General features: G+C 60.8%; 100 protein-coding genes and 1 riboswitch (2 of these 101 only partly in view). Of the genes, 56 read left to right on the top strand and 44 right to left on the bottom strand.

Annotated elements, in window-relative coordinates:
* The 9 genes in view from mdcA to madM are tightly spaced (at most 57 nt apart) and all read left to right on the top strand, a layout consistent with a single transcriptional unit that may run on beyond the window.
* A protein-coding gene (gene mdcA, locus AB4Z35_RS05340) for a malonate decarboxylase subunit alpha (RefSeq protein ID WP_057712930.1) crosses the window boundary here: on the top strand, window positions 1-317 show its 3' portion. 1,354 nt of this gene lie to the left of the window's left edge; the window shows 317 of its 1,671 coding nt (coding positions 1,355-1,671); the start codon falls outside the window, past its left edge; the stop codon is at window positions 315-317.
* Complete coding sequence (locus tag AB4Z35_RS05335; RefSeq protein ID WP_442096261.1) at window positions 317-1,192, top strand: triphosphoribosyl-dephospho-CoA synthase; 876 nt, start codon at window positions 317-319, stop codon at window positions 1,190-1,192. The genes mdcA and AB4Z35_RS05335 overlap by 1 nt, the downstream gene beginning before the upstream one ends.
* Entirely contained in the window at window positions 1,192-1,491 is a 300-nt protein-coding gene (locus AB4Z35_RS05330) for a malonate decarboxylase subunit delta (protein ID WP_442096260.1), read from the top strand. Before AB4Z35_RS05335 ends, AB4Z35_RS05330 begins: the two co-directional genes overlap by 1 nt.
* The gene (locus AB4Z35_RS05325; protein ID WP_442096259.1) at window positions 1,484-2,335 is read left to right on the top strand and encodes a biotin-independent malonate decarboxylase subunit beta; all 852 of its coding nucleotides are present in this window, start codon (window positions 1,484-1,486) and stop codon (window positions 2,333-2,335) included. Before AB4Z35_RS05330 ends, AB4Z35_RS05325 begins: the two co-directional genes overlap by 8 nt.
* Window positions 2,332-3,135 carry a biotin-independent malonate decarboxylase subunit gamma gene (mdcE, locus tag AB4Z35_RS05320; protein WP_442096258.1) on the top strand — a complete coding sequence of 268 codons (804 nt, stop codon included), beginning with the start codon at window positions 2,332-2,334 and terminating at the stop codon, window positions 3,133-3,135. The genes AB4Z35_RS05325 and mdcE overlap by 4 nt, the downstream gene beginning before the upstream one ends.
* Window positions 3,129-3,749 (top strand): malonate decarboxylase holo-ACP synthase, encoded by a 621-nt coding sequence (locus AB4Z35_RS05315; protein ID WP_442096257.1) that lies wholly within the window; start codon window positions 3,129-3,131, stop codon window positions 3,747-3,749. The genes mdcE and AB4Z35_RS05315 overlap by 7 nt, the downstream gene beginning before the upstream one ends.
* A complete protein-coding gene (mdcH, locus tag AB4Z35_RS05310) occupies window positions 3,746-4,657 on the top strand; it encodes a malonate decarboxylase subunit epsilon (protein ID WP_442096256.1) in 912 nt (303 codons plus the stop codon). The genes AB4Z35_RS05315 and mdcH overlap by 4 nt, the downstream gene beginning before the upstream one ends.
* A 57-nt stretch (window positions 4,658-4,714) precedes the next feature.
* Window positions 4,715-5,131, top strand: coding sequence for a malonate transporter subunit MadL (madL, locus tag AB4Z35_RS05305; RefSeq protein ID WP_008001124.1), 417 nt, complete (start codon window positions 4,715-4,717; stop codon window positions 5,129-5,131).
* Between the two features lies 1 nt (window position 5,132).
* Window positions 5,133-5,897 (top strand): malonate transporter subunit MadM, encoded by a 765-nt coding sequence (gene madM / locus AB4Z35_RS05300; protein WP_442096255.1) that lies wholly within the window; start codon window positions 5,133-5,135, stop codon window positions 5,895-5,897.
* A 93-nt stretch (window positions 5,898-5,990) separates the two neighbouring features.
* Here the strand turns inward: madM and AB4Z35_RS05295 are convergent, their stop codons facing one another.
* Entirely contained in the window at window positions 5,991-6,905 is a 915-nt protein-coding gene (locus tag AB4Z35_RS05295; protein WP_008001122.1) for a LysR family transcriptional regulator, read from the bottom strand.
* A 131-nt stretch (window positions 6,906-7,036) separates the two neighbouring features.
* Here AB4Z35_RS05295 and trhA point away from each other — a divergent pair, with 131 nt between their 5' ends.
* Window positions 7,037-7,654 (top strand): PAQR family membrane homeostasis protein TrhA, encoded by a 618-nt coding sequence (trhA, locus tag AB4Z35_RS05290; protein ID WP_442096254.1) that lies wholly within the window; start codon window positions 7,037-7,039, stop codon window positions 7,652-7,654.
* Between the two features lie 127 nt (window positions 7,655-7,781).
* On the opposite strand, the gene AB4Z35_RS05285 is transcribed toward trhA, so the two are convergent.
* The gene (locus AB4Z35_RS05285; protein ID WP_442096253.1) at window positions 7,782-8,693 is read right to left on the bottom strand and encodes a LysR family transcriptional regulator; all 912 of its coding nucleotides are present in this window, start codon (window positions 8,691-8,693) and stop codon (window positions 7,782-7,784) included.
* Window positions 8,694-8,802: 109 nt separating this feature from the next.
* Here AB4Z35_RS05285 and AB4Z35_RS05280 point away from each other — a divergent pair, with 109 nt between their 5' ends.
* The 3 genes from AB4Z35_RS05280 to AB4Z35_RS05270 are packed head-to-tail and all read left to right on the top strand — an operon-like array spanning window position 8,803 to window position 11,354.
* Window positions 8,803-10,044 carry a D-amino acid dehydrogenase gene (locus AB4Z35_RS05280; protein WP_442096252.1) on the top strand — a complete coding sequence of 414 codons (1,242 nt, stop codon included), beginning with the start codon at window positions 8,803-8,805 and terminating at the stop codon, window positions 10,042-10,044.
* A 27-nt stretch (window positions 10,045-10,071) separates the two neighbouring features.
* Window positions 10,072-10,422, top strand: coding sequence for a RidA family protein (locus AB4Z35_RS05275; RefSeq protein WP_007987754.1), 351 nt, complete (start codon window positions 10,072-10,074; stop codon window positions 10,420-10,422).
* Between the two features lie 29 nt (window positions 10,423-10,451).
* Window positions 10,452-11,354 (top strand): transporter substrate-binding domain-containing protein, encoded by a 903-nt coding sequence (locus AB4Z35_RS05270; RefSeq protein ID WP_108229605.1) that lies wholly within the window; start codon window positions 10,452-10,454, stop codon window positions 11,352-11,354.
* A gap of 90 nt (window positions 11,355-11,444) precedes the next feature.
* Here AB4Z35_RS05270 and AB4Z35_RS05265 read toward each other — a convergent pair whose 3' ends face one another.
* Both AB4Z35_RS05265 and AB4Z35_RS05260 read right to left on the bottom strand, forming a co-directional pair.
* On the bottom strand, window positions 11,445-12,119 hold the full coding sequence (locus AB4Z35_RS05265; protein ID WP_442096464.1) for a 16S rRNA (uracil(1498)-N(3))-methyltransferase: 675 nt from the start codon (window positions 12,117-12,119) through the stop codon (window positions 11,445-11,447).
* Window positions 12,120-12,199: 80 nt separating this feature from the next.
* Complete coding sequence (locus AB4Z35_RS05260; protein ID WP_007994350.1) at window positions 12,200-13,606, bottom strand: adenosylmethionine--8-amino-7-oxononanoate transaminase; 1,407 nt, start codon at window positions 13,604-13,606, stop codon at window positions 12,200-12,202.
* A gap of 223 nt (window positions 13,607-13,829) precedes the next feature.
* Between AB4Z35_RS05260 and AB4Z35_RS05255 the strand changes: the two genes are divergently transcribed.
* The 3 genes from AB4Z35_RS05255 to AB4Z35_RS05245 all read left to right on the top strand — a co-directional run bounded on the left by AB4Z35_RS05255 (window position 13,830) and on the right by AB4Z35_RS05245 (window position 17,032).
* The gene (locus AB4Z35_RS05255) at window positions 13,830-15,593 is read left to right on the top strand and encodes a flavin monoamine oxidase family protein (protein WP_442096251.1); all 1,764 of its coding nucleotides are present in this window, start codon (window positions 13,830-13,832) and stop codon (window positions 15,591-15,593) included.
* Window positions 15,594-15,854: 261 nt separating this feature from the next.
* The gene (locus AB4Z35_RS05250) at window positions 15,855-16,406 is read left to right on the top strand and encodes a cytochrome b (protein ID WP_442096250.1); all 552 of its coding nucleotides are present in this window, start codon (window positions 15,855-15,857) and stop codon (window positions 16,404-16,406) included.
* A gap of 32 nt (window positions 16,407-16,438) precedes the next feature.
* A complete protein-coding gene (locus tag AB4Z35_RS05245) occupies window positions 16,439-17,032 on the top strand; it encodes a YceI family protein (protein WP_442096249.1) in 594 nt (197 codons plus the stop codon).
* Between the two features lie 232 nt (window positions 17,033-17,264).
* Here AB4Z35_RS05245 and AB4Z35_RS05240 read toward each other — a convergent pair whose 3' ends face one another.
* From AB4Z35_RS05240 to ahcY, 4 genes are all read right to left on the bottom strand, one after another.
* Entirely contained in the window at window positions 17,265-19,130 is a 1,866-nt protein-coding gene (locus AB4Z35_RS05240; RefSeq protein ID WP_442096248.1) for a DEAD/DEAH box helicase, read from the bottom strand.
* Between the two features lie 222 nt (window positions 19,131-19,352).
* The gene (locus AB4Z35_RS05235; RefSeq protein WP_442096247.1) at window positions 19,353-20,168 is read right to left on the bottom strand and encodes a substrate-binding periplasmic protein; all 816 of its coding nucleotides are present in this window, start codon (window positions 20,166-20,168) and stop codon (window positions 19,353-19,355) included.
* A 192-nt stretch (window positions 20,169-20,360) separates the two neighbouring features.
* Window positions 20,361-21,206, bottom strand: coding sequence for a methylenetetrahydrofolate reductase [NAD(P)H] (metF, locus tag AB4Z35_RS05230; protein WP_108229597.1), 846 nt, complete (start codon window positions 21,204-21,206; stop codon window positions 20,361-20,363).
* 160 nt (window positions 21,207-21,366) lie between these two features.
* On the bottom strand, window positions 21,367-22,776 hold the full coding sequence (ahcY, locus tag AB4Z35_RS05225) for an adenosylhomocysteinase (protein WP_007981660.1): 1,410 nt from the start codon (window positions 22,774-22,776) through the stop codon (window positions 21,367-21,369).
* Between the two features lie 23 nt (window positions 22,777-22,799).
* A riboswitch (S-adenosyl-L-homocysteine riboswitch) is annotated at window positions 22,800-22,899 on the bottom strand.
* A 198-nt stretch (window positions 22,900-23,097) separates the two neighbouring features.
* Between ahcY and AB4Z35_RS05220 the strand changes: the two genes are divergently transcribed.
* The gene (locus tag AB4Z35_RS05220) at window positions 23,098-23,502 is read left to right on the top strand and encodes an acyl-CoA thioesterase (RefSeq protein WP_007994339.1); all 405 of its coding nucleotides are present in this window, start codon (window positions 23,098-23,100) and stop codon (window positions 23,500-23,502) included.
* Window positions 23,503-23,678: 176 nt separating this feature from the next.
* On the top strand, window positions 23,679-24,575 hold the full coding sequence (locus AB4Z35_RS05215) for a formate/nitrite transporter family protein (RefSeq protein ID WP_442096246.1): 897 nt from the start codon (window positions 23,679-23,681) through the stop codon (window positions 24,573-24,575).
* A gap of 3 nt (window positions 24,576-24,578) precedes the next feature.
* Here the strand turns inward: AB4Z35_RS05215 and AB4Z35_RS05210 are convergent, their stop codons facing one another.
* On the bottom strand, window positions 24,579-25,748 hold the full coding sequence (locus AB4Z35_RS05210; protein ID WP_442096245.1) for an MFS transporter: 1,170 nt from the start codon (window positions 25,746-25,748) through the stop codon (window positions 24,579-24,581).
* Window positions 25,749-26,065: 317 nt separating this feature from the next.
* On the opposite strand from AB4Z35_RS05210, the gene AB4Z35_RS05205 reads away from it, so the two are divergent.
* Window positions 26,066-26,899 carry an EamA family transporter gene (locus AB4Z35_RS05205; RefSeq protein ID WP_442096244.1) on the top strand — a complete coding sequence of 278 codons (834 nt, stop codon included), beginning with the start codon at window positions 26,066-26,068 and terminating at the stop codon, window positions 26,897-26,899.
* Between the two features lie 50 nt (window positions 26,900-26,949).
* Window positions 26,950-27,333 (top strand): MAPEG family protein, encoded by a 384-nt coding sequence (locus tag AB4Z35_RS05200; protein ID WP_442096243.1) that lies wholly within the window; start codon window positions 26,950-26,952, stop codon window positions 27,331-27,333.
* Window positions 27,334-27,447: 114 nt separating this feature from the next.
* On the opposite strand, the gene mltA is transcribed toward AB4Z35_RS05200, so the two are convergent.
* Entirely contained in the window at window positions 27,448-28,632 is a 1,185-nt protein-coding gene (mltA, locus tag AB4Z35_RS05195) for a murein transglycosylase A (protein ID WP_442096242.1), read from the bottom strand.
* A 127-nt stretch (window positions 28,633-28,759) separates the two neighbouring features.
* Between mltA and AB4Z35_RS05190 the strand changes: the two genes are divergently transcribed.
* A complete protein-coding gene (locus AB4Z35_RS05190; protein WP_442096241.1) occupies window positions 28,760-29,209 on the top strand; it encodes a c-type cytochrome in 450 nt (149 codons plus the stop codon).
* A gap of 172 nt (window positions 29,210-29,381) precedes the next feature.
* On the opposite strand, the gene AB4Z35_RS05185 is transcribed toward AB4Z35_RS05190, so the two are convergent.
* From AB4Z35_RS05185 to AB4Z35_RS05170, 4 genes are all read right to left on the bottom strand, one after another.
* Window positions 29,382-29,777 (bottom strand): DUF1090 domain-containing protein, encoded by a 396-nt coding sequence (locus AB4Z35_RS05185; RefSeq protein WP_007995693.1) that lies wholly within the window; start codon window positions 29,775-29,777, stop codon window positions 29,382-29,384.
* Between the two features lie 96 nt (window positions 29,778-29,873).
* Window positions 29,874-31,553 carry an NAD-dependent DNA ligase LigB gene (gene ligB / locus AB4Z35_RS05180; protein ID WP_442096240.1) on the bottom strand — a complete coding sequence of 560 codons (1,680 nt, stop codon included), beginning with the start codon at window positions 31,551-31,553 and terminating at the stop codon, window positions 29,874-29,876.
* 280 nt (window positions 31,554-31,833) lie between these two features.
* Entirely contained in the window at window positions 31,834-33,024 is a 1,191-nt protein-coding gene (gene metK, locus AB4Z35_RS05175; RefSeq protein ID WP_116261473.1) for a methionine adenosyltransferase, read from the bottom strand.
* Between the two features lie 18 nt (window positions 33,025-33,042).
* Window positions 33,043-34,038 (bottom strand): metalloregulator ArsR/SmtB family transcription factor, encoded by a 996-nt coding sequence (locus AB4Z35_RS05170; protein ID WP_116261472.1) that lies wholly within the window; start codon window positions 34,036-34,038, stop codon window positions 33,043-33,045.
* Window positions 34,039-34,299: 261 nt separating this feature from the next.
* On the opposite strand from AB4Z35_RS05170, the gene tkt reads away from it, so the two are divergent.
* From tkt to fba, 6 genes are all read left to right on the top strand, one after another.
* Window positions 34,300-36,297, top strand: coding sequence for a transketolase (gene tkt / locus AB4Z35_RS05165; RefSeq protein WP_442096239.1), 1,998 nt, complete (start codon window positions 34,300-34,302; stop codon window positions 36,295-36,297).
* A 151-nt stretch (window positions 36,298-36,448) separates the two neighbouring features.
* Window positions 36,449-37,507 carry an erythrose-4-phosphate dehydrogenase gene (gene epd, locus AB4Z35_RS05160; RefSeq protein ID WP_442096238.1) on the top strand — a complete coding sequence of 353 codons (1,059 nt, stop codon included), beginning with the start codon at window positions 36,449-36,451 and terminating at the stop codon, window positions 37,505-37,507.
* Window positions 37,508-37,533: 26 nt separating this feature from the next.
* Window positions 37,534-38,697, top strand: a complete 1,164-nt coding sequence (locus AB4Z35_RS05155) for a phosphoglycerate kinase (protein ID WP_007981629.1) — start codon at window positions 37,534-37,536, stop codon at window positions 38,695-38,697.
* 35 nt (window positions 38,698-38,732) lie between these two features.
* Window positions 38,733-38,954 carry a hypothetical protein gene (locus AB4Z35_RS05150; protein WP_442096237.1) on the top strand — a complete coding sequence of 74 codons (222 nt, stop codon included), beginning with the start codon at window positions 38,733-38,735 and terminating at the stop codon, window positions 38,952-38,954.
* Between the two features lie 56 nt (window positions 38,955-39,010).
* Window positions 39,011-39,340, top strand: coding sequence for an MliC family protein (locus tag AB4Z35_RS05145; protein WP_057712966.1), 330 nt, complete (start codon window positions 39,011-39,013; stop codon window positions 39,338-39,340).
* 233 nt (window positions 39,341-39,573) lie between these two features.
* A complete protein-coding gene (gene fba, locus AB4Z35_RS05140) occupies window positions 39,574-40,638 on the top strand; it encodes a class II fructose-bisphosphate aldolase (RefSeq protein WP_007981624.1) in 1,065 nt (354 codons plus the stop codon).
* An 88-nt stretch (window positions 40,639-40,726) separates the two neighbouring features.
* Here fba and AB4Z35_RS05135 read toward each other — a convergent pair whose 3' ends face one another.
* Window positions 40,727-41,395: a polysaccharide lyase family 7 protein gene (locus AB4Z35_RS05135; RefSeq protein ID WP_442096236.1), complete on the bottom strand. Its 669-nt coding sequence runs from the start codon at window positions 41,393-41,395 to the stop codon at window positions 40,727-40,729.
* Between the two features lie 311 nt (window positions 41,396-41,706).
* On the opposite strand from AB4Z35_RS05135, the gene AB4Z35_RS05130 reads away from it, so the two are divergent.
* From AB4Z35_RS05130 to AB4Z35_RS05120, 3 genes are read left to right on the top strand one after another with little or no spacing between them, the layout of a single operon-like run.
* Window positions 41,707-43,830: a putative bifunctional diguanylate cyclase/phosphodiesterase gene (locus AB4Z35_RS05130; protein WP_442096235.1), complete on the top strand. Its 2,124-nt coding sequence runs from the start codon at window positions 41,707-41,709 to the stop codon at window positions 43,828-43,830.
* Window positions 43,831-43,875: 45 nt separating this feature from the next.
* Window positions 43,876-44,364: a M48 metallopeptidase family protein gene (locus tag AB4Z35_RS05125; RefSeq protein ID WP_007995683.1), complete on the top strand. Its 489-nt coding sequence runs from the start codon at window positions 43,876-43,878 to the stop codon at window positions 44,362-44,364.
* A gap of 37 nt (window positions 44,365-44,401) precedes the next feature.
* On the top strand, window positions 44,402-44,698 hold the full coding sequence (locus AB4Z35_RS05120) for a winged helix-turn-helix domain-containing protein (protein WP_116261465.1): 297 nt from the start codon (window positions 44,402-44,404) through the stop codon (window positions 44,696-44,698).
* 108 nt (window positions 44,699-44,806) lie between these two features.
* Here the strand turns inward: AB4Z35_RS05120 and AB4Z35_RS05115 are convergent, their stop codons facing one another.
* The gene (locus AB4Z35_RS05115) at window positions 44,807-45,259 is read right to left on the bottom strand and encodes a GNAT family N-acetyltransferase (protein ID WP_442096234.1); all 453 of its coding nucleotides are present in this window, start codon (window positions 45,257-45,259) and stop codon (window positions 44,807-44,809) included.
* Window positions 45,260-45,516: 257 nt separating this feature from the next.
* Between AB4Z35_RS05115 and AB4Z35_RS05110 the strand changes: the two genes are divergently transcribed.
* Entirely contained in the window at window positions 45,517-46,254 is a 738-nt protein-coding gene (locus AB4Z35_RS05110) for a substrate-binding periplasmic protein (RefSeq protein ID WP_442096233.1), read from the top strand.
* A gap of 157 nt (window positions 46,255-46,411) precedes the next feature.
* Here AB4Z35_RS05110 and yccS read toward each other — a convergent pair whose 3' ends face one another.
* From yccS to betI, 9 genes are all read right to left on the bottom strand, one after another.
* Window positions 46,412-48,595 (bottom strand): YccS family putative transporter, encoded by a 2,184-nt coding sequence (gene yccS, locus AB4Z35_RS05105; protein WP_442096232.1) that lies wholly within the window; start codon window positions 48,593-48,595, stop codon window positions 46,412-46,414.
* A 220-nt stretch (window positions 48,596-48,815) separates the two neighbouring features.
* Complete coding sequence (locus tag AB4Z35_RS05100) at window positions 48,816-49,994, bottom strand: NAD(P)/FAD-dependent oxidoreductase (protein WP_007995674.1); 1,179 nt, start codon at window positions 49,992-49,994, stop codon at window positions 48,816-48,818.
* Between the two features lie 162 nt (window positions 49,995-50,156).
* Window positions 50,157-51,494, bottom strand: coding sequence for an ATP-dependent RNA helicase DbpA (gene dbpA, locus AB4Z35_RS05095; RefSeq protein WP_230853210.1), 1,338 nt, complete (start codon window positions 51,492-51,494; stop codon window positions 50,157-50,159).
* A gap of 230 nt (window positions 51,495-51,724) precedes the next feature.
* Window positions 51,725-53,152, bottom strand: a complete 1,428-nt coding sequence (gene mdtD / locus AB4Z35_RS05090) for a multidrug transporter subunit MdtD (RefSeq protein WP_442096231.1) — start codon at window positions 53,150-53,152, stop codon at window positions 51,725-51,727.
* 169 nt (window positions 53,153-53,321) lie between these two features.
* Complete coding sequence (locus AB4Z35_RS05085; RefSeq protein ID WP_442096230.1) at window positions 53,322-54,659, bottom strand: TldD/PmbA family protein; 1,338 nt, start codon at window positions 54,657-54,659, stop codon at window positions 53,322-53,324.
* The gene (locus AB4Z35_RS05080; RefSeq protein WP_442096229.1) at window positions 54,659-56,101 is read right to left on the bottom strand and encodes a TldD/PmbA family protein; all 1,443 of its coding nucleotides are present in this window, start codon (window positions 56,099-56,101) and stop codon (window positions 54,659-54,661) included. The genes AB4Z35_RS05085 and AB4Z35_RS05080 overlap by 1 nt, the downstream gene beginning before the upstream one ends.
* Window positions 56,102-56,365: 264 nt before the next feature.
* The gene (gene betA, locus AB4Z35_RS05075; RefSeq protein WP_442096228.1) at window positions 56,366-58,066 is read right to left on the bottom strand and encodes a choline dehydrogenase; all 1,701 of its coding nucleotides are present in this window, start codon (window positions 58,064-58,066) and stop codon (window positions 56,366-56,368) included.
* A gap of 155 nt (window positions 58,067-58,221) precedes the next feature.
* Entirely contained in the window at window positions 58,222-59,694 is a 1,473-nt protein-coding gene (gene betB / locus AB4Z35_RS05070) for a betaine-aldehyde dehydrogenase (RefSeq protein WP_007995666.1), read from the bottom strand.
* Between the two features lie 62 nt (window positions 59,695-59,756).
* Window positions 59,757-60,350 (bottom strand): transcriptional regulator BetI, encoded by a 594-nt coding sequence (gene betI / locus AB4Z35_RS05065; protein WP_442096227.1) that lies wholly within the window; start codon window positions 60,348-60,350, stop codon window positions 59,757-59,759.
* Between the two features lie 380 nt (window positions 60,351-60,730).
* On the opposite strand from betI, the gene AB4Z35_RS05060 reads away from it, so the two are divergent.
* Entirely contained in the window at window positions 60,731-62,671 is a 1,941-nt protein-coding gene (locus AB4Z35_RS05060; protein ID WP_442096463.1) for a BCCT family transporter, read from the top strand.
* A gap of 272 nt (window positions 62,672-62,943) precedes the next feature.
* Here the strand turns inward: AB4Z35_RS05060 and choV are convergent, their stop codons facing one another.
* From choV to AB4Z35_RS05045, 3 genes are all read right to left on the bottom strand, one after another.
* Window positions 62,944-64,122, bottom strand: coding sequence for a choline ABC transporter ATP-binding protein (gene choV / locus AB4Z35_RS05055; RefSeq protein ID WP_007995661.1), 1,179 nt, complete (start codon window positions 64,120-64,122; stop codon window positions 62,944-62,946).
* Window positions 64,119-64,964 (bottom strand): choline ABC transporter permease subunit, encoded by an 846-nt coding sequence (gene choW / locus AB4Z35_RS05050; protein ID WP_007995660.1) that lies wholly within the window; start codon window positions 64,962-64,964, stop codon window positions 64,119-64,121. Before choW ends, choV begins: the two co-directional genes overlap by 4 nt.
* A gap of 66 nt (window positions 64,965-65,030) precedes the next feature.
* Window positions 65,031-65,978 carry a choline ABC transporter substrate-binding protein gene (locus AB4Z35_RS05045; RefSeq protein WP_007985945.1) on the bottom strand — a complete coding sequence of 316 codons (948 nt, stop codon included), beginning with the start codon at window positions 65,976-65,978 and terminating at the stop codon, window positions 65,031-65,033.
* 435 nt (window positions 65,979-66,413) lie between these two features.
* Between AB4Z35_RS05045 and AB4Z35_RS05040 the strand changes: the two genes are divergently transcribed.
* Together AB4Z35_RS05040 and AB4Z35_RS05035 are read left to right on the top strand one after the other, a co-directional pair.
* Window positions 66,414-67,790, top strand: coding sequence for an L-serine ammonia-lyase (locus AB4Z35_RS05040; protein ID WP_007995657.1), 1,377 nt, complete (start codon window positions 66,414-66,416; stop codon window positions 67,788-67,790).
* Window positions 67,791-68,328: 538 nt separating this feature from the next.
* Window positions 68,329-69,432, top strand: a complete 1,104-nt coding sequence (locus tag AB4Z35_RS05035) for a GlxA family transcriptional regulator (protein ID WP_007975492.1) — start codon at window positions 68,329-68,331, stop codon at window positions 69,430-69,432.
* A gap of 112 nt (window positions 69,433-69,544) precedes the next feature.
* Here AB4Z35_RS05035 and AB4Z35_RS05030 read toward each other — a convergent pair whose 3' ends face one another.
* The 6 genes from AB4Z35_RS05030 to AB4Z35_RS05005 all read right to left on the bottom strand — a co-directional run bounded on the left by AB4Z35_RS05030 (window position 69,545) and on the right by AB4Z35_RS05005 (window position 75,023).
* A complete protein-coding gene (locus AB4Z35_RS05030) occupies window positions 69,545-69,811 on the bottom strand; it encodes a hypothetical protein (protein WP_007995656.1) in 267 nt (88 codons plus the stop codon).
* Between the two features lie 384 nt (window positions 69,812-70,195).
* Window positions 70,196-71,359: a gamma-butyrobetaine dioxygenase gene (locus tag AB4Z35_RS05025; RefSeq protein ID WP_442096226.1), complete on the bottom strand. Its 1,164-nt coding sequence runs from the start codon at window positions 71,357-71,359 to the stop codon at window positions 70,196-70,198.
* Window positions 71,360-71,372: 13 nt separating this feature from the next.
* Entirely contained in the window at window positions 71,373-71,849 is a 477-nt protein-coding gene (locus AB4Z35_RS05020; protein ID WP_007994464.1) for a thioesterase family protein, read from the bottom strand.
* A 136-nt stretch (window positions 71,850-71,985) separates the two neighbouring features.
* Window positions 71,986-72,951, bottom strand: a complete 966-nt coding sequence (locus tag AB4Z35_RS05015) for an L-carnitine dehydrogenase (protein WP_007985952.1) — start codon at window positions 72,949-72,951, stop codon at window positions 71,986-71,988.
* Window positions 72,952-73,095: 144 nt separating this feature from the next.
* A complete protein-coding gene (locus AB4Z35_RS05010; RefSeq protein WP_007994462.1) occupies window positions 73,096-73,983 on the bottom strand; it encodes a 3-keto-5-aminohexanoate cleavage protein in 888 nt (295 codons plus the stop codon).
* Between the two features lie 95 nt (window positions 73,984-74,078).
* A complete protein-coding gene (locus AB4Z35_RS05005) occupies window positions 74,079-75,023 on the bottom strand; it encodes a choline ABC transporter substrate-binding protein (RefSeq protein WP_442096225.1) in 945 nt (314 codons plus the stop codon).
* Between the two features lie 226 nt (window positions 75,024-75,249).
* On the opposite strand from AB4Z35_RS05005, the gene AB4Z35_RS05000 reads away from it, so the two are divergent.
* Window positions 75,250-76,194: a GlxA family transcriptional regulator gene (locus AB4Z35_RS05000; protein ID WP_007994458.1), complete on the top strand. Its 945-nt coding sequence runs from the start codon at window positions 75,250-75,252 to the stop codon at window positions 76,192-76,194.
* 151 nt (window positions 76,195-76,345) lie between these two features.
* Here the strand turns inward: AB4Z35_RS05000 and AB4Z35_RS04995 are convergent, their stop codons facing one another.
* From AB4Z35_RS04995 to AB4Z35_RS04985, 3 genes are all read right to left on the bottom strand, one after another.
* Entirely contained in the window at window positions 76,346-76,762 is a 417-nt protein-coding gene (locus tag AB4Z35_RS04995; RefSeq protein WP_442096224.1) for a DUF3010 family protein, read from the bottom strand.
* A 33-nt stretch (window positions 76,763-76,795) separates the two neighbouring features.
* Complete coding sequence (locus AB4Z35_RS04990; RefSeq protein ID WP_442096462.1) at window positions 76,796-77,119, bottom strand: helix-turn-helix domain-containing protein; 324 nt, start codon at window positions 77,117-77,119, stop codon at window positions 76,796-76,798.
* A 215-nt stretch (window positions 77,120-77,334) separates the two neighbouring features.
* On the bottom strand, window positions 77,335-77,736 hold the full coding sequence (locus AB4Z35_RS04985; protein WP_442096223.1) for a lysozyme inhibitor LprI family protein: 402 nt from the start codon (window positions 77,734-77,736) through the stop codon (window positions 77,335-77,337).
* Window positions 77,737-77,959: 223 nt separating this feature from the next.
* On the opposite strand from AB4Z35_RS04985, the gene AB4Z35_RS04980 reads away from it, so the two are divergent.
* The 11 genes from AB4Z35_RS04980 to AB4Z35_RS04930 all read left to right on the top strand — a co-directional run bounded on the left by AB4Z35_RS04980 (window position 77,960) and on the right by AB4Z35_RS04930 (window position 95,686).
* The gene (locus AB4Z35_RS04980) at window positions 77,960-78,937 is read left to right on the top strand and encodes a dipeptidase (RefSeq protein ID WP_033052003.1); all 978 of its coding nucleotides are present in this window, start codon (window positions 77,960-77,962) and stop codon (window positions 78,935-78,937) included.
* A gap of 162 nt (window positions 78,938-79,099) precedes the next feature.
* On the top strand, window positions 79,100-79,630 hold the full coding sequence (locus tag AB4Z35_RS04975) for a DUF5943 domain-containing protein (protein ID WP_442096222.1): 531 nt from the start codon (window positions 79,100-79,102) through the stop codon (window positions 79,628-79,630).
* 15 nt (window positions 79,631-79,645) lie between these two features.
* Window positions 79,646-81,706: a dimethylglycine demethylation protein DgcA gene (gene dgcA / locus AB4Z35_RS04970; protein ID WP_007994448.1), complete on the top strand. Its 2,061-nt coding sequence runs from the start codon at window positions 79,646-79,648 to the stop codon at window positions 81,704-81,706.
* Between the two features lie 184 nt (window positions 81,707-81,890).
* Window positions 81,891-83,834, top strand: coding sequence for a dimethylglycine demethylation protein DgcB (gene dgcB / locus AB4Z35_RS04965; RefSeq protein WP_442096221.1), 1,944 nt, complete (start codon window positions 81,891-81,893; stop codon window positions 83,832-83,834).
* On the top strand, window positions 83,834-85,054 hold the full coding sequence (etfA, locus tag AB4Z35_RS04960; RefSeq protein ID WP_442096220.1) for an electron transfer flavoprotein subunit alpha: 1,221 nt from the start codon (window positions 83,834-83,836) through the stop codon (window positions 85,052-85,054). Before dgcB ends, etfA begins: the two co-directional genes overlap by 1 nt.
* 15 nt (window positions 85,055-85,069) lie before the next feature.
* Window positions 85,070-85,840 carry an electron transfer flavoprotein subunit beta gene (etfB, locus tag AB4Z35_RS04955; protein ID WP_442096219.1) on the top strand — a complete coding sequence of 257 codons (771 nt, stop codon included), beginning with the start codon at window positions 85,070-85,072 and terminating at the stop codon, window positions 85,838-85,840.
* A 148-nt stretch (window positions 85,841-85,988) separates the two neighbouring features.
* Window positions 85,989-86,555, top strand: a complete 567-nt coding sequence (locus tag AB4Z35_RS04950) for a GNAT family N-acetyltransferase (RefSeq protein WP_442096218.1) — start codon at window positions 85,989-85,991, stop codon at window positions 86,553-86,555.
* Window positions 86,556-86,725: 170 nt separating this feature from the next.
* Window positions 86,726-87,961, top strand: a complete 1,236-nt coding sequence (locus AB4Z35_RS04945) for a retropepsin-like aspartic protease (RefSeq protein WP_442096217.1) — start codon at window positions 86,726-86,728, stop codon at window positions 87,959-87,961.
* A gap of 994 nt (window positions 87,962-88,955) precedes the next feature.
* On the top strand, window positions 88,956-92,408 hold the full coding sequence (locus AB4Z35_RS04940) for an alpha/beta fold hydrolase (RefSeq protein WP_442096216.1): 3,453 nt from the start codon (window positions 88,956-88,958) through the stop codon (window positions 92,406-92,408).
* Between the two features lie 137 nt (window positions 92,409-92,545).
* Complete coding sequence (locus AB4Z35_RS04935; protein WP_442096215.1) at window positions 92,546-94,414, top strand: hypothetical protein; 1,869 nt, start codon at window positions 92,546-92,548, stop codon at window positions 94,412-94,414.
* Between the two features lie 27 nt (window positions 94,415-94,441).
* Complete coding sequence (locus AB4Z35_RS04930) at window positions 94,442-95,686, top strand: metallophosphoesterase (RefSeq protein WP_442096214.1); 1,245 nt, start codon at window positions 94,442-94,444, stop codon at window positions 95,684-95,686.
* Between the two features lie 128 nt (window positions 95,687-95,814).
* On the opposite strand, the gene gbcA is transcribed toward AB4Z35_RS04930, so the two are convergent.
* A complete protein-coding gene (gene gbcA, locus AB4Z35_RS04925; protein ID WP_007994434.1) occupies window positions 95,815-97,110 on the bottom strand; it encodes a glycine-betaine demethylase subunit GbcA in 1,296 nt (431 codons plus the stop codon).
* Window positions 97,111-97,405: 295 nt separating this feature from the next.
* Between gbcA and gbcB the strand changes: the two genes are divergently transcribed.
* A complete protein-coding gene (gene gbcB / locus AB4Z35_RS04920; protein WP_442096213.1) occupies window positions 97,406-98,506 on the top strand; it encodes a glycine-betaine demethylase subunit GbcB in 1,101 nt (366 codons plus the stop codon).
* A 118-nt stretch (window positions 98,507-98,624) separates the two neighbouring features.
* Here the strand turns inward: gbcB and AB4Z35_RS04915 are convergent, their stop codons facing one another.
* Both AB4Z35_RS04915 and AB4Z35_RS04910 read right to left on the bottom strand, forming a co-directional pair.
* Complete coding sequence (locus tag AB4Z35_RS04915) at window positions 98,625-99,449, bottom strand: SDR family oxidoreductase (protein ID WP_442096212.1); 825 nt, start codon at window positions 99,447-99,449, stop codon at window positions 98,625-98,627.
* A 214-nt stretch (window positions 99,450-99,663) separates the two neighbouring features.
* On the bottom strand, window positions 99,664-100,704 hold the full coding sequence (locus AB4Z35_RS04910; RefSeq protein ID WP_310056332.1) for a threonine aldolase family protein: 1,041 nt from the start codon (window positions 100,702-100,704) through the stop codon (window positions 99,664-99,666).
* Between the two features lie 132 nt (window positions 100,705-100,836).
* Between AB4Z35_RS04910 and AB4Z35_RS04905 the strand changes: the two genes are divergently transcribed.
* The 8 genes from AB4Z35_RS04905 (at window position 100,837) to fdhA (ending at window position 110,977) form a co-directional block, all read left to right on the top strand.
* Window positions 100,837-101,589, top strand: coding sequence for a TraX family protein (locus tag AB4Z35_RS04905; protein ID WP_442096211.1), 753 nt, complete (start codon window positions 100,837-100,839; stop codon window positions 101,587-101,589).
* A 299-nt stretch (window positions 101,590-101,888) separates the two neighbouring features.
* Complete coding sequence (gene glyA / locus AB4Z35_RS04900; RefSeq protein WP_007994427.1) at window positions 101,889-103,142, top strand: serine hydroxymethyltransferase; 1,254 nt, start codon at window positions 101,889-101,891, stop codon at window positions 103,140-103,142.
* Between the two features lie 23 nt (window positions 103,143-103,165).
* Complete coding sequence (locus tag AB4Z35_RS04895) at window positions 103,166-104,416, top strand: sarcosine oxidase subunit beta (protein WP_007947735.1); 1,251 nt, start codon at window positions 103,166-103,168, stop codon at window positions 104,414-104,416.
* A 14-nt stretch (window positions 104,417-104,430) separates the two neighbouring features.
* A complete protein-coding gene (locus AB4Z35_RS04890; RefSeq protein WP_007980417.1) occupies window positions 104,431-104,760 on the top strand; it encodes a sarcosine oxidase subunit delta in 330 nt (109 codons plus the stop codon).
* Entirely contained in the window at window positions 104,757-107,774 is a 3,018-nt protein-coding gene (locus AB4Z35_RS04885; protein WP_442096210.1) for a sarcosine oxidase subunit alpha, read from the top strand. The genes AB4Z35_RS04890 and AB4Z35_RS04885 overlap by 4 nt, the downstream gene beginning before the upstream one ends.
* 158 nt (window positions 107,775-107,932) lie before the next feature.
* A complete protein-coding gene (locus tag AB4Z35_RS04880) occupies window positions 107,933-108,565 on the top strand; it encodes a sarcosine oxidase subunit gamma (RefSeq protein WP_116582295.1) in 633 nt (210 codons plus the stop codon).
* A 180-nt stretch (window positions 108,566-108,745) separates the two neighbouring features.
* Window positions 108,746-109,603: a formyltetrahydrofolate deformylase gene (purU, locus tag AB4Z35_RS04875; protein WP_007981374.1), complete on the top strand. Its 858-nt coding sequence runs from the start codon at window positions 108,746-108,748 to the stop codon at window positions 109,601-109,603.
* Between the two features lie 174 nt (window positions 109,604-109,777).
* Window positions 109,778-110,977 (top strand): formaldehyde dehydrogenase, glutathione-independent, encoded by a 1,200-nt coding sequence (gene fdhA, locus AB4Z35_RS04870; RefSeq protein ID WP_008048199.1) that lies wholly within the window; start codon window positions 109,778-109,780, stop codon window positions 110,975-110,977.
* Window positions 110,978-111,079: 102 nt separating this feature from the next.
* Here the strand turns inward: fdhA and AB4Z35_RS04865 are convergent, their stop codons facing one another.
* The 3 genes from AB4Z35_RS04865 to AB4Z35_RS04855 are packed head-to-tail and all read right to left on the bottom strand — an operon-like array spanning window position 111,080 to window position 113,025.
* Window positions 111,080-111,754 carry an anti-sigma factor gene (locus tag AB4Z35_RS04865; RefSeq protein ID WP_442096209.1) on the bottom strand — a complete coding sequence of 225 codons (675 nt, stop codon included), beginning with the start codon at window positions 111,752-111,754 and terminating at the stop codon, window positions 111,080-111,082.
* A complete protein-coding gene (locus AB4Z35_RS04860) occupies window positions 111,751-112,377 on the bottom strand; it encodes a sigma-70 family RNA polymerase sigma factor (protein WP_033052001.1) in 627 nt (208 codons plus the stop codon). The genes AB4Z35_RS04865 and AB4Z35_RS04860 overlap by 4 nt, the downstream gene beginning before the upstream one ends.
* Window positions 112,378-112,431: 54 nt before the next feature.
* Window positions 112,432-113,025, bottom strand: coding sequence for a fasciclin domain-containing protein (locus tag AB4Z35_RS04855; protein WP_442096208.1), 594 nt, complete (start codon window positions 113,023-113,025; stop codon window positions 112,432-112,434).
* Window positions 113,026-113,309: 284 nt separating this feature from the next.
* On the opposite strand from AB4Z35_RS04855, the gene AB4Z35_RS04850 reads away from it, so the two are divergent.
* Complete coding sequence (locus AB4Z35_RS04850) at window positions 113,310-113,864, top strand: DUF2780 domain-containing protein (RefSeq protein ID WP_442096207.1); 555 nt, start codon at window positions 113,310-113,312, stop codon at window positions 113,862-113,864.
* Window position 113,865: 1 nt separating this feature from the next.
* On the opposite strand, the gene AB4Z35_RS04845 is transcribed toward AB4Z35_RS04850, so the two are convergent.
* Window positions 113,866-114,040: the final stretch of an acyltransferase gene (locus tag AB4Z35_RS04845; RefSeq protein WP_442096206.1), read on the bottom strand. Its footprint extends 713 nt past the window's final position; only the last 175 of its 888 coding nucleotides appear in the window; its start codon lies off the right edge, out of view — the gene reads right to left on this strand; the stop codon is at window positions 113,866-113,868.

Here is a 114,040-nt window from a genome sequence, read left to right as displayed (position 1 = left end):
CGCCGATCATGGTCTACGGCGACGACGTGACCCACCTGTTGACCGAAGAAGGCATCGCCTACCTGTACAAGGCCCGCTCGCTGGAAGAACGCCAGGCGATGATCGCCGCTGTCGCCGGGGTGACCGCCATCGGCCTGCGTCACAACCCCAAAGACACCGCGCGCATGCGCCGCGAAGGCCTGATCGCCTTGCCCGAAGACCTCGGCATCCGCCGCACCGACGCCACCCGCGAACTGCTCGCGGCGAAAAGCGTGGCCGATCTGGTGGAGTGGTCCGGTGGCCTCTACAACCCGCCCGCCAAGTTCAGGAGCTGGTAATGCACGCACTCAACCTGCAACCCAAAACCCTGAGCCTGGCCGAGCGGCTGGCGGACCTGGCGGTGGACGCGCTGATCGACGAGGCTGACCTGTCGCCGAAACCGGCACTGGTCGACCGTCGCGGCAATGGCGCCCACACCGATTTGCACCTGGGGCTGATGCACGCCTCGGCACTGTCCCTGTGGCCAGCCTTCAAGGCGATGGCCGATGCCGCGATAGCGTTCGGTGAGATTGGTCTGCCCCTGCGCGAGGCCGTGGGCCGGATCGGTCGTGAAGGCGAGCAAGCGATGCTCGACACCACGGGCGGCGTGAATACTCATCGCGGGGCGATCTGGGCCTTGGGCCTGTTGGTGACGGCCGCTGCGCTGGACCCTGAGTCCACGGCTGCAAGCAGCGTATCGATTCGTGCGGCGCGCCTGGCTCTGCTCGACGACCGTTACGCGCCGCGCCCGCTCAGTCATGGCGCTCAAGTCGCCCAACGCTACGGCGCACGGGGTGCCCGTGAGGAAGCGCAACTCGGTTTTCCGGCAGTGACCCAACGCGCTCTGCCGCAACTCTTGCGCAGTCGTGCAGCCGGTCATGGCGAGCAGAACGCCAGGCTCGATGCGCTGCTGGCGATCATGACAAATCTGGCCGACACCTGCGTGCTTTACCGCGCCGGGGAACAAGGCCTGAGCACCATGCAACGGGGCGCCCAGGCGGTGCTCGATGCGGGTGGCAGTTCCAGCCTCGCCGGACGTCGCCACCTGCATGAGCTGGACCAACAACTCATCGCATTGAATGCCTCGCCCGGCGGTGCTGCCGACTTGCTCGCAGCCTGCCTGTTCATCGACCGTATCGAGTCGGGCGACAGCCTTATCCAGGGAGTTTTTTGATGGAAACCTTATCCTTTGAATTCCCCGCCGGGCAGCCGCCATGCGGTCGCACCCTGGTGGGCTGTGTCGGCTCGGGTGATCTGGAAGTGCTGATCGAACCGGGTCAGGCCGGCAAGCTGACGATCAACGTGCAGACCTCGGTCAATGGCAGTGAACAACGCTGGCAGCATCTGTTCGCACGGATGTTCGACGGCCAGACGCCGCCGGCAATGGCCATCGACATTCACGATTTCGGCGCGACACCCGGCGTGGTGCGCCTGCGTCTGGAACAGGGCTTCGAGGAGATCGGCCATGACTGACAGCGCATCCCTGCTCAACAAGCACAGCTTCGTCGAACTCGGTGCCCGGCAACGGGCCAGGGCTCTGCTCGACGCGGGCACCTTTCGCGAGTTGCTCGATCCGTTCCAGCGCGTCATGTCGCCATGGTTGTCGCGCCAGGGTGTGGTACCCCAGGCCGACGACGGTGTCGTCATCGCCAAGGGCAGCCTCGGCGGTTTGCCGGTGGTGATCGCGGCCATCGAAGGGGCGTTTCAGGGTGGCAGCCTCGGTGAAGTCGGCGGGGCAAAAATCGCCGGTGCCCTGGAACTGGCCGCCGAAGACAACCGCAACGGCACCCCGACCCGCGCCGTGCTGCTGCTGGAAACCGGCGGCGTGCGTTTGCAGGAAGCCAACCTCGGTCTGGCGGCGATTGCTGACATTCACGCGGCGATTGTCGACTTGCAGCAGTACCAGCCCGTGGTCGGTGTCGTGGCGGGCAGTGTCGGTTGTTTTGGCGGCATGTCGATTGCCGCCGGGTTGTGCAGCTATCTGTTGGTGACCCAGGAAGCGCGGCTGGGCCTGAATGGTCCGCAGGTGATTGAACAGGAGGCCGGGCTTGAAGAGTACGACTCCCGCGACCGGCCCTTCATCTGGAGCCTGACCGGAGGCGAGCAGCGCTTCGCCAGTGGTCTGGTGGATCGCTATGTTGCCGACGACGTGGCGCAGATCCGCCAACAGGTGGGTGAGTTGTTCCAGCAAGGTTTGCCGGCGCAACCGCGCAGCCGTCAGGCCGATTTGTTTCTGCAACGGTTGGCGCGTCTGAACACCGAACCGCAAATCGAGCCGTCAGTGGTTCGCGATCTGTATCAAGGAGAGCGCTCATGAGTGCCTGTTCCCTGCGAGGCTTTAACTGGTTCAACGCCTTGAGTGCCGGGGCGATAGCGGTCGAGGGTTTGCCGGCTTCGCTGAAGGTGGCGGACGGTGTGCTCGGCGATCAGCCTGTGCGTTTCGTCGCGGTGGTAGCCGACCCCGACAACCGTTTTGTCCGCGCCCGCAACGGCGAGGTGGGTTTGCTCGAAGGCTGGGGCCTGGCCAAGGCCGTGGATGAAGTCATCGCCGCCGATCAGAACAAGACGCAGAAGCGCGCCCTGGTCGCCATCGTCGACGTGCCTAGCCAGGCTTACGGCCGACGCGAGGAAGCCCTCGGCATTCATCAGGCGCTGGCCGCTGCGGCGGACAGTTATGCCCGTGCCCGTCTGGCCGGTCATGCGGTGATCGGTTTGCTGGTGGGCAAGGCGATGTCCGGGGCGTTTCTGGCCCACGGCTATCAGGCCAATCGCTTGATCGCCCTGCGCGATCCGGGAGTGATGGTGCACGCCATGGGCAAGGCGTCGGCGGCGCGGGTGACCTTGCGCAGTGTCGAAGAGCTGGAAACCCTGGCCGCCAGCGTGCCGCCGATGGCGTACGACATCGACAGCTATGCCAGCCTTGGTTTGCTGTGGGAAACCTTGTCGGTTGAGCAGATCGAACAGCCGACTTCGGCGGATCTGTCACGGGTCACCGAGTGCCTGCATCAGGCGATTGGTGATGTGGCTGCCGGTGGTCGTGATCTGAGTGGTCGCCTCGGTGCGAGTAATCGTGCGGCTTCGAGCAAGGTTCGCCAATTGCTGAGAGCGCAGTGGTGAATGCGCTTCTGGCTCACGACCTGCTGTGGGGCATGACCCCGCAGCAATTGCCTGCGGATGCGCCTGCGTGGGTGATCGAGTCGCTCAGTGCCGGTCAACCGGTGGTGGTCCGTCGCGCCTTGAGTGCGGCGGGGCAGGTGGCGGTGGGCGTGCGCGGGCCGCTGCGCGAGCAGCGATTTGCGACGCTGATGGAAGTCGCCGCCATCACGCGGCGGGTGCGGCCGGAAGAACTCTGCCATGTTCAAGGCCAGCGCGATTTCCCGGCGCTGCAAGCCTTGGCGCAACTTCGCCCACACCTCGATAACAGCGCTTGGACCTGGGGTGTCAGCGGCAGTGCCGGGTTCGAGTTGGCCAGCGGATTTGCCGCATTGCACGAGGGCAGCGATCTCGACCTGATTCTGCGTACACCGTGTTCATTGACCCGCATCGAAGCGCAAGCCTTGGTCGCTGTGCTCGATACTGCCGAGTGCCGCGTGGACATGCAGTTGCAGACGCCATTTGGCGCCGTCGCCCTGCGCGAGTGGGCCGGTGCTTCGTCGCGGGTCCTGTTGAAAAATGCCACTCAAGCCAGTCTGGTGACTGACCCGTGGAACCCGCAGGAGCAGGCAGCGTGAGCAGCTTGCTGGTGTTCCCCGGTCAGGGCGCGCAGCAGCCGGGTATGCTCCAGCGTTTGCCTCGGGAAACCCTGAACGAGGCAAGCAACGTGCTCGGAGAAGACGTATTGCTGCTGGATTCTGCCGAGGCGTTGCAGTCGACGAGGGCGGTTCAGCTGTGCCTGCTGATCGCCGGCGTCGCCGCTTCACGCCAGTTGGCCATGACCACGGACTACGTGGCCGGATTGTCGATCGGCGCTTACCCGGCAGCGGTGGTGGCCGGTGTGCTGAGTTTCAGCGATGCGTTGCATCTGGTCAGCCTGCGCGGTGAGCTGATGCAGCAGGCTTATCCACAGGGCTACGGCATGACTGCGATCATTGGGCTGGACCTGGCCACGGTGGAGGCACTGCTGGCCCGGGTGCATGGCGCAGAAACGCCGGTTTATCTGGCCAATATCAATGCCGATAACCAAGTGGTGATTGCCGGCAGCGATACGGCGATGAAAGCGGTGGCCGAATTGGCGAAAGGTTGCGGGGCTGGCTTGGCCAAGCGTCTGGCAGTCAGCGTGCCGTCCCATTGCCCATTGCTTGAGGCCTGCGCACAACGACTAGCCGAAGCCTTCGCCAAAGTGCCGCTGCACACACCGAAGACCGGTTACCTGAGCGGCAGTCGTGCGCGTCCGCTGATCAAGCCCGAAGCCCTGCGTGACGACCTGGCCTTCAACATGTGCCGCATCGTCGATTGGCGCGGCACGGTACAAAGCGCCTACGAGCGCGGCGTGCGTCTACAGATCGAACTGCCGCCCGGTGCGGTGCTGACCGGGCTGGCGCGCCGGGTGTTCGAGCAAGGCACCGTGATTGCCTTCGACGGTGCACGGCTCGATACCTTGCAGGCGCTGATGCGAGAGGAGGGAAGCCGCCACTCCTAAAACTCAGGCTTCGAACAACAAAAACAACATTCGAAATGCACTTTGAGGACTACAACAATGATTATTTACGGTGTGGCGCTGTTGGCGATCTGTACGCTGGCAGGGGTGATCATGGGTGACATGCTCGGTGTGTTGCTGGGTGTGAAGTCAAACGTCGGCGGTGTCGGGATCGCGATGATCCTGCTGATTTGCGCACGGCTGTGGATGCACAGGCATGGCGGCATGACCAGGGATTGCGAGCTGGGCGTCGGCTTCTGGGGCGCCATGTACATTCCGGTAGTGGTCGCGATGGCGGCGCAACAAAACGTGGTCACGGCGCTGCACGGTGGTCCGGTGGCGGTGCTGGCGGCGATCGGTTCGGTGGTGGTTTGCGGTTGCACCATTGCCCTGATCAGCCGGACCCACAAAGGCGAACCCTTGCCCGATGAACCGGTGGATGTAACGTCGGTTGGCGCACCGGCAGGAGGTCGCTGATATGTGGGAACTCTTTGAGAAAGGCCTGGCAACTAACAGTCTGGTCACCGCATTCGCTTTCGTCGGCATCATCATGTGGGTGTCGGTAATACTCTCCAAACGCCTGACCTTCGGACGGATTCACGGCTCTGCCATTGCCATCGTCATCGGCCTGGTACTGGCCTGGGTCGGCGGCACGATGAGCGGCGGGCAAAAAGGCCTGGCGGACTTGACGCTGTTTTCCGGCATCGGGTTGATGGGCGGCGCCATGCTGCGGGACTTCGCCATCGTCGCCACGGCATTCGAGGTGCAGGCCACGGAAGCGAAAAAGGCCGGCTTGATCGGCGTGATCGCGCTGCTGTTGGGCACGGTGCTGCCGTTTATCGTCGGCGCGTGCATGGCCTGGGCGTTCGGTTACCGCGACGCGGTGAGCATGACCACGATTGGCGCAGGTGCAGTGACTTACATCGTCGGGCCAGTGACTGGAGCGGCGATTGGCGCCAGTTCCGATGTGGTGGCGCTGTCGATTGCCACCGGTCTGATCAAGGCGATTCTGGTGATGGTCGGTACACCGATGGCGGCGCGCTGGATGGGCCTGGACAATCCGCGTTCGGCGATGGTGTTTGGCGGGCTGGCCGGGACGGTCAGTGGCGTGACTGCCGGCCTGGCGGCGACGGATCGGCGCCTGGTGCCTTATGGCGCGTTGACTGCGACCTTCCACACCGGGCTTGGGTGCTTGCTGGGGCCTTCGCTGTTGTTCTTCATTGTTCGCGGGATTGTGGGCTGACCGTACCGACGCCATTGCGGGCAAGCCCGCTCCCACAGGTGCAGTGCAAATCCTTGTGGGAGCGGGCTTGCCCGCGATGGGGGCGACTCGGTTTCAAGCCTGCCGATTGGCATACATCCGACACTCCGCCAGCAACGCCAGCAGGTTCGGATCACGCTCCTTGGCCTTGAGGAACACCACGCCAATGTGTTGCTGCAAGCGGTACTTTTCCTGCAACGGGATCAGCTTCACCCGGTTCTCGTACACCGCCGCAATCCGCCCTGGCAGCAACGCATAACCCACGCCCGAACTGACCATGCTCAGCAGCGTGAAGATGTCGTTGACCTGCATCGCCACCTTCGGCTCGAACCCAGCCTGTTCGAATACCCGCTTGCCGTCCTGATGGGTGGCAAAGCCCTGGGTCAGGGTGATGAAGGTTTCGTCGCGGACCTCGGCCAGGTCGACTTCGGTTCGCTGGGCAAACTTCGAATCGGCGGGGGTGGCGAGGAAGATGTCGTCGGAAAACAGCGGGATCTGCTCGCAATCCGGGTCGTTGACGCTGTCGTCCAGCGACACCAGGATCGCATCGACTTCCATGTTCTTGAGCTTGTAGAGCAGGTCGATATTGGAGCCCAGAATCAGGTCGATGTTGAGCTCGCTGCGACGGATCTTCAAGCCCATGATCAGCTGCGGCACGGTCTTCACCGTCAGGGAATACAGTGAGCCCAGTTTGAAACGCTCAGCCGAGAACCCGGCGGCTTCGCGGGTCAGGCGCACACTTTCGACGACGTCCTGAATCAGCTTCTGCGCCCGTTCCTCCAGCACATAAGCGCTTTCCAGCGGCGTCAGGCTGCGGCCTTCGTGCTTGAACAACGGGCAGCGCAGGGCGCTTTCCAGGGAATGGATCGCCCGATGCACGCTGACGTTGCTGGTCTGCAACTCGGCAGCGGCCCGCGCCAGGTTGCCAGTGCGCATGAACGCCAGGAACACCTCGAGTTTTTTCAGGGTCAACTCTTCATCGATCAGCATGGGGCGGACTCTTTTTGGAATGACTCGATTGTGCCCAATTACTCCGGGCCCGTCGTACAGAAACATTGCGCTTTTACACTTGAAGCCTGAGCCTTGCGCTCTGCAGCAATGAAATTCGAGGTGAGCAACGCATGTATCACGGGGAACGATTGAACGCCTGGACGCATTTGGTCGGGGCAGTGGCGGCGTTTGTCGGAGGGGTGTGGCTGATTGTGCTGGCCAGTCTCGACGGCAGTCCGTGGAAGATTGTCAGCATGGCGATTTACGCCTTTACCTTGCTGGTGCTTTACAGCGCTTCGACCGTGTACCACAGCGTGCGCGGACGCAAGAAAGAGATTATGCAGAAGGTCGATCACTTTTCGATCTACCTGTTGATCGCCGGCAGCTACACGCCGTTCTGCCTGGTGACCCTGCGCGGGCCGTGGGGCTGGACGTTGTTCGGGATTGTCTGGGGCCTGGCACTGATCGGCATCCTGCAAGAGATCAAGCCGCGTTCCGAAGCGCGGATTCTGTCGATCGTGATCTACGCGGTGATGGGCTGGATCGTACTGGTGGCGGTCAAGCCGTTGCTCGCGGCGCTGGGCGCCGCCGGGTTTGCGTGGCTGGCCTCGGGCGGCGTGCTGTACACCGTGGGGATCATCTTTTTCGCCCTCGACCATCGGTTGCGACATGCCCACGGGATCTGGCACCTGTTCGTGATCGCCGGGAGCCTGCTGCACTTTGTGGCGATTCTGTTCTACGTCCTATAAATCAACACAGTCCTCTGTGGGAGCGGGCTTGCTCGCGATGAGGGGGTGTCAGTCGATCGAAATGTTGATTGATCCACCGCCATCGCGGGCAAGCCCGCTCCCACAGGTTGTTCATCAGGCTTCAGGGTTACGCAGGACTCAGGTACTCCAATTGCTCCCGGGCGCGGCGGCTGAAGATCTGCAACAGGTCATTGAGCGTGTGCGGCAGTGGTTCGCTGGCGCGAGTCACGGCGTACAGGGTGATCGGCAGTGGCGGGGCCAGTGGGCGGATGGTCGTGGTGCCCGGTGATGCGCCGAGGGCGGTGAACGGGTCGATCACCGCCAGGCCGGCACCGGATTCCACCATGGCCCGGGCCAGTGAATAGGTCTGTACGGCGATGCGTATCCGGGGCGGCGGCTCGACGGCTTCCAGATAACTGTCGAGCCGCGCGGCCAACGGATCGGCGCTGGACAGCCCGATCAGCGGCGCATTCGCCAGCGCCATCAGCGGCAGTGGCTGGCCGGCGTCGGCCGCCGGCCAGAAACCGTCGGGCGCCAACACCACCAGCACCCCCGAGGCCAGCGCCTGGGCCTTGAGCCCAGGGTGATCCGGGCGTTGCAGGGTCAGGGCGACATCCACTTCGCGCATCAACAGGTTCTGCACCAGTTCGCGACTGTGGGCGCTGGAGAGTTCGCAAACGATGTCCGGGTAACGCCCGGTCCATTCGTGAATGGCCGGCGGCAGCAATGACAGGGCCAGCGCCGGGGTGGCGCCGATGCGCAGACTGTGGCCGGGCTCGCGGCGCAGGCTCTGCGCCAGGCGTCGCACGCCTTGCAGGCTTTCGCTGACCTTGTCCACTTCGCGCTCCAGCTCCAGCGCTTCCGGCGTTGCCTGCAACTTGCCGCGTACTCGCAGGAATAGCGCAAAGCCCAATTGTTGCTCGGCGTGCTGCAACACCTTGCTCACCGCCGGCTGCGAGACGTGCAGCAATTGCGCGGCAGCGCTGATCGAGCCGGTTTGGCGGATGGCCTGGAAAATCTCGATGTGACGAAGGCGCATGGCAAGTCCATAACCTTTGTTTATGGGTTTGCCATCTTTATGCATTGTTCAACGCCTGTCACCTGGCTCTAACCTTGGCCTCGTCTTCACAACGCTTTTAAGGACGGACATGGCTCAGCGTGTGTGCATCATCGGAGGCGGCGTGATTGGCCTGGCAACGGCCTATGCGCTGGTGCGCGACGGCTTGGAGGTGACGGTGGTCGAGGCACGGGACTCGCTGGGCAGCGAAACCAGCTTCGCCAACGGCGGCCAGTTGTCCTATCGCTATGTCGCGCCATTGGCCGACGCCGGTGTGCCTTTGCAGGCCATCGGCTGGATGCTGCGCGGCGATTCACCGCTGAAGCTGCGTCCGCGCTTCGACCCGGCCCAGTGGCGTTGGATGGCGTCGTTCCTCGGCGCCTGCCGCCGCTCGGTCAACCGTGAGAACGCCGCGCACTTGCTGCGTTTGGCGCTGTTCAGCCAGGACACTTTGAAGTCCTGGCGCGAGGACGATGGACTGGCGGGATTCCAGTGGCGGCGCAATGGCAAACTGGTGACTTTCCGCCAGAACAGCAGCTTCGAGCATGCGTGCCAGGGCTTGGCCGATCCGCAGCAACAGCAGGTGTTGTCGCCGGCCGAATGCGCGCAACTGGAACCGGCGCTGATCGATGCGCCCTTTGTCGGGGCGATCTACACCCCGGACGAAGAAGTCGGCGATTGCCACGGTTTCTGCCAGCAACTGGCCGCCCGGTTGCGAGCGTCCGGCCGTTGCGAGTTTCGTCTCGGGCAAGCGGTGACGGGCATTCGCCACAGCAACGGCAGCGTCAACGCCATCGAACTGGGCGAACAAGTAGTGTCGGTCGATCAACTGGTGATCGCCGCCGGCCACCGCAGTCCGCTGTTGGCGCTGCCCGGACTGCAACTGCCGCTTTATCCTCTCAAGGGTTACAGCCTGACCGTGCCGATCGGCGCCGGTCACCGGGCGCCGGACGTAAGCATCACCGACTACGACCGCAAGATCGTCTACGCGCGCATCGGCGAGCAATTGCGGGTGGCGGCGATGGTCGACATCGTCGGCTTCGACTCCGCGCCGGACCCCAGGCGCCTGGCACTGATCAAGCGCCAGGCCCATGACACCTTTCCAAATGCCGGCGCCTATGACGAAGCCGTCGAATGGGCCGGCATGCGCCCGGCCACCCCCAACGGCGTGCCGTTGCTGGGCGCGACGGCGTACCGCAACCTGTGGCTCAACCTCGGCCACGGCGCGCTGGGTTTCACCCTGGCATGCGGCAGCGGGCGCTTGCTCAGCGAACTGATCGGCGAGCGCCGGCCTTCCATCGACCTGCAGGGCTTCAACCACCGGGCCGCCTGAATACTGATTTCTAAGGAGGACACTGCAATGACCATTACCCGACTGCACAGCAACTCGCGCCTGTCTGGCGCCGTGACCTTTGGCGACCTGGTGTTTCTCTCCGGGCAGGTGCCGGGCGATGCTCTGGATGCCAGCGGCCAGACCCGCGAAGTGCTGGCGAAAATCGAAACCTTGCTGGCCGAGGCGGGCAGCGACAAGGATCATCTGCTCAGCGCGACCATTTACCTGAAGAACATCACCGAGGATTTCGCCGCGATGAACGAGGTCTGGTCGGCCTGGCTATCGCCGGGACAGGCACCAAGCCGCACCACCGTGCAGGCTGAACTGGCCCGCCCGCAGGTGCTGGTGGAAATCACCGTCATCGCTGCACGCGTCTGATAAACCAACACCCACAACGGAGAATAACAATGCAAAAAATCACGTTGCTCGCTTGTACGCTTGGCCTGTTGCTCGGCAGTCAGGTTCAGGCCAATGAAGCGCCGCTGACCGGCACCCTGAGCAAGATCGCCAGCGCCAACAGCATCACCCTGGGCTATCGCGACGCTTCAGTGCCGTTCTCCTACGTGGGTGATCACAGCGGCACGCCGATGGGTTACTCGGTGGATCTGGCGGGCAAGATCGTCGAGCGCATCCAGCAGCAACTGGCGCTGCCGGACTTGAAGGTGAAGTACAACCTGGTGACCTCGCAGACCCGCATTCCACTGGTGCAGAACGGCACCGTGGATCTGGAGTGCGGCTCCACCGGCGTGACCGCCGAGCGGCAGAAACAGGTGGCGTTCTCCTACGGCTTCATCTACGTCAAAGGCCAGTTGCTGACCGCGAAGGACAGCGGGATCAAGAGCTTCGCCGACCTGCGCGGCAAGAACGTGGTGACTACTGCCGGCACCACCAACGAGCGCTTCTTGAAAAGCTACAACGTCGATCACAAGATCGACATGTTCGTGATCAGTGCCAAGGACCACGGCGAAGCCTTCCAGATGCTGCAATCGGGCCGGGCGGCGGCATTCTACATGGACGATGCGCTGCTCTACGGCGAGCGCGCGAAGGCCCATGACCCACACAAGTGGGTGGTGGTCGGGGAGGAGCAATCGCGGGAGATCTACAGCTGCATGGTACGCAAGGATGATCCGCAGTTCCTGGCGCTGGTCAACGGCGCGCTGGCGGATCTGTACAGCTCGGGCGAGATCAATGGCATCTACAAACGCTGGTTCGAGCAGCCGATTCCGCCGAAGGGTTTGAACCTTGAGTTCCCGATGACCAGCGAACTCAAGGCGATCATTGCCAAACCGGTGAGCGATCCGGTGCAGTAGCGCCAGACCTGGGTGCTGCCATCGCGAGCAGGCTCGCTCCCACAGGAAAATGCATTTCAATGTGGGAGCGAGCCTGCTCGCGATGGCGGCCTAGAAATCGCCCCACAACTGCTGGGCCACCGCCAGTGCAACAACCGGTGCGGTTTCGGTGCGCAGCACCCGTGGACCGAGGCGGGCGGCGTGGAAGCCGCTGGCCTTGGCCTGATCGACTTCGGCATCGGATAAACCGCCCTCGGGACCGATCAGGAATGCCAGGCTTGGAGGTTTGGCGTGGCTCACCAACGGTTCGGCCACCGGGTGCAGCACCAGTTTCAACCCGGCTTGTGTCTGCTTCAACCAGTCAGCCAGCAACAGCGGCGGATGAATCACCGGTACCTGTGAACGCCCGCACTGCTCGCATGCGCTGATCGCCACCTGGCGCCAGTGCAGCAGGCGTTTGTCGGCGCGCTCGTCCTTGAGCCGGACTTCGCAGCGTTCGGTGAAGATCGGGGTGATTTCGCTGACGCCCAGTTCCGTGGCTTTCTGAATCGCCCAGTCCATGCGCTCGCCCCGGGACAGGCCCTGGCCGAGATGGATTTGCAGCGGCGACTCGACCTGCCCGGCGAAGCTTTCATCGATTTGCACCACGACGCGCTTTTTGCCGACTTCGACCAGCCTGGCGCGAAACTCCTGGCCCGAACCGTCGAACAACTGCAACGCATCGCCCTCGGCCATGCGCAGCACACGGCTGATGTAATGGGCCTGGGCTTCGGGCAACTCCCACAGGTGCTGTGCAAATCCTTGTGGGAGCGGGCTTGCCCGCGATGACGGTAGTCCAGTCAGCGCTGAAGCTTAGGTGAAATCAATCAACCCGGATCACGGAACCCCGGATGGAAGTCTTTCGGCACCGCCACGCTGACGCTGTCACGGGTGGCGATATCGATCCCTTCGCTGGCCACTTCGGCAAGGAAATCGATCTGCTCCGGGGTGATCACATACGGCGGCAGGAAATACACCACGCTACCCAATGGACGAAGCAAGGCTCCGCGCTCCAGGGCGTGCTGGAACACCTTCAGGCCACGGCGTTCCTGCCATGGGTAGGCTTCTTTGGTGGCCTTGTCCTTGACCATCTCGATGGCCAGCACCATGCCGGTCTGGCGCACTTCGGACACATTCGGGTGGTCGACCAGATGCGCTGTCGACGAAGCCATGCGCTGCGCCAGGGCCTTGTTGTTCTCGATGACGTTGTCTTCTTCGAAGATATCCAGGGTCGCCAGGGCCGCCGCGCACGCCAGCGGGTTGCCGGTGTAGCTGTGGGAGTGCAGGAAAGCGCGCAGGGTCGGGTAGTCGTCGTAGAAGGCGCTGTAGACCTCGTCGGTGGTCATGCACGCCGCCAACGGCAGATAGCCGCCGGTCAGGGCCTTGGACAGGCACAGGAAGTCCGGGCGGATACCGGCCTGTTCACAGGCGAACATCGTCCCGGTGCGGCCGAAGCCGACGGCGATTTCGTCGTGGATCAGGTGCACGCCGTAGCGGTCGCAGGCTTCGCGCAGCAACTTGAGGTACACCGGGTGATACATGCGCATGCCACCGGCGCCCTGGATCAGCGGCTCGACAATCACGGCTGCGACACTGTGATGGTTCTCGGCCAGGGTCTGCTCCATGGCCGCGAACATGTTGCGCGAGTGTTCTTCCCAGCTCATGCCCTCGGGACGCAGGTAGCAGTCCGGGCTCGGCACCTTGATGGTGTCCATCAACAGCGCTTTGTAGGTTTCGGTGAACAGCGGCACGTCGCCCACCGACATCGCCGCCATGGTTTCGCCGTGGTAGCTGTTGGTCAGGGTGACGAAGCGTTTCTTGTTCGGCTGGCCGCGATTGAGCCAGTAGTGAAAGCTCATTTTGAGCGCGACTTCGATGCAGGATGAGCCGTTATCGGCATAGAAACACCGGGTCAGACCTTCCGGCGTCATCTTCACCAGACGCTCGGACAGTTCGATCACCGGTTGATGGCTGAAGCCGGCAAGGATCACATGTTCGAGCTGATCGACCTGGTCCTTGATGCGCTGGTTGATCCGCGGGTTGGCGTGCCCGAACACATTGACCCACCAGGAGCTGACCGCATCGAGGTAGCGTTTGCCTTCGAAGTCTTCCAGCCACACGCCTTCACCGCGCTTGATCGGGATCAGCGGCAGTTGTTCGTGATCTTTCATCTGGGTGCAGGGATGCCACAACACGGCGAGATCGCGTTGCATCCACTGATTATTCAGGCCCATTTTCACTCTCCTGGAGGCGGTCCGTGAGACGCGCGGACAAACAATCGCGCAAGCCTATGCAATGCGTGTCACGGGAACAACCCATTGTGTCGAATGAACTACGTTGTACAGGTCGATAGACGTTGCTGGCGGGCGTCAGAAGGCTAACGTATCCTTCGCGGTTCTTGGGCCGTCTGGCTCGCAAAAACTGCTGTTTTCCTCGTGTAATTACGGAGTTCGCTGAATGTCTGTCGGTTGGCTGCGCGCCTGTGCGCTGGTGATGTTGGGGCTGTTCAGCGTGTCTGCGCTGGCCAAGGATAAAACCGCGATCGTGGTCGGCGGCGGCCTGTCGGGCCTGACTGCCGCGTACGAGCTGCAGAACAAGGGCTGGCAGGTCACCCTGCTGGAAGCCAAGTCGAGCCTGGGCGGTCGTTCCGGCATGGCCACCAGCGAGTGGATCGGCAATGACAAGACCCAACCGGTGCTGAACAAGTACGTTTCGAACTTCAAACTGAGCACCACGCCGGCACCTGAGTTCGTGCGGACCCCTGGCTACCTGATCGACGGCGTGTATTACAGCGCTGCCGATCTTGCCACCAAGGAGCCAGCCACCGCCGAGGCGCTCAAACGCTACGAAAAGACCCTGGATGATCTGGCGCGCTCGATCGACGACCCGCAGAACCCGGCCGCCAACAACACCCTGCACGCGCTGGATCAGGTCAACGTGTCGAGCTGGCTCGACAAGCAGAACCTGCCGGCCACCGCGCGCCAGCTGATCAACCAGCAGATCCGTACCCGCTACGACGAGCCTTCGCGCTTGTCGCTGCTGTATTACGCGCAGCAGAGCCGCGTTTACCGTGGCGTTTCCGATCGTGACCTGCGTGCTTCGCGTCTGGTCGGCGGCAGTCCGGTGCTGGCGCAGGCCTTCGTCAAACAACTGAAGACCATCAAGACCAGCTCCCCGGTCTCGGCGATCATTCAGGACAAGGACGGCGTGACCGTCAAAGTCGACAGCGTCAGCTATCAGGCTGACTACGTGGTGCTGGCCGTACCATTGCGTGCCCTGAACAAGATCCAGATGACCCCGGCGCTGGACGCTCAGCACCTGGCGGCGATCAAGGGCACCAACTACGGCTGGCGTGACCAGATCATGCTGAAGTTCAAGACGCCGGTGTGGGAAAGCAAGGCGCGCATGTCCGGCGAGATCTACAGCAACACTGGCCTGGGCATGTTGTGGGTCGAGCCTGCCCTGAAGGGCGGTGCCAACGTGGTGATCAACCTGTCCGGCGACAACGCGCGGGTGATGCAGGCGTTCGGCGACAAGCAGATGGTCGATCAGGTGTTGATTCGCCTGCATACGTTCTATCCACAGGCGCGCGGTTCGTTCACCGGTTATGAAATCCGTCGTTACAGCACCGACCCGTCGACTGGCGGTGCCTACCTGGCCTTCGGTCCGGGCCAGATCAGCAAGTTCTGGCGTCTGTGGGAACGTCCGGTCCAGCGTGTAACCTTCGCTGGCGAACACACCGATACCCTGTACCCGGGCACCCTGGAAGGTGCATTGCGTACCGGTCAGCGTGCAGCCAGCCAGGTTGAAGACCTGGCGGCCGGCAAGTCGTTTGAACCGGCGAAAGTGGTTCCGGTAGCTGCTGCAGCGGCGGGTGCTGGTGCGGTGGCGGCGAAGAAGGGCAACTTCTTCAGCAACCTGTTCGGCGGCTCGGATGACGTGAAGAAACCGGAACCGGTCAAGACGCCAGAGCCTGTTGCACCGCCTGCTCCGGCGCCAGCCCCGGCCGCCGTTCCGGCACCGGTGGAAGCACCGAAGCCTGCGGCACCGGTAAAAGCCGAGCCAGCCAAGAAGGCTCCGGCCAAAGCCCCGGCGAAACCGGCAGCCAAGACCGAAGCGAAAAAAGCCCCGGCCAAGGCACCTGCCAAGAAAGCCGAGCCGGCCAGGAAGCCAGCGGCCAAACCCGCAGCGACCCCGGCAACGGATACCAAGGCGCAATAAGCCCTGGGACAAAAAAACGCGGCGTAAATGCCGCGTTTTTTTATGCCTGGAGAAATCCGCATTCACAATCGAATAAACCTATTGCAGGAAGTGTTATTGAGTTGGGCTAAATTTTTGTATACACATTGGCCTTTAATCTTTTCTTAACTCGCCTATTTCAGACTCTTTATCGTATTTCTCGATATTTCAAAGCGAAATTTTCGGCTTTAATTCGATGGATAACTCGATAGTCTTGGGCCAGCACTTACAGGGATCTAGGCAATGCAGCTACGTAACTCTACCTCCCGCTACGGCTGGGTCAGCATCTTCATGCACTGGGGCGTGGCACTGGCCGTATTCGGTTTATTCGCCCTCGGGCTGTGGATGGTCGGCCTCGGTTATTACGACCCATGGCGCAAGACCGGGCCGGATCTGCACAAGAGCATTGGTTTGATCCTGCTGGGGGTCATGGTATTGCGCGTGTTGTGGCGCTTTATCAGCCCGCCGCCGCCAACCCTGGCCAGCTACAGCCGCATGACGCGTCTGGGCGCCATGTTCGGCCATGCCTTTCTGTATCTTTGTCTGTTCGCTGTGATGATTGCCGGTTACCTGATTTCCACCGCAGAAGGTGCCGGAATACCGGTGTTTGACTGGTTTGAAGTGCCTGCCCTGGTTTCCGGACTGCCGGACCAGGCAGATAACGCCGGTGCGATTCACCTCTACCTGGCGTGGGTGCTGGTAATTTTTTCCGTCCTCCATGCGTTGGCAGCATTGAAGCACCACTTTATCGACCGTGATGTGACCCTCAAGCGAATGCTGGGTCGCAAAGCCTGAAGTTCAACCTCGACTCCCAAGGAAAACAAAGCATGTTGAAAAAGACTCTCGCCGCCCTGGCAATCGGTTCGGCCCTGCTGTCCGCTAATGTGATGGCTGCTGACTACGTTGTAGACACAACAGGCCAGCACGCCTTCGTTGACTTCAAGATCAGCCACCTGGGCTACAGCTTCATCACCGGTACCTTCAAGACCATGGACGGCAAGTTCAGCTTCGACGCTGCCAAGCCTGAAGACAGCAAGATCGAGTTCAACGTGAACCCCGCCAGCGTCTTCACCAACAACGCTGAACGTGACAAGCACATCTCCAGCAAAGACTTCCTGAAAGTGGCTGATTTCCCTAAGGCCACGTTCGTGTCTACCAGTGTTAAAGCCACCGGTAAAAACGCTGCTGGCAAAGACACGGCCGACGTGACCGGCGACCTGACTATTGCTGGCGTAACCAAGCCAGTCGTGATCAAGGCCACTTTCCTGGGTGAAGGCAAGGATCCATGGGGCGGCTACCGTGCAGGCTTCGAGGGCACTACCAGCATCAAGCGTTCCGATTTCGGCAAGATGATGGACCTGGGTCCACAGTCTGACGCAGTCGATCTGTACGTCAGTTTTGAAGGTATCAAAGCGAAGTAACTTTCGTGCCAACATAAAAAACGCCCCTGATCGAAAGGTCCGGGGCGTTTTTTATTGCCGAACACAAATCCATTGTGGGAGCGAGCCTGCTCGCGATTGCGGTTGAACATTCAACATTGATGGCGACTGATCCACCGCCATCGCGAGCAGGCTCGCTCCTACAGGGTTTTGTACTGATCAAAAAAATGCCCCGGACCTTTCGGTTCGGGGCATTTTCTATTGCGGCGATAACTCAGCGATTGCGGGTCAGCAGCGCTGGTTTCTCACCACGAGGGCGGCTTGGCAGTTGATCCAGCTGCTCAGGTGTCGGGAAGCGGTCCGCCTTCGACTCCTTGTGCATGATCTTCGGCGCAGGACCGCGCGGGTTCTGTACGGCTGGTTCCGAACGAGGTTGATCGTCACGGGCCGGGCGGCGATTGCGCGAGTCTTCGCGGCGGGCCTGGCCGTCGCGCGGTGCACCACTGCGTGGGCCGTTGCGCTTGGCTGGCGGGGTGCCGGTGCTGGCGCCATCGCTGTTGCGCGGACCGTTCTGGCGACCACCCTGTGGTTTGCCGCCACGCGGAGCGCCGGAACCGGCGGCTGTGCCTTGTGCCGGAGCGCCTGGACGACGGCCGCGGCCCTGGGCAGGTTTCTGCTGCGGCACGTAGTCGACGCGGTTACCGAAGTTATCGATATCGTCGTCCAGGAACTCGTCCGGGGCACGGTCAGCGGCGGCACGTGGTTGGCTCGGCTGACGCTGTTCGCGGGCCGGGGTACCTTCGCGAGGTTTTTGCTGACGGGCCGGACGCTCACCGCGCTCACCCGCCGGTTTTTCCTTGCCCTTGTCCTTGCCTTTGTCCTTACGACCGCCACCGCTGCCGTTCGGACCGTCGCCGCGCGGGCCACGAGGATTGCGTGGGTTACGCATGTCCGGACGCTCGCGCACTTCTGGTTTCTCGGCTTCCACGGCACTCGCATCGAAGCCCATCAGGTCGCCGTCGGCGATTTTCTGTTTGGTCATGCGCTCGATGCTTTTCAGCAGTTTTTCTTCGTCCGGGGCTACCAGCGAAATCGCCTCGCCCGATCGACCGGCACGGCCGGTGCGACCGATACGGTGCACGTAATCTTCATCGACGTTCGGCAGCTCGAAGTTGACCACATGTGGCAACTGATCGATGTCCAGGCCGCGGGCGGCGATATCGGTAGCCACCAGGATGCGCACAGTACCGGCCTTGAAGTCGGCCAGGGCTTTGGTGCGGGCGTTCTGGCTCTTGTTGCCGTGGATCGCGACGGCGCTCAAGCCGTGTTTGTCCAGGTACTCGGCCAGACGGTTGGCGCCGTGCTTGGTGCGGGTGAACACCAGCACCTGTTCCCAGGCACCTGCGGTGATCAGGTGCGCCAACAGCGAACGTTTGTGGCTGGCCGGCAGGCGGAACACGCGCTGTTCGATGCGCTCGACCGTGGTGTTCGGCGGCGTGACTTCGATGCGTTCCGGGTTGTGCAGCAGCTTGCCGGCGAGGTCGGTGATGTCTTTGGAGAAGGTCGCCGAGAACAGCAGGTTCTGGCGTTTGGCCGGCAGACGCGCCAGCACTTTCTTCACGTCATGGACGAAACCCATGTCGAGCATGCGGTCGGCTTCGTCCAGCACGAGGATTTCCACGTGGGACAGGTCGACGCTGCCTTGGCCGGCGAGGTCGAGCAAGCGGCCAGGGCAGGCCACCAGCACGTCCACGCCACGGGACATGGCCTGAACCTGCGGGTTCATGCCGACACCGCCGAAGATGCAGGCGCTGACGAACTTCAGGTCACGGGCATAGACCTTGAAGCTTTCATGCACTTGCGCGGCGAGTTCGCGGGTCGGGGTCAGGACCAGCACGCGCGGCTGGCGCGGGCCGTGACGCTGGGATTTGTCCGGGTGACCGTTGGGGAACAACCGTTCCAGGATCGGAAGGGCGAAACCGCCGGTTTTACCAGTACCTGTCTGTGCCGCAACCATCAGGTCGCGACCTTGCAACACGGCGGGAATGGCCCGCTGTTGCACCGGAGTAGGCTCGGTATAGCCCGCCGCCTCGATGGCGCGGACTAAAGCCTCGGAGAGACCGAGGGAAGCAAAGGACATGAGAAATCCTGTTTTAGTTAGGGCTTGGCCCAATGGGAGTCTTGCCTGGCGCGAATGGCGTTTAAGGAGACGCTATCCCGTCCGGTCCTGCTGGGTCTCGAAGGTTCGTCTGCAAGCGCTCGCGCGGGCTGAAAGCTGCGCAGTAGCGGGGTCGAGATGCCTTTTATGATTCCGAGCGTCCGGGCGTGAGCCTGGCGGGAAGGCCGGAGTATAACAGAGCAATCACTGCGCGCCGCTTTCCTGCTGCTCAACGGTTTTTTCTGCGGCAGCCGTAGTCTTTTCAGACTTCACGCTGGCGGCCGGTTCCGCGCCGTAGCGGGCACTCAGTTCAGCGTAGGCGGGCTCGCGCTTGAAACGCTTGAGTTCGGCACCGAAACGCTGCACCAGCAGATCCATGCCTGCATTGCGCCGTACCGCGAGAAACTGGCTTTGCTGGCTGATAATCGTGGGGTTTTCGGTGATCTTGTTGCGGATGCCCAGTTCGTCGAGCAAATGCTGGCCGACCCGGCGGTCGGTAATCAGCAGGTCAATCCGCCCGCGTACCAGCTTGCCGAAGTTGGCTTCATGGGTAGGGGCCGGCTCGCGGGTGAACAGCGTCGAATCGCTGAAGTCCTTGCTGTACAGGTAACCCGGCGAGGTGCCGACAGTCAGGCCGCGCAATTCATCAAGGGTGCGAAACGGATGGGGCCGGTCATTGGCGTAGAACATCACGAACTGGACTTCAGACAGGGGTTCGCTGGGGTAGAGCAGGGTCGCATCACGTTCGTCGCTGTGAAAGATGTCCAGCGCGCCATCGGCCTGACCCGATTCAAGCATCGACAGGCAGCGTTTCCAGGGCAGGAACTGCCATTCCACTTCAATGCCCAGGCGCTTGAAGACAATCGCGGTGGTTTCGTAGTCCAGGCCCAGTGATATGCCGTTGTCTTCGTATACGTAAGGCGCCCACGGTTCCGTGACAATGCGCAGCTTCTCGCCCCGGGCGGCGAAGCTCAGGCAAGTGAAGACAAGCACGGCGATTAACTGCGTGATCAAAGGCATGGCTTGAGATTACGACGAGAAACCGGAAAGAGCCAGAAACTGACCGCAGATGCTCTAACTCCGTGGGTTGCCGCACATTAATAGTGCGTTGAAAGCAAAAGATCGCAGCCTGCGGCAGCTCCTACAGGGAATACACATTTCTCTGTAGGAGCTGCCGCAGGCTGCGATCTTTTGATCTTGCTTTAACGACTTTTAACGCGGCAGCTTCAGGTTTTTCCACACCGCCAGGCTCGCTTCAGCCTGGTTCAGTGTGTAGAAGTGCAGCCCCGGAGCGCCGCCCTGCAGCAGTTGTTCGCACATCTCGGTGATGACCTGTTCGCCAAAGCGCTGAATGCTCTGGGTGTCGTCGCCGTAGGCTTCCAGTTGCTTGCGGATCCAGCGCGGGATTTCCGCACCGCAGGCATCGGAGAAACGCGCCAGCTTGCTGTAGTTGGTGATCGGCATGATGCCCGGCACGATCGGGATGTTCACACCCAACGCCCGCACGCGCTCCACGAAGTAGAAGTAGCAGTCGGCGTTGAAGAAGTACTGGGTGATCGCACTGTCGGCGCCAGCGTTGGCCTTGCGCACGAAGTTGGCGACATCGTCTTCGAAATTGCGCGCTTGCGGATGCATTTCCGGGTAGGCGGCGACTTCGATGTGGAAGTGATCGCCGGTTTCTTCACGAATGAATTCAACCAGGTCATTGGCGTGGCGCATTTCACCGCTGGCCATGCCCATGCCCGAAGGCAGGTCACCGCGCAGGGCAACGATACGCTTGATGCCGGCCGCCTTGTACTGGGCCAGCAGGCCGCGCAGGTCAGCTTTGCTATCGCCCACACAGGAAAGGTGCGGAGCGGCAGGGATTTTGACTTCACTTTCGAGCTGCAACACGGTGTTCAGCGTGCGATCACGGGTCGAACCGCCAGCGCCGTAGGTGCAGGAGAAGAAATCGGGGTTGTAGGTGGCCAGCTGGCGAGCAGTGGCGAGCAGCTTTTCTTGCCCAGCATCGGTCTTCGTAGGGAAGAACTCGAAGCTGTAGCGACGATCTTGGGACATGGGAATACCCTTGAAAACGCGTAAGCCTGTGAAGCCCACAGAGCCCATGTGGGAGCAGGCTTGCCCGCGAAGGCGTCAGCACATCCAGTATCAATGTTGACTGACACACTGCTTTCGCGAGCAAGCCCGCTCCCACAGGGAGAGCAGGCAGCAGATCCGATCAGTAGCGGTAAGCGTGCGGCTTGAACGGACCTTCGACGGTCACGCCGATGTAGTCGGCCTGGGTCTTGGTCAGTTGAGTCACAACGCCGCCGAAGCCACGGACCATTTCCAGGGCCACTTCTTCGTCGAGTTTCTTTGGCAGTACTTCAACGGTCAGGCGCTCGGCCTTCTGAGCTGGCGACAGGTCGGCGTATTTCTGGCCGAACAGGAAGATCTGCGCCAGAACCTGGTTGGCGAACGAACCGTCCATGATGCGGCTCGGGTGGCCGGTTGCGTTGCCCAGGTTAACCAGACGGCCTTCGGCCAGCAGGATCAGGTAGTCGTCGTTATGCGGGTCGAAATCGCCAGCGCCGGTACGGTGGATCTTGTGAACCTGCGGCTTCACTTCTTCCCATGCCCAGTTCTTGCGCATGAAAGCGGTGTCGATTTCGTTGTCGAAGTGGCCGATGTTGCAGACAACAGCACGCTTCTTCAGGGCTTTGAGCATGTTCGAATCGCAAACATTGACGTTGCCGGTGGTGGTCACGATCAGGTCGATCTTGCCCAGCAGTGCCTTGTCGATGCTGGCTTCAGTACCGTTGTTGATACCGTCGATGAACGGCGAAACCACTTCGAAACCGTCCATGCAGGCTTGCATGGCGCAGATCGGGTCAACTTCGGAAACCTTGACGATCATGCCTTCCTGGCGCAGGGACTGAGCAGAACCCTTGCCCACGTCGCCGTAGCCGATGACCAGCGCTTGCTTGCCGGACAGCAGGTGGTCGGTGCCGCGCTTGATCGCATCGTTCAGGCTGTGACGGCAGCCGTACTTGTTGTCGTTCTTGCTCTTGGTTACCGAGTCGTTGACGTTGATTGCCGGGATTTTCAGCTCGCCCTTGGCCAGCATGTCCAGCAGGCGGTGAACGCCGGTGGTGGTTTCCTCGGTCACGCCGTGGACGCGGTCCAGAACCTGTGGGTACTTCTTGTGCAGCAGCTCGGTCAGGTCGCCGCCGTCGTCGAGGATCATGTTGGCGTCCCATGGCTGGCCATCCTTGAGGATGGTTTGCTCCAGGCACCACTCGTACTCTTGTTCGGTTTCACCTTTCCAGGCGAAAACCGGAATGCCGGCAGCGGCAATGGACGCGGCGGCCTGATCCTGAGTCGAGAAAATGTTGCAGGACGACCAGCGCACTTCGGCACCCAGGGCAACCAGGGTTTCGATCAGCACGGCAGTCTGAATGGTCATGTGGATGCAGCCGAGGATCTTCGCGCCTTTGAGCGGTTGCTCAACGGAGTACTTGCGACGCAGACCCATCAGGGCCGGCATTTCGGATTCGGCGATGATGGTTTCGCGACGGCCCCAGGCAGCCAGGGACATGTCGGCGACTTTGTAATCGGTAAAATCTGCAGGCGTGATAACAGCGCTCATGAAGAGCCTCCATTCGTAATGTATGCGAATGGGCGCCGTTGTGCGTTTAGTGTCTGGCTTAAGGCCAGGCAACGCCCCATCCGAGCCTGACAGGTCGAACCTGCTGCAGCGCCCCTCGGACAGGTGGCGGGAAAACGGTAGCAAGTAGAGGTTACCGTTTTGAAACGGGGGCGATTATAGCGGGCTATGCTGATCTTCCAAAGCGTTTCTGTCAGTCAATGTCCGAACGGTAATCGAGACCATAGTCGAAGCTTGATAGAGCTCTAGTCCGGGCTCTGCCATGATGCCGGGCATCAATCGGCAAGATGGTCAGGAGTGAATATGAATTTCCACACCCGCAAATGGGTAAAACCCGAAGACCTCAACCCCAACGGCACGTTGTTCGGTGGCAGCCTGCTGCGCTGGATCGACGAAGAGGCGGCGATCTACGCCATCGTCCAGTTGGGCAATCAGCGTGTGGTCACCAAGTACATTTCCGAAATCAACTTCGTCAGCGCCTCGCGCCAGGGCGACATCATCGAGCTGGGCATCACGGCGACCGAGTTCGGCCGCACCTCGATCACCCTGACGTGCGAAGTGCGCAACAAGATCACCCGCAAGAGCATCCTCACCGTTGAAAAAATGGTGTTCGTGAACCTCGGTGAAGACGGCTTGCCGGCACCTCACGGCCGGACCGAGATCAAGTACGTCAAGGATCAGTTCAAGGACGATGACGCCGCTCAGTAAGATCGGCGTCGCTTTCTTCGCGAGCAAGCCCGCTCCCACATTTGAAACGCATTCCAATGTGGGAGCGGGCTTGCTCGCGAAAGCGGTTCTGTATTTGCCGAAGATTTGTCTGGGCACTGAACAGCTGTGAACCCCGCGTGTCGTAGCTAAATAGCCCGCCACCGGTTGCGCACACCATGAACTCGGCACAAGACGGCAAGACCCCGAACCTTTCGGCGCAAGAAGAGCACGAAGTCGAAAAGAGCCAGCCACCCCGTGCCGCGGTGTTGCATGAAATCATCCGTACCCAGGGCGATCAGGAACTGGAGCGCAGCATTGCCGCGTTGTGGTGGTCGGCGCTGGCGGCAGGATTGACCATGGGCCTGTCGCTGATGGCCATGGGATTGCTCAATTCGCGTCTGCCGGACGGTGAAGGGTTCAAGGTGATAGCGAGTTTCGGTTATTGCGCCGGTTTTCTCGCGGTGATCCTGGCCCGTCAGCAACTGTTCACCGAAAACACCCTGACCGCTGTCCTGCCGGTGATGACCAAGCCGACACTGGCCAACTTCGCCCGGCTGCTGCGGCTGTGGACGGTGGTGTTGATCGGCAACCTTTGCGGCACCTTGCTGGTGGCGTACGTGATGCTGGAACTGCCGATCTTCGACAGCAAGACCGATGTCGCTTTCCTCGATATCGGCCGCAAGGTCATGGAAAACCATGCCAGTCAGATGTTCGCCAAGGGCATCGTCTCCGGATGGATGATCGCCACCATGGTCTGGATGATTCCGTCCATGGAGAGCGCCAAGATGTGGATCATCATCCTCATCACCTACCTCATGGCGCTGGGGGATTTCACTCACATCGTGGTCGGTTCGGCCGAGGTGTCGTATCTGGTGTTTGCGGGTGAGTTGCCGTGGAAGGATTTCTGGCTGGTGTTCGCCGGGCCGACGCTGGCGGGGAACATCATCGGTGGCAGTTTTATTTTCGCGCTGATCAGCCATGCACAGATTCGCAGCGAAAGCGGGCCGCCGAAGAAATCAGCGGATCAGAGCGACACGCACGATCCGCAGTTGATCAAAAAACAATCAAGGTGATGCTCAGCCCACCACACCAAGCGCAGCCGCACCCCGACGCTGGCGATAGATGAAGAACAGCGCAGTCAGCACGGTCAACCCGCTGACCAATGCGCCGGTCCAGGGCAAGTCCGCCAGGTCCGCGCCACTGGCCACCACCAGGCCGCCAATCCATGCGCCGGCGGCGTTGCCGAGGTTGAAGGCGCTCTGGTTCAAGGTCGAACCCAGGTTTGGTGCTTCATGAGCCTGATCGATGATCAGCAACTGCAGGATCGGGCACAGTGCAAAGGCGAAAGTCCCCCACAGCACGAGCGTGATCGCAGCCGGGATCACCGAGTGACTGGTTTGCGTGAACGCCGCCAGCACCACCAGCACCGCCAGCGCCATGCCCACCAGCGAAGGCAGCAGTCGACTGTCCGCCAGACGACCACCGAGCATGCTGCCGGCGGTCAAACCAACGCCGAACAACAGCAGCATGATGGTGACGCCGTGAGGGCTGACACCGGTGATGTCCTGCAGGATCGGCGCAATGTAGGTGAACACACTGAACAGGCTGGTCGAGGCCAGCACACTCATGCCCAGGGCCAGCAATACGCTGGCCTTGCCCAGCACCTTGAACTCGCTGGCCAGGTTGGCTTTATCCATCGTAATGTTTTTCGGCAGCCAGACCCATTGCGCAATCGCGGCCAGAACCCCGATCACCGACACCGCCCAGAAGGTCGAGCGCCAACCCGCGTATTGCCCGAGTGCGGTGCCCAACGGCACGCCGAGCACGTTGGCCAGGGTCAGGCCGGTGAACATCATGGCAATCGCCTGGGCGCGTTTGTTGGGTGCCACCAGCCCGGCAGCCACCACCGAACCGATGCCGAAAAATGCGCCGTGGCACAGCGCCGTGATCACGCGCGCGGCCATCAGCGTGGCGTAATTCGGTGCCAGCGCGCAGAGCATGTTGCCGAGGATGAACATCAGCGTCATGCCCAGCAGGGTGGCTTTGCGCGGCATATTGGCTGTGCCGACGGCGAGGATTGGCGCGCCGAACACCACGCCCAGGGCGTAGCCGGTGATCAGCAGTCCGGCATCGGGAATGCTCACGCTGAGGTCGCGGGCGACGTCGGGCAACAGACCCATGATGACGAATTCGGTGGTGCCGATGCCAAAGGCGGCAACAGCCAGGGCAAGCAAAGCGAGTGGCATGCGCAAGGTCTCTGTCGGTAGTCTTGACGCTGTGATCAGGCATACGCAGGCCGACGACCGTTCTCGAGGAGAGCGGGCCAGGCAGAATTTTTATTGGAATTGGTCTGTGCGCAACTGAGTGCGGCGTGGTCGCTTGCAGTATAAACAGCCACTGACATATGGCGAATCAATTCTCTGCGCGGATTCTGCAGGAGCGAGCTTGCTCGCGAAAGACGTCAAGGCAACGCGTTTACTCAGACAGCACGCGTTATCGTTAACGTCCATCGCGAGCAGGCTCGCTCCTACGGGGATCGTGGAGACGACAAAAGGAGTAGGCCGTGCTTGCGACGGCGTTGGTGTTGGTGGCGGCGCTGTTGCATGCGGCGTGGAATACCCTGATCAAGTTCAGTGCGGAGCGGCTGTTGGTGGTGGCCTGCATGGACAGCGTGGCGCTGCTCTTTGTCGCGCTGATGTTGCCGTTCCTGAGCGTGCCGCCACTGGAGATCTGGCCATGGATACTGGCATCGGCGGCGTTCGAGTTGCTCTATCGCTATTTGCTGATCCAGGCCTATCGGGTCGGCGACCTCGGGTTGGTCTATCCATTGATGCGCGGCCTGTCACCGTTGGTGGTACTGGCGCTGACGCTGATCTTTGCCGGGGAAGTGCTGACCCACCAACAGATTTTCGGCATCCTGCTGATCCCGTTCGGCATGCTGTGCCTGCTCTGGCAGGGCGGTGGCGGTGCGCGCCTGCCGTGGTCGATGTTGCCGGTGGTGGCGCTGATCGGCCTGTGCATCGGTTGCTACACGTACATCGACGGGCAGGCATTGCGACGCTGGTCTCATCCACTGGATTACCTTATCTGGGTCACCTTGCTCAGCGCCTGGCCGTTTCCGCTGTTGGCGTTAGTGCGCAAGCGCCCCGCGTTCATGCTGTTTTGGCGCGAGCAGTGGCGGTTGGGCCTGGCGGTCGGGTTCTGCGTGTTGTTCAGCTACGCTCTGGTGCTGTGGGCGATGCAGTTGGGTTCGATTGCCGAAGCGGCGGCATTGCGCGAGATCAGTGTGATTCTGGTGGTGCTGTTTGGCATGCGTTACCTCAAGGAGCCTTTCGGTCGGCCTCGGCTCCTGGCCTGCGGGCTGGTACTGATCGGCATACTGGTGATGAAGTTTTGATCGCTCCGATGAAATTCGATTTTCTATGAACTTGAAAAAAGGACGGCGTTATGACGGTGGCTCTGTGGTGCGTTTTGATCGCGATTCTCCTGCCGTATGTATGTACGTGGGTCGCCAAGATCAGTGGCGGGTTCAGGCTGAAAGACAATCATGACCCTCGGGATTTTCTCGACTCTCTGGAAGGCTTTGGCAGGCGGGCGCACGCGGCGCAGTTGAACAGTTTTGAAGTGACCCCGGCGTTCGCCGCGGCGGTGATCGTGGCGCACCTGGCCGGCAATGCCGAACTGGTGACGATCAATGTGCTGTCGGTGTTGTTCATCACCAGTCGCCTGCTCTACATCATTTGCTACCTGGCGGACTGGGCGACGCTGCGGTCGCTGGTGTGGTTCGTGGGGATGGCGTTGATCGTGAGTTTCTTTGTGGTGTCGGTCTAAAAATCTTCAGGGTATTTGCGGGCCCCATCGCGAGCAGGCTCGCTCCCACAGGAGTGTGCGTTTCAATGTGGGAGCGAGCCTGCTCGCGATAGCTATCTGGCAGCCACCGCTGGTTTAGGGTTTTGTCTTCTCTGCATCCGCCACCTGCGGCACTTGTGGCAGCGCAGCACCTTTGGGCCAGAGCATCCAGATCTGCCCCTGCTGTTTCATGTCCCCGGCCAGTTGCCCGGCCGCATCGCCGGTGCCCCAGAACAGATCCGCCCGAACCTCGCCGGCAATGGCACCGCCGGTGTCCTGTGCGGCCACGGGGCGAACCAGCGCTGTGCCGTCCGGTCTGGTGGTGGACAGCCACAACAGGCTGCCCAGCGGGATCACCTTGCGATCCACCGCCGCGCTGTAACCGGCGGTCAACGGTACGTTCAACGAGCCGCGCGGACCTTCGTTGCTGTCCGGGTTACGGGTGAAGAACACGTAGCTGGGGTTGCTGCCGAGCAGTTCGGGAATCCGTGTCGGATTGGCCTTGGCCCATGTGCTGATGGCGCCCATGGTCACGTCTTCTTTTTTCAACTCACCCTGTTCCACCAGCCAGCGGCCAATCGGTCGATACGGATGACCATTCTGATCGGCATAGGCAATGCGCAACTGGCGCCCATTGTCGAGCTGGATACGACCCGAACCCTGGATTTGCAGGAACTGCAGGTTCATCGGATCGGTCAGCCAGGCCACGACCGGCGCCTTGACCCCTTTGTTTTCGATGGTTGCCGCATCGTCGTACGGCTTGAGCACGCGACCTTCGAGCCGGCCGCGAAGGCGTTTGCCCTTGAGTTCCGGGTAAATGCTGTCGAGGGCGACGATGATCATGTCCTCGGGGACGCCATACACCGGGACATTGGCTGCGCTGGTCTGGGTCAGGCTCCCGGGATAGACCGGCTCGTAGTAGCCGGTGATCAAGCCGTTGGGGTTGTCGTTGGCGGCACGCAGGCCATAAACGTCGAGGTTCTGCTTGAGAAAACCACGGATGTCGCTGGCGGTTTGCGGCACGTTGGTGGCCGCTGTGCAGGTTCCGCCCCAGACCGGGTCGGCCTTGAGTCGGGTGCAGGCGCTGCGCCACGAACCGAAGCCGGCTACCAGGTCGTTGTCAGACACCGCCGGCAGCGCTTCCCATGTGGCACTGGAGTAGGTGGCCAGGGCGTGGGTTTTCGGTTGTTGCTTGTCGCCACCGGTGCAGCCTGCGAGCAGGGCCACCATCGGCAGGGTCCAGGCCAGGCTGTGACGCCATGCCTTGAAACGGCTGTTCATGGAGTGATTCCTTTGCCGGTTGCCTGAGCGCTCCATGCGCTCAGGCAACCCTTGTTGATAATAGGGCTATTGGTCTTTGCCGATGACACGAGGATACTGGCCGCCGTTTCCGTGACCTGAAGCCACCATGACTCTTAAAAGACTTTCTGTTGTATTGCTGGCCTGCCTGACGTTGTCCGCTTGTGGCGGCATCGACCCCAACTCGCCGCTGGGCCAGCGCAAGGCCATTTTCAAGCAGATGCTCAACACCGGTGAAGACCTGGGCGGCATGTTGCGTGGGCGCATTGCGTTCGATGGCCCGAAGTTCGCCGAGGGCGCGGTGAAACTCGATGCGCTGTCCCGTGAGCCGTGGCAACACTTTCCGCAGGTCCGCGAGGAAGATCACACCAGCGCCAAGAGCAATGTCTGGGAGCAGCAGGCGCGCTTCCAGGCCATGGCCCGTGACCTTGAATCCGCCACCGGTGAATTGGTGATCGCCAGCCAGGTTCAACCCTACAAGGCCAGCAACCTGGGGCCGGCGGTGCAGAAAGTCGAAGATGCTTGCAGTGCGTGTCATAAGGCGTTTCGGGATCATTGATTGAAGTTGTTCGGTCTGACGTCTTCGTCGGAACGCCGCCCGGAGCAAGCCCGCTCCCACATTGGTTCTTCAGTTAACACAACATTTGTGCCAGCCGAAACTCAATGTGGGAGCGGGCTTGCTCGCGAAGGCTGCTTTAGTAGCACCAAAGATCCATGTTCGTTGCCAGTGATTATTTATCCAGCTCATCCAGGGCGTCCTGCAATTCCTTGCGGGCATCTGCGAGTTTGTCTTTGCGCTTGTTGATCTTGTCGGGGTCGCCTTTTTTCATGGCCTTGTCGAGGTCCGCCTGACGCGTGCTGACTTCGTGCCTGGCGTCGAGCACCTTGTTTTCCCGTTCTTTCTTCAGCGAGGCGTCGGTGCAGTTCGCTTCGACTTCGCTCAGGGCTTTTTCCAGGCCTGCCTGCTGGTCGGCGTTACCGTGGACCTTGGCCAATTCGATCTGGTTGACGATGCCTTGCTTCTTGGCCGCACAACCGGTCAGCCCCGGCGCTTCCTCGTCCGCCATCAACGGGGTGGCCAACACGCTGCAAAGGGTCAACAGGGCGAGCGGTGAAAGAAATTTCATAAAAGCTCCATGTAAGAAGGCAAGCAGACCGGTGTGGCGATGGCTTGTTGGAGCCTGGCGGTCCACAGGGGTTCCCGGTGGACGCAGGGCTGACAGCTAAAAGCCGTCAATCCCCGCATCACGTAACGTTTCACTCAAGGCCAGGACCTGCGGATGGCGGAAAAAAGCGTTCAATTGCGCCGCGCGTCCCGGCCCGATATCGGCCTGGGCCTGCCATTGTCGGGTATCTCGCTGTGCCAGTGCCTGCCATTCATCGCCGAGAGGTGCCTGACCTGTCGGCGGCAATCCCAGGGCTTTCAGCCAGTGCGCGAACGGGCGTTGCCGGGCCTGGTTGAAACTGTCTGCAAGGCGAGCCGCGCTGCGCTCGCCGAAACCGTCAATGGTAGCAAGGTCTTGGGCATCGAGGGTCAACCAATCCAGAAGACCGTTCAGGCGACCTGTTGCAAGAAGTTTTTCCCACGTGCCCGGACCCACATTGGGCAGTGCCAGCCCCTGTTTGCTGCTGAGCCAGGTCAGGCGCGCGAGAAACTGGCTTTCGCAGCCCGGGGTCGGTTGCCAGCAACTCAACGAATGAAAGTCCGCTGCCTGCGGCGCGTTCAATTCTGCGCGTTCGCTGCTGCGCAATACGACGCTATCGAGCCTGGGGATGGTCAGTCCGGCCAGGCTGATGGCGACCTGGTCACCCGGACGTATGTCCAGCGTCTGCCAACGTTGCAACGAACCGACGCTGACGTGTTTGATCTGCCGGTCATCGAGCTTCACCGGGATCAGTTCAAGTACCGGAGTGATCCGCCCGGTCCGGCCGATCCTGAAGTGAACCTGGCGGACTTCGGCCAGTGCCCGGGCGAAGGGGTATTTCCAGGCGATGGCCCAGTAGGGTGACTTGGCCTGCCAACGCTCGGCGGCTGGGCGCTGATTCTGGCGCAGGACGATGCCGTCGCTGGCAAAGGGCAGGGGGGAGCGATACCAGTGTTCGCGCCAGCGTTCGGCATCGATGACGGAGGCGATGGGCTGGCTGTATACCGTGGTACTCGGGAAGCCCAGCGCAGTCAGCGCCGCGGCACGCGCGGGCACGCTCGCCGGCCCCTGGGGCCAGTCCCAGACAAACAGGTCGATGCCGGCGGCCTGTTCGGCGCTCAACACCTTGCGCGCCATCAGGCCGGCGACCGAGCCACGAGCATTGAGGCTACCGGCCCGGGCCTGCACGTGATCGGTCAGGCGCCAATACAGTTCGCCTTGCACGATCAAGTCCCGGGCCTGCGATAGCCGTTGCGGGATGGCCGGAATCTGCCGCGCAGGAACCGTCCAGTCCTGGCCGCTCTCGCCGTCACCACGGCTGATTGCCTGGGCCAGCAGGCCGTTGCGGTACACCAGGGTCACCGCCACGCCATCGATTTTAGGCTGGACCCAGACGTCCACCCGGTCACGCAGCCATTTTTCCACGGCGGGCTGATCGTGCAATTTGTCCAGGCCAGTGTGGGCGATAGGGTGGGGCAACGTACCGCGTGCAGTGCGCAAGGGGTCTGCGGACGGGCTCAGTTTGAAGCAGTGGCGCCATTGGGTGAGTCGCGCGCGGGATTGGTCGTAGAGTTCATCGGCGACCAGTGAGCGTCCCTGACGGTGATAGCTGTCGTCCCAGAAGTCGATTTGCTGTTGCAGTTTGCCGACTTCGTTCAGGGCGCGTTCGGATGGCCAGTCCGGGCATTCGGTGGCACTGGCGGTCAGGTGGGCAAAGGTCAGTAGAAAGGCGAAAAACAGGCGCAGGTCGGGAAGCATCTTGAGCGTCCTTGCTCGGTGAGGTGCGTGAAGGCTAGGTCAGTATTGGGTGGTGCGGACAGGGGGTGTTTTGCCGGGTATTTCTGGTGGTTGTACTGGCCTCATCGCGAGCAAGCTCGCTCCCACAGGGAATTGCGTTTGCCCACAGATCTCGGGCGCTCCAAAGATCAACTGTGGGAGCGAGCCTGCTCGCGATGAGGTCACGCGGTCTCAAGCGCAAGCCAATAAAAAGCCCCGCAGGGCGCGAACCGTGCGGGGCTTCGGGTATTGCGGGGAAATCTTACAGGCCGGCAGCAGAACGCAGGGCGTCGGCGCGGTCGGTTTTTTCCCAGGTGAACGTGGTGAAGGTGTCGTCACCCACGGTCTTGGTCGCCGGGGTGCGACCGAAGTGGCCGTACGCAGCGGTTTCCTGGTACATCGGGTGCAGCAGGTCGAGCATGGTGGTGATCGCGTATGGGCGCAGGTCGAACACTTCGCGGACCAGTTTGACGATCTTGTCATCGCTGATCTTGCCGGTGCCGAAGGTGTTCAGCGAGATCGACGTCGGTTGAGCAACACCGATGGCGTAGGACACCTGGATCTCGCAGCGCTCGGCCAGGCCGGCGGCAACGATGTTCTTGGCCACATAACGACCGGCGTAGGCCGCCGAACGGTCAACCTTCGATGGATCCTTGCCGGAGAACGCGCCACCGCCGTGACGGGCCATGCCGCCGTAGCTGTCGACGATGATCTTGCGACCGGTCAGACCGCAGTCACCCACCGGGCCGCCAATGATGAACTGGCCGGTCGGGTTGATGTGGAACTGGGTGTCTTTGCTCAGCAGTTCGGCAGGCAGCACGTGCTTGACGATCAGCTCCATCACGCCTTCGCGCAGGTCGTTGTACGACACTTCAGGGTTGTGCTGGGTCGACAGAACGACGGCGTCGATACCGACCACCTTGCCGTTTTCGTAGCGGCAGGTGACTTGCGACTTGGCATCCGGGCGCAGCCAAGGCAGCAGACCGGATTTACGGGCCTCGGCTTGCCTTTGCACAAGTTGGTGCGAGAAGGTGATCGGCGCTGGCATCAGCACGTCGGTTTCGTTGCTGGCATAGCCGAACATCAGGCCCTGGTCGCCGGCGCCCTGATCTTCAGGCTTGGCACGGTCGACACCCTGGTTGATGTCAGGGGACTGCTTGCCGATGATGTTCATCACGCCGCAGGTCGCACCGTCGAAGCCGACGTTGGAGCTGGTGTAGCCGATGTCGGTGATCACGTCACGAACGATCTGCTCCAGGTCAACCCAGGCGGTAGTGGTGACTTCGCCGGCGATGATCGCCACGCCCGTTTTCACCAGAGTCTCGCACGCCACACGGGCGAACTTGTCTTCAGCAATGATGGCGTCCAACACCGCATCAGAAATCTGGTCGGCGATTTTGTCCGGATGCCCTTCAGACACGGACTCGGAGGTGAAAAGGGAGTATTCGCTCATCTCGATGTTTTCCTGAAATTACCGATGGTGAGTGTCGCCAGCCGGTCGCTGAAAATGGCGGACCTGGATCTGGAAACCATTGCGTAAGCCTACATAGAGGCTTTCCCCGGGAGCGAGTCCCGCAGCGGTGGCCCAGCGGGCCAAATCGTCCTGTTCAAACCCCAGCCAGAGATCACCGCAGGCCTCCTTGGCCCAACTCTGGTTGTGGCTACATAACTCTGTCACTAACAGGCTACCGCCTGGTTGCAGCAAGTGGGCCATGTGCTTGAGCGCATCGGCCGGCGCGGCAAAATGATGCAGCACCATGTTCAGTACCACGCAATCGGCCTTGAGGCTGACGCCGTTCAATGCATCGGCCAATTGCAGGTTAACGTTAGTCAGCTTGTCGCGTTCGCAGACCTGGCGCGCCAGTTCGAGCATCGCGGTGCTGTTGTCCAGTGCCGTGACTTGCGAGAAGCGGCGCGCCAGTTCCGGCAGGAATGCGCCATCGCCAGGGCCGACTTCAATGGCTGTGGCGTCTTTGTCGAAGCTCAGCTTGTCGAGCAGGGCCACCACGCTTTCGCGGTATTGCGGCAGGCCGGCGATCAAGTCTTGCTGGGCGCGAAACTTCTCCGCTACCCGTGAGAAAAAATCCTGGCTGGCCGCCGCACGTTGCCCATGGACCTGGGTGATGCGCGCCTGCACATCGGCCGGCAGCGTCAGGTTGTCCACTTCTTCGAGCAGGGCTGCGTGCAATTTGCCGCCCAGCAGTTCGGTGTGGGGCAGGGCGCGACGGTAGAAAATCGCATTGCCTTCGCGGCGCGTCGCCACCAGGTCGGCCTGGGCCAGTACCTTGAGGTGGTGGCTCATGCCTGACTGGCCGATGCCGAAGATCTGCGCCAGTTCCAGCACACCGAACGAATCGTTGGCCAGTGCGCGCAAAACATTCAGCCGCAAGGGATCGCCGCCAGCCTTGCACAAGGCCGCCAGCTCATCGCAATCGTCATGTTGAATGGAAGGCACGCGTAAGTTCATAGGGGCGGCAGTCTAGTCACGGGTCGAATGCATCGCAAGAGCAATATCAAAAAGTTTTGATATTGCTCGATGGATGGCACTTCTCGACGTTAGCTTCAGTCAACAAACGAACGGCGGAAAGGATTCATCAGGCGAAACCGCCGTTATCCGTTGGAAAAACGCCTCCAGATGACTATCTGTCATTGCCCCGAGGCGGCCCGGTGAGGGAAAATGCTCGCCTTTTTTCCGTTTCGTTTTATTCAAACCCCCAGGAGATCAGCGATGCCTAGCCGTCGTGAGCGTGCCAACGCCATTCGTGCCCTCAGCATGGATGCCGTGCAAAAAGCCAACAGCGGCCATCCCGGTGCCCCTATGGGTATGGCAGATATCGCCGAAGTACTTTGGCGCGACTACCTCAAGCACAACCCGAGCAATCCATCGTTCGCCGACCGTGACCGCTTCGTGCTGTCCAACGGCCACGGCTCGATGTTGATCTACTCGCTGCTGCACCTGACCGGCTACGACCTGTCGATTGACGACCTGAAACAATTCCGTCAACTGCACAGCCGTACCCCGGGTCACCCGGAACTCGGCTACACCCCTGGCGTGGAAACCACCACCGGCCCACTGGGCCAGGGCCTGGCCAACGCCGTGGGTTTTGCCCTGGCTGAAAAAGTCATGGCGGCGCAGTTCAACCGTCCTGGCCACAATATCGTCGACCACCACACCTATGTGTTCCTGGGTGATGGCTGCATGATGGAAGGCATTTCCCACGAAGTCGCTTCCCTCGCCGGTACCTTGGGCCTGGGCAAGCTGATCGCCTTCTACGATGACAACGGCATCTCCATCGATGGCGAAGTCGAAGGCTGGTTCACCGACGACACGCCGAAGCGTTTTGAGTCCTACAACTGGCAAGTGATCCGCAATGTCGACGGTCACGACCCGGAAGAGATCAAGACTGCGATCGAGACTGCGCGCAAAAGCTCGCAGCCAACCCTGATCTGCTGCAAGACCACCATCGGCTTCGGTTCGCCGAACAAGCAAGGCAAGGAAGACTGCCACGGCGCCCCGCTGGGTGACGCGGAAATCGCCCTGACCCGTGCGGCGCTGAAATGGAATCATGGCCCGTTCGAAATCCCGGCCGATATCTACGCCGAGTGGGATGCCAAGGAAGCCGGTCGCGCTGTGGAAGCCGAGTGGGACCAGCGTTTCGCTGCCTACTCCGCCGCGTTCCCTGCCGAAGCCAACGAACTGGTGCGTCGTCTGAGCGGCGAACTGCCGGCCGACTTCTCGGAAAAAGCCTCGGCGTACATCGCCGAAGTGGCCGCCAAGGGCGAAACCATCGCCAGCCGTAAAGCCAGCCAGAATGCCCTGAACGCATTTGGCCCGCTGCTGCCTGAGTTCCTCGGCGGCTCGGCTGACCTGGCCGGTTCCAACCTGACCCTGTGGAAAGGCTGCAAAGGCGTCACCGCCGAAGACGCCAGCGGCAACTACATGTACTACGGCGTGCGCGAGTTCGGCATGACCGCGATCATGAACGGCGTTGCCCTGCACGGCGGCCTGGTGCCTTACGGCGCGACCTTCCTGATGTTCATGGAGTACGCGCGCAACGCGGTGCGCATGTCGGCCCTGATGAAGCAGCGTGTGATCCACGTCTACACCCACGACTCCATCGGTCTGGGCGAAGACGGCCCGACTCACCAGCCAATCGAGCAACTGGCCAGCCTGCGCTGCACGCCGAACCTCGATACCTGGCGTCCAGCCGACGCCGTTGAATCGGCGGTGTGCTGGAAGTACGCGCTGGAGCGCAAGGACGGTCCTTCGGCCCTGATCTTCTCCCGTCAGAACCTGCAGCACCAAACCCGCAATGCGATTCAGATCGAAGAGATCGCCCGTGGCGGTTACGTGTTGAAGGACTGCGCAGGCGAGCCTGAGCTGATCCTGATTGCCACGGGTTCCGAAGTGGGCCTGGCGGTTCAGGCTTACGACAAGCTGACCGAGCAGGGTCGCAAGGTGCGCGTGGTTTCCATGCCGTGCACCAGCGTGTTCGATGCCCAGGACGCCGGCTACAAGCAATCGGTCCTGCCGTTGCAGGTCAGCGCCCGTATCGCCATCGAAGCCGCTCACGCGGACTACTGGTACAAGTACGTGGGCCTGGAAGGCCGCGTGATCGGCATGACCACCTACGGCGAGTCGGCGCCTGCGTCGGCCTTGTTCGAAGAGTTCGGCTTCACCCTGGAAAACATCCTGGGTCAGGCTGAAGAGCTGCTGGAAGACTAAATCCGGAAATCGGGTTGTCTGAACTGACGCTATCGCGAGCAAGCTCGCTCCCACATGGACGGTGTATACCCTGTGGGAGCGAGCTTGCTCGCGATGACAATGGAACATTCAACGCTGCACTAACGGATTCACCACGGTAATCGAGAACCCCATGCCTCAACCGCGTCCCTACAAAGTTGCACTCAACGGCTACGGCCGGATTGGTCGTTGCGTCTTGCGTGCGTTGTTCGAGCGAGGCGAAAAGGCCGGGTTTGAAATTGTCGCGATCAATGATCTGGCAGACATGGCCAGCATCGAATACCTGACACGCTTCGACTCCACCCATGGCCGGTTCCCCGGCGAAGTGAAGGTCGAGGGCGATTGTCTGCAAATTAATGGCGACTGCGTGAAGGTCCTGCGTAGTGCCACCCCCGAAGGCATCGATTGGGCGTCCCTGGGCGTCGATCTGGTGCTGGAGTGCTCCGGCGCTTATCACACTCGCGAAGACGGCCAGCGTTTCCTCGACGCTGGCGCCCCGCGCGTGCTGTTTTCCCAGCCGATGGCCAGCGAGACGGACGTCGACGCTACCATCGTCTACGGCGTGAACCAGGATTGCCTGACCGGCGACGAACTGCTGGTGTCCAACGCGTCCTGCACCACCAACTGCGGCGTGCCGCTGCTGCGCCTGCTGAATCAGGCCATTGGCCTGGATTACGTGTCGATCACCACCATTCACTCGGCGATGAACGATCAGCCGGTCATTGATGCCTATCACCATGAAGACCTGCGCCGCACCCGTTCGGCGTTCCAGTCGGTGATTCCGGTGTCCACCGGTCTGGCGCGTGGTATCGAACGCCTGTTGCCGGAACTTGCCGGCCGAATTCAGGCCAAAGCCGTGCGGGTGCCGACGGTCAACGTGTCCTGCCTCGATATCACGATGCAGACCGCCACCGCGACCGACGCCACCGAGGTCAACCGGATCCTGCGCGAAGCCGCCACCAGCGGCCCGCTCAAAGGCCTGCTGGCTTACACCGAGTTACCTCACGCAAGCTGTGATTTCAACCATGACCCACATTCGGCGATCGTCGATGCCAGTCAGACCCGAGTTTCCGGCCCACGGCTGGTGAACATCCTGGCCTGGTTCGACAACGAATGGGGTTTTGCCAACCGAATGCTGGACGTTGCAGAACACTATCTGCAAACAGCGACTTCAAAAAAACCTGCTCTCTAAGATCAGCTACTCAGGAAATGCGACCCATGACCGTGTTGAAGATGTCCGACCTCGATCTGCAAGGTAAGCGCGTATTGATCCGCGAAGACCTCAACGTCCCAGTCAAGGACGGTGTTGTCACCAGCGATGCGCGTATCCTGGCCTCGCTGCCGACCATCAAGCTGGCCCTGGAAAAAGGCGCGGCCGTGATGGTCTGCTCGCACCTTGGCCGTCCGACCGAAGGCGAGTTCTCGGCCGAGAACAGCCTCAAGCCAGTCGCCGACTACCTGAGCCGTGCCCTGGGCCGTGAAGTGCCGCTGGTGGCCGACTACCTGGGCGGCGTCGACGTCAAGGCCGGCGACATCGTGCTGTTCGAAAACGTGCGTTTCAACAAAGGCGAGAAAAAGAACGCCGACGAACTGGCCCGGCAATATGCCGCCCTGTGCGACGTGTTCGTGATGGACGCCTTCGGCACCGCTCACCGTGCCGAGGGTTCGACCCACGGCGTGGCCAAGTTCGCCAAAGTCGCTGCTGCCGGCCCGCTGCTGGCGGCCGAGCTGGATGCACTGGGCAAGGCCCTGGGCGCTCCAGCCCAGCCAATGGCTGCCATTGTTGCCGGTTCCAAGGTGTCGACCAAACTCGACGTACTGAACAGCCTGAGCCAGATCTGCGATCAGTTGATCGTCGGCGGCGGCATTGCCAACACCTTCCTGGCCGCTGCCGGTCACCCGGTCGGCAAGTCGCTGTATGAGCCAGACCTGCTCGACACCGCCCGCGCCATCGCCGCCAAAGTCAGCGTGCCGCTGCCAGTGGACGTGGTAGTTGCCAAGGAATTCGCTGAAAGCGCCGCTGCGACCGTCAAGCTGATCGCTGACGTCGCTGCCGACGACATGATCCTGGACATCGGCCCGCAGACCGCGGCGAATTTCGCCGAGCTGCTGAAGTCGTCCAGGACTATCCTGTGGAACGGTCCGGTCGGTGTGTTCGAGTTCGACCAGTTCGGCAATGGCACCAAAGTGCTGGCCCAGGCCATCGCAGACAGCGCGGCGTTCTCCATTGCCGGCGGTGGCGACACCCTGGCCGCCATCGACAAATATGGCGTGGCCGAGCAGATCTCCTACATTTCTACCGGTGGCGGCGCATTCCTCGAATTCGTCGAAGGCAAGGTTCTGCCCGCCGTTGAAGTCCTGGAAAGCCGGGCCAAGGCCTGAGGGTCGCCCGTTTGACCAGGCAAGGGAGTGTTGAAATGGTCAAGACGTTAGCGCTGTTGATCGTCGCGGGTTCATTGGCGGCATGCGGGAGTAATCCGAAGGCCACTGCGGAGCCGGCGCCGTCCGAGTCGGACAAAGGCTGCTACCAGGCTGACTGGCAGGCGGAAACCAACCCGGTGCTCAACAAGCGTTCCGGGCCGGAAGGCCTGGACAAATACGAGACCCGGACGCCCGCCAAGGAACATGGCTGCCCTTGACGGGTCTGACTCATTACTCAGGGCTGGCAGCGTGCGCCGCCAGTCGAGGGACACGGATGAAAGGTTTTATCGCCGTCACGGCGCTGGCGCTGTTGGCCGGTTGTGCTCAGTTGAACCTGTTCCAGTCGTCCGCACCTGTGGATAACTGGACCACCTGGACCTGCGACAGCCAGGCCAAGGTGCTGTGGCGCTACACCGACGACAGCCTCAGGGAAGTCGACGTGCGCCTGGGCGGTGCCGATCAGGTCTACCGCCTGAAGCAGGAACCGGGTGCATCGGGTTCGCTGTACAGCAATGACATGCTGGCGTTTCACATAAAAGGTGAGGAAGGCCTGGTTTACTGGGTCGCCACCAATGATTTGATTGGCCGTGGCTGTCACTTGTAGGAGCGAGCTTGCTCGCGATGGTCTTTAACGATAACGCGGGGCACCTGAATGCCCGCGTTGTCTGGGCCAGCATCGCGAGCAAGCTTGCTCCTACAGGGGGCCGATGTTCTGGAATTGATGCAACACCGAATTCGCAGCCCGGGCCAACCCCCGATCTGCAATAACTTGAATAGCCGCCGCCGCTCCGGCAGGCTGGCACGATTAACGACCCTCAACCGGGAGAGATACACACAATGGCACTTATCAGCATGCGCCAGATGTTGGACCACGCAGCCGAGTTCGGCTACGGCGTTCCAGCCTTCAACGTCAACAACCTTGAGCAGATGCGCGCCATCATGGAAGCCGCTGACAAGACTGACTCCCCGGTGATCGTCCAGGCTTCGGCCGGTGCTCGCAAATACGCCGGTGCACCGTTCCTGCGTCACCTGATCCTGGCCGCCATCGAAGAATTCCCGCACATCCCGGTGTGCATGCACCAGGACCACGGCACCAGCCCTGACGTCTGCCAGCGCTCCATCCAGCTGGGCTTCAGCTCGGTGATGATGGACGGTTCCCTGGGTGAAGACGGCAAGACCCCGACCGACTACGACTACAACGTCCGTGTGACCCAACAGACCGTGGCCATGGCCCACGCCTGTGGTGTTTCGGTAGAAGGCGAGCTGGGCTGCCTGGGTTCGCTGGAAACCGGCATGGCCGGTGAAGAAGACGGCATCGGCGCCGAAGGCGTTCTGGACCACAGCCAGATGCTGACCGACCCGGAAGAAGCCGCTGACTTCGTAAAACGTACTCAGGTGGATGCCCTGGCCATCGCCATCGGTACCAGCCACGGCGCGTACAAGTTCACCAAGCCGCCTACCGGCGACGTGCTGGCCATCGACCGCATCAAGGAAATCCACAAGCGCATTCCGAACACTCACCTGGTGATGCACGGTTCGTCTTCGGTTCCGCAAGAGTGGCTGGCGATCATCAACCAGTACGGCGGCGACATCAAGGAAACCTACGGCGTACCGGTTGAAGAAATCGTCGAAGGCATCAAGCACGGCGTGCGCAAGGTCAACATCGACACCGACCTGCGCCTGGCATCCACAGGCGCAATGCGTCGCCTGATGGCCACCAACCCGAGCGAGTTCGACCCACGTAAATTCTTCGGCGCCACCGTCACCGCCATGCGCGACGTATGCATCGCTCGCTACGAAGCTTTCGGTACTGCCGGTAATGCATCGAAGATCAAGGCGATCTCGCTGGAAGGGATGTACCAGCGTTATCTGAAGGGTGAGTTGAACGCCAAGGTCAACTAAGCCCGGGCGTTAAGCTTCATCAATAAAGAACCCGCCATTACGCCTTCGCGAGCAAGCCCGCTCCCACAGGGTCAACGGTGCCTCGACATCATTGATTGTGATCGATATCCAGCTTGCTGAAGGTCACTTTCCCGCCTTCAGTGGTGTACCCGGTGTTGTCCTGCACATACACCCCGGCCTTGAAATACAACGGTTTGTCGCGCCAGGTTGTGCTGATTTGCGTATCCCATTGATAACCTGCCGCGCTGATGCCCAAGGCGCCACCGGGGCTGAGGTGAATGAGATAGTTGAACTCCTGGTCGAGTTTCACTCCCGTCGCAACGATGATCACCCGGCCCTCATCGTCGTCGGGGTGCATCCGGACCTTGGCCACGATATTGCCGGTGGCTGTACTGGTTTTGTATTGGTACTCGACCTTCACCAAAGGTTTTTGGCTTTGATAGGCATGGATCTGGCCGATGACGATTTTCCCGGTACTCGGCACCTGGTTCACTGCCAGAGTGGCATGCAACAAATTGTCGGCATCCGGGTAATACCAGTTGTGCAACGTGCCGTTGCTGTAGGTTTCACGCAATTCGGTGCGCGGATAAATCGCGTTTTCGGTACGGGAGCCAGTCACGGGCGACCAGAAAAACAATGTGCCGGTGTCGGAATGGAAGTATTGATCTTTGAAACCATCCACCAGTTTTGAGGTTTCAACGGTGTACGGCGGGCTGCCGACGGGGACGCTGAGGTTCCAGGTTGCGAGATCGATCATGTCGGTTCTTCCACTTGATTCATGCTGGACGGACGTGCCAGAAGCTCTAGACCGCACCTTTGGGGCGGCCTTTATAAGCGTAGCGGGATATTTTGTTAACTCTCGTCTGACGGGTGGTTGACGTCAACATCCTGTCGAAGATGCCATCTTTCCCGGGTTTCATCGACCGTTAGTCGGTAAAAAGACACTGTGATTAAATGATGGCCCACTGACACCTTCTGCTTTTGCAGAACCGGGTCTAGAGTGAAGGCACAGTATTTGTCCGGTTTTCACGAGAAACCGGCCTGACACCCCGCAATTAGAGAAGCAGCATGGAATGCGCGCAACCCACGCCAGTAGAAGGCGGCTCAACCCTTTTAGTCGTCGACGATTACCCTGAAAACCTGATCAGCATGCGCGCGTTGTTACAGCGCCAGGACTGGCGGGTCATGACTGCCGCCTCGGGTTTCGAGGCCCTCGGTTTGTTACTTGAACACGATTTCGACCTGGTGCTGCTGGACGTGCAGATGCCGGGCATGGACGGTTATGAAGTGGCACGCCTGATGCGCGGTAGCCAGCGAACCCGTCTAACGCCGATCATTTTCCTGACCGCCAACGAACAGTCCCAGGACGCCGTGATCAAGGGCTATGCCAGTGGTGCGGTGGATTACCTGTTCAAGCCGTTCGACCCACAGGTCTTCACGCCCAAGGTCCAGGCGTTGCTCGAACACCAGCGTAACCGCCGGGCCTTGCAGCGCCTGAGTCATGATCTGGAAGCAGCTCGTGCCTTTAATGCGTCGGTGCTGGATAACACTGCCGAAGGCATTCTGGTATTGGGGGAGGACGGTCTGATTCGTTTTGCCAATCCGGCGATGTCACGGTTGCTCAATGCCACGGTGCAGGAACTGCAAGGCAAGGAGTTTCTGGACTACCTGCAAAAACCGCATATTCCGATCTGGGCCGATTCCGAGTTGCTGACCGGATATAAACGCGGCGAAACCCTGCGCCTGCACGATGCCCTGCTACGAACGGCGCCCGGACAGCAGGTGCCGGTGGCCTTGTCCTGCGCGCCATTGCCTGCCGAGCAACATGCGATGGTCGTGACCGTGCTGGACATGTCGGTGGTGCGTCATCTGCATAAGCAACTGGAATTTCAGGCGGTCACCGATCCGCTGACCGGACTGCTCAACCGCCGGGGTTTCTACCAGACCGTAGAGAACCTGCTGTTGCGCGGTGAGCGTTCCGACTGTTCCTGGGTCTTGATGTACCTGGATCTCGACGGCTTCAAGCGCGTCAATGATTCGCTCGGGCACGATGCTGGCGATCGGGTGTTGCGCTGGGTCTCCGAGCAGTTGAAGGCTTGCCTGCGGCCCTTCGACATTCTGGCGCGGATGGGTGGCGACGAATTCACCGCGCTGCTGGATCTGGAGCTCCCCGAGCAAGCGGCGAAGATTGCCGAGAAGCTCATCGAGCGGGTGTCGATCTGTCAGCAGATCGACGGCCTCGATATCGCCCTGGGTGCCAGCATCGGCATCGCCACGTTCCCTGATTGTGGCGCCAGTCTCGACGGGATGCTGCGGGCGGCCGACATCGCCATGTATGAAGCCAAGCGCGCCGGTCGCCAGCAATATCGCTTCTACGATCACGAAATGAACGGCCGGGCGCGCTCGCGGCTGATGCTGGAAGAAAGTGTGCGCACGGCCATCGAGAACCGCGATTTCAATCTGGTGTATCAGCCTCAGGTGGCGATAGCCGACGGGCGGATTCGTGGCTTCGAGGCCTTGTTGCGCTGGCAGCATCCGAGTGTTGGCGATGTCCCCCCGGGGCTGTTTTTGCCATTGATGGAGGAGGCGCGGCTGATCAGCCATCTGGGCAGCTGGATCTACCATCGCAGCGCCGGGCAACGCAAAGCCTGGGAGTCCCTGTTTACCGAGGATCTGGTGCTGGGCGTCAGTTTGAGCAGTACACAGTTCGGCATGCCCAACCTGGCCACAGAGTTGCGCCAGGTGCTGGAGCGCCATGGCTTGCAACCGCGTCAACTTGAGGTGGAGGTCACGGAAGAGGCCTTGATGCACAACCCCGAAGAAACCCGCAAGCAATTGCGCCTGCTGCACAATCTGGGTGTACGAGTGGCATTGGATGACTTTGGGGCCGGACCCTGCTCCCTGTCGCACTTGCGCGACCTGGAGCTGGACACCCTCAAGCTCGACCGGCATTTGATCGCCCGGTTGCCGGAGTCGGTACGGGATGCGGCGCTGGTACGCAGTGTGATCGACCTGTGCAAACAGTTCGGGATGCTGGTGATTGCCGAAGGGGTGGAAACCGTCGCGCAGTTTGAATGGCTGCAAGCCAATGGCTGTGAATATGTGCAAGGTTTTCTGGTGGCCCGGCCGATGATGGCCGAAGACACCGGGGTCTTTGTCCAGCCGTTTGACTGGAGCGCGCTGCCCCGCTGAATTCGCTACACTGGCGACCTTTCAGTGACGCGTATTGCCGCCCCGATGACTGTGTTGAAATATCTTCAGGCCTATCCCGCTACCTTGCAGGATCAGGTGCGCCAGCTGATCGCCGACGGTCGGCTGGGCGACTACCTGAGCCAGCGTTACCCGGAAAAACACGGGGTGCAGAGCGACAAGGCGCTGTACACCTATGCTCTGGACCTCAAGCAGGAATACCTGCGTAATGCTCCGGCCATCGACAAGGTGCTGTTCGACAACCGCCTGGACCTCACTCACCGTGCCCTTGGCCTGCACACCACGATATCCCGGGTACAGGGTGGCAAGCTCAAGGCCAAGAAGGAAATCCGCATCGCGTCGCTGTTCAAGGAAGCGCCTGGCGAGTTCCTGAAGATGATCGTGGTGCATGAGCTGGCGCACTTCAAGGAATCGGACCACAACAAGGCTTTCTACAAACTGTGCGAGCACATGCTGCCGGGGTATCACCAGGTGGAGTTCGATGTGCGGGTGTACCTGACGTGGCGGGATCTGTAGGAGCTGCCGCAGGCTGCGATCTTTTAAGGAGCATTTGATGGACGTGAGCAAGACCAAGAGCAGCTTCTATCGCCGGTTGTACGTGGCGTACCTGATCGACAGTGGTCTGGCCAGTAGCGTCCCGACGCTGACCGAGGTCACCGGCATGCCCCGGCGTACGGCGCAGGACACCATCGCGGCGTTGGCGGATCTGGATATCGTTTGTGAGTTCGAGCAGGAAGAGGGCGCGCGCAACCATGCGGGACGCTATCGGATTCGCGAGTGGGGGGCGATTGATCGCGGTTGGATCGAGCGTAATCTGCGGCAGATCAAAGCGGTGCTGGAGTATCCCTGAAATCTGTAGCGTCTGAGCCGATGCCTTCGCGGGCAAGCCCGCTCCCACAGTTGATTTGAGTTGTGAACACAATCCAGTGTGGGAGCGAGCTTGCTCGCGATAAGGACTTCAAGAACGACGCATGCCAATGTGTGGAATACCATCCTCGACAAACTCCTCACCCGTCACGACAAACCCGTACCGCCCGTAATACCCCTGCAAATGTGTCTGGGCTGAGAGGTAGATCGGCGTTTCCGGCCAGCGTTCTTCAATCTGCTTCAACGCCTGGTCCATCAATGCATGTCCAAGCCCGGCGCCTCGTGCGTGTGGAGCAATGATCACCCGACCGATCACTACGTCCCCGCCTTGCAGTTCCGGGTCGAGCAGCCGCAGATAGGCCACCAGTTGATTGCTGTCCCAGGCCATCAAGTGGCAAGTGTCACCTTCCAGGTCCTGGCCATCCACGTCTTGATAAGCGCATTGCTGCTCGACGACGAACACTTCTGCGCGCAATTGCAAAATGGCGTACAGCTGCTCCTTGCCCAAGTCGCTGTGGTGTTTGCAGATCCAATCGACTGTCATGTTTTGATTCCCTGAAAACGTCGTTCCGATACTAAGCGCACTCAGGCCAGAAGTCTTTATGGCGGAAGAATCTGTGACATAGGCCAAAATGCCATCATTCATTTCTCGCGTGGATGTCTTCTTTGTGTAATCTGGATCGAAGCGCTGTGCTGTGGCTTCGATGAGCTAATGTTTAGTACCCGGGTCATGCCGGTACGGGGCCTTGGAGTTTTGGCTGAAAACACGTCGGGCAACCCGCCCGCTAAGGATTCTCTAGCATGCCGCGATTGCATCGAGCTTTTGCTTTGATTGGATTGCTGTTGCTGGTTCAGGGGGCAGCGGCAGAAAAACTGCGGTTGGTCGCTGATGCCTGGCCCCCCTTTACCGATGCCACGCTTGTCAACGGTGGTCTGGCCACGGACATTGTCAGTACCGCGCTCGCCAGGGCCGGCTATGCCAGTGAGTTCGAGCAGGTCCCCTGGGCACGGGCCTTGATGGGATTGGGTGAGGGCCGATACGACGTGCTGGTCAACGCCTGGTACAACGACGAGCGTACAAAATTCGGCCAGTTTTCTGGCGAGTACCTGCTCAATCGCGTGCGTTTTCTCAAGCGCAAAGACGCGCCCATCGAATTCAATAGCCTGCAGCAATTGCACACTTATCCGATTGCCATCGTGCGTGGTTACGCTTATTCGCCCTCGTTCGACAACGACGAGTCGTTGCAGAAAATCCCCGTGCACAGTTTCGCCATGGCGGTGCGCATGCTCGCGGCCGACCGGGTCAAACTGACACTGGAAGACGAATACGTTGCCCGCTACTACCTGGCCCGTGAGTCACCCAAGGTACGTAATGCCGTGGAATTCCTGCCCAAGCCCTTGAGCGAGAACAGCCTGCATATTCTGGTCAGCCTGAAGAATCCGCAGCATGGGCAGATCGTCGCCGGTTTCGACCGCGAGATCGCGGCGATGAAGGCGGATGGCAGTTATGACAAGTTGATGAAGCAGCATGGGATGTGAGTGGGTTGAGCCAGTTTCTGTGTTGATGCTGATGGCCCCATCGCGAGCAGGCTCGCTCCCACAGGGGTTCACTGGTGTTCACAAAACTTGTGTCGACTGAAGATCTACTGTGGGAGCGAGCCTGCTCGCGATGAGGCCCGCCTGGACACCACAGATTTCAATCCTCACTCGTATCCTTGATGAGATGCGCCGCCAACGTCCGCAACGGCCCAAGCTGCCGACAAATCAGCGCCAGTTGCGTCTGCACCAGCCGCTGGCCTTCATCGATTTCATCGGGCATCTGTTCCAGTTCATTGGCCAGTGCTTCTTCTTCATCACTCTGAATCGCAACCGAAGACTTGCTCGTCAGCCCTTGGGCGATCTCGTCGATGCTGGCGGCCAGTTTCACCCCGGCCCCGTCGATCAAATGTTCACGCACGTCCGCCGGCAGTTGGGTTTCCCGGTGTGCGCCAAGGCCCGACAGGTAACTGAGTAACGTGTGCGACAGCACCAGGAAGCGAAAGCCTACATCCGCTTCCTTACGAAAGTGTCCCGGCTCCATCAGCATGTTGGCCAGTGTGGTCGACAGCGCCGCGTCGGCGTTGTGCGCGTTGCGGCGGGCCAGGCGGTAAGCCAGGTCGTCAGTTTTGCCCACAGCGTATTGCTGCATGATCTGGCGCAGGTAAATGCTGTTGCAGGCCAGGGTATTGGCCAGCACTTTGTTCAGGCGCCGCCCCTGCCAGTCCGGCAGGAACAGGAACACCGCCAGCCCGGCGATCAGGCTGCCGAGCAAGGTATCGAACAACCGTGGCAGGAACAGCCCGTAACCGTCACCCACCTGGTTGAAGCAGAACAGCACCATCAAGGTGATTGCCGCCGTTGCCAGGGTGTAGCGGGTGGTGCGGTTGGTAAAGAACACCACCCCGGCGGCGATGGCGAAACACGACTGGATCAGCGGGTTCGGGAACAGGTCGAACAGCGCCCAGGCCAGGGTCAGGCCGATGGCGGTGCCAATGATTCGCTGACCGAGTTTGCGGCGGGTGGCGCCATAGTTCGGCTGGCAGACAAACAGTGTGGTGAGGATGATCCAGTAACCTTGGGACGGGTGGATCATATGCACCATGGCGTAGCCGATACTCAACGCCAGGGGCAATCGCAGGGCATGGCGGAACAGCAGCGAGGTCGGCGTCAGCTGCGTGCGCAAGCGCAGCCACACGTCCTTGAGATTGCGCGGCGAACGGTCAAGCAAGCTGCTGTCGGTAGCGTCGGCCAGGGCGTCGGGGTTGCTGGCATCGCTGAGCAAGCGGTCGAGGGTGCCGAGGTTGGCCGCCAGTGCCCGCAGTGAACGCAGCAAGCCGCGCCAGGCCGGGTTGCTCTGGATGCGCAGGTATTCGAGAGAGGCATCCAGGTCGCTCAGGGCCTCGGCGAAACTGGCGTCATAGGTGAACGGCTGGCGCATCTGGATCGATTCGGCCAGGGCTCGACAGGCTTTGCCTTGCTGGCGCAACAGGCGCTGGCAACGGAACAGCACGTCACTGTGGAAAAACGCTTCTGCGAGTGCGTTGTACGGATAGTGCGAAGAGCTGGCGCGTTCGTGGATGTCCTGGGCGAGGAAGTACAGCTTGAGGTAGCGGCTGACTTTCGACCCCGGGCGCCCGTTGCCGACCCGGTGCAGGATGATCTCCTTGGCGGCATTCAGTGCCGCCACCACCCGGCCGTTCTGCTGGGCCAGTTCCAGGCGCCGCGCCTCCACGTCCATCTGCCGGATCGGTTCGAACAGCGAGGATTTCAGCTTCAGGTAAAAGCCCAGCTCGCGGAACAATCGCGCCAGGCTCTGCTGCACCGGCTGATTGGAAAACAGCGCCTGCCACAACACCGAGAGCAGGCCGTACCAGGCGGCACCGGCCACCAGCAGCACCGGTTCGTGCCAGACATCGATGACCGCACCGCCACGCTGGTCCACGCCAATCATGGTGTAGACCGACAGAATCAGTGTCGCCGAGGCAATCGCGCCATAGCGCTCGCCGAGGGCGCCGAGCATGGTCAGGCAGAACGCGGCCAGGGCGAAGGCGATGATAAACAGCGAGGGGTAGGGGAAAAGCAGTTCGACGGACAGGGCGGCAACAGCAAAACACACCAGCGTCACGGCCAGCGCGTTGAGACGGCCCTGCCAGCTGTCGTCGGTCTCGGCCAGGGCACTGGCGATAATCCCCAGGAACAACGGGATCAACAGGCCCATTTCGTCCTGATACCAACACAGCGCCATGGTGCCGGTCAGGGCAATGAATACCCGCACGCTGTAGCTGAATTTATCCAGCGCCCATAGGCGACGCAGAGACTGGCGGAATGAAGTCGATGACATGAAATGCGAAGGCCTTCCGAGGCAATGACGCTAAATTGAGCCACTAATGACGCCGACGCAATGGCGCCGATCACATCAGACAGCAAAATCTGTTCCTTGATGCCGCACGTATTCAATGTAGGAGCGAGCCTGCTCGCGATGAGGCCGGTACATTCAACATTGATGTCGACCGTCAGACCGCTATCGCGAGCAGGCTCGCTCCTACAGGTATTGTGTTGAATCAGACGTACTGCGCAGCCGCGTAGCCCGAAGCCCACGCCCACTGGAAGTTGAAGCCGCCCAGATGCCCGGTCACATCGAGCACTTCGCCGATGAAGTACAGGCCCGGGCTTTTCAACGACTCCATGGTCTTGGACGACACTTCATTGGTGTTGACGCCGCCCAGGGTCACCTCGGCGGTGCGATAGCCTTCGGTGCCCGCTGGCACGACTTTCCAGCTCGCCAGTTTTTCCGCGATATCTGCCAGTTCCGCGTGGGTGTACTGCTTCATCGGTTTGGAGACGAACCAGTTGTCCGCCAGCAGGTTGGCCATCTTCTTGGTGAAAATTTCCCCGAGCAGGGTTTTCAACTCGCTGTTGGGACGTTCGGCCTGTTGCTGTTGCAGCCAGCCCGGCACGTCGTGATCGGGCAGCAGGTTGATCTCGACGGTATCGCCGGACTCCCAGAACGACGAGATCTGCAAAATCGCCGGGCCGCTGAGTCCGCGGTGGGTGAACAGAATGTTCTCGCGGAAGCTCTGATCGTTGCAGCTCACCAGGCAATCCACCGAGGTGCCGGACAATTCAGTGCACAAGGCCTTGAGCTGGTCGGTGATGGTGAACGGCACCAGGCCGGCGCGGGTCGGCAGCAGCTCGTGACCGAATTGCCTGGCCACCTGGTAACCGAAACCGGTGGCACCCAGGGTCGGGATCGACAGGCCGCCGGTGGCGATCACCAGGGATTCGCAGGTCAATTGGCCGAGTGTCGTGTCCAGCAAATAGCCCTGCTCAAGCTTCTCGATCGCCTGGATCGACGTGTCCAGGTGCAGGCTGACGCCGACCTGATCGCACTCGTTCAGCAGCATTTCGAGGATGTCGCTGGATTTGTTATCGCAGAACAGCTGGCCGAGTTTTTTTTCGTGGTACGGCACGCCATGCTTGGCCACCATGCCAATGAAATCCCACTGGGTGTAACGGGCCAGGGCGGATTTGCAGAAGTGTGCGTTCTGCGAGAGGAAATTGCCCGGTTCGGTGTACATGTTGGTGAAATTGCAGCGGCCACCGCCCGACATCAGGATTTTCTTGCCGGCCTTGTTGGCATGGTCAAGCAGCAACACCTTGCGTCCGCGCCCGGCGGCGGTCAGTGCACACATCAACCCTGCGGCGCCAGCGCCAATGATCACGACTTCGGTAGAGCGCAAAACGGTGTCCTCTTGATGACTCACCACAAAACAAACCTGTAGGAGCGAGCCTGCTGAGCCTGCTCGCGATGGACGTCAACGATAACGCGGGGTGTCTGATACCCAGCGGTGTTCTGTCGTCCATCGCGAGCAGGCTCGCTCCTACAGGGGGGCGATGCGTTTTTACAAAATACGCACGCGCAACGAACGACCCTTGATCTTGCCGTCGTTCAAGCGCTGCAAGGCCTGCTTGGCGACGCCGCGTTCCACGGCCACATAGGCCTGGAAGTCGAAAATCGCGATCTTGCCGACCTGGGCACCGGGGATGCCGGCGTCACCGGTCAGTGCGCCGAGAATGTCGCCGGGACGAACCTTGTCCTTGCGGCCGGCAGCGATGCACAGGGTGCTCATCTGCGGCAGCAGCGGGCCGCCGCCCTTGGAGGTGAGGTTGTCCACCTGATCCCAAGTCAATGGTGTCTTCTGCAGTTGTTCGATGGCCTGGGCGCGCTGCGCTTCGGACGGCGCCACCAGGCTGATGGCAAGGCCTTTCTCACCGGCGCGGCCAGTACGGCCGACGCGGTGAATGTGGATTTCCGAATCACGGGCCAATTCGACGTTGATCACCATGTCCAGCGAGTCGATATCGAGGCCGCGCGCAGCGACGTCGGTCGCCACCAGCACCGAAGTACTGCGGTTGGCGAACATCGCCAGCACCTGGTCGCGGTCACGCTGTTCCAGATCGCCGTGCAGGCCGACGGCAGAGATGCCTTTGGCGGTCAGGTGGTCGACGGTTTCCTGAACCTGCTGCTTGGTGAAGCAGAAGGCCACGCAGGAGGCCGGGCGGAAGTGGCCAAGCACCTTGGTCACCGCACTCATGCGGTCATCCGGGGAAATCTCGTAGAAGCGCTGCTCGATCTGGGTGTCGTCGTGGAATGCCTCGGCCTTCACCTGCTGCGGGTTACGCATGAACTTCGAGGCCAACTGCTTGATGCCTACCGGGTAGGTGGCGGAGAACAGCAGGGTCTGGCGACGCTCCGGGGCCTGCATGATGATTTCTTCGATGGAATCGTAGAAACCCATGTCGAGCATGCGGTCTGCTTCGTCGAGGATCAGGGTGTTCAGGCCGTGGAGTACCAGCGAACCCTTGCGCAGGTGCTGCTGGATGCGCCCCGGAGTGCCGACGATGATGTGCGCGCCGTGTTCCAGCGAGGCGATTTGCGGGCCGAGGGACACGCCGCCACACAGGGTCAGGACTTTGATGTTGTCTTCGGCACGGGCCAGGCGACGGATTTCCTTGGCGACCTGGTCAGCCAGCTCGCGGGTCGGGCACAGGATCAGTGCCTGGCAACCGAAGTAACGCGGATTGATCGGGTTCAGCAGGCCGATGCCGAAGGCCGCGGTCTTGCCGCTGCCGGTCTTGGCCTGGGCGATCAGGTCCATCCCCTTGAGGATCACCGGCAAGCTTTGCGCCTGGATCGGCGTCATCTGGGCATAACCGAGGGAGTCGAGGTTAGCCAGCATGGCGGCGGACAGCGGCAAAGTATTAAATTCGGTGGCGATGGTGGTCACGGGACTGGCCTGCAAAACAAAATGTCGCGCAGTGTACCAGTCCCGTGCTCTTCACCTGCAAATTCTGGACGAATAGTCGTAGCAGCTGCCGAGGCACGAGGCTGCGTTGGGCTACGAAGTAGCCCCTGAGGGCGGTCCTGCGGACACGCAACGCAGCCTCGTGCCTCGGCAGCTGCTACAAGTCAGTGCTCTATGTCGTGCTCACGGCTGGCCATCCGTCGGCCATCCTTTGGTGAAAGTTGCGAGAAGATTGTCGCGGCCAACATGGCCATGATCCCGACAGTCACAAACGTCAGCTGGAATGCGCCCAGCACCGTCTCCACGCCGTCATTTCCAATTTCCGCCGTAAAGCCGCCGAGCAGCGCACCGGCACAGGCAACGCCCAGGCTCAGGGACAACTGCGCGACCACCGACAGCAGGCTGTTGCCGCTGCTGGCGCTGGCGTCGTCGAGGTCGATCAGGGTCACGGTATTCATCGCGGTGAACTGCAAGGAGTTGATCGCGCCAAGGATCGCCAGCAGGCACAGCAGCAGCCAGTACGGCGTTTGTTCGCTGACCAGGCCCATGCTCGCCAGCATGATGCCCAGCGCCAGGGTGTTGCCGGTCAGCACGATGCGATAACCCAAACGCTCGATCAGCGGCCGCGCGACCCACTTGGCGATCATCGCCGCAGCGGCCAGCGGCAGCATGCTCATCCCGGCCTGGGATGGCGAATAGCCCAACGCCACTTGCAGCAGCAACGGCACCAGAAAGGGCAGGGCACCGCTGCCAAGACGGGCGAACAGGTTGCCGAGAATGCCGACGGCAAAGGTCCGGGTCTTGAACAGCGACGGTGCGAACAACGGGTTTTCGACATGCCCGGCGCGCAGCCAGTACGCCGCCAGGCAAGCCATGCCGCCGAACAGCAGCAACATCACCCGCAGGTGCGGCAGGTGCAATTCGCCCAGGCCTTCCATGGCAATGGTGATCAGAATCATCGCCGCGCCGAACAGCACGAAGCCCAGACTATCGAATCGGGTGCGTTCGGAGCCGCGCAGGTCCGGGATGAATTTCCACACGGCGTAGCAACCGACCAGACCCACCGGCAGGTTGATCAGGAAGATCCAGTGCCAGCTCAGGTATTGCACCATCCAGCCGCCCATGGTCGGGCCGATCAAGGGGCCGAGCAGCCCGGGAATGGTGATGAAACCCATGATCCGCACCAGCTCCGAGCGCGGGTAGGCGCGCAACACCACCAGCCGTCCGACCGGCAACATCAACGCACCGCCCAGGCCTTGAATCACCCTGGCGCCGATCAACTGGGTCAGGCTGGTCGACAAAGCGCAGAGCAGCGAGCCGAGGCTGAACAGCAAAATCGCACTGAAGAAGATTTTCCTGGTGCCGAAGCGGTCGGCGATCCAGCCAGAAGCGGGAATCAGCAAGGCGACCGTGAGCATGTAGGCGATGATCACGCCCTGCATGCGTAGCGGATCTTCGGCCAGGTCGCGGGCCATGGCCGGCAGGGCGGTGTTGAGAATCGTCCCGTCGAGGGACTGCATGAAGAAGGCAATGGCGACGACCCAGGGTATCCAGCGGGCGGTGACAGGGTCGAGAGGCGGGCGGTTGGGCATGGGACCTCTTGTGGATGAAATCAACGCAAATTACTTGGTGATCACAGTCATTGTGGGAGCGAGCTTGCTCGCGATAGCGGTAGTTCAGTCGACACTGATGTTGAATGAAATGGCCTCATCGCGAGCAAGCTCGCTCCCACAAGGTTCCCGGTGTACCGGGAGTTTGTGGTTACAGCGTTAATGTGAGCCGGTTTACGAGCGCCCCCGGCAACAACGCCGAAGCCGTCGCCCGCTGGCTGTAGGTACTCGCCGACAACAACAACTCCCGCTCCTCGGTCAGCGCTTCCAGTTGCGAACCGAGCAGGCTGAAGGCGCTGTCATCAAAACGCATGGTGCTGACCGGTGCCTGAATCTCGCCGTTCTCGACCCAGAACGTGGCAAACCGTGTCATGCCGGTCAGGCGTGCGGCCGGTTGATCCGAGAAGTTCAGGTACCACAGGTTGCTGATGTACAGCCCCGTACCCAGTTGCTTGAGAATGTCGGCGTCAGGCAATACCCCGGCTTTCATGTTCAGAGCGCTCGGTGATTCGCCACCGCTGGCGCCATTGGCGGTCAAACCGTATTCCGCAGCGCTGCGCGAGCTGACCAGTTGCGCCCCGGCCTTGCCGTCGACGATCAACCCCAGATCGCTGCGTGGATAACCCTCATCGGAAAACGCCGGGCTCAGCGAGCCGCTGACTTTTTCATCCAGCGAGACCAGCGGACTGAAAGTGCTGTCACCTGCGTAGAGTTTTTGCAGCGGGCTGCTTTTGCTGGCAATCGACTGTGCCGAGAAACCACCCCAGCACAACATGCCCATGATTTCCTCCAGTGCGGCTGGCGCCAGGTAGGCGCGGTATTGACCGGGGGCCAGCGTCCGCAATGGCCGACCCAGAAACTCCAGCTGCTCGCGGGCTTGCTGGAAGCGTTTGGCAAAGCCTTCGCTGCTCCAGTCGTGCCCGGCGTAGCTGGCTTTCACCGCTTGGCCGTTCTCGTGAAACAGACTGAAATCGAAGTTGAAACTGTTGGCCTGATGCCAGCCGAAAGCGCCCGAAGAACTGGCGAAGCCGCGACTGATAGGCCCGGCAGCATAAAAACCGACCAGATCCAGGCCTTCGGCAGCCTGGGTGATTTCAGCGACCACTTGCTCGGTGTCCGGCAGCGGATGCACCTGCACATTGTTGCTCTGCCAACCATTGTGGTTGAGCAGCAAATAAGGATCCTGAGGCAGCAATGGCAAGGTTTCCCGCAGCTGTTGCAGGCCTTCGGTCAAACGTTGCAGATCAACCTGGGGATCGCCGGCCAGGGTGATGTTCAGGTCGGCATGCCGGCCTTCGTTGATCAGTTTGAGGCCGATACTCGCCTGCAGCACCTGACCGGCCTGACGCACCTTGGCGTGGTTGAAACGCACGAAGGCCGACGACTCGGCGGCGTAGCTGAGGGTGAACTGCTCGGGCTCGTGAAGCGCTGCACGCAGGCTGTTGACCAGCGCCTTGAACGACTCGGCCTGGCTTTTTGAAGGATTCATCAGGCGTCTCCTCCGAATACATCAACGTTACTGAACACACAGGCCGGTGACGCGTGACCGACGCGGATCACCTGGTTCGGTTCGCCCTTGCCGCAGTTCGGTGTGCCGAGGACCTTGAAGGTACTGGCATCGCCGACGGCGCTGAGGCTTTTCCAGAACTGCGCGGAGATGCCCCTGTAATTGGGATTCTTCACCACGCCCTTGAGTTCGCCGTTTTCGATCAATTGGCCCCACTCGCAGCCGAACTGGAATTTGTTGCGTGCGTCGTCGATCGACCATGAACGGTTGGTCGACATCAGCACGCCGTGTTCGATACCGCCGATCAGTTGTTCAATGGACCGGTCGCCCGGTTCGATGTTGAGGTTGGCCATGCGGTCGATGGGCGGGCGGTTCCAGCCGCAGGCGCGGCTATTGGCGACGCCGTCCATACCGGCACGGAATTGCGACAACGCACCGCCCAGCGGGCGCAGCAACAGGCCTTCACGGATCAGGAACTGTTTGCTGGCGGGCGTGCCGTCGTCGTCATGGCCGTAACTGGCAAGCTCCTCAGGGATGTCCGGGTCGAAGGTCACGTTGAGCAGGCTGGAGCCATATTGCAGGCTGCCGAAATCTTCGGCTTTGACGAAGCTGGTGCCGGCGTAGTTGCGCTCGTCACCGAGGATGCGGTCCAGCTCCAGCGGGTGGCCGATGGACTCGTGAATTTGCAGCATCATCTGGTCGGGCATCAGCAGCAGGTCACGCTTGCCTTGCGGGGTGTTCGGCGCCAGGAGCAATTGCAGAGCCTGATCGGCCACCTGGGCGCCGGCACCGATCAGGCCGCAGCGGCTGATGACGTCCGCCGCGCCTTGCTGGCCGAAGTTCTCGCGGCCGAGGCTGCGGGTCTGGCTGTCGTTGCCGTCGTAGGCCGTGACGTCCAGGCCGGGGTAGACAAAGCGTTGGGCCTGGCGCAGTTCGGCACCGGCGCTGTTGAGATAGATCTGTTCGACGCTGGTGATGCCGAGGCTGACCTGCCAGTTCACCAGGCGCTCGTCCCTGGGCACGGCGGCCGACTCGGCGCCGAGCAGTTGGTAGCAGTCGCTCAGGGACGGGAAGGCCTGGTCGAGGCTGGGTGAAAAGTAATCGGCGCGGTCGCTGGAAACAGCCTGTTTACGCAGGTCCAGCAAGGCGTGCGGTTTGAGTCGACGGGCCTGGAGTTCGGCGCGTTCGAGGGCGGCTTGCAGGCCCTGTTGCGACAAATCGTTGGTCGCCGCATAGGCCTCGACGCCATTGACCCGCACGGTCAGCATCGCCCCTTCGTCACGGCTCAGGCTTGGCGGTTCGGCAACGTTCTTGCGCACCGACAGGTACTGCCCGGATTCGCGCACGTAACGCAGGGAAAAGAATTCGGCTCCCGTGCGCAAGGCAGCGAAGCGCTGCTTGAGCTGGGGATGGAAATCGAACATTCGTGAACCTCCTTGGAGTGGAGTGGCGATAGAGCGGTACTGCGAGGGGAGGGGTGAAACGATTGCGTGGCGCTAGATTAGGCTTGCGAGGGGGGAGGATCAAGGGTAAGCGGTCTGGGGTGGGGGATACTTTGGGAGGGGGGAGGCTGGTAGGGCCTCATCGCGAGCAGGCTCGCTCCTACATTCAACCGCATTCCCATGAGGGAGCGCGATCAACTGTAGGAGCGAGCCTGCTCGCGATTGGCTGTGACGCGGTGTAGCGCCCTACGCCGTCTGGCTCACTTCCCGCACCGGCTTGCCCTTCACCGGCGCTTCACCCGCCACATAGTAAGTGGCCGTGCTGCGCGGCAATGGCTTGCGACCACGGATCCTGTCGGCGATTTTCTCGGCCATCATGATCGTTGGTGCGTTGAGGTTGCCGGTGGTGATGATCGGCATGATCGAGGCATCGACGACACGCAGGCCTTGCATGCCATGCACGCGACCTTCGCCATCGACCACGGCCATTTCGTCGGTGCCCATCTTGCACGAGCAGGACGGGTGGAACGCGGTTTCGGCGTGTTCGCGGATGAACTTGTCCAGTTGCTCGTCGGTTTGCACCTCGATGCCCGGGCTGATCTCGCGACCGCGGAAGGCGTCCAGCGCTGGTTGCTGCATGATTTCACGGGTCAGGCGGATGCCGTCGCGGAATTCCTGCCAGTCCTGTTCGGTGGCCATGTAGTTGAACAGGATGCTCGGGTGCTGGCGCGGGTCCTTGGACTTGGCCTGGATGCGACCACGGCTTGGCGAGCGCATGGAGCCCATGTGCGCCTGGAAGCCGTGCTCTTTCACACCGTTGCTGCCGTTGTAGTTAATCGCTACCGGCAGGAAGTGGTACTGGATGTTCGGCCATTCGAATTCCGGACGGGTGCGGATGAAACCGCCGGCTTCGAACTGGTTGCTGGCGCCGATGCCGGTGCCGTTGAACAGCCACTCGGCACCGATGGCCGGCTGGTTGTGCAAGAGCAGTGACGGGTACAGCGAGACCGGTTGGGTGCAAGCGTATTGCAGGTACAGCTCGAGGTGATCCTGCAGGTTTTCACCAACGCCCGGCAGGTCGTGGACCACCGGAATATCGAGCTTGTTCAGCAGCTCGGCAGGGCCGACGCCGGAGCGTTGCAGAATCTGCGGCGAAGCGATGGCGCCGGAGCACAGCAGCACTTCCTTGCGCGCTTTGACTTCGACGCGCTCTTCGGCAGCGCCGACCAGGTAACGCACGCCGACCGCCCGCTTGCCTTCGAACAGGATCTTGTCGGTCAGGGCGTGGGTGACGATGGTCAGGGTCGAACGCTTCTTGGCCACGTCCAGGTAACCGCGGGCGGTGGAAGCACGACGGCCCTTCGGCGTTACGGTGCGGTCCATCGGGCCGAAGCCTTCCTGCTGGTAACCGTTGAGGTCTTCGGTGCGCGGGTAACCGGCCTGCACGCCGGCTTCAACCATGGCGTGGAACAACGGGTTGTTGCCGGCTTTCGGCGTGGTCACGCTGACCGGACCTTCGCTACCGTGGTAGTCGTTCGGGCCGATGTCGCGGGTTTCCGCCTTGCGGAAATACGGCAGGCAGTCGAGGTAGGTCCAGTCTTCCAGGCCTGGCAGTTTTGCCCAGCCGTCGTAGTCCATGGCGTTACCGCGGATGTAGCACATGCCGTTGATCAGCGAAGAACCGCCCAGGCCCTTGCCGCGACCGCATTCCATGCGACGACCGTCCATGTGTGGCTCTGGATCGGTTTCGTAGGCCCAGTTGTAGCGGCGGCCTTGCAGCGGGAACGCCAGGGCGGCCGGCATCTGTGTGCGGAAGTCGAGGCGGTAGTCCGGGCCGCCTGCCTCGAGCAGCAGAACGGTGACGCCTGCGTCTTCAGTCAGACGGGTCGCCAGGGTGTTACCGGCCGAGCCGGCACCGATGATGATGTAGTCGAATTCTTGGGACATTGAATGCACCCTCTTTGATGGTGGTCAGGTCGCCTGTAGCAGCTGCCGAGGCACGAGGCTGCGTTGCGTGTCCGCAGGACCGCCCTCGGGGGGCCGCTGCGCAGCCCAACGCAGCCTCGTACCTCGGCAGCTGCTACAGGTTGTGCGGGTGCGTCTTAGAACACCGAGACGTAATCGCCCAGCTCGACCTGTACCGATTTGATGCGGGTGAAGTTGTTCAGCGAGCTGATACCGTTCTCACGGCCGACACCCGACTGCTTGTAGCCGCCAACCGGCATCTTCGCGTCGGACTCGCCCCAGGCGTTGATCCAGCAGATACCGGCTTCCAGTTGATGAATCACGCGGTGGGCGCGGTTCAGGTCGCGGGTGACGATACCGGCGGCCAGGCCGAAGTCGGTGTCGTTGGCGCGACGGATCACTTCTTCTTCGGTTTCGTAGGCGAGGATCGCCATCACCGGGCCAAAGATTTCTTCACGGACGATGGTCATGTCGTCGGTGCAGTCGGTGAACACGGTCGGAGCCACGAACGCACCTTTGGCGAATTCGCCGTCAGTCAGACGCTCACCGCCGCACAGCAGGCGGGCGCCTTCTTCCTTGCCCTTGGCGATGTAGCCCAGCACGCTTTCCATGTGGGCGAAGCTGACCAGCGGGCCGAAGTTGGTGTTTTCATCTTCCGGGTTGCCGACGCGGATGCGTGCAACGCGCTCAGCGATCTTGGCTTCGAAAGCGGCTTTCAGATGGGCCGGTACGAACACGCGGGTGCCGTTGGTGCAGACCTGACCGGAGCTGTAGAAGTTGGCCATCATCGCGGTGTCGGCGGCGCGATCGAGGTCGGCGTCGTCGCAGATGATCAGCGGGGATTTGCCGCCCAGTTCCATGGTCACATCCTTGAGCGAAGAGCTCGAAGCGCTGGCCATGACTTTCTTGCCGGTGTCGGTGCCGCCGGTGAAGGAGACTTTTTCGATGCGCGGGTGCTCGGTCAGCCAGGTGCCGACTTCACGGCCGCTGCCGGTCAGGACGTTGAACACGCCGTTTGGCACGCCGGCTTCGGTGTAGATCTCGGCCAGTTTCAGGGTGGTCAGCGAGGTGACTTCACTTGGCTTGAAGATCATCGCGTTACCGGCGGCCAGGGCCGGTGCGGATTTCCACAGGGCGATCTGGATCGGGTAGTTCCACGCGCCGATACCGGCGACGACGCCCAGCGGCTCGCGACGGGTGTAGACGAACGAAGTGGTGCGCAGCGGAATCTGCTCGCCTTCGATGGCCGGTACCAGGCCTGCGTAGTACTCCAGCACGTCAGCGCCGGTGACGATGTCGACGTAGCGGGTTTCGGAGTAGGCCTTGCCGGTGTCCAGGGTTTCCAGGGCGGCCAGTTCGTCGTTGCGCTCACGCAGGATTTCCACGGCACGACGCAGGATGCGCGAACGCTCCATGGCGGTCATCGCAGCCCAGATTTTCTGGCCCTTTTCGGCGCTGACCACGGCGCGCTCCACGTCTTCCTTGGTCGCACGTTGTACTTTTGCGAGGACTTCACCGTTAGCCGGGTTGATGGCTTCGAAAGTGGCGTCGCTGCTGGCGTCGCTGTACGCGCCATCGATGTAGAGTTTTTGCAGTTCGAAACGGGCCATAAAGTCCTCGCAAGAGCATTAAGTGGCTGGCGCGGTTCGGTGGTTGAGCGTTTATGTGTGCTCTAACTCACCCGCTTGGCCAGTTGGGTATCCATGTATTCGTAAGCGATCTGTTGCGCCTGCTCGGTGTCGAAAGCATCTCCCGACAGCGCGCCGCGCAACCACAAACCGTCGATCAACGCTGCCAGGCCCCGGGCGGCGCTGCGCGCATCATGGAGCGGCAGCACGCGGCGGAACTGGCAGCACAGGTTGGAATACAGACGGTGATCGTTGATCCGCTGCAACCTGTGCAAAGACGGCTGGTGCATGCTGGTGGCCCAGAAGGCCAGCCAGGTTTTCATTGCCGGGCCATTGACCTGGCTGGCGTCGAAGTTGCCTTCGATGATCACCTGCAGATGCGCCCGGGGGCTGTCATCTGCCAGCGCCTGACGGCGCAGGGTGACGTTCTCGCTCAGGACGGTCATCAGGTACCCCATGGTGGCGGCAATCAGACCGTTCTTGTCCTGAAAGTAATGACTGATGATGCCGTTCGAGACACCGGCCAAACGGGCGATCAGCGCAATGCTGGCGTCCCCCATTCCGACCTGATCGACGGCCTGCAAAGTGGCTTCGATCAATTGCTGGCGGCGGATGGGTTGCATACCGACCTTGGGCATCTTGCACATCTCCTTAGGCCTTCCGGCAGACGTCAAACGGCTACCGGGTTGAGGGCCAGTCTATTTTGTTTTGATTGAACGTTCAATCAACAAAGAATAAGATCTGCGACAAATCGTCGCTGTTTACAGATTTTCCTACGTGTAATTGGCGGCAAACCGACATCCGAAACGGCTCGAAGCCTGTACGCCACGGCGTCTCAAGGGCTTCGGGCTTTTTTCGGGCTGTCTTTATATCACCCGCTGGTCGGCTGCCCACTAACCGATTGGTCGGGTAACTCGTTTGTCTTGCGTTCTTCTCTCGCACTGCCCGGAGCATCTGTGCCATGAGTTCTGCCTCGCTAATAAAGACCCCACCCGAGAAGGTGACGGTCAACGGTTGGGTGTTCTACACCTCTACCGCGTTGATTCTGTTGTTGACCGCCATTCTGATCATCGCCCCGCAAGAGGCCGGCAGAATGCTGGGTACGGCGCAAGCCTGGTTGTCCCGCAGCTTCGGCTGGTACTACATGGTGGTGATTGCCGCCTACCTGATTTTCGTTGTCGGCCTGGCGTTTTCGTCCTACGGCAAACTGAAACTGGGCAGCAAGGATGACACCCCGGATTTCAGTTACGGCGCCTGGGCGGGGATGCTGTTCTCCTCGGGTATCGGCATCTCGTTGCTGTACTTCGGTGCGTCCGAGCCGCTGGATCACTACTTCAACCCACCGGAAGGCGTGGCCGGCAGCAACCTGGCGGCACGTCAGGCCGTGCAGCTGACATTCCTGCACTGGGGCCTGCATGGCTGGGCGATTTATGCATTGGTGGGGTTGGCCGTGGCGTACTTTGCCTACCGGCACAACCAGCCGCTGGCGTTGCGTTCGGCGCTGTATCCGCTGGTGGGCGAGCGTTGGGTCAAGGGCGCGGCCGGGCACGCGGTGGACGGCTTCGGCATGTTCGTGACCCTGCTGGGTCTGGTGACCAACCTGGGGATTGGTTCGCTGCAAGTGTCGTCGGGGCTGGAAAACCTGTTCGGCATGGAGCACAGCAACACCAACCTGCTGATCGTGATCATCGTGATGAGCACCGTGGCGACCATTGCTGCCGTGTCGGGCGTGGAAAACGGCATCCGTCGTCTGTCCAACCTGAACATCGTGCTGTTTAGCGGCCTGCTGATTTTCGTCCTGTTGTTCGGCCCGACCCTGCACCTGCTCAACGGCTTCGTGCAAAACGTCGGCGATTACCTGAACGGCGTGGTGCTGAAGACTTTCGACCTCTATGTGTACGAAGGCGACAGTGAGAAGTCCGACCGCTGGCTGGGCCTGTGGACTCTGTTCTACTGGGCCTGGTGGATTTCCTGGGCACCATTCGTGGGCATGTTCATCGCGCGTATCTCCCGTGGTCGCTCTGTGCGCGAACTGGTAGCCGGCGTGCTGCTGATTCCACTGGGCTTCACCCTGGCGTGGCTGTCGATCTTCGGTAACTCGGCTTTGGACCTGGTGATGAATCACGGGGCGGTGGAGCTCGGGAAGACCGCGCTGGAACAGCCGTCCATGGCGATCTACCAGTTGCTTGAGCATTACCCGGCGTCGAAAGTTGTCATCGGCGTGTCGATCTTTGTCGGTTTCGTGCTGTTCCTGACCCCGGCGGATTCCGGCGCGGTGATGATGGCCAACCTGTCTTGCAAGGGCGGTACCGTCGATGAAGACGCGCCGCACTGGCTGCGGATTTTCTGGTCGGTGGTGATCACCCTGGTGACCATCGGCTTGCTGTTCGCCGGCAACTTCGAAGCCATGCAAACCATGGTGGTGCTGGCCGGTCTGCCGTTCTCGGTGGTGCTGGTGTTCTTCATGTTCGGCTTGCACAAGGCCATGCGCCAGGACGTGCAGATCGAACAGGAGCAAGCAGAACTGGCGGCACGCGGTCGCCGTGGTTTCAGCGAGCGTTTGACCCAACTGGACCTGCAACCGAGCCAGTCGATCGTTCAGCGCTTCATGGACAAGCATGTCAGCCCGGCGCTGGAAGATGCGACGGTGCAAATGCGTGCTCAAGGTTTGCAAGTGCAGACGCTGCTGGGCAAGTCCAAGCGTTGCATGGGCGTACGGGTCGAGATGGAAGAGGGCAACCCGTTTGTCTACGAAGTGAGCCTGGACGGTTACCTGGCCACGCCGACCGAGTCGGCTCAGTCCGATGAGGCGCGTCAGCGTTACTACCGTGCCGAGGTGTACCTGCACAACGGCAGCCAGGACTACGATTTGATGGGCTTCACCCAGGATCAGATCACCCGTGACGTGCTCGATCAGTTTGAAAGCCATCGGCAGCTCCTTGGCCGGGTTTACAGCTAAGTCGTGAAGGGATGCGGTGCAGTGAATGCACCGCAATCCTTGTGGGAGCGAGCTTGCTCGCGATGGCGGTGGGGCAGTCGACACTGATGCTGACTGTTATGCCCTCATCGCGGGCAAGCCCGCTCCCACATTGAAATGTATTCACCTGTGGGAGCGGCGGTGCGACGATTCGACTTGCCCGCGAAGGGGCCATCAGCCGCAAAGCTGTTTGACCCGATATCCCGTAAACAAAAACGCCGCGATTTTCTCGCGGCGTTTTTGTGTCTGTCGTCTTACCCCAGGTTCTTGCCGAGCAGTGCGTGATACAGCTCGCTGTCGCCCAGAATCCCCACTACGTGGTTGTTGTCGTGCAGCACCAGTTTGTTGCCGGTCTGATACCGAATCTGCAGCGCATCGCGCATGCCGATACTGGAGTCCACCAGCGTCGGCTTGCGTTCCAGGCCTTCGACGGCTTGCCCCGGAATCCAGTTCTGCAGGTCCATTGACGAACCGTTCTTGCGCGCGCCCTTGATGGTGTTGCCTTCAGCCAGGTCCAGCCACGAATCGCCGCCCGGATCCAGGCACACCGAGCCGTTGATGCGTTTGCAGTTATCCAGGGTACGCATCAGGCTGCGACCGCACAGTACGTTCAGCGGGTTGGTGTGGGCCACGAAGGTCCGCACGTAGTCGTCCGCCGGGTTGAGGACGATTTCTTCCGGCTTGCTGTACTGGATGATCCGGCCGTCTTTCATGATCGCGATACGGCTGCCCAGTTTCAGCGCTTCATCGAGGTCGTGGCTCACGAAGACGATGGTCTTGTGCAGCTTGCGTTGCAGTTCCAGCAGTTCGTCTTGCAGGCCCTGGCGGATCAGCGGGTCGAGGGCCGAGAACGGTTCGTCCATCAGCAGGATGTCGGCGTCCATCGCCAGCGCACGGGCCAGGCCCACGCGTTGTTGCATACCACCGGACAGCTCGTTGGGTTTCTTGTTGCGCCACTGGGTCAGGCCCACCAGCTCAAGCTTGTCGTCCACCAGCTTGCGCCGTTCCTTCTCGGGACGACCCTGCATCTCCAGGCCGAAGCTGATGTTCTCGCGAACGGTCAGCCAGGGCATCAGGGCGAATTTCTGGAACACCATCGCGATGCGCTTGGTGCGCATCATTTTCAGTTCTGCCGGGGTGCAGGACGCAATGTCGATCTGCTTGCCTTCGTGCTCGACAAACAGCTTGCCGCGGCTGACGGTGTTGAGGCCGTTGATGCAACGCAGCAGGCTGGATTTACCTGAGCCGGACAGGCCCATCAGTACGCAGATCTCACCTTTTTCGATGTCCAGGCTGGCTTTTTCAACGCCGACAATCTGCCCGGTCTTTTTCAGGATCTCGTTACGGGTCATGCCCTGATCCAGCAGCTTGAGTGCCTCGCGTGGATCCTTGGAGAAGATAACGTCGACGTTATCGAAGCGAATAATGCTCATGCGTCACCCCCTACTTTGGCGTCGGGTTGTTTGCAGATACGGTCGAGCATGATCGCCAGCAGTACGATCGCCAGGCCTGCTTCGAAGCCCAGGGCGATATCAGCGGTATTCAGTGCGTTGACCACGGGTTTACCCAGGCCGTCGGCGCCCACCAGTGCGGCGATCACCACCATCGACAACGACAGCATGATGCACTGGGTGATACCGGCCGCGATGCTTGGCATGGCATGAGGCAGTTCAATTCGCGAGAGCAGTTGACGGCGCGAGCAGCCAAAGGCCTTGCCGGCGTCCATCAGTTCTTCCGGGACATCGCGGATACCCAGGTAGGTCAGGCGGATGGGCGCGGCAATCGCGAACACCACCGTGGAGATCAGGCCCGGGACCACACCCAGCCCGAAGAGGGTCAGGGTAGGAATGAGGTACACGAACGTCGGTACGGTCTGCATCAGATCGAGTACCGGACGCATTAAAGTATAGAACATCGGCTTGTGCGCGGCGACGATGCCCAGCGGCACGCCAATGACCACGCAGACCAGGGTGGCGAACATCACCTGGGCGAGGGTTTCCATGGTTTCCTGCCAGTACCCCAGATTGAGGATCAGCAGAAAGGAGGCAACGACAAACGCGGTCAGGCCCCATTTGCGTTGAATGAAGTGTGCCAGTAGTGCGATTACGCCGATCAATACCAGCGGGTTGAACCAGGTCAGCGCAAACGTCACGCCGTGGATCATCGTTTCCAGTGTCACGGCGATTGCGTCGAAGGTGCTGGCGCCGTGTTGCGTCAACCATTCAACGAAGCTCGCGATGTACTGGCCTAAGGGGATTTTCTGATCAATCAGCATGGTAGTGAACGTCCGCATGCAAGGAAATAAACAGCCCGGACGGCCGAGGCCGTCCGGCATAAGCGATTACTTGGCCAGTTTGGCTTTCACGGCCTCCAGGCCTGGTTTACCGTCAATGGTGGTCACGCCAGCGAGCCAGGTATCGAGCACCTGTGGATTGTTTTTCAGCCAGGCCTTGGCGGCCGCGTCAGGCTTCATCTTGTCGTCCAGGATGTTGCCCATCAGCGAGCTTTCCATGTCGACGGTGAACTCCAGGTTCTTCAGCAACTGGCCGACGTTGCTGCATTCCTGCGTGTAGCCCTTGCGGGTGTTGGTCGCCACGGTGGCGGCACCGAAATCCGGGCCGAAAAAGTCATCACCACCGGTCAGGTATTGAATCTTGAAGCGCTTGTTCATCGGATGCGGCGCCCAGCCGAGGAACACCACGGCGGTGTCGCGTTTCTGCGCGCGGTCGACCTGCGACAGCATGCCGGCTTCGCTGGACTCGACGACTTTGAAGCCGGCGTCCTTGAGGCCGAAGGCGTTCTTGTCGATCATCGTCTGGATCAGGCGGTTGCCGTCGTTGCCAGGCTCGATGCCGTAGATCTTGCCGTCGAGTTCTTTCTTGAATTTGGCAATGTCGGCGAAGTCATGCAGCCCTTTGTCGTACAGCGCCTGGGGAACGGCGAGGGTGTACTTGGCGCCCTTGAGGTTGGTGCGCACGACATCCACGGTGCCCGCGTCGCGATAGGCCTTGATGTCGTTTTCCATGGTCGGCATCCAGTTACCCAGGAACACGTCCATGTTCTTGCCGTCGGCCAGGGACTTGTAGGTCACGGGCACGGAAATCATGGTGGTCTTGGTCTTGTAGCCGAGGGCATCGAGCACGACGCTGGTGGTCGCAGTTGTCGCGGTGATGTCGGTCCAGCCGACATCGGAGAAGTTTACGGTACTGCACTGCGCCGGCTCTGCGGCTTGCGCCAGAACCGGCAGACTAAGCATGGCGGCCAACAACAACGACGGGGAACCTTTCATGGATGGACTCCTTGGTGTTTTTTTTGGCAGTGTTCCGACTGGACCACCGCACTTATAGGTTGCGGTTGGATGGCGTTCTGGAGACAGCTCTACCACTGCGCCTTGCAATCGAGTCGATATGATCATGTACCAGTGAAAATCTGACGCCTACAGGGTGCGTCGTATCCAGTACAGGGATGGTCGCATCCAGTGTCGGTGACGTCGTTTACAGATTTTTTCAGCCCTTTTTTCCCCTCTGAACCGCAAAAACACGGCGAAAACACGGCGTAAAAGACACGCGGCGTTGGTGGGCATGAGTGCGTCGGTTAGAGACGTCGAACAACACGATAAAAGCTTGATGATGCGGTCATCTCGGCGGATTGCAGCTTGAGCGTAGCAGCTCCGTCATCGTGCGCTTTTGCGTGCGCAGTGGGCCCATTCAGGAGTTCGGCAGTCATGGCTATCAGTGTTTTCGACCTGTTCAAAATCGGCATCGGCCCTTCCAGTTCGCACACCGTGGGGCCCATGCGGGCAGCGGCGTTGTTTGTGCAGGGCTTGCGCGAGCGCGGGTTGCTGGAGCAGGTGCGGCGTGTCGAAGTCCAGCTGTTCGGCTCGTTGTCGGCTACCGGTATCGGCCACGGCAGCGACAATGCCGTGATCATGGGCCTGATGGGCGAGTGGCCGGATGCGATCGATCCGTCGCAAATCGGCATTCGTATCCAGGCCCTGCGCGAAACCCACACGCTGTTGCTCGACGGTCGTCTGTCGGTGCCGTTCGTCTGGGCTCGGGACATGCGCCTGATCGACGAAAACCTGCCGTTCCACCCCAACGCCATGACCCTGATTGTCGAAGGTGATGACGGCGAATTGCATCGCGACACCTACTATTCGGTCGGCGGCGGTTTTGTCGTCGATGAGGCGCAAGCCTCCAGCGGTGTCGTGGATCTGGATCGCACCGTACTTCCTTATGACTTTTCCAGCGCCGCCGAGCTGTTGCAGCTGTGCAAGAAGCACAACCTGCGCGTGGCTGAATTAATGATGGCCAACGAGAAAGTCTGGCGCAGCGAAGAGGAAATCCGCAGCGGCCTGATGAAGCTCTGGCGCGCCATGCAGGATTGCGTCGAACAAGGCCTGAAACACGAAGGCATCCTGCCGGGCGGGCTGAATGTGCGTCGCCGCGCGGCCAAGCTGCATCGCAGCTTGCAGGAACTGAACAAGCCCAACGTGATCGGCTCGACCTTGAGCGCCATGGAATGGGTCAACCTGTTCGCTCTTGCCGTCAACGAAGAAAATGCCGCCGGCGGGCGCATGGTCACGGCACCGACCAACGGCGCGGCGGGGATCATTCCGGCAGTGCTGCACTACTTCATGAAATTCAGCGAGGCCGTGACCGACGCCAATGTCGTCGACTACTTCCTTGGTGCGGCGGCAGTGGGAATCCTGTGCAAGAAGAACGCCTCGATCTCCGGGGCCGAAGTCGGCTGCCAGGGCGAAGTCGGTTCGGCCTGCGCCATGGCGGCGGCCGGGCTGGCGGAAATCCTCGGCGCCACGCCAGAGCAACTGTGCAACGCGGCGGAAATCGGTCTGGAACACAACCTTGGTCTGACTTGCGACCCGGTGGGTGGGCTGGTCCAGGTGCCGTGCATCGAGCGCAACGCGATTGCCGCGGTGAAGGCGATCAATGCTGCGCAAATGGCATTGCGGGGCGATGGCCAGCACTTTATTTCGCTGGATCGGGTGATCCGCACCATGCGCGATACCGGTGCCGACATGCATGACAAATATAAGGAGACATCGCGGGGTGGGTTGGCGGTCAGTGCGGTGGAGTGTTGAGACCGCGTCGACCCCATCGCGAGCAAGCTCGCTCCCACAGGTTTTGCGTCGGTCACAAAAATTGTGTTCACCTTGATCCCTGTGGGAGCGAGCTTGCTCGCGATAGCGCCAGACCAGTCAAAACTGCGCGCTAAGTGAACACCCGGATTAAAACGCGCCTCCTTTTAGCGCGTCGCTCACAGATAAATTGTCTTGCCACTGATCGAGGGCCAACCAGCCCTCGACCGCCCGTCACCCGTGCCTGCGGTGACACTCCTTTCCGACGCGGCGCAACGCCGTTCCCACAAGTGCTACCGAATTGCTCACAGCTCGTGGGCCGGGGTGCTTGCCAGCGCTGATGGCCATTTAAATCCCTATGCCCTGCGAGACATATATAGACACATTCCGACGTCGTTTTTAGGAGTTATTGAACGCGCATTCAAATTTAGGCATGGCAATTGCTCTGTCATTACAAAGCCCGTCTCCCACGCGAGAACGATGGCAATAAAAAGAGCCTCCGCCTGAGGCCATCACCCGCTTTGTGTGAGGAGATACCGCGATGACGACGTTCAACTCCGGGGCCCAACCCCAGAACCGTGCGCCTCAATCCATCGGCTTTCTGCTGCTGGACAATTTCACGCTGATTTCTCTGGCCTCCGCAGTAGAACCCCTGCGCATGGCCAACCAGTTGTCCGGTCGCGAGCTATATCGCTGGACCACCCTCACCGTTGATGGCGGCCAGGTCTGGGCCAGTGACGGCCTGCAGATCACCCCCGACGCCTCGATGCACAAAGCCCCGCCAATGGACACTGTCATCGTGTGCGGCGGTATCGGCATCCAGCGCACTGTTACCCGCGAACACGTGTCCTGGCTGCAAAGCCAGGCCCGCCAGTCCCGCCGCCTCGGCGCGGTGTGCACCGGCAGCTGGGCCCTGGCCTGCGCCGGCCTGCTCGACGGCTTCGATTGCAGCGTGCACTGGGAATGTCTGGCAGCAATGCAGGAAGCTTTCCCGCGTGTAGCGATGAGCACTCGTCTGTTCACCCTCGACCGTAACCGTTTCACCAGCTCCGGCGGCACCGCGCCGTTGGACATGATGCTGCACCTGATCAGTCGCGATCACGGCCGTGAACTGTCGGCCGCGATCTCGGAAATGTTCGTCTACGAGCGCATCCGCAACGAGCAGGATCACCAGCGTGTGCCGCTCAAGCACATGCTCGGCACCAACCAGCCGAAGTTGCAGGAAATCGTTGCATTGATGGAAGCCAACCTCGAAGAGCCGATCGACCTCGACGAACTGGCGGTTTATGTCGCGGTGTCCCGCCGTCAGCTCGAGCGGTTGTTCCAGAAATACCTGCACTGCTCGCCGTCGCGTTACTACCTGAAGCTGCGCCTGATCCGCGCCCGGCAACTGCTCAAGCAAACGCCGATGTCGATCATCGAAGTGGCATCGGTGTGTGGCTTCGTATCCACGCCGCACTTCTCCAAGTGCTACCGCGAGTACTTCGGCATTCCGCCGCGTGACGAGCGCGTAGGCTCCAACACTACCCAGCAAGTGGCGATGATGCCGCTGCCGCAAGCGCTGGTGCTGTCGCCGTTGTCCGGGCCGTTGTCGGCACTGAGCCAGGCGCGAAATGAGTCGACGTTTGCCAGTGTAAGGCTCTAAACCGAGGCGCCTTCATTCGCGGGCAAGCCCGCTCCCACAGGTATCGTGTCAGAGCATTCATTTTGTGCTCGACACAAAGCCCTGTGGGAGCGGGCTTGCCCGCGAAGGCTTTTTATCGGCCTGTGTGGCTCTGTTGATACTCCGCCAACGCCGGCAACAACTGCTTGTCGATCGCCTGGCGCACCGCCGGCAGGATGGTCGCGCTGCTGGTGTACATCTGCTTGACCATGGTCCTCAGCGTCATCGCCCGCACATCATTCAATCCCCGTACCGCGCACTCGCAGGCCTGCTCGGCAGTGGCGCCGGTGGGCACTTCGAATCCCAACGACTTGAGCTGGCCCAACAGGTCTTCCTGGTCTATCAAATCGGCGTGCATCATGACGCAATCCTTCTTCAGGGAACGGTGTCGTGGCTCGATTCTGGTAGGGCCACAAGGTGGCGGCAAGGGCGAATTGTCGCAATGGCCGCAATACCTATGAACAGGTCGTTTTCGGCTAACTTGCCGTGCAGAGGAGTGGGCACACTGGACCCAGCTCGCTTCACGAAGGTTTGGTCACCCTCGCATGGCGGCTCCTCAACAGTACCCTCTGCCTCGATCCTGTCACGGCTTGATCGGGGCTTTTTTTTGTTTGTGAATCAGGGTTCTTGTGTTGCCTTTTCGGGCGCCATCGCGAGCAGGCTCGCTCCTACATTTAACCGTGTTCCCAAGAGAGAACAGATCAACTGTGGGAGCGAGCTTGCTCGCGATGAACGATGACGCGGATTAGCGTTGCAACACCAAAATGCGTGACAACAACTCATCCCTGTCGACATAGCAGCCCTGGAAATGCCGCGCCCCGGTGGCGGGGTCGAAGGCGTTGCGGGCATGGAGGGTGCGACGGTTGTCGAAGCACCACAGCTCACCGGGATTGAGCCGCTGCATCAACCTGAATCGAGGCTCGCGGGTCATCGCGATAAAGCGCCGATAGGCTTGATAGAGCTTGGGCATCTGCTCAACTGAGGCATCGAACGGCCCGCGCAGAAAGTTTGCCATGCGGATTTCCGACACCTGGCCCAACGCATCCAGGGCGATGATCGGTGCGAGACAGCGGTAGTCGCTATGGCGGTCCTTGTTGCGAAACTCCACGGGGATTTCGCACAGGCTTCTGAAGGATTCGGGGTCTTCCCGGCGCAGGGCGTCGGCAATGGCAAATCCGTCGACAAAAATGCTCTCGCCGCCCTCGGCGTCATTGACCAGGCAATGCAGGAATTGCAGCCCCGGTTGCAACTCCCGGGTCGGCAAATCGCTGTGCAGCGGCAGGTTGAAGGCGGTATAGGCATTGCTGTCGGCGTCAGCCCTGGATTGCACGTTGAACAGCACGCCGAAATTGCTCTCGCGGATGAAGGAAATCCGTTGCGCGATCAGCTTCAGGGAACCGGGTTCGGTGGGCACGCCACGGACCTGGGTCAATCCGACATCGCGCACCGCCAACAGCCATTGCAACAAGGCCTCAGGGTCGTTCATCAGTGCTTGATACTCGAACACCGGCAACTGCAAATCGTTGTGCCAGAGCCTGGCTTTAGGTTTGCCTGCCAGACGTTCGGCGCGTGACTCGTCGTCGTAGGCATGGGCGCGCAGCCAGCCAGGGTCGAAGCGGCTGCAGTGGCCGTCCTGCCAATCCACCGCCAGGCAGCCATCGCTGTCGATACGGGCGTTATCGGGCATCAGGTCTTGAGCCACATCGACGATTTCCAGCACTTGCTCGCGGGTCACGGTGTAGACGCATTGCGGGCACGGGCAGTTATCCCGCAGCCATTGATGGTGGAAAGGGCTGACGCGATCGTCGGCCCACTTCACCAAAACACGGTCCACCAGGGTCTGCACGCCGGTCAGCGCACTGATCAATGGATAGGTACGAAAGTCGGCAAATGCAGCGGCGGTGTTCATGGCGATCTCCTTGTTATTTTTTTGGGGGTAAAGCGATCACTCGGCCAATGTACTCGGGCGTGGGCAGGTCCGCCTGTTCGGTGACGATGGCTTGCAGCCGGCTCAAGGACAGGTCGCTGAACGGTGCCGAACGCGGCCCGGCGAGATCCACGTGCAGCAGCATCTGTTCATTGCCCGCCAGCGCCTGGTCATCACCGACCAGATGCAGGCTGTGATAGAGGTGCACGCGCTTGCTGTCGTGGGCGATGATTTGGGTGCGCACTTCGACTTGGGCGTCGAGCTTCACTTCGTGCAGGTAGTTGAGGTGCAGTTCGAGGGTGAACAGCGAGTTGCCGCTGGCCTCGCGGCTGTTGCTGTCGAGTCCCAGGCGGTCCATCAGGGCGTCGGTGGCGTAGCTGAAAATCAGCAGGTAGAAGGCGTCGCGCAGGTGGCCGTTGTAGTCGACCCAGTCGGGGATGATGGTGGTTTGGTAGGTGGTGAGGGTGGGCATGATGTTAGTTCCAACATTGATGGTGACTGGGCTGCCGCTATCGCGAGCAAGCTCGCTCCTACATTGGAATGCATTCCCCTGTGGGAGCGGGCTTGCCCGCGAAGAGGCCGGTACTGCTGGCCTCATAACATAAGGTTTACTCGCTGAAGGCCATCCCATGTTTCTCTTTGGTGGTCTTCACCGCTTCCAGCACCGCCAGCAGGCAGTCATCACGATAGCGCTCCAGCGCCGAAATGCTGTGTTTGCCCAGTTGATCGCTGGTGCCATCGACCACGTCGTCGATCAGTTTGTCGGTCAGCTCCGGCGCCGGCAGGTAGGTCCATGGCAATTGCAACGCCGGGCCGAACTGGGCCATGAAGTGACGCATGCCGGCATCACCACCGGCGAGGGTGTAGGTCAGGAACGTACCCATGAACGACCAGCGCAAGCCTGCGCCGAAGCGGATGGCATCGTCGATCTCGCCAGTGGTCGCCACGCCGTCGTTGACCAGGTGCAGCGCCTCACGCCATAGCGCTTCGAGCAGGCGGTCGGCGATGAAACCCGGTACTTCCTTGCGTACATGCAGCGGGCGCATGCCGAGGGATTCATAGACTTTCATCGCGGCTTGCACCGCTTCAGGGGCCGTGTTTTTGCCACCGACCACTTCCACCAATGGCAGCAGGTAAACCGGGTTGAACGGGTGACCGACCACGCAGCGTTCCGGGTGCGTGGAGCTTTCGTAGAATTCACTCGGCAACAGGCCGGAGGTGCTGGAACCGATCAACGCATTGGGCTTGGCCGCCGCGCTGATTTTGCTGTGCAGTTCCAGTTTCAGCTCCAGTCGTTCCGGGGCGCTTTCCTGGATGAAATCGGCATCGCGCACGCACTCTTCAATGGTCGCGACAAAGCGCAGGCGATCCTGCGATGCACCCGGCGCCAGGCCTTGTTTCTCCAGCGCACCCCAAGCGTTGGCGACGCGTTTGCGCAGGGCTGCTTCAGCGCCGGGTGCCGGATCCCAGGCCACTACATCGAGGCCATGGGCGAGGGCGCGGGACACCCAGCCGCTGCCGATGACACCGCTGCCCAGGGCGGCGAAGGTTTTGATTTCGGTGATGAAGCTCATGGTCAATTCCTGAATTTGGCTCGGAAAAAAAACTGTGGGAGCGAGCTTGCTCGCGATGGCGGTATTCCTGCCGCAGATGATGCTTCGGATGTACCGACGTCATCGCGAGCAAGCTCGCTCCCACAGGGGGAAAGTTGTTGTGAATCAGCCGCGCTTGGTCAGGCCCATTTTTGCCCGGCCTTCAGCCGGGGTCAGCACCCGGGCACCGAGGCGGCTGAGGATTTCCGTGGCGCGTTCGACCAGTTGGCCGTTGGTCGCCAGCACGCCCTTGTCCAGCCACAGGTTGTCTTCCAGGCCGACCCGCACGTTGCCGCCGAGTAACACCGCTTGCGCAGCCATCGGCATCTGCATGCGACCGATACCGAAGCCGGCCCAGACCGCATCGGCGGGCAGGTTGTCGACCATGGCTTTCATGGTGGTGGTGTCCGCCGGTGCGCCCCAAGGGATGCCCAGGCACAGCTGGAACAACGGGTTATCGAGCAGGCCTTCCTTGATCATCTGCTTGGCGAACCACAGGTGGCCGGTGTCGAAGATTTCCAGCTCGGCCTTTACGCCCAGTTCTTGAATGCGTTTGGCGCCGGCGCGCAGTTGCGCCGGGGTGGACACGTAAATGGTGTCGCCGTCGCCGAAGTTCAGGGTGCCGCAATCGAGGGTGCAGATTTCCGGCAGCAGTTCTTCGACGTGGGCCAGGCGGGTCAGCGGGCCTACCAGGTCGGTATTCGGACCGAATTCCATCGGATTTTCGCCGGCACCGATCTCCAGGTCGCCGCCCATGCCGGCGGTGAGGTTGACGATGATGTCGACGTCCGCCTCGCGGATGCGCTCCATCACTTCGCGGTACAGCGCCACGTCACGGCTGAACTTGCCGGTTTGCGGGTCGCGCACATGGCAGTGCACCACGGTGGCGCCGGCCTTGGCGGCTTCCACGGCGGCAGCCGCGATTTGTTTCGGGGTGACCGGCACGTGTGGGCTCTTGGCGGTCGTGTCGCCAGCACCGGTGAGTGCGCAGGTGATGATGACGTCGTGGTTCATTTGGCGGTTCCTTACAGGCGAGTTTTTGGTTTTGGCCGGGCGTGATGGTCCCGTTCGCAGCCCGTCGGGGCTGCGAGACGGTGGTTCGTTCGGGTTTATTTACTGGTCAGTTTCAGGTTTTCAGCGGCCGGTTTGCCATCGAAGGTGGTGACGCCTTCAAGCCAGCGTTTTTTGTCCTGCGGGTGATCCTTGAGCCATTGCTTGGCCGACTCGAAAGCGTCCTTGTGATCCAGCAGCGGCTGCATCATCCGGCTCTCGTCTTCGGCGGTGAAGGTCAGGTTGGTCAGCAAACGACCGATGTTCGGGCATTGTTCGGCGTATGTCGGCGCGGTGACGGTCCATACCGTGGCCTTGCCTTCGTCCGGCCCAAGGGCGTTTTCACTGCCGGTGAGGTAGGTCATTTTCACGTTGACGTTCATCGGGTGCGGCGCCCAGCCGAAGAACACCACGGCTTCGTTGCGACGCACGGCGCGATCCACAGCGGCGAGCATGCCGGCTTCGCTGGATTCGACCAGCTGGAACTTGCCGAGGCCGAACTGGTTCTTGGCGATCATCGCCTTGATCTGGGTGTTGGCGCCCGAGCCGGGCTCGATGCCGTAGATCTTGCCGCCCAGTTCTTTTTCGAATTTGGCGATGTCAGCGAAGGTTTTCAGGCCCTTGTCGGCGAGGTAGGTCGGCACGGCGAGGGTCGCTCGGGCGTCTTGCAGGCTTGGCGCTTCAAGCACCTTGACCTGTTTGGCGTCGACGAACGGGGTGATGGTCTGGGTCATCAGCGGGTTCCAGTAGCCGAGGAACAGATCCAGACGCTGGTCGCGGATCCCGGCGAAGATGATTTGCTGGGAGGCGCTGGTTTGTTTGGTGCTGTAGCCGAGGCCATCGAGCAATACCTGGGTCATGGCACTGGTCGCGATCACGTCGGTCCAGTTCACCACACCCATGCGCACGTTCTGGCATGCGGCGGGTTCGGCGGCCATGACACTGGCACTCAGCAAAGCGGTACCACTGAGTGCAAGAACACAGCTGCTGATCAGTCGTTTCATTCTCAGGTTCCTCGGCAGTTTCATTATTGTGGGTCCGGTCGTCTTTGTGCGCCGGTGATGCCAAGTTACGCAGCTAAGCGGCCGTGAAAGCGCACTGCGGCGACCAGCTCTTGCACTGCAGCGACCTGTGCTCTTGTATGCCGCTCGCAAGTGGCGTATCAACGTCCCTACGCTGCCCGCCCTCTCGTTACCTGGCCTCTTGTTACCTGCTAAGCGAGTGCGCTCCATGTCCCAGGATTTCTACTTCTTGTTGATGCCGGGTTTCTCGGCTATCGGATTTATCTCGGCCATCGAGCCGTTGCGGGTCGCCAATCGCTTTCGCGGCGAGCTTTATCGCTGGCATGTGTTGAGTGCTGACGGCGGGGCAGTGCTGGCCAGTAACGGCATGTCGGTCAACGCCGATGCGGCGCTGGAACCGTTGAAAAAAGGTGCGACGCTGCTGGTGGTCGCTGGTTTCGAACCACTGAAATTCGCCACCCCGGCGCTGGAACACTGGCTGCGCCGCCTGGACAACGAGGGCGTGACCCTCGGCGCTATCGACACCGGCAGCTTCATCCTCGCCGAGGCGGGTTTGCTCGACGGCCATCGCCTGACCCTGCACTGGGAAGCCATCGACGCCTTCAAGGAATCCTATCCACAGCTCAGCGTCACCCAGGAGTTGTTCGAGATCGACCGCCGACGCATTACCTCCGCCGGCGGCACCGCTTCCATTGACCTGATGCTGGATCTGATCGCCCAGGCCCACGGTCCCGAGCTGGCGATCCAGGTCAGTGAGCAATTCGTGCTCGGCCGCATCCGCCCGCGCAAAGACCACCAACGCATGGAAGTCGCCACGCGCTACGGCATCAGCAACAAGAAACTGGTGCATGTGATTGGCGAGATGGAGCAGCACAGCGAACCGCCGCTCAGCACCCTGGAACTGGCGGAATCGATCAAGGTGACGCGGCGGCAGCTGGAGCGCCTGTTTCGCCTGTACTTGAACGACACACCGAGCAATTTCTACCTGCGGTTACGGTTGGAAAAAGCGCGGCAGTTGCTGCGTCAGACCGACATGAGCGTGCTGGAGGTGAGCATTGCCTGCGGGTTTGAATCGCCTTCGTATTTCACCCGCAGTTATCGGGCGAAATATGCGCGGTGCCCGCGGGAGGATCGGCGTACAGCGAAAGCATGACGAAGCTTGGGGGTTCACCCTGTTTTGGCAACACCAGAGAAACCTGCGGGAGTGAGCCTGCTCGCGATAGCGGTGGGTCCGCCAGCACCTAAGTTCCTGACAGACCGCTATCGCGAGCAGGCTCGCTCCTACAGGTTGACCTGCGGCGTGCTTATTTTTTCATCAGTGCAGAGCATGCGGCCTTATACGCTTCATGCTGATACTTGTTCAGCGCTCCCGGCAGTTCGAAATTGTGCTTTTTGGCCTGGGCATTGATGGTCTGCGGCGACAGCAAGGTCACCTCGCAATTCTCCAGCAGCTGGAAAACCCCTTCGATCTTGAACGTGGTCGGCCCGCCGGCGAATTCGCCTTTCTTGCTGCGTTTCTTTATCGCGATGCGGTCGATGGAATTCTCACGGACAAACGAGGCGACCTGGGCTGCGAACACTTTGACGTTGGCAGCTTCGTCGTCATCCTCCAGAGCAATTTTCTTGGTGGCGAGGGCGACATGGTTCAGCGCCTGATCGTCTAGGGACGCCACGGCAATGATCGCTTCGCTGCCTTTGATTTCGATACCGCAGACTTTCATGTTGAATCCCGTTAGTGACAGAAGGTAAGCAGCTTACAGCTCAAGCTGATTGGCAGTGATGCCAAACGCCAAAGCGATTTTTTCGCGAGTGGCTTTACGGGGCTTGGCGGCTGTTTCCTGTTGGGCGAAAGCGGGTTGAGAAATACCCATGCGTTTGGCCACTTCATCCTGGGTAAGGTTCAAGTGTTCGCGCCATGCGCGGATTGGGGTAGCGCCATCGACGATACGGCTCACCACCTCATGGGGGATCAAGTCTGGTTCGATTTTCTGCGCCACGTATTGTGCATAGGGAATGACAACAAAGGCGGGATTGCCTTCGGCGTCGTTGATGATTTGGATGTCAGTAGGTACGTTCATCGCGGAAGAATATAAGTCTTTTATAAGATTATTGAATCTTTGCTTATATTTTTTTGGTTGGCCATCAACAACATTTTTCGGCATGTTGCGTGAAAAGCCCGCAGAGCAACGGCTTTGGACAGACGCTGTAGGTCAGATCAAAGTGCTTTGTGGGAAAGGGGTTTTTGGCGATTGAAAGCCGGTGGTAGTGCCAGCTTTCACCGGAATATTCAGGATCACTCCTGCCCAATCGACTCCAAAAACTCCGACCGCTCGTCACTCATCCGCGCGATGCAATCGTTCTGGGCAATGGTGAATGCCTTGCTGCCACTCGTGGCCGGGAAGGCCTCCACGGCGCAGTCGGCATCCCGGGTCTTCAACCATTGCTGTTGCGCGGCCTTGAGCTTGGTCGTGATGTCGGCCAGTTGCGACGGGTTTTTGCCGTATTGCGACTGCATGCGCTCGGTCAGGCCCTGCAGGTTTTCCTTGAGCAGGTCTTCGGCGGTGGTTTTGCTGAAGGCCGAGCACTCAAGGGTCTGGACGTCGTTTTCGACTTTGTCGCACGGGTTGTCGTCGGACTCCTGCGCTGCGTGTACGCCGGTCGCAATCAGTGCCAAAGCCAGAAGGATGGATTTCATTCAGGTCGCCGCTCTATTCCATTGATGCGGCGAATTCTGGCCCAAGCCGAGGGCCTTGAACAGGGAGGCGATCGTGGCTGAAGACGACCCTTTGTCGCGGATTGACGCTTTCGGCAAACCCCCTGTCGTTTTTGCACCCGGCTGCTTGGGCACCGAGGCATATGCTGGCCCCAAAGCGCCGGCAGACGATTCGGCGCATGAATCGCTAATAGGGGACAGCCTGATGAGCCCAGCCGAATTGCACGCCGACAGCATCGTTATCGACGGGCTGATTATTGCCAAGTGGAACCGTGAACTGTTCGAAGACATGCGCAAGGGCGGTTTGACCGCGGCCAACTGCACCGTGTCGGTGTGGGAGGGCTTTCAGGCCACCGTCAACAACATTGCCGCGAGCCAGAAGCTGATCCGCGAGAACAGCGACCTGGTGATGCCGGTGCGCACTACCGCCGACATCCGCAAGGCCAAGGAACTGGGCAAGACCGGCATCCTCTTCGGCTTCCAGAATGCCCACGCCTATGAAGACCAGATCGGCTATGTCGAGGTGTTCAAGCAGCTCGGCGTTGGCATCGTGCAGATGTGCTACAACACCCAGAACCTGGTGGGCACCGGTTGCTACGAGCGTGACGGTGGCCTGTCGGGCTTCGGTCGCGAAATCGTCGCCGAGATGAACCGGGTAGGCGTGATGTGCGACCTGTCCCACGTTGGCTCCAAGACTTCCGAAGAAGTCATCCTCGAATCGAAGAAGCCGGTCTGCTACTCCCACTGCTTGCCGTCGGGGCTCAAGGAGCACCCGCGCAACAAATCCGATGAAGAACTCAAGTTCATTGCCGACCACGGCGGTTTTGTCGGCGTGACCATGTTCGCTCCGTTCCTGGCCAAGGGCATCGATTCGACCATCGACGACTACGCCGAAGCCATCGAGTACGTGATGAACATCGTCGGCGAAGACGCCATCGGCATCGGCACTGACTTCACCCAGGGCCATGGCCAGGACTTCTTCGAATACCTGACCCACGACAAGGGCTACGCCCGCCGCCTGACCAGCTTCGGCAAGATCATCAACCCGCTGGGCATCCGCACCGTGGGCGAGTTCCCGAACCTGACCGAGACCCTGCTCAAGCGCGGCCATTCCGAGCGCGTGGTACGCAAGATCATGGGCGAGAACTGGGTGAACGTCCTGAAAGACGTTTGGGGCGAATAAGCCCACTTTGAACAACGATCCCTTGTAGCAGCTGCCGAGGTACGAGGCTGCGTCGGGCTGCGAAGCGGCCCCCGAGGGCGGTCCTACGGACACGCAACGCAGCCTCGTACCTCGGCAGCTGCTACGCAAAACACACAACGAATTTTCTGGAGTCAAGTTTCCATGGCCAAGATCGCCCCGCAATTGCCAATCGAAGTCGACAGCGAAACCGGTGTCTGGACCTCCGACGCCCTGCCGATGCTGTATGTACCGCGCCATTTCTTCGTCAACAACCACATGGGCATCGAGGAAGTGCTGGGCGCTGAAGCCTATGCCGAAATCCTCTACAAGGCCGGCTACAAGTCCGCCTGGCACTGGTGTGAAAAAGAGGCCGAATGCCACGGCCTGGAAGGTGTCGCGGTGTTCGAGCACTACATGAAGCGCCTGTCGCAGCGCGGCTGGGGCCTGTTCAAGATCCAGGACATCGACCTCGAAAAAGGCACCGCCAGTGTCAAACTCGAGCACTCGGCGTTCGTCTACGTCTACGGCAAGGTCGGGCGCAAGGTCGACTACATGTTCACCGGTTGGTTTGCCGGTGCGATGGATCAGATTCTCGCCGCTCGCGGCAGCAAGATCCGCACCGTGGCCGAGCAAGTCTACGGTGGCTCCGAAGAGGGCCACGAAGACGGCTTGTTTATCGTCAAGCCGTTGTAAGTCGAGGAACCCGCCATGGCTTTCGAAGCAATGTTCCAGCCGATCCAGATCGGCAAACTGACCATCCGTAACCGCGTGCTCAGCACCGCGCACGCCGAGGTTTATGCGACCGACGGCGGCATGACCACCGATCGGTACGTCAAGTACTACGAAGAGAAAGCCAAGGGCGGGATCGGCCTGGCGATTTGCGGCGGTTCGTCCGTAGTCGCCATCGACAGCCCGCAGGAATGGTGGAGCTCGGTGAACCTGTCCACCGATCGCATCATTCCGCACTTCCAGAATCTGGCCGACGCCATGCACAAGCACGGCGCCAAGATCATGATCCAGATTACCCACATGGGCCGTCGCTCCCGTTGGGACGGCTTCAACTGGCCGACGCTGATGTCGCCGTCCGGTATTCGTGAACCGGTGCACCGCGCCACCTGCAAAACCATCGAGCCGGAAGAAATCTGGCGGGTGATCGGCAACTACGCGCAAGCTGCGCGTCGCGCCAAGGCCGGTGGCCTGGACGGCGTCGAACTGTCGGCCGTGCACCAGCACATGATCGACCAGTTCTGGAGCCCTCGGGTCAACAAGCGTACCGACGAATGGGGCGGCACCTTCGAAGGCCGCATGAAGTTCGGTCTGGAAGTGCTCAAAGCCGTGCGCGCCGAGGTCGGTGACGATTTCTGCGTGGGCATGCGTATCTGCGGTGACGAATTTCACCCCGATGGCCTGTCCCACGAGGACATGAAGCAGATCGCCAAGTATTACGACGACACCGGCATGCTCGATTTCATCGGCGTCGTGGGTTCGGGTTGCGACACCCACAACACCCTGGCCAACGTGATTCCGAACATGAGTTATCCACCGGAGCCGTTCCTGCATCTGGCGGCCGGTATCAAGGAAGTGGTCAAGGTTCCCGTGCTGCACGCGCAGAACATCAAGGACCCGAACCAGGCCACCCGTATTCTGGAAGGCGGTTACGTCGACATGGTCGGCATGACCCGTGCCCACATCGCCGACCCGCACCTGATCGCCAAGATCAAGATGGGCCAGGTCGACCAGATCAAACAGTGCGTCGGTGCCAACTACTGCATCGACCGTCAGTATCAGGGCCTGGATGTGTTGTGCATCCAGAACGCGGCAACCTCCCGTGAATACATGGGCGTGCCGCACATCATCGAGAAAACCACCGGTAAAAAACGCAAGGTGGTGGTGGTCGGTGCTGGCCCGGCGGGGATGGAAGCCGCTCGTGTGGCCGCCGAGCGTGGTCACGACGTGACCCTGTTCGAGAAGAAGGAATTCATCGGTGGGCAGATCACCACGGCGTCGAAAGCGCCGCAGCGTGACCAGATCGCCGGTATCACCCGCTGGTATCAGCTGGAACTGGCACGGTTGAAAGTCGACCTGCGCCTGGGCACCGCGGCGGATGCGCCGACCATCATGGACCTGCGTCCGGATGTGGTGGTGCTGGCGGTCGGCGGTCATCCGTTCATCGAGCAGAACGAGCATTGGGGTGCGGCTGAAGGTCTGGTGGTCAGTAGCTGGGACATTCTCGATGGCAAGGTAGCGCCGGGCAAGAACGTACTGGTCTACGACACCATTTGCGAATTCACCGGCATGTCGACCGCCGACTTCATTGCCGACAAGGGCAGTCAGGTCGAGATCGTCACCGACGACATCAAGCCTGGCGTGGCGATTGGCGGTACGTCGTTCCCGACTTACTACCGCAGTATGTATCCGAAAGAAGTGATCATGACCGGCGACATGATGCTGGAGAAGGTCTACCGCGAAGGCGACAAGCTGGTGGCGGTGCTGGAAAACGAATACACCGGCGCCAAAGAGGAGCGGGTGGTGGACCAGGTGGTCGTTGAAAACGGCGTGCGCCCGGATGAAGAAATCTACTACGCGCTGAAGGAAGGCTCGCGTAACAAAGGCCAGATCGACGTCGAAGCCTTGTTCGCGATCAAGCCGCAGCCATGCCTGGAACAGAGCGGCGACGGCTACCTGCTTTTCCGCATCGGCGACTGCGTGGCCCAGCGTAACGTACACGCGGCGATCTACGACGCGCTGCGGCTGTGCAAGGATTTCTAACGGCTTGTGGATAACCCTTGTAGGAGCGAGCTTGCTCGCGATGGACGTGAACGATGACGCGGGGAGTCTGATTTAACGCGACGTTCTCAGGTTTTTCGCGAGCGAGCTCGCTCCTACACAGGAATCGGGCAAGGCATCCAGGTAGTTTGGCCTGCAAGACCCTGCGGTCTTTGGGAGCTCCACCATGTTGAACACCCTTCTTCCAATCCTGTTGTTCGCAGCCCTGGGCCTTGGTGTCCTGGGCGCGTTGCGGCGGGTGGCCATGTGGCGCCGAGGCCGGGCTTCGAAAGTCGACCTTATCGGTGGCCTGTTCGCCATGCCCAAGCGCTACATGGTCGACTTGCACCATGTGGTGGCGCGGGACAAATACATTGCCAATACCCACGTCGCCACGGCTGGCGGTGCGGTGGCGTCCATCGTGCTGGCGATTCTGGTACATGGTTTCGGCCTGCATAACCGTTTCCTCGGCTATGCGCTGCTGCTGATGACGGCGGTCATGTTCGTCGGCGCGATCTTTGTTTACCTGCGTCGGCGCAATCCGCCGGCGCGCCTGTCGAAAGGCCCGTGGATGCGCCTGCCGAAAAGCCTGCTGGCGTTCTCGGCCTCGTTCTTCCTGGTGACCCTGCCGGTGGCGGGCATCCTCCCGGAAAACTTCGGTGGCTGGCTGTTGGCGGCGATTCTCGGGGTTGGTGTGTTGTGGGGCGTGTCGGAACTGTTCCTCGGCATGACCTGGGGCGGGCCGATGAAGCACGCCTTTGCCGGTGCCTTGCACCTGGCCTGGCACCGTCGCGCCGAGCGCTTCGGTGGTGGCCGTTCCACTGGTTTGAAGCCGCTGGATCTTGGCGACCTGACTGCGCCACTGGGTGTGGAAAAACCCAAGGATTTTACCTGGAACCAGTTGCTCGGTTTCGACGCCTGCGTGCAGTGCGGTAAATGCGAAGCAGCATGCCCGGCGTTCGCTGCCGGCCAGCCGCTGAACCCGAAAAAACTGATTCAGGACATGGTCGTCGGCCTGGCCGGTGGCACCGATGCGAAGTTCGCTGGCAGTCCGTATCCGGGCAAGGCCATCGGTGAGCACGCCGGTAATCCGCATCAACCGATCGTCAACGGTCTGGTGGACGCTGAAACTCTGTGGTCGTGCACCACCTGCCGCGCCTGCGTCGAGGAATGCCCGATGATGATCGAGCACGTCGATGCCATCGTCGACATGCGCCGTCATCTGACTCTGGAAAAGGGCGCCACGCCGAACAAAGGCGCGGAAGTCCTGGAAAACCTGATCGCCACCGACAACCCGGGCGGCTTCGCGCCGGGCGGGCGGATGAACTGGGCAGCGGACTTGAACCTCAATCTGCTCAGTGAAAAGAAATCCACCGACGTGCTGTTCTGGGTCGGCGACGGCGCCTTCGACATGCGCAACCAGCGCACCCTGCGCGCCTTCGTCAAAGTGCTCAAGGCAGCGAAAATCGACTTCGCCGTGCTCGGCCTCGAAGAGCGCGACAGCGGTGACGTGGCGCGGCGCCTGGGCGACGAAGCAACCTTCCAGCTGTTGGCCAAGCGCAACATCCAGACCCTGGCCAAGTACAGCTTCAACCGCATCGTCACCTGCGATCCGCACAGCTTCCACGTGCTGAAAAACGAGTACGGCGCGTTTGATGGCAACTACCTGGTGCAGCACCACAGCACCTACATGGCGGAAATCATCCAGGCCGGCGCGCTGAACCTCGGTCAGCACAAAGGCGACAGCGTGACCTACCACGACCCGTGCTACCTCGGGCGCTACAACGGCGAATACGAGGCACCGCGCGAGGTACTGCGGGCCCTCGGGATCGAAGTGAAAGAGATGCAACGTTCCGGCTTCCGCTCGCGCTGCTGCGGCGGTGGTGGCGGCGCGCCGATCACCGACATTCCCGGCAAGCAACGCATTCCCGACATGCGCATGGAAGACATCCGCGAGACCGGTGCCGAACTGGTGGCCGTGGGTTGTCCACAATGCACGGCGATGCTCGAAGGCGTGGTCGAACCCCGGCCGCTGATCAAGGACATTGCCGAACTGGTGGCAGACGCGTTGCTCGACGACGCCGCACCCGCCAAGACACCCGCCAAGCGCGAACCTGCGGAGGCCCACTGATGAGCGACATTATCCGCCGCGACCCCCGGGCCGAATGGATCGCCCGCAACCGTCTGCATCCGCTGCACGCGGCCATGCAGCCGGCGCAACACAGCTGGATGGGGCCGAACGGCGTCATCCGCAAGAATCCCCATGGCATTGGCTTTATCGGCCCCAACGGCATCAAGCGCATCGACCGCAGCGGCGCACAGCAGGGCGGGGCGACTAAGCGTTCAGCCGCTGTCGAAGTGCAATTGCCATTGCATCAGGTGGCCGCGCCGGCGTTTTACATCAGCGTGGTGCCAGACATGGTCGGTGGTCGCTTGAGCAGTCACGACCGCGACTTGCTGGGCCTTGCCCATCAACTGGCCGGCAAGGACGGCGCGGTGCTGGCGGTGGTGTTCGGCGAGCACAAGGAAAACGCTTTCGCCACGGCGGGCGTCGACCGCCTGCTGGTGCTGGATGGCGAAGAATTCAACGGTTATGCACCGGAACAACGGGTCCAGGGCCTGCGGGCTGTGGATAACCAGTTCAGCCCGCGTCACTGGTTGCTGCCGGACAGCCGCAGTGGCGGTGGCGAACTCGGCCGGCGTTTTGCCGCGGCACTGGGCGAACGCCCGGCCACGCGGGTCTGGCAAGTCAAGGATCAGGAGTGCATCGGCCGCGCCGGTGCGGGTCTGCAAGACCTTGCCCGTCCGCTGGCGCGCTTGATTCTGGCGGCTGCCGAGTGCGCTGAACCTGTCAGCGAAACCCGTCACGAAGCGCTGCCTGTGGAGTTATCCACAACCGTGGTGCGCAGCCTGTCGCGGATCGAAGATCTGGGCGCGGTGGCCGTCGATCCGGCAGCAATTCCCATGGCCGAAGCCGAGTTCATTTTCTCCGGCGGCAACGGGGTCAAGGATTGGGGACTTTTCCACAGGACAGCAGAAGCCCTTGGTGCGACCGAAGGCGCATCGCGGGTGGCAGTGGACGATGGCTTCATGGCTCGCGACCGTCAGGTCGGGGCATCCGGCACCTGGGTCACCGCACGGGTCTATGTGGCGGTGGGGATTTCCGGGGCGATCCAGCACCTGCAAGGCATTGGTGCCTGTGACAAGGTGGTGGCGATCAACCTCGACCCTGGCTGCGACATGATCAAGCGTGCGGACCTCTCGGTGATCGGCGAGAGCGCGGAGATTCTTCAAGCCTTGATCGAGGCGGTAGAGGCTTACCGCAACGACGCCAAGCGCGATGCGGCTTAAGGGAAGGAAAGGGTTATGAGCACGAAAATCATCAGCCTGGTGTCCATCGGTGCCCACCCGACGTCCGGTCGGCCGCGTCGCGCGGAACAGGATGCGCGGGCAGTAGAACTGGGCCTGCTACTGGCTGGGGATAACCTGCAAGTGCTGCATGCCGGCGACATTGCCGAGCCTGCATTGCGCGCTTACCTGGGCATGGGCCTGGAGCAACTGCATGTGCTGGAGCAACCGCAAGGCGCCGACGCGCTACCGGCACTGACCGAGTATCTGCGCGATGCCGGTGCTCAGGTGGTGTTGACTGGCAGTCAGGCGGAAACCGGTGAAGGCTCTGGCATGTTGCCGTTTCTGCTGGCGGAAAGCCTGGGCTGGCCGCTGGTGGTGGGACTGGCGCAGGTCGAGTCCATCGATGGCAGTTCGGCGCTGGTGTTGCAAGCCTTGCCGCGCGGTCAACGTCGTCGGTTGAAGGTGCGCCTGCCGTTTCTGGCGACGGTGGATAATGCTGCACCCAAGCCTCGGCAGAGTGCCTATGGCCCGGCCCGACGCGGCGTGCTGCAAGCGCAGGAGGTTGAAGTCATTGACGATGAACTGCTTGCGGTCGCCAGCCTGCAACCGGCCAAGCCCCGACCCAAGCGCCTGAAGGTGATCAAGGCCAAGAGCGGTGCCGACCGCATGAAAGCCGCGACGGCCAAGGCCAGTGGCGGAGGCGGGCAGGTGCTCAAGGGCGTTACGGCACAAGCAGGGGCTGAAGCGATCCTCAAGTTGCTGATTGAAGAAGGTGTGGTCCGCTGACAAATAGTCACCCTGGATCAAATGTGGGAGCGGGCTTGCTCGCGAAGGGGGCGTGTCAGTCGACATGAATATTGCCTGACCCGCCGCTTTCGCGAGCAAGCCCGCTCCCACAGAAAGGCTTCATCTCACCGACATTTATGGGGGAACAATGGCAGTTGAATTTCGTTCGGCAGTGCGCGCGGATGCGCGTGAGATTGCGCGCTTGTTCCAGATTTCATCCGAGGGCGCTTCAGATTACATCTGGAGCCAGATCGCAGAGCCCGGCCAGGATCTGTTGGATGTCGGCGCCATTCGGTATGCCCGCGACGACGTGGATTTCTCCTACCAGAACTGCCTGATTGCCGAGGCCGGTGGCCAGGTCATTGGCATGATGCACAGCTACGTGATGCGTCACGATCCACTGGCAGAGCCGACGACCGATCCGGTACTGGCGCCTTACGCCGACATGGAGGTGCCCGATACTCTGTACATCTCCAGCCTGGCCCTGCATGAAGGCTGGCGCAATCGGGGGCTGGGCGTGCAGTTTCTCGCCCATGCTCAAGAACGTGCCGACCGACTGGGGCTCGATGGCCTGAGCCTGATCGACTATGCCGCCAACACTGGCGCCCGGCGCTTTTACGAGCGGCACGGTTTCGGGATCATCAAAACCTGCCAGGTCACCCCTCATCCAATGATCCGCGTCACCGGTGAAGCCTATCTTATGCACAGGCCTTGATCCTGCCGCGTGAAAGTGCAAACGGCGGTTATCCACAACGCCATGGATAACCTTTGTCACCCTGCGTACCCCAGCCCGTTGAACTACAGTTTTCTATGCGCTGTTTAAGGGTGCAGCACGGTTTCGGGAGCTATCTGACGTTCAGCGCTTACTCATAAAACCTGGCTTTTATGAATGGGTTGTATATGAACGCTTGCGGTCGGGCCCTGATGCTCTTTGCATCGGCCATGTGTCTGTCTTCGGGATTGATGTCTGCCATCCAGACAAAGGCTCCTGCGGCACGTGCCGATGGCGTTGCGGATTTCTATCAGTGGATGGAGTCTGAGCAGGGGCAGAAAGCGTCTCTGGTGCAGCTGAGGCAGCAGTGCGAGAAAGTGCTGGATGCTGCTGAAAACCTCAGTTGCTCTGTGTCGGTTCTAGCCAGAATATTCGAGGGCAAAGCCGCAAATCAGCTCCCCGAATATTATCTGGCAATCAAGCGTAAACACGCTCTGGCGATCGAAAGGGATCCAGAGCTGAAAGCATTGTTTTCAATGTTCGGCAACGAATCTCTCTCGACCCTGAGAGCCCTCGACGATTTCTCTGTGAAAAGAACCAGGCAGCGAGAAGTGCTTGCGATTCATCCTTATTCCAGTGAGTTTCTCATCGCCAAAGAGGTGCTGCCATTCATTGATGTCAGCGCGGCAAATGGTCATTCCTCACGTTTCATTCTCGATACGGGCGCGCCGCAAACCCGAGTCAACAACGAAACTGCGAAACTGATGGGGGTCAAGCTGCTAACCGACTCGCACTATGCCTACAGCACTTTTTATGGTGAACGTGACGTGTCTGCCAGGCTCGGGATTCTTGAATCCATAAAAGTAGGAGCAAGCGAATTCAGGAACGTCCTGGTCTTTGTCAGCGATAGGGACAACTTGTTGGGGCTGGATTTGATCAGCAAGCTGGGGCGGCTGAAAATCACCAGGAAAACGCTGGAGCTCAATGCCGCGCCTTCCGAGCGCTGTGACTCGCCGATTATCTACACCCGAATGGATATCAACCAACGACTGGCCATCACCGCGAGGCTGGACAACCGGGTGACGTTGGCGATTGTGGATACCGGGAATATCGATTACCTGACGTCGGCTTCGCCGGGCAGTCCGATGAACGTCGTCGCGTCCCTGACCCCTGGCAGCTCGCCCATCAGCGCCGCCTCTCAAGAGCGCTACCAGACCTTCAAAGGCGTATTGACCTTGCCGGGCAATACCATGGCAATTCACTACAAATACTATCCAGGCTTCACCATCCCGCCGTCGTTGGTGCTTGGGCGATACGTGCCTTCGATTCTGCTCGGGTGGCGCGCATTCAAGGACTTTGAATTGAATCTGGATATCGAGTCGGGGCGGTCGTGTTTTAACAAGATCTGACCTTTTCAGTTTGCCGCCAATGTGTTTACCCACAATCCCTGTTAGCGCTTCTGTGGATAACATGTTCGCCCCTCGCTACAGCCCATGCAAATCGGGGGCTACAGCCCTTAGATCAAGAAACACCCAGCTTAACCTGCGGTTTTTGAACGACTTTTCCATTGGATGAGTGCATGCGGGAGCAAGGACTTGCCCCCAATCTCTGTTGGCGTTTCTGTGGATAAGATGTTCGCTTACCGCTACGGGCCATATAAAACGTGCTCTTCAGGTGTTTGGTTAAAAATCGATCAATTCACCGGTTTTCATGGTTATACCGTCCGCAAACTCAGAAAGTCCGAGGTTATCAGCGGTTTTCCACAGCCCCCTCGAAGTTGCCCCCAAAGTCTGTTGGCGCTTCTGTGGATAAGGTGTTTGTCATCCGCCACAGGCCATGTAGAACGTGGCGTTCATGGTGTTGATCAAAAAATGATCTATGCCCGCCGAGAACTCTGGTTTTGAATAAGTCACGGATTTTCTTCAGTTTCTGTGGAGAAAGTTTCCAGCCCTTGCATAGTTGTCCCCATTTGCTGTGGGTGGCTATGTGGATAACTTGTTCGCCAAACCCCGCAAGCCCCGCCGGCTATAGTGCGCAATGCGATAGCTCAAATTTCATACAGTTCTAGGTCAATACCTTGACTTCAATCTGTCGCCTGTCTTCACTCCAATGGCACAAGGACAGCCGTCACTTATCCACATCAGGTTCAGGGAGAACACATGATGGATAGCCAGCCCCATCGCTCGTCCCCTAATCCCTGTACGTTCCGCGCTTTGCTGGCGACGCCGTTGCCGCGCAAACGCACGCTGCGTCGTACCGCCAACCAGCGCGCTCGCCTATAGCGCCTGAATCCTGCCCAAACCGTTGTGCTGCCGCCGGGTGCGCCCGGAGGCCAGGTGCCCGTTCGCCCATTGATTGCAGGCAACCTCAGAGTTGCCCGATTTGCCTGAGAGGAACCTACTCATGACACGGATTGCAACGCCCATCAGCGAGATCAAGGAACACTACGACGTGATCGTCATCGGTTCCGGTTACGGCGGCGGCATTGCCGCGTCGCGCCTGTCCCGGGCCGGTAAACGGGTGTGCCTGCTGGAGCGAGGTCGGGAAATCCGCCCCGGCGAGTACCCCAACACCATGCTCGCCGCCACTGAAGAGCTGCAGGTGCATGATCCGGACGGCCACATCGGTTCACGCACCGGGCTGTTCGACTTGCACGTCAATGCCCAACAGAACGTGGTGGTGGGCTGCGGCCTCGGTGGAACGTCGTTGATCAACGCCAACGTCTCCCTGGAACCGGAGCCCGGGGTGTTTGACGACCCGCGCTGGCCGCCGCAAGTGCGCGAACACCGTGACACCCTGCTCAGGGACGGTTACGCCCGCGCCCGGGAAATGCTCAAGCCCAATCCCTATCCGGACACTGCGCCGAACCTGCCCAAACTCGACGCCAACAAAAAATCCGCGGATTACCTCAAGCAGGGCGCACATTTCTACAAGCCGCCGATCAACGTGACCTTCGACAAACTGCCAAACAACACCAACCACGTCGGCGTCGAGCAGCTGCCGTGCAATCACTGCGGCGACTGCGTTTCGGGCTGTAACAACAAGGCCAAGAACACCACGCTGATGAATTACCTGCCGGACGCCTGGAACCATGGCGCGGAGATTTTCTGTCAGGCCGAGGTGCGGTATCTGGAGCGCGACGGCGATGGCTGGATCGTGCACTTCCAGTACCTGGACAGCGGTCGCGAAAAGTTTTCCGCGCCGACCCTGTTCGTCAAAGCCGACATCGTCGTGGTCTCTGCCGGCACTCTCGGCTCCACCGAAATCCTCCTGCGCTCTCGCGACAAAGGCCTGGCAATGTCCGGCCAGCTCGGCGAGAACATGAGCGGCAACGGCGACATCCTCGGCTTCGGCCACAACTGCGAACAGAGCATCAACGGTATCGGTTTCGGCGCGCATCCGGCCAAGGAAATGCACCCGGTCGGTCCGTGCATTACCTCGATCATCGATATGCGTACCGAAGGCGATTGGCGCAGCCGCATGGTCATCGAAGAAGGTTCGATACCCGGCGCCCTCGGCCGGCCGATGGTGCCGAGCATGGCCGGGTTCGCCGAGTTGCTTGGCGTGCCGAGCGACGACACGTTCAGCGCCAAGGTGAAGTACAAGGAACGCGAGGTCGAGAGCTTCCTGCGTGGCCCGTACTACGGCGCGCTGCACAACATGCAGACCTACCTGATCATGAGTCACGACAGCGGCAACGGACGCATGCTGCTCGACAGCAAGGACCAACTGCGTATCGACTGGCCGGGTGTCGGCGAGCAGGAAAACGTCAAACTCGGCAACGAACGGCTGCACCAGAGCACCAAGGCGCTGGGCGGGATCTGGGTGGAAAATCCGATCTGGACCAAGTTGCTCAAGCACAGCATCGTCTCGGTACATCCGTTGGGCGGTTGCGTGATGGGCGAGGACGCGGCGCAAGGCGTGGTCAACCACAAGGGGCAGGTGTTCAGTGGTGCCAGCGGCAGCGATGTGTACGCCTCGTTGTATGTGACCGACGGTGCGGTGATCCCGACGTCGCTGGCGGTCAACCCACTGCTGACCATCTCGGCGGTGAGCGAGCGCAATATGGGACTGCTGGCGGCTGATCGCGGCTGGCACATCGACTACAGACTGCCGTCGGCGCCGCGTAAACCGTCGGTGCCGCAGACTCTCGGTGTGCAGTTCACCGAAACCATGAAGGGCTATTTCTCCCGGGCCTTCACCGCTGCGCAAAGCACCGACCTGAAAGTCTATGAAGCCGCGGCCAAGCGGGGCGAAGCGGACAATTCGCCGATCGACTTCACCCTGACCATCACTGCCGCCGACCTCAATCGTATGATCAAGGAGCCGGAGCATGCCGCAACCCTGGTCGGCACGGTTAACGCTGCGGCGTTGTCGCCTCAGCCGCTGACCGCCAGCAATGGTGTGTTCAACCTGTTCGAGCAGTATCAGCAACAGGTCGGCGTGCGCCACATGAACTACGAAATGAAGCTGACCGCCGAGGACGGCAGCGATTATTTCTTCAGCGCCTTCAAAACCGTGCCGGAAGACAATGGCGTGCTGAACATCTGGCACGACACCAGCACCCTCTACATCACTCTGTATCGCGGGCCGGACAAGAGTGGCGAGGTGATCGGCTGCGGGGTGATGCACATCCACCCGACCGATTTCGCCAAACAGATGACCACCATGAAGGTGCTCAACGCCCGCAACGAGCGCGAGCGCATCGACGGTCTGGCGCGCTTCGGCAAGTTCTTCGCCGGCATTCTCTGGGAAAGCTACGGCGGGGTGTTCGCCGGTGACATCTACTTCAACCCCGATGCACCGCCACGGCAAAAACGGCCGCTGGATGCGCCGCCACCAAGCGTGCATTTCTTTTCCACCGAGGATGGCGTCGAACTGAGGCTGACCCGCTATCAGGGCGGCACAAAGGGCCCGGTGATGCTGGTGCATGGCTTGGGGGTGGGTTCGAACATTTTCTCCACCGACACCATCCAGACCAACCTGCTGGAGTACCTGTGCAAGCATGACTACGACGTCTGGTTGCTGGATTTGCGGGTGAGCATTCTGCTACCGGCGAGCAAGCGGGAATGGAACGGCGACCAGATTGCCCAATACGATTTCAAGGCGGCCATCGCTCGGATCCAGCAGGAAACCAAGGCTGACGATGTGCAGTGCGTGGTGCATTGCTACGGCGCGACGACGTTCTTCATGTCGCTGCTGGCCGGGTTGCAGGGCGTGCGTTCGGTGGTCTGCTCGCAGATTGCCGCCGACACCGTGGTCGCCACGGCGACAGGGTTGAAGGCCGGGCTGCACCTGCCCGGGATGCTCGACGCGCTCGGCATCAAATCACTCACTGCCTATGCCGACAGCAAGGAGAACTGGTTCAACAAACTCTACGACAAAGCCCTCAACGGCTATGCGCGGATCGAAGCCCAGGGTTACTGCACCAACCCGGTGTGCCACCGCATCACCTTCATGTACGCCTCGCTGTACCGCCACGACACCCTCAATGAAACCCTGCACGACAACCTGCACGAGCTGTTTGGTGAGTCGAACATGCACACCTTCGAGCATCTGGCGCTGATCGTGCGCAAGGGGCATCTGGTGGACTTCAAGGGGCATGACGTGTACATGCCGCACTTCGAGCGCTTGAGCATGCCGATTTGCTTCATCAGCGGCGCCGACAACCAATGCTACCTGCCGGAAAGCACGCTCAAGACCTACGAGCGGGTGTGCAAGGTCCACGGACCGGAGCGCTACAGCCGGCATGTGGTGCCGGGATACGGCCACATCGACTGCATGTTCGGCAAGAACGCGGTGGTGGATGTGTACCCGATCATCCTTGGACACCTGGAGAAAACAGCTCTCGGCTGACTCGAGATCGAGTCGACTGCTTCGCGGGCAAGCCCGCTCCCACAAGGTGACTGCATTGCTGTGTGGGAGCGGCTTGCTCGCCAAAGCTGAGTACCAGGCACCGCACGATGTGAGTCTTGCACAAGGAAAAGGATGATATGGACACCTGCATCCGCTGGTTTCAACGCTTCATCTGGCTAGGCATTTTAATGAACATGGTGTTCGCAATCCCGGCGCTGTTTGCGCCGGCATTGCTGACCTCGATGCTCGGTATGCCGCCGCAACTCTCCGACCCGTGGCTGGAAAATGCCGGCATGCTGCTGGTGGGGATCAGCCTGTTCTACATGCCATCAGGCTTCAGCGCACCGCGCTATGTCGTGCATTCGTGGCTGTGCGTGTTGTCGCGATTGGTCGCCGTGGCTTTCTGGATCTACCTGATCAACACCAGCAACCAGGCCCAGGTATTCGTGCCGATGCTGCTGGGCGATCTGAGCATGTTTCTGATCCTCGGGATTCTGCTGTACCTGGGCAGCGCTCCGGCCAATCGGCCCTGGGCGTTGCTTCGCGACGGCTGGCGCGAGTGGTGTGCAGCCTGGGCGCGACGCTGGCAGCAGCACAGTTTCAAGGTCGCCACGCTGATCGTGGTGCTGGCGCTGGGGTTCATCGGTTACCAGACCTGGTATCAGATGCTGCGGGTGGTGCCGGCCGAGCAATATGCCTCGGACGAAGACCACTACAAGTACGCCGCCATTGGCCTCGGTATTGAGGCGCGGATCCCGTATTACCTGTTCGCCGTGCTGCCGCAAATGTGCCCGGAAAAATTGCCGAAGCCTGGCGGCTATGAAGTGTTCGGTTTCCTCTACGAAAACGGCAAGGATCTGCCGATCGGCATGGCCAAACGACAAATCGGCTACCCGACCGTGGAGCCCAACTGCGCGCTGTGCCACACCGGCTCCTATCGCGCCAATGCCAGCGACGTCGCCACTGCGGTGGCCAGTGCGCCGGCCAACACCCTGCAACTGCAAGCCTTCCAGTGGTTCGCCTACGATTGCGCCAGCGACCCGAAATTCACCACCGATGCGGTGATGGCGGCGATCAACAGCAAGTTCCAGCTCGGATTTTTCGAGCGGTTGTACAACCGCTACCTGATCATCCCGATGGCCACGAGCGCGCTGATCAAGCAGAAACAGGCCTATGCCTGGCAACAATTGCGCGCACCGCAAGGGCCGGGTCGCACCGACACCTTCAACCCGACGAAAATGGTGGTATTCGGCTTCCCGGATGACTCGACCATCGGCACCGTCGACTTGCCACAAGTCTGGAACCAGAAACCCCGGGAGTCGCTGTACCTGCACTGGGACGGCAACAACAACGACATCCACGAGCGCAACTATGCGGCGGCCATGGCCGTGGGCGCGACGCCGGAGTCGGTGCTGCCGGCCAGTTTCAACCGGGTGACCAACTGGCTGCTGGGCCATAAGGCACCGGCCTGGCCGTTCGCGCTGGATCAGGCCAAGGTCGCCCGGGGCAAGCCGGTCTGGGAAAACAACTGCGCCGGTTGCCATGATTTCGGCCGCACCGACACCGGTCAGGTCACCACCAACATTGATGAACTGGGTACCGATCCCCATCGGCTGAATTCATTCACCACTGGTCTGGTGACGGCGTTCCATGGCTTCAAGAAATCGCCGTTCGATTTTGGCGCCTACCGCAAGACCCAGAGCTACAGCAACACGCCCACCGACGGCATCTGGTTACGCGCGCCGTACTTGCACAACGGTTCGGTGCCGACACTGTGGGATTTGCTGCAACCACCGCAACTACGGCCGCAGGTGTTCTTCACTGGTTCCGACATTTACGACCAGGACAAGGTTGGTTTCGTCACCAGTGGCGAGCAAGTGAAAGCCTCGGCGGACTTCAAATACGACACTCGTCTGGAGGGCAACCACAACGGTGGCCATCTGTACGGCACGCAACTGTCGGAACTCGATAAGCGGGCGCTCATTGAGTTCATGAAAACCCTGTGAACCCACTACGGATGGAGGAGTGCCAACATGTCATTAGCTGCTCATTGGGAACATGAATACGACAAGGTCAAGGTGCGCCTGCACGGTTTGTTCGCACGGGTGGAAATAGCCTGGATGAAGCTCATCAGCGAGCTCGAACCCGAGGAGTTCCAGGCGATCATCGCGCTGCTGCAACGGGGTCATGATCAGGCGCAGTACGTGCTCAAGCACGGCGAGTTGCCGGACGATCAGCCGAGCGTGCCGTGGGAGTTGGCCCACGGCTTGTCGATCCTGCGCATCGGTAACGCCAGCCCGTTGCCGCAATCGGTGGATGAGCTGCAAACCCGGGTGCTGAAGGACGGCAGTCTGCTCGGTTGCCGCAAATGGGAACTGCTCGATCTTTTATGGAGCGAGGCGCTGCTGAAGTGGATCGAAAACCTGCGCCATCACGCACCATTCGCCACTGACCCGGCACTGGTGAAAATGGAACGCGATGTGACCCTGGCGATCGCCGGCGACTGGGGCACCGGGCCATTCGACAGCCATGCCCCGGCGGTGGCAGTGGCCAATCAGATGCAACTGGCCCGGGCCAATTTCACCATTCACCTGGGGGATGTGTATTACGCCGGCACCCGTTCCCAGGAGGACGCGGACATGGCCGGTTGGCCGATGGGCACGCAGGGCTCGTTCACGCTCAATTCCAACCACGAGATGTACAGCGGCGCCCACGGCTATTTCAAGGAACTGGCCAAGCGTTTTCCGGTGCAGCAGGGCACCAGTTACTTCGCGCTGTACAACGACGACTGGCTGGTGATCGGCCTCGACTCGGCGTATGCCTCGGACGCCATGAACCTGTACATGGATGGCACCCTGAACCAACCGCAGATCGACTGGATGAAAAGCCTGCCCAAGCGCAAGAAACTGATGGTGCTAAGTCATCATCAGGGCTTTGACATCTCAGGGCACAACAAGACCGCGCTGTATCAACCGGTGTGCGACGCCCTGGGGCGCGAGCCGGACTACTGGTATTGGGGACATTTGCATAATGGCATCTGCTACGCCGCCCAGGGTGGGTTGCACGCACGTTGCGCCGGGCATGGGGCGATTCCCTACGGCAATGCCAGTGAGCTGGACGGGCATGCGCGGGTGTTGTGGTCAGAAACGCAGAATGCGCGGGATCCGGCCTATCCGGATCGGGTATTGAACGGGTATGTGAAGGTGCGGCTGGTGGGGGAGAACATCGAAGAGACGTTTATTGGCGAGAATGGGACGGTGCGGTGGTCTTCAAGCTGATGGGGTGAATGTGAGGCCGCTTTCGCGAGCAAGCCCGCTCCCACCTTTGGTCTGTGTCGTTCACAAAACTTGTGTACGCCACCGATCCATTGTGGGAGCGGGCTTGCTCGCGAAGCTTTTGATCTTGATCAGCCCTGAACCGGAACCCCCTTGAGGTACGGCGCAGGCTCAGCCCCCAGGTTGCTCAGCAGACGCTCGCTGTACCAGTCCACGAAGTTGACCACGCCGAACTCATAGGTCTTGGAGTACGGGCCAGGCTGGTAAGCAGTGGAGTTGATGCCGCGCTGGTTCTCTTCGGCCAGGCGACGGTCCTGATCGTTGGTGGCGTCCCAGACCTGGCGCATGCGTTCCACGTCGTAGTCCACGCCTTCGACGGCGTCCTTGTGGACGATCCACTTGGTGGTGACCATGGTTTCCTGGGCGCTGATCGGCCACACGGTGAACACGATGATGTGGTCGCCCATGCAGTGGTTCCACGAGTGCGGCAGGTGCAGGATGCGCATCGAGCCCAGGTCCGGGTTCTGGATGCGGCCCATCAGCTTGGCGCAGCCCTGTTTGCCGTCCATGGTCATCGATACGGTGCCCTTGAGCAGCGGCATGCGCACGATGCGGTTACGCAGGCCGAAGCTGGCGTGGGCGTAAGGGATCTTCTCGGCTTCCCAGGCAGCGGCGGAGGCGGCCACGTGGTCCTTGAACGCCTGGTCGGCACGCGGGTCGGTGACGTCGTCCCATTCCAGCAGGGTTTTCAGCAGTTCCGGGTGCGACGCGTTGCAGTGGTAGCACTCGCGGTTGTTCTCCAGCACAAGCTTCCAGTTGGCCTTTTCCATCAAGGTGGTTTGCACCGCCACCTTGGTGTTCTCCATGTCGTACGGTTCCATGTAATGGTTGAGCGTCGACAGGAAGTCATCGATGGCCGGCGGGTTCTCCGCCAGGCTGATGAAGATGTAGCCACCGGCGGTCTTCACGTTCACCGGTTTGAGGCCGTACTGATTCATGTCGAAGTCGGCGCCCATTTCGGTGCCGGCGAACAGCAGGCGACCGTCGAGTTCGTAGGTCCACTGGTGATAGTGGCAAACCAGCTTGGCGACCTTGCCCTTGTCGCTGGTGCACAGGCGCGAGCCACGGTGGCGGCAGACGTTATGGAACGCATGCACCACGCCGTCGGCGCCACGGATGACGATGATCGGGTTCTTGCCGACCTGCAGGGTCAGGTAGTTGCCCTTGGTGGGGATCTCGCAGGTCATGCCGGCGATCAGCCACTCTTTCTGAAAGATTTCCTGCATGTCGATATCAAACAGGCGCTCGTCAGAGTAAAACGGCTGCGGCAGCGAGAACGTGCGCTCACGCTCTTGCAGCATCTGGGCGGTGGCCTTGCGTGCGGGTTCCAGCGGATCGCCCAGGCTCAGGGTAGTAGTGACGTCCATCGTTTAATCCTCAAGGCCATCTGCGTGGCCGGCGAAAGTGGCTAATCAGGTGTGCTGTTCAGGGTTGCTACGCAAGGTGTAAAGAATGTGTCTTGGTATGGGGCGAGTGTGGGGCCGACGCAGGCCAGAACCTTATCCATGGGCGACATGGTGCAATCTGTTCCCGACGCGCAAGCCCCGGTCGTTGGGGGCTGGTCGCGATAAGCATGTCAATGTCGCAGATAGGTAAATGGGTGATTCGCGCTATACGCAGAATCGCCAACATGAAGGCCGACAGTCGGCCGTGGAGATCAGCATGTCCAACAGCTTCCTGAATCCGGTAACCACCCAGACCTGGGCCAATGGTCGGCACATCGTCCGTTGCGTCAAAGTCATCCAGGAAACCTGGGATGTGCGCACCTTCTGTTTCATGGCCGACCAGCCGATCATGTTCTTTTTCAAGCCGGGGCAGTTTGTCACCCTGGAGCTTGAAATCGAAGGCCAGCCGATCATGCGTTCGTACACCATCTCCAGCTCGCCGTCGGTGCCGTATAGCTTTTCGGTGACGATCAAGCGTGTACCGGGCGGCAAGGTCTCGAACTGGCTGCACGACACCTTGCGCGAAGGCTATGAACTGGCGGTGCACGGCCCGGTGGGGCTGTTCAACGCCATTGATTTCCCAAACCCGAAAGTGCTGTACCTCAGCGGCGGCGTGGGGATCACACCGTGCATGTCCATGGCACGCTGGTTCTTCGACACCAACGGCAACGTCGACATGGCATTCATCCACAGCGCCCGCTCGCCCAAGGACATCATTTATCACCGCGAGCTGGAGCATATGGCGGCGCGGATCGAAAACTTCAGCCTGCACCTGATTTGCGAGAAGCACGGTTTCGGTGAGCCATGGGCCGGTTACCGTGGTTATCTGAACCACAAGATGCTCGAACTGATGGTTCCGGACTTCCTTGAGCGCGAAGTGTTCTGCTGCGGCCCGACGCCCTACATGAACGCGGTCAAGCGCCTGCTGGAAAACGCCGGCTTCAATATGAAGCGCTACCATGAAGAATCCTTTGGAGCGACTCCGCCCGAGGCCCGCGCCGACGCCGAGGAACATGCCGAACAAGCGGCTGAAGCACCGGAAGTGGACGCCGCGGACCTGCATCAAGTTGAGTTCACCGCCTCCGGCAAGAGCATCCGCGTGGCCCCGGGCGAGACCGTGCATGCGGCGGCGGCCAAGGTCGGCCTGATGATTCCGAAAGCCTGCGGCATGGGCATCTGCGGCACCTGCAAGGTGTTGAAGCTGGGCGGTGAAGTGGAGATGGAGCACAACGGCGGGATCACCGAGGAAGACGAAGCCGAAGGGTACATCCTGTCGTGCTGCAGCGTGCCGAAGGGGGATGTGCGCATCGAGTACTAAACAACGCCGATCCCTTGTGGGAGCGAGCTTGCTCGCGATAGCGGTGGGTCAGCCAACATTGATGTTGAATCTGACTCCGTCATCGCGAGCAAGCTCGCTCCCACAGGTACGGTGTTTTTCAGTCGACGAATAGGTCAGTCATGAGATTTTCGCTGCTGTCGGGCGCGAAGCGATAGTGTTCGAACTCAGTCACACCGCTTTCTCGCAGTATTTCCTCATCAATCAACAAGCGCCCGGTCAGGCTGCGGTTTTCGCTGCTCAGAATCACATGCGCCGCATCCGCCATGATCGCAGGCGTGCGTGCATGCTTGAACGATTCCCTCGACCCCAGCTGAAACTCGATGGCGGCGGTGGCGATCATCGTCTGTGGCCACAGCGAGTTGACGCTGATCCCGTAATTCCTGAATTCCTCACTCATGCCCAGGGTCAGCATGCTCATGCCGTACTTGGTGACGGTGTACGGGCTGTACTGGGCGAACCATTTGGTGGCCAGGTTCAGCGGCGGTGAAAGATTGAGGATATGGCCGGCGGACTTCTTCAAATATGGCAGGGCAGCCTGGCTGCACAGCAATACGGCGCGGGTGTTGATCTGGTGCATCAGGTCAAAGCGCTTGAGTTCAATGTGCTGAACCCCGGTCAGCTTGATCGCCCCGGCGTTGTTGATCAGTGCATCGATACTGCCGAAATGTTCGTTGGCCCGGACCAGCGCTTCACGTACGGCATCCTCTTCACGCACATCCACCTGCAAGGCCAGTGCCTTGCCGCCTGCGGCTTCCACTTCCCGGGCCACGCTGAAAATCGTGCCCGGTAGCTTGGGGTGGGGGTCAGCACTTTTGGCTGCAATCACAATATTGGCGCCATCGCGGGCGGCCCGCAGTGCGATCTCGCGGCCGATGCCACGGCTGGCGCCGGTGATGAACAGGGTTTTGCCTTGCAATGACATGCTGACGCTCCTGATTGTTGTTATGTGAGCGGGTCGGCTCGACAAACAATGTAGACGAAGTCTTCAGGTGCGAACGATGAGGGGCGACTGGATTGGCTTCTGTGGGAGCGGGCTTGCTCGCGAATACGGTGGGTCAGTAACCGCAGATGCTGAATGTACTACCGCTTTCGCGAGCAAGCCCGCTCCCACAGGGGGGGCGGTGTAAACCAGGGTTTTAGTGGGACATCACTTCACGAATGTCCTTCGCCAATTCCCGCACACGCTCTTCCTCGGTATCCCACGAGCACATGAAGCGTGCGCCACCATTGCCGATGAAGGTGTAGAAGCGCCAGCCCCTGGCGGTCAGCGCGGCAATGGCCGGTTCCGACAGTTGCAGGAACACGCCGTTGGCCTGCACCGGGAACATCAGTTCCACGCCAGGAATGTCGCTGACCAGCTCGGCCAGCAATTGCGCGCAGTGGTTGGCGTGGCGGGCGTATTTGAGCCAGGCGTCGTTTTCCAGGATTCCAACCCAGGGTGCCGACAGAAAGCGCATCTTCGAAGCCAGTTGCCCGGCCTGCTTGCAGCGGTAATCGAAGTCTTCGGCCAGTTTGTGGTTGAAGAACAGGATCGCCTCGCCCACCGCCATGCCATTTTTCGTGCCACCAAAGCACAACACGTCGACGCCGGCCTTCCAGGTCAGGTCGGCCGGCGAGCAGCCGAGGAACGCGCAGGCGTTGGAGAACCGTGCGCCGTCCATGTGCAGGTTCAGGCCCAGTTCCTTGCAGGTGGCGCTAATGGCGCGGATTTCGTCCGGGGTGTAGACGCTGCCGACTTCGGTGGCCTGGGTCAGGGTGACGACGCGGGGTTTCGGGTAATGGATGTCCTGGCGCTTGAGCGCGACCTCGCGGATCGATTCCGGGGTCAACTTGCCGTTTTCAGTGCGGGCGATCAGCAGTTTGGAGCCGTTGGAGAAGAATTCCGGGGCGCCGCATTCGTCGGTTTCGACGTGGGCGGTTTCCGAGCAGATCACGCTGTGGTAACTCTGGCACAGCGACGACAGCGCCAGCGAGTTGGCGGCGGTGCCGTTGAAGGCGAAAAACACTTCACAGTCGGTTTCAAACAGTTTGCGGAAATCGTCGGAGGCGCGGGCGGTCCACTCGTCGTCGCCGTAGGCGCGCTGGTGGCCGTGGTTGGCCTGTTCCATGGCGGCCCAGGCTTCAGGGCAGATGCCGGAATAGTTGTCGCTGGCGAATTGTTGGCTCTTGTCGGTCATGGCCTGCTTCCGTGGTCGAGATGCCTATGGTGAAGCGTCCCGTGGTCAATGAGGGTGCGCACTGTACCCAAGATCGTCAGGTGGAGCGCACAGGATGTCGCTGTCGGGAAAATACAGTGTCGAAGGGCAATTATGCACGTGACAATGCACAAGACCATGCACAAGGCCATGCACTTAAAGCAGCGCGACGGGGCACTGGATCTGCTCAAGTGGCTGGCGCTTTTGAGCATGGTGCTCGATCACCTGCGATATGTCGGTTACTCCGCCGATCTGTTGTATGTGCCTGGGCGCCTGGCGTTTCCGTGGTTCTGTCTGGCGATGGCGGCCAACCTGGCGCGCGTGCGGGCTCCGACGAGCGGTGGCCAGTGGCGCTATCTGGGTTGGTTGTTGCTGTTTAGTGCGGTGAGTGAAATTCCTTACCGAATGTACATTCCCAATCCCGACACGCTCAACGTGTTGCCAACCCTTGCCCTGGGCCTGCTGGTGGTTCGTGGCTGGCAGCAGCCGGTGCTTGCATCGCGACTGTTGGCGGCGGGCGCGTTGCTGCTGGCTGCGTTGTTCTCCCAGCGATTGATGTTCGGTTTCTATGGCGTTCTGTTGCCGTTGGCGATGCTGCTGGTACTGCAACGGCCCTGGTATTTCGCACTATTGACGGGGCTGGTCTGTCTGGCGGCCAATCAGTGGCAGGTGCTGTATTACTCCGTTCGATTGGGCAATCAGGTTGCGATGGCGGCAGTCGCCACTTGTCTGATTGCGCCATGGCTCGGGCTGTTCTTGTTGCGACATGCCAAGGGCGTAAAACCACCACCGATGCGGCGCTGGGCATATGCGCTGTATCCCGTGCATTTCCTCGTTTTACTGGCCTTACGCCAAGCTATCGCCTAACCCCTGTAGCAGCTGCCGAAGGCTGCATTCGACTGCGCAGCAGTCGCAATCGGTTGTATCCGGGTTTACCTGACCGATGGCGGCATCAGGTTTTACGCCGGCTTCGCCGTCGAACGCAGCCTTCGGCAGCTGCTACAAAGGACCGCTCCTGCAACGCATGTCGTAAACGCACCTTTGCGTGGCGTCCATAGGCATTTGACCACTCGAAGCCGGTCATACCATCGCTATCAAAGGGCACTGCCGAAAAGCCAGTGCCTCACCGAGACGAATGGCGCACCGCCGCCGCTGGGAGAGACGCGATGTTCAGCAAGCAAGACCAGATCCAGGGTTACGACGATGCACTGCTGGCGGCGATGAATGCCGAGGAGCAACGTCAGGAAGATCACATCGAGCTGATCGCGTCGGAGAACTACACCAGCAAGCGCGTCATGGAAGCGCAAGGCAGCGGCCTGACCAACAAATACGCCGAAGGTTATCCGGGCAAGCGCTACTACGGCGGTTGCGAACATGTCGACAAGGTTGAAGCCCTGGCCATCGAACGCGCCAAGCAACTGTTCGGCGCTGATTACGCCAACGTGCAGCCGCACTCCGGTTCCTCGGCCAACAGCGCCGTATACCTGGCCCTGCTGCAAGCCGGCGACACCATTCTCGGCATGAGCCTGGCCCACGGCGGTCACCTGACCCACGGCGCCAAAGTGTCGTCCTCGGGCAAGCTGTACAACGCCGTGCAGTACGGCATCGACACCAAGACCGGCCTGATCGATTACGACGAAGTCGAGCGCCTGGCTGTCGAGTGCAAGCCGAAGATGATCGTTGCCGGCTTCTCGGCCTACTCCAAGACCCTCGACTTCCCTCGCTTCCGCCAGATCGCCGACAAGGTTGGTGCGTTGCTGTTCGTCGACATGGCCCACGTTGCCGGTCTGGTCGCTGCCGGCCTGTACCCGAACCCGCTGCCTTACGCCGATGTGGTCACCACCACTACCCACAAGACCCTGCGCGGTCCGCGTGGCGGCCTGATCCTGGCCAAGGCCAACGAAGAAATCGAGAAGAAGCTCAACGCCGCGGTATTCCCGGGTGCCCAGGGCGGCCCGCTGATGCACGTGATCGCCGGTAAGGCGGTGTGCTTCAAGGAAGCGCTGGAGCCAGGCTTCAAGGCTTATCAGCAACAAGTGATCGACAACGCCCAGGCCATGGCCGGCGTATTTATCAAACGCGGCTACGATGTAGTGTCCGGCGGTACCGACAACCACCTGTTCCTGGTCAGCCTGATCCGTCAGGGCCTGACCGGCAAAGAGGCGGATGCCGCCCTTGGTCGCGCCCACATCACTGTGAACAAGAACGCAGTCCCGAATGATCCACAGTCGCCGTTCGTCACCTCCGGCCTGCGTATCGGCACCCCGGCGGTGACCACGCGCGGCTTCAAGGTGACCCAGTGCGTCACGCTGGCCGGCTGGATCTGCGACATCCTCGACAACCTCGGCGACGCCGATGTCGAGGCCAATGTCGCCCAGCAGGTATCGGCCCTGTGCGCGGACTTCCCGGTTTATCGCTGAGTGCGGTTTTGGAGTAAATGACTATGCAACGCTACTCGGGCTTCGGCCTCTTCAAACACTCTCTCAGCCATCATGAAAACTGGCAGAAAATGTGGCGCACGCCGACCCCTAAAAAGGTCTACGACGTGGTCATCGTCGGCGGTGGCGGGCATGGTCTCGCCACGGCTTACTACCTGGCCAAGGAACACGGCATCACCAACGTGGCCGTGGTCGAGAAAGGCTGGCTGGGCGGCGGTAACACCGCACGCAACACCACGATCGTGCGTTCCAACTACCTGTGGGACGAGTCGGCGCACCTGTATGAACACGCGATGAAACTGTGGGAAGGCCTGTCCCAGGACCTCAACTACAACGTGATGTTCTCCCAGCGCGGCGTCTACAACCTGTGCCACACCCTGCAGGACATCCGTGATTCCGAGCGTCGGGTCAGCGCCAACCGCCTCAATGGCGTAGACGGCGAACTGCTGGATGCCAAGCAGGTTGCCGACGAGATCCCGTACCTCGACTGCTCGAAAAACACCCGCTACCCGGTGATGGGCGCGACCGTCCAGCGTCGCGGCGGCGTGGCCCGTCACGATGCCGTGGCCTGGGGCTTTGCCCGTGCCGCCGATGCCCTCGGCGTGGACCTGATCCAGCAGACCGAAGTGATCGGTTTCCGCAAGGAAAACGGCGTGTGCATCGGTGTTGAAACCAACAAAGGCTTCATCGGCGCCAAGCGCGTCGGCGTGGTCACGGCCGGTAACTCCGGGCACATGGCCAAGCTCGCCGGTTTCCGTTTGCCGATCGAATCCCACCCGCTGCAAGCGCTGGTGTCCGAGCCGATCAAGCCGATTATCGACAGCGTGATCATGTCCAACGCCGTGCACGGCTACATCAGCCAGTCCGACAAGGGCGACCTGGTGATCGGCGCCGGTATCGACGGCTACAACGGCTACGGCCAGCGCGGTTCGTACCCGGTGATCGAGCACACCATCCAGGCCATCGTCGAGATGTTCCCGGTGTTGTCCCGCGTACGCATGAACCGTCAGTGGGGCGGCATCGTCGACACCACGCCGGATGCTTGCCCGATCATTTCGAAAACCCCGGTACCGAACATGTTCTTCAACTGCGGTTGGGGCACCGGCGGCTTCAAGGCCACACCTGGCTCGGGCAACGTGTTTGCCGCAAGCCTGGCCAAGGGTGAAATGCACCCATTGGCCGCACCTTTCTCCATCGACCGTTTCCACAACGGTGCGTTGATCGATGAACACGGCGCTGCTGCGGTTGCCCACTAACAGGAGAAATCCCCATGTTGCATATCTTCTGTCCTCACTGCGGCGAACTGCGCTCCGAAGAGGAATTCCATGCATCCGGCCAGGCGCACATCCCGCGTCCACTGGATCCGAACAGCTGCACCGACGAGGAGTGGGGCGACTACATGTTCTTCCGCGATAACCCGCGCGGTCTGCACCACGAGCTGTGGGATCACGTCGCCGGTTGCCGTCAGTACTTCAACGTCACCCGCGACACCGTGACCTACGAGATTCTAGAAACCTACAAGATCGGCACCAAGCCACAATTCACCGACAAGACCGATAGCCCGAAAGCGGCCAGCACGGCTCTGGGAGAGAAGGTATGAGCCAGATCAATCGCCTGTCCAACGGCGGACGGATCGACCGCAACAAAGTCTTGACCTTCACCTTCAACGGCCAGAACTACAAAGGCTTCGAAGGCGATTCCCTGGCCGCTGCACTGTTGGCCAACGGCGTCGACATCATCGGTCGCAGCTTCAAGTATTCCCGTCCGCGCGGTATCTTCGCCGCCGGTGCCGAAGAGCCAAACGCGGTGCTGCAGATCGGCGCCACCGAAGCCACGCAGATCCCGAACGTGCGTGCTACGCAACAGGCGCTGTATCAAGGCCTGGTCGCCACCAGCACCAACGGCTGGCCGAGCGTGAACAACGACATGATGGGGATTCTCGGCAAGGTCGGCGGCAAGCTGATGCCGCCGGGCTTCTACTACAAAACCTTCATGTACCCGCAATCGTTCTGGATGACTTACGAGAAGTACATCCGCAAGGCTGCCGGCCTGGGCCGCTCGCCGACCGAGAACGATCCGGACACCTACGACTACATGAACCAGCACTGCGACGTGCTGATCGTCGGCGCCGGCCCTGCCGGTCTGGCTGCTGCACTGGCGGCTGCGCGCAGCGGTGCCCGCGTGATCCTCGCCGATGAGCAGGAAGAGTTCGGTGGCAGCCTGCTCGATTCCCGCGAAAGCCTCGACGGCAAGCCGGCGATGGAGTGGGTGGCCAGCGTCATCGACGAACTGAAGAACACCCCGGACGTGCTGCTGTTGCCGCGCGCCACGGTCAACGGCTACCACGATCACAACTTCCTGACCATTCACGAGCGCCTGACCGATCACCTCGGCGACCGCGCCCCGATTGGCCAGGTGCGTCAGCGCATTCACCGGGTTCGTGCCAAGCGTGTGGTGCTGGCGACCGGCGCTCACGAGCGTCCACTGGTCTACGGCAACAACGACGTACCGGGCAACATGCTCGCTGGCGCCATCTCGACCTACGTGCGTCGTTACGGCGTGGCACCGGGCAAGAAGCTGGTCTTGAGCACCAACAACGACCACGCCTACCGCGTTGCCCTGGACTGGCTCGATGCCAGCCTGCAAGTGGTGGCCATCGCCGACGCCCGCAGCAACCCGCGTGGTGCGCTGGTGGAAGAAGCTCGCGCCAAAGGTATTCGCATCCTTACCGGCAGTGCCGTGATCGAAGCCCGTGGCAGCAAGCACGTGACCGCTGCCCGTGTGGCCGCCATCGATGTCAAGGCGCACACCGTGACCAGCCCTGGCGAATGGCTCGAATGCGACGTGGTGGCCAGTTCCGGTGGCTACAGCCCGGTGGTTCACCTGGCTTCGCACCTGGGTGGCAAGCCGATCTGGCGCGAAGACATCCTCGGTTTCGTACCGGGCGAAGCACCGCAGAAACGCGTGTGCGTCGGTGGCATCAATGGTGTCTACGGCCTTGGCGATTCCCTGGCCGACGGTTTTGAAGGTGGCGCCCGCGCCGCTGCCGAAGCCGGGTTCCAGACTGTCGAAGGCTTGTTGCCGAAAGCCCTGAGCCGTCTCGAAGAGCCGACCCTGGCGCTGTTCCAGGTACCGCACGAAAAGAACACCGCACGGGCGCCGAAGCAATTCGTCGATCTGCAGAACGACGTCACCGCCGCCGCCATCGAACTGGCGACCCGCGAGGGCTTCGAGTCGGTCGAGCACGTCAAGCGCTACACCGCGCTGGGCTTCGGCACCGATCAGGGCAAGCTCGGCAACGTCAACGGCCTGGCCATCGCTGCCCGCTCGCTGAACGTGACCATCCCGCAGATGGGCACCACCATGTTCCGTCCGAACTACACGCCGGTGACCTTCGGCGCCGTGGCCGGTCGTCACTGTGGGCACATTTTCGAGCCGGTGCGTTACACCGCACTGCATCAATGGCACCTGAAAAACGGCGCCGAATTCGAAGACGTCGGCCAGTGGAAACGTCCTTGGTACTTCCCGAAATCCGGTGAAGACCTGCATGCCGCGGTGAAGCGCGAATGCAAAGCCGTGCGCGACAGCGTCGGCCTGCTCGATGCTTCGACCCTGGGCAAGATCGACATTCAGGGCCCGGACGCCCGCGAGTTCCTCAACCGCGTCTACACCAACGCCTGGACCAAGCTCGACGTGGGCAAGGCGCGCTACGGCCTGATGTGCAAAGAAGACGGCATGGTGTTCGACGACGGCGTGACGGCTTGCCTGGCCGACAACCATTTCGTCATGACCACCACCACTGGCGGCGCAGCTCGTGTGCTGCAGTGGCTGGAGCTGTACCACCAGACCGAATGGCCGGACATGAAGGTGTACTTCACTTCCGTGACCGACCACTGGGCGACCATGACCCTGTCCGGGCCGAACAGCCGCAAGCTGCTCAGTGAAGTCACCGACATTGACCTGAGCAATGAAGCCTTCCCGTTCATGACCTGGAAAGAAGGCCTGGTGGGCGGTGTGCCGGCGCGGGTGTTCCGGATTTCGTTTACCGGTGAGCTGTCGTACGAAGTCAACGTGCAGGCCGACTACGCCATGGGCGTACTGGAAAAAATCGTCGACGCCGGCAAGAAGTACAACCTGACGCCATATGGCACTGAAACCATGCACGTGCTGCGGGCCGAGAAGGGCTTCATCATCGTCGGTCAGGACACTGACAGCTCGATGACCCCGGACGACCTGAATATGGGCTGGTGTGTCGGTCGCACCAAACCGTTCTCGTGGATCGGCTGGCGTGGCATGAACCGTGAAGACTGTGTGCGTGATCAGCGCAAACAGCTGGTTGGCCTGAAGCCGATCGATCCGACCAAATGGCTGCCGGAAGGTGCGCAACTGGTGTTCAACACCAAGCAAGCGATTCCGATGACCATGGTTGGTCACGTGACTTCCAGTTACCTGCACAACTCCCTGGGCTATTCGTTCGCCATGGGCGTGGTCAAGGGCGGGTTGCAGCGGATGGGCGAGCGAGTGTTCGCACCGCTGGCCGATGGCAGCGTGATCGAGGCGGAAATCGTTTCTTCGGTGTTCTTCGATCCGAAGGGTGAACGCCAGAACGTTTGATGGTTCGGATCCTGTGGAGTGCAGCTGCACCGTGGTGAATTCATCGCGAGCAGGCTCACTCCTACAGGTGATCGCGTAACCCTTGTAGGAGCGAGCCTGCTCGCGATGGCGGCAGTGCAGCCACCACAGGAACCAACAGAATTCAGAACAGGTGCTTTATGACCGCAGCCAATGTTTACCAACAACGCCCAACCTCCGGGGCCAAGGCCGAGTCGTCGTTGCATCATGCCGACCTCGCCAGCCTGGTGGGCAAGGGTCGCAAGAACGCCGGCGTGACCGTGCGCGAGAAAAAACTCCTCGGTCACCTGACCATCCGTGGCGATGGCCACGATGCCGCGTTTGCCGCGGGCGTGCACAAGGCCCTGGGCATTGAATTGCCGGGGGCGCTGAGCGTCATCGTCAAAGGCGAGACCAGTTTGCAATGGATGGGGCCGGATGAGTGGCTGCTGATCGTGCCGACCGGTGAAGAGCTTGCCGCCGAGCAAAAACTGCGCGAGGCACTGGGCGATTTGCACATTGCAATCGTCAACGTCAGCGGCGGCCAGCAACTCCTCGAACTGAGCGGCCCGAACGTGCGCCAGGTGCTGATGAAGTCCACCAGCTATGACGTGCACCCGAACAACTTCCCGGTGGGCAAAGCCGTCGGCACGGTGTTCGCCAAGTCGCAACTGATGATCCGTCACACCGCCGAAGACACTTGGGAACTGCTGATTCGTCGCAGCTTCTCGGATTACTGGTGGTTGTGGTTGCAGGATGCGTCCGCTGAATACGGCCTCAGCGTCCAGGCCTGAATCCCTGTAGCAGCTGCCGAAGGCTGCGTTCGGCGACGTAGTCGTCGTCAAACCTGCGACAGCGTTCTTTCAGACTGATCCGGGATTCAGGTTTTACGACGGCTTCGCCGCCGAACGCAGCCTTCGGCAGCTGCTACACAAAGCGGCGTTGCTGCTACTTTCGAACAGGAGTCACGCATTATGAGCCGCGCCCCAGACACATGGATTCTGACCGCCGACTGCCCCAGTGTGCTCGGCACCGTGGACGCGGTGACCCGCTTTCTGTTCGAGCAGGGCTGCTACGTCACTGAACACCATTCCTTCGATGACCGGCTCTCTGGCCGTTTTTTCATTCGCGTGGAATTTCGCCAACCCGATGGTTTCGACGAACAGTCGTTCCGCGCGGGTCTGGCCGAGCGTGGCGAAGCCTTCGGCATGATTTTCGAACTGACCGCGCCGAACTACCGGCCGAAAGTGGTGATCATGGTCTCCAAGGCCGATCACTGCCTCAACGACTTGCTCTATCGCCAACGCATCGGCCAGTTGTCGATGGACGTGGCGGCCGTAGTTTCCAACCACCCGGACCTCAAGCCACTGGCCGACTGGCACCAGATTCCGTACTACCACTTCCCGCTGGATCCGAACGACAAGCCGTCCCAGGAACGTCAGGTATGGCAGGTCATTGAAGAGTCCGGTGCGGAACTGGTGATCCTTGCGCGCTACATGCAAGTGCTGTCGCCGGAGTTGTGCCGCAAGCTCGATGGCAAGGCGATCAACATCCATCACTCCCTGCTGCCCGGGTTCAAGGGCGCCAAGCCCTACCACCAGGCCTACAACAAGGGGGTGAAACTGGTGGGCGCCACGGCGCATTACATCAACAACGACCTGGATGAAGGTCCGATCATTGCCCAGGGTGTGGAGGCGGTGGATCACAGCCATTACCCCGAGGATTTGATCGCCAAGGGGCGGGATATCGAAGGGCTGACACTGGCGCGGGCCGTTGGATATCACATCGAAAGAAGAGTGTTTTTGAACGCCAACAGAACGGTCGTTCTCTAGATCGCCATCGCGAGCAGGCTCACTCCTACATTGGAATGCGTACATCTGTAGGAGCGAGCCTGCTCGCGATGAGGCCCTTACAAGCAACACAAGAAACAGCATCTGTACCCGAGCACTTAACGCGCTGCCTGCCTGGGCAACGCGGTTCCATAAAAACAACAGCGAGGTGAAAGCATGTCTGGCAATCGTGGTGTGGTGTATCTCGGCGCTGGCAAGGTCGAAGTACAGAAGATTGACTATCCGAAAATGCAGGACCCGCGTGGCAGGAAGATAAACCACGCTGTCATCCTGCGTGTGGTGTCCACCAACATCTGTGGTTCCGACCAGCACATGGTGCGCGGTCGTACCACGGCGCAAACCGGCCTGGTGCTGGGCCACGAGATCACCGGTGAAGTGATCGAGAAGGGCAGTGACGTCGAAAACCTTCAAATCGGCGACCTGGTCTCGGTACCGTTCAACGTAGCTTGCGGGCGCTGCCGTTCCTGCAAGGAAATGCACACCGGCGTGTGCCTGAGCGTCAACCCGGCGCGTCCGGGCGGTGCCTACGGTTACGTCGACATGGGCGACTGGACCGGTGGCCAGGCGGAATACGCCATGGTGCCGTACGCCGACTTCAACCTGCTGAAACTGCCGGATCGCGATCGGGCGATGGAAAAAATCCGCGACCTGACCTGCCTCTCCGACATCCTGCCAACCGGTTACCACGGCGCAGTGACTGCCGGCGTTGGCCCGGGCAGCACTGTGTATATCGCTGGCGCCGGCCCGGTTGGTCTGGCTGCTGCCGCTTCGGCTCGCCTGCTGGGTGCTGCCGTGGTGATCGTCGGTGACGTCAACACCATCCGCCTGGCCCACGCCAAGGCCCAGGGTTTCGAAATCGCCGACCTGTCCCTGGACACGCCGCTGCACGAGCAAATCGCTGCACTGCTGGGCGAGCCGGAAGTGGATTGCGCCATCGACGCCGTAGGCTTCGAAGCCCGCGGCCATGGCCATGACGGCGTGAAACACGAAGCCCCGGCCACCGTGCTCAACTCGCTGATGGGCGTGGTGCGTGTGGCAGGCAAGATCGGCATCCCCGGCCTCTACGTGACCGAAGACCCGGGCGCTGTCGACGCTGCCGCGAAAATGGGCAGCCTGAGCATCCGCTTCGGTCTGGGCTGGGCGAAATCCCACAGCTTCCACACCGGCCAGACCCCGGTGATGAAGTACAACCGCCAGCTGATGCAGGCGATCATGTGGGACCGTATCAACATCGCCGAAGTGGTAGGCGTTCAGGTGATCAGCCTGGATCAGGCGCCGCAGGGTTATGGCGAGTTCGATGCCGGCGTGCCGAAGAAGTTCGTGATCGATCCGCACAAGATGTTCAGTGCGGCGTAAGTCTTCACGCAATAAAAAACGGCGACCTTCGGGTCGCCGTTTTGTTTTGGGCGTAAACCATACCTTGTGGCGAGGGGGCTTGTCGGATCGCCACAAAGGCAATCACAACGCCGCCAACGCTCCTTGGTACAGCACCGGCCCCGTCGGCTGCCCGGTCGGCGAGCCGCCCTTCGGTTCAAGGCTGACCGCCAGCGCAATCGGCTTGCCGATCAGCGCTTTCTGCGTCTCGCTCAATTCGACCTTGCCTTTGCCTCCAGTCGGAATCACGCCGAGGGAGATCGGCTTGCCGTCCGCCGGAATCGCCCACAACTCCAGACTTTGCCCGGGTTCGACAGCCGCCAGCGTCAGCGGCTCGACTTGCAGGTAATTCTCGTGGGCCTGTACGCGCATCGCGGGTTGCGCGTCGGCGTTGACCAACGTGGCGCTGTAGCGGGCGTCGTCGGGGAGGTAGAGCACGCCGAGAGTCACTGCGATCAGCAGCGAGCAAACCGCCGCCGTCACTCGCAGCCAATTCCAGAACGGACGCTTGTGCGGTACGTGCAGCACTTGCGGTTCGATCCGCGCGGTAATGCCATGCCAGACGCGATCCGGCACCGGCTGCTCCGGCAGGGCTTCGGTCAGGCTGAGCAGGCTTTCCTGCCACTGTGCCAGTTCCGCGCGCAAGGCCGCGTCTTCCAGCAACAGCTGTTCGAAACGTCGGCGCGCGGTGGCGGGCATCAGGCCAATGGCATAGTCGGCGGCGAGGGCGCGGCGCAGGGTCGGGGTTCGATAGTTCATGATTCAAGGCACCTGCGCAGACGCTCCATGCCGCGGCGGATCCAGGACTTCACCGAGCCCAGCGGCGCGGCCAGGTGTTCGGCCAGTTCGGAGCACGACAGTCCCTGGAAATAGGCGACGGTAATCGACTGGCGCTGCATGCCTTCGAGGCTGTCCAGGCACCGGTTCAGGGCGTTGGCCTCGCGGGCGCTGGCCAGTTGCTCGTGGACCGATGGGCTTTCATCCACGAGCATCTGTTCTTCGAGATCGCTCAATGGCCGATCGCGGTGTTTGCGCAACTGGTCGATGGCCTGATGACGGGTGATGTTGATCATCCAGGTCAGCGGCGCCGACAGATGCGCTTCATAGCGCGATGCATTGTTCCAGATGCGCACGAAACTCTCTTGCAGCACCTCTTCGGCCAGGTCCGGACGGCCCATGAAGCGCAGCGCTACCCCGTGCAGGCGCGGGCCGACACTGCGGTACAGCGTCTCGAAGGCGCGGCGGTCGCCCAGTGAACACTGGGCCAGCAGTTGCCTGAGCTGATCGGCGTCGGCGATGGGAATGGCGGTTCTCCCGGAAAGCGGGGCAGGGGGCCGGTTGCAGGCAGAGGTTAGTTCACGGCGCGCAGTTGTTCCATTCACGGCGAACACCTCGGGCGGACCGCCGCCCCCGATGCGCGAGGGCGGCGGCACGGCTCAGCTTTTCGGCATAAGCACTTTGTCGATGACCTGAATCACCCCGTTGGACTGGTACACGTCGTAGGTGGTGATGTCAGCGACGTCGCCCTTTTCATCCTTGATGGTGATGTTGTGCGGGCCGTTCATCATTGCCCACAGTTTGCCGCCGGCAACCGTGGTCAGTTCGGCCTTGCCACCACCGGCCCTGATCTTCTCGGCCAGGGTCATCATGTCGAGTTTCCCGGCGACCACGTGGTAGGTGAGGATGTGGGTCAACGTGGCCTTGTTGGCCGGTTTGAGCAAGGTGTCGACGGTGCCCGCGGGCAGGGCGGTGAAGGCCGAATTGACCGGGGCGAACACGGTGAACGGGCCTTTGCCCTTGAGGGTGTCGACCAGGCCGGCGGCTTTTACCGCGACGACCAGGGTGGTGTGATCGGCGGAGTTCACTGCGTTATCGATGATGTCCTTGCTCGGCAGCATGGTCTGACCGCCGACCGTGACGGTGTCGTGGCCCATGTCCGCCGCTTGCACGGTGTTCAAGGCGAGTCCGCCACCAAGGGCCAGGGTCAGCAGGCTGGCAATCAATGGCGTTTTGATCGAAGTGCGTTTCATGGTGATGATCCTTGTGATGAGAATCGGCCAGGAGTGTCTGTCCGTGCTTGATATACGGGCGTGTGGGCAGGCTGGATGCAGTGCGTGGGGAATTTTTTTCTGTAGGAGCGAGCCTGCTCGCGATGGACGCTAACGCTAACGCGTACTTCCTGAATCAACGCGTTGCCCTGGAGTCCATCGCGAGCTCGCTCCTACAGGGGGCTGGGAACAATCCTCGGGGATGCCAGTCCAATGCACAGTTTTTCGCCGCCCATTGCCGGGCGGTGTTCATAGAGGATGTCTGAATGAAGATTTCACGCGGTTTCGCCCTGGCATCGCTCTTGACCCTGGCGGTCAGCCCGGCCTTTGCACAGTTCAACCTGAGCGATGCGGCCAATGCCATTTCCGGCATGAAGGGCGGCAATGCGGCGACCGATGCCGCGCCGACCTCGGAGACAGCCGACCTGCTGAGCACCCTCAGTCAATTGAACATCACCCCACAGCAAGCCCTCGGTGGTGCGGGGGCGATGCTGGGGCTGGCGAAGAATCAGTTGAGTTCGAACGACTATTCGGAACTGGCCAAAAGCGTGCCGGGCATCGACATGCTCTCGGGTGGCGGCGAGTTGGGTGCGCTGGCCGGTCTGCTCGGCTCCAGCGGCAAAGCTGCAGGGCTGGATAATGCCCTGGGCAACGTCAAGAACACCAACGACCTGAACAACGCCTTCAGCGCCCTGGGCATGGACAGCGGCATGATCGGCCTGTTTACCCCGGTGCTCCTGCAATACCTCGGTCAGCAGGGTGTCGGCGGTACGCTGCTGAGCAGCCTGGGCAGCATCTGGGGCACCGGCACCGGTAGCTGATTCAGCGGCGCTCGCTTTTCAGTTCAGCGATGCGCTGATCCTTCTCGATCCAGAGCTGGTTGACCCAGTTCTGGACCTTCTCGCGAAACAGCGGATCGTTTTCGTAATCGCCCTGCCACAGCGCCGGGTCGAGTTCGCGGGTCCGGATATCGATGATGACGCTTGGCACATTGCCG

The organism is Pseudomonas sp. KB_15, assembly GCF_052114525.1.
Taxonomy (GTDB): Bacteria; Pseudomonadota; Gammaproteobacteria; order Pseudomonadales; family Pseudomonadaceae; genus Aquipseudomonas.
This window is presented reverse-complemented; position numbering and strand designations above follow the sequence as displayed.

What these genes read in the sequence shown, in the direction of transcription:
- AB4Z35_RS05335 (WP_442096261.1), top strand. Translation starts at nt 317, where the DNA reads ATGCACGCACTCAACCTGCAACCCAAAACCCTGAGCCTGGCCGAGCGG.
- AB4Z35_RS05330 (WP_442096260.1), top strand. Translation starts at nt 1,192, where the DNA reads ATGGAAACCTTATCCTTTGAATTCCCCGCCGGGCAGCCGCCATGCGGT.
- AB4Z35_RS05325 (WP_442096259.1), top strand. Translation starts at nt 1,484, where the DNA reads ATGACTGACAGCGCATCCCTGCTCAACAAGCACAGCTTCGTCGAACTC.
- mdcE (WP_442096258.1), top strand. Translation starts at nt 2,332, where the DNA reads ATGAGTGCCTGTTCCCTGCGAGGCTTTAACTGGTTCAACGCCTTGAGT.
- madL (WP_008001124.1), top strand. Translation starts at nt 4,715, where the DNA reads ATGATTATTTACGGTGTGGCGCTGTTGGCGATCTGTACGCTGGCAGGG.
- madM (WP_442096255.1), top strand. Translation starts at nt 5,133, where the DNA reads ATGTGGGAACTCTTTGAGAAAGGCCTGGCAACTAACAGTCTGGTCACC.
- AB4Z35_RS05295 (WP_008001122.1), bottom strand. Translation starts at nt 6,905, where the DNA reads ATGCTGATCGATGAAGAGTTGACCCTGAAAAAACTCGAGGTGTTCCTG.
- trhA (WP_442096254.1), top strand. Translation starts at nt 7,037, where the DNA reads ATGTATCACGGGGAACGATTGAACGCCTGGACGCATTTGGTCGGGGCA.
- AB4Z35_RS05285 (WP_442096253.1), bottom strand. Translation starts at nt 8,693, where the DNA reads ATGCGCCTTCGTCACATCGAGATTTTCCAGGCCATCCGCCAAACCGGC.
- AB4Z35_RS05280 (WP_442096252.1), top strand. Translation starts at nt 8,803, where the DNA reads ATGGCTCAGCGTGTGTGCATCATCGGAGGCGGCGTGATTGGCCTGGCA.
- AB4Z35_RS05275 (WP_007987754.1), top strand. Translation starts at nt 10,072, where the DNA reads ATGACCATTACCCGACTGCACAGCAACTCGCGCCTGTCTGGCGCCGTG.
- AB4Z35_RS05270 (WP_108229605.1), top strand. Translation starts at nt 10,452, where the DNA reads ATGCAAAAAATCACGTTGCTCGCTTGTACGCTTGGCCTGTTGCTCGGC.
- AB4Z35_RS05260 (WP_007994350.1), bottom strand. Translation starts at nt 13,606, where the DNA reads ATGGGCCTGAATAATCAGTGGATGCAACGCGATCTCGCCGTGTTGTGG.
- AB4Z35_RS05255 (WP_442096251.1), top strand. Translation starts at nt 13,830, where the DNA reads ATGTCTGTCGGTTGGCTGCGCGCCTGTGCGCTGGTGATGTTGGGGCTG.
- AB4Z35_RS05250 (WP_442096250.1), top strand. Translation starts at nt 15,855, where the DNA reads ATGCAGCTACGTAACTCTACCTCCCGCTACGGCTGGGTCAGCATCTTC.
- AB4Z35_RS05245 (WP_442096249.1), top strand. Translation starts at nt 16,439, where the DNA reads ATGTTGAAAAAGACTCTCGCCGCCCTGGCAATCGGTTCGGCCCTGCTG.
- AB4Z35_RS05240 (WP_442096248.1), bottom strand. Translation starts at nt 19,130, where the DNA reads ATGTCCTTTGCTTCCCTCGGTCTCTCCGAGGCTTTAGTCCGCGCCATC.
- AB4Z35_RS05235 (WP_442096247.1), bottom strand. Translation starts at nt 20,168, where the DNA reads ATGCCTTTGATCACGCAGTTAATCGCCGTGCTTGTCTTCACTTGCCTG.
- metF (WP_108229597.1), bottom strand. Translation starts at nt 21,206, where the DNA reads ATGTCCCAAGATCGTCGCTACAGCTTCGAGTTCTTCCCTACGAAGACC.
- ahcY (WP_007981660.1), bottom strand. Translation starts at nt 22,776, where the DNA reads ATGAGCGCTGTTATCACGCCTGCAGATTTTACCGATTACAAAGTCGCC.
- AB4Z35_RS05220 (WP_007994339.1), top strand. Translation starts at nt 23,098, where the DNA reads ATGAATTTCCACACCCGCAAATGGGTAAAACCCGAAGACCTCAACCCC.
- AB4Z35_RS05215 (WP_442096246.1), top strand. Translation starts at nt 23,679, where the DNA reads ATGAACTCGGCACAAGACGGCAAGACCCCGAACCTTTCGGCGCAAGAA.
- AB4Z35_RS05210 (WP_442096245.1), bottom strand. Translation starts at nt 25,748, where the DNA reads ATGCCACTCGCTTTGCTTGCCCTGGCTGTTGCCGCCTTTGGCATCGGC.
- AB4Z35_RS05200 (WP_442096243.1), top strand. Translation starts at nt 26,950, where the DNA reads ATGACGGTGGCTCTGTGGTGCGTTTTGATCGCGATTCTCCTGCCGTAT.
- mltA (WP_442096242.1), bottom strand. Translation starts at nt 28,632, where the DNA reads ATGAACAGCCGTTTCAAGGCATGGCGTCACAGCCTGGCCTGGACCCTG.
- AB4Z35_RS05190 (WP_442096241.1), top strand. Translation starts at nt 28,760, where the DNA reads ATGACTCTTAAAAGACTTTCTGTTGTATTGCTGGCCTGCCTGACGTTG.
- AB4Z35_RS05185 (WP_007995693.1), bottom strand. Translation starts at nt 29,777, where the DNA reads ATGAAATTTCTTTCACCGCTCGCCCTGTTGACCCTTTGCAGCGTGTTG.
- ligB (WP_442096240.1), bottom strand. Translation starts at nt 31,553, where the DNA reads ATGCTTCCCGACCTGCGCCTGTTTTTCGCCTTTCTACTGACCTTTGCC.
- metK (WP_116261473.1), bottom strand. Translation starts at nt 33,024, where the DNA reads ATGAGCGAATACTCCCTTTTCACCTCCGAGTCCGTGTCTGAAGGGCAT.
- AB4Z35_RS05170 (WP_116261472.1), bottom strand. Translation starts at nt 34,038, where the DNA reads ATGAACTTACGCGTGCCTTCCATTCAACATGACGATTGCGATGAGCTG.
- tkt (WP_442096239.1), top strand. Translation starts at nt 34,300, where the DNA reads ATGCCTAGCCGTCGTGAGCGTGCCAACGCCATTCGTGCCCTCAGCATG.
- epd (WP_442096238.1), top strand. Translation starts at nt 36,449, where the DNA reads ATGCCTCAACCGCGTCCCTACAAAGTTGCACTCAACGGCTACGGCCGG.
- AB4Z35_RS05155 (WP_007981629.1), top strand. Translation starts at nt 37,534, where the DNA reads ATGACCGTGTTGAAGATGTCCGACCTCGATCTGCAAGGTAAGCGCGTA.
- AB4Z35_RS05150 (WP_442096237.1), top strand. Translation starts at nt 38,733, where the DNA reads ATGGTCAAGACGTTAGCGCTGTTGATCGTCGCGGGTTCATTGGCGGCA.
- AB4Z35_RS05145 (WP_057712966.1), top strand. Translation starts at nt 39,011, where the DNA reads ATGAAAGGTTTTATCGCCGTCACGGCGCTGGCGCTGTTGGCCGGTTGT.
- fba (WP_007981624.1), top strand. Translation starts at nt 39,574, where the DNA reads ATGGCACTTATCAGCATGCGCCAGATGTTGGACCACGCAGCCGAGTTC.
- AB4Z35_RS05135 (WP_442096236.1), bottom strand. Translation starts at nt 41,395, where the DNA reads ATGATCGATCTCGCAACCTGGAACCTCAGCGTCCCCGTCGGCAGCCCG.
- AB4Z35_RS05130 (WP_442096235.1), top strand. Translation starts at nt 41,707, where the DNA reads ATGGAATGCGCGCAACCCACGCCAGTAGAAGGCGGCTCAACCCTTTTA.
- AB4Z35_RS05125 (WP_007995683.1), top strand. Translation starts at nt 43,876, where the DNA reads ATGACTGTGTTGAAATATCTTCAGGCCTATCCCGCTACCTTGCAGGAT.
- AB4Z35_RS05120 (WP_116261465.1), top strand. Translation starts at nt 44,402, where the DNA reads ATGGACGTGAGCAAGACCAAGAGCAGCTTCTATCGCCGGTTGTACGTG.
- AB4Z35_RS05115 (WP_442096234.1), bottom strand. Translation starts at nt 45,259, where the DNA reads ATGACAGTCGATTGGATCTGCAAACACCACAGCGACTTGGGCAAGGAG.
- AB4Z35_RS05110 (WP_442096233.1), top strand. Translation starts at nt 45,517, where the DNA reads ATGCCGCGATTGCATCGAGCTTTTGCTTTGATTGGATTGCTGTTGCTG.
- yccS (WP_442096232.1), bottom strand. Translation starts at nt 48,595, where the DNA reads ATGTCATCGACTTCATTCCGCCAGTCTCTGCGTCGCCTATGGGCGCTG.
- dbpA (WP_230853210.1), bottom strand. Translation starts at nt 51,494, where the DNA reads ATGCTGGCTAACCTCGACTCCCTCGGTTATGCCCAGATGACGCCGATC.
- mdtD (WP_442096231.1), bottom strand. Translation starts at nt 53,152, where the DNA reads ATGCCCAACCGCCCGCCTCTCGACCCTGTCACCGCCCGCTGGATACCC.
- AB4Z35_RS05085 (WP_442096230.1), bottom strand. Translation starts at nt 54,659, where the DNA reads ATGAATCCTTCAAAAAGCCAGGCCGAGTCGTTCAAGGCGCTGGTCAAC.
- AB4Z35_RS05080 (WP_442096229.1), bottom strand. Translation starts at nt 56,101, where the DNA reads ATGTTCGATTTCCATCCCCAGCTCAAGCAGCGCTTCGCTGCCTTGCGC.
- betA (WP_442096228.1), bottom strand. Translation starts at nt 58,066, where the DNA reads ATGTCCCAAGAATTCGACTACATCATCATCGGTGCCGGCTCGGCCGGT.
- betB (WP_007995666.1), bottom strand. Translation starts at nt 59,694, where the DNA reads ATGGCCCGTTTCGAACTGCAAAAACTCTACATCGATGGCGCGTACAGC.
- betI (WP_442096227.1), bottom strand. Translation starts at nt 60,350, where the DNA reads ATGCCCAAGGTCGGTATGCAACCCATCCGCCGCCAGCAATTGATCGAA.
- choV (WP_007995661.1), bottom strand. Translation starts at nt 64,122, where the DNA reads ATGAGCATTATTCGCTTCGATAACGTCGACGTTATCTTCTCCAAGGAT.
- choW (WP_007995660.1), bottom strand. Translation starts at nt 64,964, where the DNA reads ATGCTGATTGATCAGAAAATCCCCTTAGGCCAGTACATCGCGAGCTTC.
- AB4Z35_RS05045 (WP_007985945.1), bottom strand. Translation starts at nt 65,978, where the DNA reads ATGAAAGGTTCCCCGTCGTTGTTGTTGGCCGCCATGCTTAGTCTGCCG.
- AB4Z35_RS05040 (WP_007995657.1), top strand. Translation starts at nt 66,414, where the DNA reads ATGGCTATCAGTGTTTTCGACCTGTTCAAAATCGGCATCGGCCCTTCC.
- AB4Z35_RS05035 (WP_007975492.1), top strand. Translation starts at nt 68,329, where the DNA reads ATGACGACGTTCAACTCCGGGGCCCAACCCCAGAACCGTGCGCCTCAA.
- AB4Z35_RS05030 (WP_007995656.1), bottom strand. Translation starts at nt 69,811, where the DNA reads ATGATGCACGCCGATTTGATAGACCAGGAAGACCTGTTGGGCCAGCTC.
- AB4Z35_RS05025 (WP_442096226.1), bottom strand. Translation starts at nt 71,359, where the DNA reads ATGAACACCGCCGCTGCATTTGCCGACTTTCGTACCTATCCATTGATC.
- AB4Z35_RS05020 (WP_007994464.1), bottom strand. Translation starts at nt 71,849, where the DNA reads ATGCCCACCCTCACCACCTACCAAACCACCATCATCCCCGACTGGGTC.
- AB4Z35_RS05015 (WP_007985952.1), bottom strand. Translation starts at nt 72,951, where the DNA reads ATGAGCTTCATCACCGAAATCAAAACCTTCGCCGCCCTGGGCAGCGGT.
- AB4Z35_RS05010 (WP_007994462.1), bottom strand. Translation starts at nt 73,983, where the DNA reads ATGAACCACGACGTCATCATCACCTGCGCACTCACCGGTGCTGGCGAC.
- AB4Z35_RS05005 (WP_442096225.1), bottom strand. Translation starts at nt 75,023, where the DNA reads ATGAAACGACTGATCAGCAGCTGTGTTCTTGCACTCAGTGGTACCGCT.
- AB4Z35_RS05000 (WP_007994458.1), top strand. Translation starts at nt 75,250, where the DNA reads ATGTCCCAGGATTTCTACTTCTTGTTGATGCCGGGTTTCTCGGCTATC.
- AB4Z35_RS04995 (WP_442096224.1), bottom strand. Translation starts at nt 76,762, where the DNA reads ATGAAAGTCTGCGGTATCGAAATCAAAGGCAGCGAAGCGATCATTGCC.
- AB4Z35_RS04990 (WP_442096462.1), bottom strand. Translation starts at nt 77,119, where the DNA reads ATGAACGTACCTACTGACATCCAAATCATCAACGACGCCGAAGGCAAT.
- AB4Z35_RS04985 (WP_442096223.1), bottom strand. Translation starts at nt 77,736, where the DNA reads ATGAAATCCATCCTTCTGGCTTTGGCACTGATTGCGACCGGCGTACAC.
- AB4Z35_RS04980 (WP_033052003.1), top strand. Translation starts at nt 77,960, where the DNA reads ATGAGCCCAGCCGAATTGCACGCCGACAGCATCGTTATCGACGGGCTG.
- AB4Z35_RS04975 (WP_442096222.1), top strand. Translation starts at nt 79,100, where the DNA reads ATGGCCAAGATCGCCCCGCAATTGCCAATCGAAGTCGACAGCGAAACC.
- dgcA (WP_007994448.1), top strand. Translation starts at nt 79,646, where the DNA reads ATGGCTTTCGAAGCAATGTTCCAGCCGATCCAGATCGGCAAACTGACC.
- dgcB (WP_442096221.1), top strand. Translation starts at nt 81,891, where the DNA reads ATGTTGAACACCCTTCTTCCAATCCTGTTGTTCGCAGCCCTGGGCCTT.
- etfA (WP_442096220.1), top strand. Translation starts at nt 83,834, where the DNA reads ATGAGCGACATTATCCGCCGCGACCCCCGGGCCGAATGGATCGCCCGC.
- etfB (WP_442096219.1), top strand. Translation starts at nt 85,070, where the DNA reads ATGAGCACGAAAATCATCAGCCTGGTGTCCATCGGTGCCCACCCGACG.
- AB4Z35_RS04950 (WP_442096218.1), top strand. Translation starts at nt 85,989, where the DNA reads ATGGCAGTTGAATTTCGTTCGGCAGTGCGCGCGGATGCGCGTGAGATT.
- AB4Z35_RS04945 (WP_442096217.1), top strand. Translation starts at nt 86,726, where the DNA reads ATGAATGGGTTGTATATGAACGCTTGCGGTCGGGCCCTGATGCTCTTT.
- AB4Z35_RS04940 (WP_442096216.1), top strand. Translation starts at nt 88,956, where the DNA reads ATGACACGGATTGCAACGCCCATCAGCGAGATCAAGGAACACTACGAC.
- AB4Z35_RS04935 (WP_442096215.1), top strand. Translation starts at nt 92,546, where the DNA reads ATGGACACCTGCATCCGCTGGTTTCAACGCTTCATCTGGCTAGGCATT.
- AB4Z35_RS04930 (WP_442096214.1), top strand. Translation starts at nt 94,442, where the DNA reads ATGTCATTAGCTGCTCATTGGGAACATGAATACGACAAGGTCAAGGTG.
- gbcA (WP_007994434.1), bottom strand. Translation starts at nt 97,110, where the DNA reads ATGGACGTCACTACTACCCTGAGCCTGGGCGATCCGCTGGAACCCGCA.
- gbcB (WP_442096213.1), top strand. Translation starts at nt 97,406, where the DNA reads ATGTCCAACAGCTTCCTGAATCCGGTAACCACCCAGACCTGGGCCAAT.
- AB4Z35_RS04915 (WP_442096212.1), bottom strand. Translation starts at nt 99,449, where the DNA reads ATGTCATTGCAAGGCAAAACCCTGTTCATCACCGGCGCCAGCCGTGGC.
- AB4Z35_RS04910 (WP_310056332.1), bottom strand. Translation starts at nt 100,704, where the DNA reads ATGACCGACAAGAGCCAACAATTCGCCAGCGACAACTATTCCGGCATC.
- AB4Z35_RS04905 (WP_442096211.1), top strand. Translation starts at nt 100,837, where the DNA reads ATGCACGTGACAATGCACAAGACCATGCACAAGGCCATGCACTTAAAG.
- glyA (WP_007994427.1), top strand. Translation starts at nt 101,889, where the DNA reads ATGTTCAGCAAGCAAGACCAGATCCAGGGTTACGACGATGCACTGCTG.
- AB4Z35_RS04895 (WP_007947735.1), top strand. Translation starts at nt 103,166, where the DNA reads ATGCAACGCTACTCGGGCTTCGGCCTCTTCAAACACTCTCTCAGCCAT.
- AB4Z35_RS04890 (WP_007980417.1), top strand. Translation starts at nt 104,431, where the DNA reads ATGTTGCATATCTTCTGTCCTCACTGCGGCGAACTGCGCTCCGAAGAG.
- AB4Z35_RS04885 (WP_442096210.1), top strand. Translation starts at nt 104,757, where the DNA reads ATGAGCCAGATCAATCGCCTGTCCAACGGCGGACGGATCGACCGCAAC.
- AB4Z35_RS04880 (WP_116582295.1), top strand. Translation starts at nt 107,933, where the DNA reads ATGACCGCAGCCAATGTTTACCAACAACGCCCAACCTCCGGGGCCAAG.
- purU (WP_007981374.1), top strand. Translation starts at nt 108,746, where the DNA reads ATGAGCCGCGCCCCAGACACATGGATTCTGACCGCCGACTGCCCCAGT.
- fdhA (WP_008048199.1), top strand. Translation starts at nt 109,778, where the DNA reads ATGTCTGGCAATCGTGGTGTGGTGTATCTCGGCGCTGGCAAGGTCGAA.
- AB4Z35_RS04865 (WP_442096209.1), bottom strand. Translation starts at nt 111,754, where the DNA reads ATGAACTATCGAACCCCGACCCTGCGCCGCGCCCTCGCCGCCGACTAT.
- AB4Z35_RS04855 (WP_442096208.1), bottom strand. Translation starts at nt 113,025, where the DNA reads ATGAAACGCACTTCGATCAAAACGCCATTGATTGCCAGCCTGCTGACC.
- AB4Z35_RS04850 (WP_442096207.1), top strand. Translation starts at nt 113,310, where the DNA reads ATGAAGATTTCACGCGGTTTCGCCCTGGCATCGCTCTTGACCCTGGCG.